This window comes from Ruegeria sp. HKCCE3926 (assembly GCF_017872515.1).
GTDB lineage: Bacteria > Pseudomonadota > Alphaproteobacteria > Rhodobacterales > Rhodobacteraceae > Ruegeria.
The window spans coordinates 840367-953547 of record NZ_JAEDOU010000001.1; the positions used below are offsets into that span (position 1 = coordinate 840367).

Consider the following 113181-nt stretch of genomic DNA (forward strand, 5'->3'; position numbering starts at 1 on the left):
GTCTGACGGCATCCCCTTTCAAGGCGGCATATGTTGCGGCCAAGCACGGCGTGGTGGGAATGACCAAGACCGTAGCGCTGGAAACTGCGCAGGAACCGATCACCTGCAATGCCATCTGCCCGGGATATGTGCTGACGCCGCTGGTCGAGTCCCAGATTCCCGACACGATGAAAGAATACAACATGAGCCGTGAGGACGTTGTGAAGAACGTTCTTTTGGAACGGCAACCGTCCAAGGAATTCGCCACGGTCGAACAACTGGGTGGAACGACTATCTTCCTGTGTTCGGACGCGGCCGCTCAGATCACCGGAACCACAATTTCCGTCGATGGTGGCTGGACCGCGCTTTGAGGTTTTGCGGGGGAGCTGCCCCCACACCCCCAGAGTATTTTGGAAAAGATGAAGGGGTTGCGGCATGAAGCGGATCAATCTGGCTTTGCAGGGGGGTGGGGCGCATGGGGCGTTCACCTGGGGTGTGCTCGACCGGCTGCTGGACGAGGACGACATCGAGGTCGCTGCCATTACCGGAACTTCCGCAGGGGCGCTGAACGGTGCGGCCTACAAATCAGGTATGGTTCATTCCGGGCGCGAAGGCGCGCGGGCACGCCTGGACGGGTTGTGGAAGCGCATGGGCGCTATTGGCGACATGCGCTTTGCCAACTGGTTTCGCGGCCTTGAACCGGCGGCCATTGCGCATGCGATGGAATATTCGGTGCCGTTTTCGATTGGGGATGCCTGGTCGCGGATGGTGTCGCCCTATGCGTACGGGCCGTTCTACAGCAACCCTTTGAAGCCGGTGGTGGACAGGTTCAATTTTGACGAGGTGTGCGCAGATGAAGGCCCGCGACTGTTTGTGTGTGCCACCTGCGTACGCAGCGGCAAGATCCGCGTCTTTACCGGCGACGAAATCAGCACCGACGCCATCCTGGCCTCGGCCTGTTTGCCGACCCTGTTCAAGGCGGTTGAGATTTTCGACCCGAAGACAAACCGGACCGAAGCCTATTGGGACGGAGGGTATACCGGCAATCCGGCGCTCTATCCGCTGTTCAACGATGATTTGCCGGATGACGTGGTGATCGTGAACATCAATCCGCTGGAGCGTGACGAAGTTCCGATCACGCCGCAGCAAATCCAGAACCGGATCAACGAGATCAGCTTCAACTCATCCCTGTTTCGCGAGTTGCGGGCGATCAGCTTCGTCCAACGGTTGTTGAAAGAAGGCAAGCTGACAGCCGGAGAGATGAGCCGCGTTCTGGTTCACATGATTGCAGATAACGACTTGATGAACAGCCTGTCTGTTGCCACCAAAACCGTGCCCAATCCGGTCATTCTGCACAAGCTGAAACAGGCCGGACGGAACGCCGCAGACGGTTTTCTTGCCAACCACAAGAAGGATTTGGGCCAGACCAGCACAATTGATCTGCCTGCGATGTTCAGCTGATCACTCGGGCGGCTGTGTCGGATCTTTTCCATTCGGATAGACAAGTCCCGCCGAAATCACCAGTTTGGCTGCGTCTTCGATGCTCATGTCCAGCAGGATCACGTCTTCTGCGGGGAAGAACAACAGAAACCCCGATGTCGGGTTGGGTGTCGTGGGTACGAATACGCTCAGCAGTTCGCCACCGGTTTCGGCGCGTTGGCTGACCTCCCCCTTGGCGCTGGTCGAGACAAAGCCGATGGCCCAGATCCCGCGACGCGGGTACTGGATCAGGCAGGCTTTTTCGAAAGAACGCTCGGTCTGGGCAAACACCGTTTCCGAAATTTGCTTGATCCCGGAATAGACAGAGCGCACGACGGGCATCCGGTCAACAACGCTTTCGGCGAAGTGGATCAGGGAACGGCCCAAAATGCCCTTAGCGATCCAGCCGACCAGAACGGTGAAGATCAGGAAGATCACCACGCCCACGCCGCGCAGGTTGATGCCCACGTATTGTTCGGGCTGGAACTGTTGGGGCACCAGCGGCAGAACCGCACTGTCTATCCAGCCGACCACGGACCAGATCAGCCAGACCGTCAACCAGACAGGCGCAATGACCACGATGCCCGTCAGAAAGGACGCGCGCAGCCGTGAAAGCATGCCCGGGCGGCGGTGAGGCTCTTCGTCGAAGGGTGTATTCATTGCGGTTCCGAATGGTTTCCGGATTTAGGTAGTCAATCCACGGCCTTGGTACAATAGGTTAACGTCACCTCTGTTTGACGAGCGCTTGCGCGATCTTGGACGCCAAACGCGCATTGTTTCGAACAAGGGCGATGTTGGCGACCAATGACCGGCCTTCGGTCTTTTCAAAGATACGTTGCAGCAGATAGGGGGTCACGGCTTTGCCGGTGATGCGATGGGCATCTGCATCTGACTGGGCTTCGGCGATGATGGGGGCCAATTCCTCGGCCGGGATTTGATCGGCGGCTGGAATCGGGTTCGCCACCAACTGCCCGCCGGGCAGACCCAGCGCGCGGCGGGTCGTGTGGGCTTTGGCGATGGCATCGGCACTGTCCATGCGCAGGGGCGCGTTAAAGGGCGACTTTGCCGACCAGAACGCAGGAAACTCGTCCTGGCCATGTGAGATCACAGGCACGCCCAGCGTTTCCAGAACCTCAAGCGTTTTGGCGAGGTCCAGGATGGCTTTCGCCCCGGCTGCGACGACGGTCACGGGCGTATGGCCAAGCTCGTGCAGATCGGCAGAGATGTCGAAGGTGGTCTCGGCCCCCTGATGCACGCCGCCGATACCGCCGGTGGCAAAAACCTCGATCCCGGCATAGTGCGCGGCGATCATCGTGGCGGCAACGGTGGTGGCCCCGGTGCCACCGGTCGAGATGCACGCCGCCATGTCCGCGCGCGAGATCTTGGCAACGCCTTGGGCCTGACCCAGCCATTGCAGCTGATCCTGCTCCAGCCCGACATGCAATTTGCCTTCGATCACGGCCATGGTTGCAGGAACCGCACCCGCATCGCGGATGTCCTGTTCGACCTGAGCCGCGACTTCGATGTTCTGCGGATAGGGCATCCCATGGGTGATGATGGTGCTTTCCAGCGCAACGATGGGCAGGCCCGCGTCCTTGGCGGCGCGAACCTCGGCAGAGTATTTGATGTCGATCACAGTGGGGTTTCTCCGGAAACGTAGGTTGCAGCGGCGTGCAGGGCGCGGGTCAGGGCCTCGTCACTGGATGCACCGCCGGATTCTGAGGCGATATGGGCCGCCATGAAAGTATCCCCGGCACCGGTCACGCGGGTGACCAGAACGGCAGGGGGTGTTTGCGTCAGGATTTCTGTCGAGCTGCCGATGGTTGCCGAATTGCCGCCATCGGTGACCAGCACCCGCAGCGCGCCGCGATCCAGAAGGCCTTTGGCCGCGGATTCGGAATCGGTGAATTCACGCTGGCACAGGATACCGGCCTCTTCGAGGTTTACATAGAGCGTGGCGCGAGCATGTTTCAGGAACGGCAGCAGACGTTCAGCCTTGCCCGGCGATGCCGGGGCCACGCGCAGATCCGCACGCGCAAAAGCAGGGCTTTGGGCAATTTCTTCCAGCAGGTCCAGTGTCAGATTGCCATCCAGTGCGATCGGGCCCTCAAATGGGGCGTTCTCATAACCCAGAGGTCCGTGCATCAAAGGGTGCAGTATCTTTGCGCCCGCGGCCTCCAGCGAATGCGCGTCGGCAATCGCCGCGATCAACCCGTTCGCACCTTCGACGGCCATATAGCGGTCGGTCGGCAAATCCTGCGACCGATAGATGTGATCCGTCACCATGCCGAGGCGCGAACAGGCATGGACAAGCTCGTCGCCTTCCGGATCGCGGCCAATGGCGGTCAGCAGGGTGGGTGTCATGCCGAAACGAACCAGTGTCATGGCAATGTTCATCGCAACGCCACCGGGCAGGCGGGTGATCCGGCCCGGCACGTCCGAGCCCTGTCGCATGGCGCTGGCCGATCGGCCGATCACGTCCCACAGGACCGAGCCGATGCACAGGATATTGGTGTTCTGAGTCATACGGGACGTCATGCCGCAGCGGTGTTGCCCGTGCAAGCCGGAACGTCATCGCAACAAGAGATTCCCGACCGGCCTGTGCCGATATGGCCTTGCGATCCGTGGCCTTCGCGGGAACAATCAAAAGCAATGATTGGTGATTTGATTTTCCTGTTGGAGCGTTTCGTATGAATGGCCCCGTCTTCCGTGCCATCCTCCGAGCCCTCAATACCTGCGCCCTGAGTTTTTTCGTTCTTCTGACCTTGCATCCGGGATCCGTAACGGCGCAAACGGCCCCGCCGACGGTCATTGATTTCTGGGTCAAGGATGACACTCTGTTTCTCGAGGTGAAACTGAACGCCGAGGCCATGCTGGTCGGTGCCGATCCGACACAACCCGACGCTTATTCCGGCAATTCACAGTACCGATCTCTGCGACGATTGGTGTCGTCGGAACTGGAACCGCAGATCAGAGACTTTGTTCAGGTCTGGAAGCAAAGCCTTGTGGTCGAAGCGCCTGATCGCCTGGACCTGTCTTATGAAGGTGTGCGTATACCGGTGGTGGGCGACACGGAAAAAGTGCGTGTTTCCAAGTTGTTGTTGACTGCACGTTTGCCGGATCACGCATCGAATCTGCGCCTGACCTGGCCGCAGTACAGCGGGTCAGTCGTTCTTCGTCAGCAAAACGTGATGGCCCCGTATACAGGGTTTCTGACTGCCGGAGAAATCAGCCCACTGATCCCGTTGCAGGGCGGGGCATCGCTGACAACAGAGCAGACACTTCAGACGTATTTCGCAAAGGGGATCAGCCGATTTGTTCAAAGCCTCCTTAAGCCATCCATCCTTGTTCTGACACTCGTGATGCTGACGCTGAGCCTGCGGCCTGTGATGTCTCAGGTGGCGTTTTTGGCAGCAGGGGTTTTTGTCGGGCTCGGGTTGGGCATGTACGGCGTGCTGGACGTACCAGAAAACATGCAGGATCAGGCCTTGGTGGCTGCGATCATCATTCTGGCGCTATGGAACCTGGTGGCCCGGCACTTGCAGGTCTGGCGCCTGTTGGCCGTGCTTGCCGCAGGCTGTGTTTACGGATTGGCACTGGCTTCGGATTTGACAAAGATCGGGGTGCCGCCCGATCATCTGGCTCCGGCTGTTTTGGGGTTTGGTGTCGGGAATCTAGTACCTGTCGTCTTTGTGGCTGTTCTGGCCTTTGCCTGCGCGCTTTTGCTTGCAGGCGGGTCACACAGAAAACGAGGCCGGATTTCGGTTCTGACCTCGATGCTGATCGCCGGGATCGGCGTGTATTGGATGGCTGAACCCTGGTTGCTGGCTTAAGATATTGCCGCCAGCAGCTTGTTCAGCGCACCCAGCGGGTCGTCATCGCCCCAGATCTCGTCCCCGATGCCGAAGAAATCGGTGCAGGGGGCCAGATCGCCGATCAATTCGGGCGTCAGGCCGCCTTCGGCCACGACCGGGACTTCGATCATCTCGGACCACCATTGGAACAGATCTTTTTCGGCGCGGGTTCCGTCGCCCAACGTGGCGGTGCCAACGGGGCCGAAGGCCACATAATCTGCGCCGTGTTCGCCTGCCGTCATGCCGTCATGGCTGGACGCGCCGCAGAAGCTTCCGACGATCGCATCCGGACCCAGCTCCTTGCGCGCGGCACGGACCGAACGTGCGCCGTCATCCATGTGCACCCCGTCCAGCCCCAGACGTTGCGCCAGCAGCACGTGGTTTGAAATTACGATGGCCACGTCGCGGGCGTGGGCCACTTCGCGGCAGGCATCAGCGGCACGGGCGATGGTGTCTTCGTCGTTGCCAGCCAGCGCCAGGCGGATGCAGGCGATCTCGGCCCCGTCCAGAACCGATGCCAGTTTGGCCGGAAACGTGCTCAGCTCGATGGTCGGAGGCGTTATCAGGTAAATCTGCGGCTGCTCGGGGGTGTCCATGGGCGCGTCCTTCGGCTTTTGGTCTTTGGCGCGGTTTAACGGATTGCGGCGGGGAAGCAAACTTTTATGGCCGAGACCACGCAATTTCCAGCCCCAGCGCCTTGCCCTGCAAGAGCCTGCCGATTACAGCAGGCCAAGTTTTTACAAGGTGAACCATGCCCAGCGACAAATCCCAGCCTTCCTTCGTGCTTGTTCGCCCGCAGATGGGTGAGAATATCGGTGCCGCGGCCCGGGCGATGTGGAACTTTGGACTGGACCGGATGCGCATCGTGGCGCCCCGCGACGGCTGGCCAAACCCCAAGGCGGTGGCCATGTCCAGCGGTGCCGGCCGGTTGCTGGACGAAGCGCAGCTGTTTGACGATCTGGCCGGATCGCTGGCCGACAGCACTTTTGTCTTCGCCACCACTGCACGGCAACGCGGCCTGACGAAACCCGTCTACAGCCCCGAGCGCGCCATGCAGATCGCCGCCGAAAAGGCCGCAGCGGGCGAAAAGGTTGCAGTTCTGTTCGGCCCCGAACGCGCGGGGTTGGAGAACGAAGACATCGCCAAGGCAAATGCAATCATCTCGGTGCCCGTGAACCCGGAATACGCGTCGCTGAACCTGGGCCAATGCGTCTTGCTGACCGCTTATGAGTGGATGCGCCAGACCGGCGACGTGGTGCATGAATCCACCGATCTGGGCAAGGGGGACTGGGCCACGGGGATTGAAGTTGAGAAACTGGTGGAACACTATGAGGACCGGCTAGAAGAGGCCGGGTTCTTCTATCCCCCTGAAAAGGCCGAGGGCATGAAAACCAACCTGCGCAACCTGTGGTCGCGGATGCGGATGACGCGGGCCGACGTGCAGATGCTGCATGGGATCATGCGGCAGATGGTCCGCTGGAAAGACAAAGGCTGAGGCTGGACCTATCTTCCACCAAGCCCTAGCTTGCGACGAAATCAGGACATGAGGACAGCATGAGCGGTAAGCGCAGCATCTTCGAAGAGGTCTCGGACACCGAAAAACAACAGGCCGTTCAACCCGGTATGATCGACCGGGGGCGTGGCGGTGCGCGTAAGGCAATCCGTGCCTGGCTGATGATCCTGTTCGCTTTGGTCGTGGTGATGATCGCTGTCGGCGGTCTGACGCGGCTGACTGACAGCGGGCTGTCGATCACTGAATGGCGTCCGATTACAGGGGCGATCCCGCCGATGTCCGAGGCCGACTGGCAGGCCGAGTTCGACAAGTACAAGCAGATTGACCAGTGGCGCATTCAGAACCAGTGGATGCAGCTGAGCGACTTCAAAACCATCTATTGGTGGGAATGGGGGCATCGCCAACTGGGCCGCGTGATCGGGCTGGTCTGGGCCACCGGTTTCCTGGGCTTCCTCGTGACCCGCAAGATACCCACGGGTTGGACCGGCAAGCTGCTGATCCCCGGCCTTCTGGGCGGTGTGCAGGGGGCTGTCGGCTGGTGGATGGTCGCCTCGGGTGTGACGCAGGGCGAGGGGATGACCGCCGTCGCCAGCTATCGCCTGGCCACCCATCTGGGACTGGCATTCGTCATTCTCGGGTTCCTCGCCTGGTATATATTCGAGCTTGGCAGGGAAGAACGTGACCTGATGCAGGCGCGTCGCATGAAGGAAGCGAAACTGTTCTCGTTGTCCACCGGCCTGATGCATTTCGCCTTTTTGCAAATACTTATTGGCGCGCTTGTCGCCGGGATCGACGCTGGTCGGTCTTATACCGACTGGCCGCTGATCGGCGGGCAGCTGCTGCCGCCAGATGCCAACGCGTTGGAGCCGATGTGGCGCAATTTCTTCGAAAGCCCGGGGCTTGTGCAGTTCATCCACCGCTGCGCAGGCTACCTGTTGTTCATCTTTGCGCTTGTCGTCTGGCGCCGCGGCGGCGCCAGCGCGCATCCTCAGACGCGCTTCGCCTTCAACGCGGCTTTCGCGGCCCTGTCGGTGCAGGTAGTCGTCGGCATTGTGACTGTCGTCTACGGAGCGCCGTGGCAGATCGCCATCTTCCACCAGTTCATGGCTGTTGTCGTCTGGACCCTGATCCTGCGCGCGCGGTTCCTGACTGCATATCCAATCGCAACATCTGTGCGCGGAGTAAATTGACATGACCGCTTTCGACGAACTGATGGCTTTTCAGCGTGAAACCTCGGCATTGGGCCAGATTGCCGGACGATTGGGGTGGGATCAGGAAACCGTCATGCCGCGCGGGGCCGCGCCTCAACGCGCCGAGGAAATGGCGGCGATCGAGGCCGTCCTGCACGCGCGCCGATCGGATCCGCGCGTGGCAGAGTGGCTGGATCAGGCCGCGCCACAGGATGAAGTCGGAAAGGCGCAGCTTCGGGAAATCCGGCGCGCCTATCATCGGGCGGTCAAGGTGCCCGCTGATCTGGCCACGGCGATTGCCCGGACCACGTCCTCCGCACAGGGAACATGGGCACAGGCGCGCGCGGACGAAGATGTCTCGGCCTTCCTTCCTGTGCTGGAAGAGGTCGTATCGCTGAAGCGTCAGGAAGGCGAGGCGCTGGCACAGGGCGGAGACGTCTATGACGCCATGGTCGAGGATTATGAACCCTATACGACCGGCGCTCAGATCGCGGCCATTTTTGATGAAATGCGCCCACGTCTTGTGGCCTTGCGTGCGGCCGTTCTGGAACGCCCGGAACCTGCCGCGCTGACCGGAAGCTTTGACGAGCTGACCCAGATGCGGCTTACGCAAAAACTGGCGGTCGCCTTCGGCTATGACCTCAACAACGGCCGAGTCGACAAGGCGGTTCACCCGTTCAGCTCGGGTTCGGGCCTGGATGTGCGCATCACCACGCGAACCAGCGAAACGGACCCGTTCAACTGCTTTTTTTCCACCATTCACGAGGTCGGCCACGCGGCTTACGAACAGGGGATCGACCGCGACTACCTGCTGACGCCGCTGGGGCGCGGCGTGTCCATGGGTGTGCATGAAAGCCAAAGCCGGATCTATGAAAACCAGCTTGGCCGTTCGCGTGCGTTTACGGGATGGTTGTTCGATCAGATGAAAGACGCATTCGGCGATTTCGGAATTGCCGATGCAGATGCTTTCTACGCTACCGTCAACCGGGTTCATAACGGTTATATCCGGACCGAAGCCGATGAAGTGCAATACAATCTGCACATCATGCTTCGCTTCGATCTTGAGCGCGCTCTGATGGCCGGGGGCTTGCAGGTCAGCGAGCTGGAAGCGGCGTGGAATGACCGGTTCAAGGCCGATTTCGGTTATGCGGTCGACAAACCGTCGAACGGCTGTTTGCAGGATGTGCATTGGTCGGTTGGACTGTTCGGTTATTTCCCGACCTATTCGCTGGGCAATGTCTATGCAGGATGTCTGTATCAGGCCCTGCGAGCAGCGGCGCCGGGGCTGGATGCCCAACTGGCAGAAGGTGACACATCAGGCGCAACCGCTTGGCTGCGCGAACACGTCCAGCAGCACGGCGGGCTTTATGCCCCGCGCGAGATTATCCGACGGGCGAGTGGAGTAGAGCCGGGACCCGAACCTTTGCTGGACTATCTGGAACAGAAGTTCAGCGCGATATATGGGCTGTGAAAGCACGGAGCGGCAACCGAACAGTAAGGCTCATTGCTCTTTGCATTGCGGCAATGGCTTTGGTACTAGCGCTCAAACCAGCGCGACATGCGGATAGTTTTTCACATCTGTACAAACCACAGAAATGTGGCGGCGTGGGTGCCCCATGTATGGTTTCAGGGCGGCAATACAGCGTATTGATTCCGAAGGGCGAAGGACCATTTCCGGCCGTGATCTTTCTTCATGGATCGCAGGGAACGGGGCGGCGGGTGATTCAGAGTGCATTTCTTGTCAAGCCGATACTGGAGCGCGGGTATGCCATCGTCGCTCCGACCGCGCTGGAAATTGAATACCAAAACGGCCCGGGCACAGGGTGGGTTTGGAATGACGCATATTATGGCCGGGATGAATTTTGAGTTCATTGCCAATATGCTTGAGGACGTGTTAGCTCGATTCCCCGTTGATCCGGCGCAGATCGTAACCACTGGCCATTCCCGAGGCGGATCGTTCGCTTGGTATCTTGCCTGTGCAGATATTGACCCACGTTTAATAGCCTTCGCCCCTATTGGTGGAACACCGGTGCGTGGCCAGCCCGGGGATTGTGCTTCAGCGGACTTCGATTTCGATATGTTCTATAGCCATGGTTATGACGACACGGTTATTCCATTCGCCGGTTCCGGATCTTCGTGGTCTGATCGGGGATATATGGGTGCAGTTGAGGCTACGTATAGGCTCGCATCTTCTGCAGGCTGCCAAAAGGATGAAGTTGTTGAGATAGATAGCCATGATCAGCGCATTCTAAGCGGTTGTAAAACCGGTTCGACCATTTCGGTGATCGGTTATGAGGCCGGGCATGGCGTTCCAAGTGGCTGGAGCGATCTGATGCTTGACTGGTTTGAGACGGTGAATGCCTTGGAATAGGGGCTTCCAACACAAAACTGGACTGGTGAAGACGGAGAGATGGTCGCGGGACATGCCGCGCAATTTGTCTTCGGCTTCACGCGGAACCCTTTATTGGGCGACGCCAACTCTCGTTTTGCGCAAACTTTTTCCCTGACAAACACGAACAGGTTATCCTAAACGACCTGAACCAGTTCGATTCGGGCCGCGACGGCTGCAAAGAACAAAACGCTGCCGACCAACACAAATACGTGCCAGATCGTATTGTGGAACGGCAGCCAGTCCAGCAGGTAGAAGGCGACCCCGGCCGTGTACACGAGCCCTCCGGCAATCATCAGCGTGACGATTGTGGGGGACAGGTCTGCCAACATGGATTGCCCGGCCCAGACCACCGCCCAACCCATCAATAGGTATAACGCAAGCCCGAACCAGCGGAACCGGTTTGGGTCTAACATCTTGAGAACTGACCCAAGCGTTGCCGAGGACCACAACCCGAGCAACAGCCCGGGGGACTGAGCACCGGACAACAGTAAAAACGGCGTATACGTCCCTGCGATCTTGACGTAGATGCCGGAATGATCGAGCCGTTGCAGAAACCCGCGCCATTCCTTGCTTTCGATCATGTTGTACAACGCAGAAAACGTCAGCATGAGTATCAACGTCACCCCGTAAATCGAGGCACCCAGTACCGCAGATTGATCATACCGGTAGTTGATGGTCATCGTGATCAGCAGGGGAACCGCAATCAACGCACTCGAGACACCGAGCACATGGACCACCCCGTCGCTGATACGTTCTGTGCGGCTGTAAGCTGGTCGGATATGTGCAAATGACCACATATTAAAAAGCTAGGCGTCAGAATGGCTTCGGGCAAGCGGATCATCCCGAGAGCTATCGATATCGTGATCTAGAATGACAAAACGCCCGCAGAGCGAGCGTTTTGTTTCATATCCGTAATTAAGCGTGAGTATTATTCTTCGGTTTCCTCATCACCCTGATCGGCGATCCGGGCGACGCTGACGACCTCTTCGCCCTTGCCGGTGTTGAACACCTTGACCCCGCCGGCGCTGCGCGAGCGGAAAGAGATGCCGTCGACCGGAACCCGGATCGACTGCCCCTTGGAGGTGGCCAGCATGATCTGATCGTCGATTTCGACCGGGAACGAGGCCACCAGCGGGCCGCCCCGCATCGCCTTGTCCATCGCCATCACGCCCATGCCACCACGGCCGCGCACCGGATAGTCATGCGACGAGCTGAGCTTGCCGGACCCCTTGGCCGTGATGGTCAGGATCAGGTTCTCGGCCGCCGACATCTCGGCATAGCGTTCCTGCGGCAGGATGCTGTCGGCATTGCCGCCATCCTCGTCGGCGTCGGTGTCGTCGGTCACGCCGGCCATCAGGCGGCGCATTTTCAGATAGGCGGCGCGCTCGTCCGGGGTGGCCTCGAAATGACGGATCACCGACATCGAGACCACGCGGTCGCCCGCGTTCAGTCGGATGCCCCGCACGCCGGTCGATTTGCGCCCCTTGAACACCCGCACGTCTGTTGTGGAGAAACGGATCGCCCGGCCGGAATTGGTGACCAGCATCACATCGTCATCGTCCGAGCAGATGCGCGCGTTGACCAGTTCCACGCCCTCGGGCAGGTCCATCGCGATCTTGCCGTTGCGCTTGACGTTAGTGAAGTCGCTCAGCGCGTTGCGACGCACGTCTCCGGCGCTGGTGGCGAAGACGATCTGAAGGTTTTCCCATTCTTCATCCGGCACATCGACCGGCATGATCGCCGCAATGGAAACGCCAGTGGGAATCGGCAGGATGTTGACGATCGCCTTACCCTTGCCGGTGCGCCCCGACTGGGGCAGGCGCCAGGTCTTGAGCTTGTAGACCATCCCGTCGGTGGTGAAGAACAGAAGCTGGGTGTGCGTATTGGCCACGAAGAGGGTGGTGACCACGTCCTCTTCCTTGGTCTGCATGCCCGACAGCCCCTTGCCACCCCGCTTTTGCGCGCGGAAATCGGCCAGCGGCGTGCGCTTGATATAGCCGCCCGAAGTCACGGTCACGACCATGTCTTCGCGCTCGATCAGGTCCTCGTCTTCCATGTCGCCCGACCAGTCGACGATCTCGGTGCGGCGCGGTACCGCGAATTGTTCGCGGACGCTGCGCAGTTCATCAGCGATGATGCCCATTATGCGTTCGCGCGAGGACAGGATATCCAGGTATTCCTTGATCTTTGCGGCCAGGTCTTCCAGCTCGTCCGTGACCTCTTTGACGCCCAGTTGCGTCAGGCGTTGCAGGCGCAGGTCAAGGATGGCGCGGGCCTGAACCTCGGTCAGGTTATAGGTCCCGTCGTCGTTCATCTTGGACAGCGGATCGTCGATCAGGCGCAGATAGTCCGCGATGTCGGCGGCCGGCCAGCGCCGGGTCATCAGCTTTTCGCGTGCCTCGGCCGCGTCGGCCGAAGACCGGATCGTGGCCACGACCTCGTCAACGTTCGATACCGCCACGGCCAGACCGCACAGGATATGGCTGCGTTCCCGCGCCTTGCGCAGGTCAAAGGCGGTGCGGCGGGCAACGACATCTTCGCGGAAATCGATGAAGCTGGTCAGGAAACGGCGCAGGGTCAGCTGCTCGGGGCGGCCGCCGTTCAGCGCCAGCATGTTGCAGCCGAACGAGGTTTGCATAGGCGTGAACCGGTACAGCTGGTTCAGCACCACCTCGGGCGTTGCGTCGCGTTTCAGCTCGACCACCACCCGTACGCCGTTGCGGTCGGATTCGTCCTGAACATGGCTGACGCCTTCGATGCGCTTTTCGCGCACGGCTTCGGCGATCTTCTCGATCATCGAAGCCTTGTTCACCTGATAGGGGATTTCATCCACGATGATGGCATAGCGATCCTTGCGCAGCTCTTCAACGCGGGTCTTGGCGCGGATGATTACGCTGCCGCGGCCTTCCAGATAGGCCTTGCGCGCGCCGGATCGGCCCAGCATCACGCCGCCGGTCGGGAAATCGGGGCCGGGAACGTATTCGATCAGTTGCTCGGACGTCAGGTCCGGGTCGTCGATCAGGGCCAGCGTCGCGTTAACCACTTCGCCCAGGTTGTGCGGCGGGATGTTGGTGGCCATGCCCACGGCGATACCGCCGGCGCCGTTGACCAGCATGTTGGGGAAACGGGCGGGAAGGACAGTCGGTTCCTTGTCCTTGCCGTCGTAGTTGTCCTGGAAATCGACCGTCTCTTTCTCGATATCCGCCAGCAGGGCTGCGGCGGGCTTGTCCATCCGCACTTCGGTGTAACGCATGGCCGCCGGATTGTCGCCGTCCATCGAGCCGAAGTTGCCTTGACCATCCAGCAGCGGCAGCGACATCGAGAAATCCTGCGCCATCCGCACCAGCGCATCATAGATCGCGCTGTCACCGTGGGGGTGATACTTACCCATCACGTCACCCACCGGACGGGCCGATTTGCGATAGGCCTTGTCATGGGTATTTCCGGTCTCGTGCATCGCATAGAGGATGCGCCGATGCACCGGTTTCAAACCGTCGCGCAGATCGGGGATCGCGCGGCTGACGATGACCGACATCGCATAGTCCAGATAGGACGTGCGCATCTCGGATTCGATCGAGACCGTCGGGCCGTCATAGACAGGGCGCTCGGGCGGGGTTTCATCCATGTTTTCGGGGATTTCTGGCGTATCGCTCACGTAAACTGCCCGTATTTTGTGCTGGGTCTATATCTTGTGGATGCACCTTATCAGACCCGGCACATAAGGTGCAAGCAAGCAGCGCTCCCCAAGGTTCGAATCCTCGGTAACACCCAAGTAACATATTGTTATCTAAGTATTAGGGGGTTTTCGTGCTAGCCTGAGAATACCGTGCAACAAACCGGAGGTCTGCATGAAGACAAGTGAAACCGAATTGATGCTCAAGGGCTATGGCCTGACAACGGCCGAATTTTTCTATCACATGCCCGATTACGTCCACGTCCTGAATACCTTCATCTGGCAGGAATATGACCTTGCGCCGGATCATCCGAAACTCTTCGAATTCATCGAGTTTTGGCAACGAGAAATAGAAGGGCCGCTGCATTCCGTGAAATTCACGCACCGCAAGATGATCGCACCGGGCGAGTGGCGCAACATGGTTGGTGAGTTTCGCGTGAACTGAGTGATCGGCCAGGTCCGCGTGTGCGTCGGAATTCCTGTTCTCATTTGAGGCAAGTCGCGTATGGTGACTGCCAATCTAATGGCGTCACAGGAAAAAACAATGATCAGAGCCGTTCTCTTTGTTGCAGCGCTTTGCATGAGCAGCCCCGTTTTTGCCGAGGGTGTTCTGGACAAGATCAAGAAAGGTGCCGAGAGCGTCGGGAAGACGATCGACAAAGGTGCCGAAGCGGTTGACGATACGATCACGTCCACTTCGGAGCTGCTGTCCAACGAGGCAACACCTGAAGAAACGCGCGCAAAGCTTGACGCGATGGCAGGTGAGATTTTGGATCAGCTTCTGGCGGAAAACCCCGATGCGCGGCCACTTTATGACGTCAGTGCCGGGTATGCGGTGTTCGACTCCCGTAAGGTTACGGTATTCCCTGTGTCGGCGGGCTATGGCCGGGGCGTGGCGGTGTCGAAAGACACCGGGCAACACACATATATGAACATGGGAACGGGCGGCGTTGGCGGCGCCATCGGCATCGGTGGTTTCGAGACCAAATTCGTAATCCTGTTCGAAACCCCCGCTGATCTGGATAAGTTTATAAACCAGGGCTATGACGCGACCGCAGAAACGGGGGCCATGTATGGCGAGGATAAAACGGGCGAAACCCTGCGTTTCACTGATGGACGCTCGTTTTTTGTTCTCAACAAAAAGGGCTGGCGCGTATCGGCCGGCGCGTCCGGCACCAAGTTCTGGAAATCGCCCGAGCTGAATTGATCAGCCAGAACAGCTGGCCCCGCCCAAAACGCAGAATTTGGCGCAATGAGGGTGGTTCAGATGCACGTCCGCCTCGGCCTGGGCCAGGGTATGGCCCATCTCGAACTCGGGCTCATAGGGCAGCAGGGTGCAGGCCAGGACAGCAGGTTTTTCGGCCCCTTTGCGCTTGACCACCATACGGGCGCTGGCGCACATGACGTCGTTGGGGGATTTGTCAAGAATTCCCCAGCATGCGGTGGTGATTTCTGGAACCTCGACAGTTTCGTCCATTTCGGGAAACAGAACGGTCTGAGCCGGGTTCTGCGGGTCAATGTCAAATCCGTGCCTGGCAAAGAACCTGGCATAGCCCGCACGGCTTTCCGCGTCTGACTCCCCCCAGACCGTACGCCCGGCGATGGCCATGTTGAAACCGTGGTCGCGCAACCATTCCATACCGGCCAGGGTTTTGTCGAAACTGCCGTCACCGCGTTCTTCGTCGTGCAGGGCCGGGCGGAAGTGATCGACCGAAACGCGCAGAGTCAACATGTGGTTGAATTCCTTTTGCAATCCCAGCAACCCGTCGCGCATTTTGCGGCGCATCATCGGCGCCATTGCGTTGGTCAGAATCAGAACCTTGTACCCTCGTTCCAGCGCGGCGCGTGTCATGTCGATCATGTCCGGGTTCATGAAAGGCTCACCGCCTGTGAACCCGATCTCGTGCACGGGCCAGTTGCGAGCTTCGATCTGATCAAGGTAGTTCCGGACCTCGTCAGCGGTGATGTAAACCAAAGCGTCATTGGTCGGGCTGCTGGCGATATAGCAGTTCACGCATTCGATATTGCACAAAGTGCCCGTATTGAACCAAAGGGTCTCGGGTCGTGTCAGGGAAACCTTTGCGCGGGTCTGGCCGTCAGCTGTCACCGATTTGTTTTGAAACTTGCCGGTATTGGCGAGCTGTGGGGCGTTGTCTTTCATTCCCGCATCCGGTTCTTAAAGGTCATCAATCCGATCTAGCCCTTTGTCGCGGATTTGGTAAGGGTGACGCAGCGGTTCTGACAGAGTTTTGAACAGAGTGATTTATTGCCGTATGGTTGCGCTAACATTGGACATGCCGGAAGGGGCGGGGTAAGGACAATTCATGGTTTCACGCGTCATACCTGTTGATCCCTTTGATCTGATCATTTTCGGCGGCACCGGCGATCTGGCGCAGCGCAAGATTCTGCCCGCGCTTTACCGTCGGTTTTGCGCCGGGCAATGGCATGAGGATGCCAGGATTATCGCAGCAGCGCGTGCGGGCCATTCCGCAGAAGATTTCCGGCAGATGGTCGCAGAATCGCTGCACCGGCATGCTGCGGTCCGCGCTTCGGAGTCCCAGAGAGTGTCCCGTTTTCTACAGCGGGTCGATTATGTCCCGTTGGATGCAGTATCAGCCGAAGGATGGGACCTGCTGGGTGAAAAACTGTCGCCTAACCGCGTGCGTGCGTTCTATTTCTCGGTCGGCCCCAGCCTGTTCGGCCCTTTGGCCGAGCGGGTCCGGGCCTATGATCTGGCGACCGAAGATACGCGCATCGTGGTGGAAAAACCGTTCGGGCATGATCTGGGCAGCGCGCGAGAGCTGAATGCCACACTGGCTGCGCATTTTGATGAAAGCCAGATCTACCGAATCGATCATTACCTGGGCAAGGAAACCGTCCAGAACCTGATGGCCGTACGGTTTGGCAATATGCTGTTCGAACCGCTGTGGAACAGCCAGTATGTCGACCATATCCAGATCACCGTTGCCGAAACCGTCGGTATCGATGGGCGCGAAGAATACTATGAACGCGCCGGCGCGATGCGGGACATGGTGCAAAATCACCTGATGCAGCTGCTGTGCCTGATTGCGATGGAACCCCCGGCAAAGTTCGATCCGGACGCGGTGCGAGATGAAAAGCTCAAGGTGATCCGGGCGCTTGATCCGGTGGAGCCGCATCACATCGTGCGCGGCCAGTTTTCGGCAGGGCCGGACGGGGCGGGATACCGCGAATGTGTCGGCAACCCACGCTCGACCACTGAAAGCTATGTGGCGCTGAAGGCGCATGTCAGCAATTGGCGATGGGCAGGCACGCCGTTTTATCTGCGTACGGGCAAACGGCTGGTGGCGCGTTCGTCGATTATCAATGTGATGTTCAAGGACGCGCCGCATTCGATTTTCGGGGAAGAGGCCGGGCGTCACGCCAATGCGCTATCGATCCGGTTGCAACCCAACGAGGGGATCACGCTGAAAGTGACGATCAAGGAACCGGGGCCAGGCGGGATGCGGCTGATCGACGTGCCATTGGACATGAGTTTCGCCGAAGCGCTGGGGCCCGAGAATCAAGACCCGCCAGATGCTTACGAGCGCCTCGTCATGGACGTGATACGGGGCAACCAAACGCTGTTCATGCGTGGGGACGAGGTCGAGGCCGCATGGGCCTGGACCGATCCGATCATCGCCGGATGGCTGGCGCGCGGGGACGTGCCCAAACCTTATGACAGTGGCAGCACAGGACCGGGCGACGCCGAGCTGCTGATGAAACGGGATGGTCGCCGCTGGCAGGGAATAAAGCCATGAACATTCAAGAATATGCCGACCGAGAAATGCTGGCCATCGATGTGGCAAACGCGTTGGCGGGTGAGCTTGAGACCGCTTTGTTGCACAATGACACGGTTGCATTGGCCGTCCCCGGCGGGACGACACCGGGGCCGGTTTTTGACAGCCTGTGTGCTGCCGATCTCGAGTGGGACCGTGTGCGGGTTCTGCCTACGGACGAACGCTGCGTGCCGGCTGATCACGAACGTTCGAACGAACGCCTGATCCGGGAAAGACTGCTGACCAACCGGGCATCCGTGGCACAGTATATCCCACTTTATGTTCCGGGCGCAGAGCCTGAATCGGCTTTGCCGGAAGTTGAATCGCTGATCGCGCCGGTGCTGCCTTTGTCGGTTCTTGTCCTCGGGATGGGTGAAGACATGCACACGGCTTCGTTGTTCCCCGGAATGGACGGGCTGGACAAGGCCCTCGACAGCCAGGCGCCGACCTTGATCGTCGCCCGGACCGATGTGCAGCCAGAGCCCCGGATTTCTTTGACGGCCCCTGTGCTGGACGGGGCTTTGTCGAAACATCTGATCATCTACGGGCAGGCAAAACGAGACGTATTGGACAAAGCCATGTCGATGCCACCGGAAGAGGCACCGATCGCCGCGGTCCTCAGCGGCATGACGGTTCATTGGGCGGAGTGAGGCAATGCGGTTGGATGCTTTGAAGGCGCTTGCAGCGGCTGACCGCCGTATCGTCGACCTGTTTGCAAAGGATGCAACCCGGGCCGGGTCGTTTTCAGCCTCGACCGGGGATTTGCTGTTCGATTATTCAAAAACGCAGATCGATGAAGACGTGCGCGCTGCGCTGCTGCAATTGTGCGAAGATGCCGGGCTTGCGACGCGGCGCGACGCCATGTTTACCGGGAAGAAGATCAACGAAACCGAAGCGCGCGCGGTACTGCACACGGCGTTGCGCAATCTGGACGGTGGCCCGGTCGAAGTGGATGGTCAGGACGTCATGCCCGGGGTTCTGGACACGCTGCAACGAATGCGGGTCTTTGCCGAAGAAGTCCGCGGTGGTGCGATTGTCGGGGCAGGGGGCAGCTTTACCGATGTGGTCAATATCGGCATCGGTGGGTCGGATCTTGGCCCGGTCATGGCCACTCATGCGCTGGCTCCGTATCATGACGGGCCGCGCCTGCATTATGTCTCGAACGTGGATGGGGCCCACATCGCGGATACGTTGCGCCCATTGGATCCTGCACGGACGCTTGTGATTGTCGCGTCCAAGACATTCACCACGATCGAAACGATGACCAATGCGCGCACGGCCCGCGCCTGGATGTCCGAGGGCGGAGGTGATCCGTCCCGCCAGTTCGCCGCCGTATCCAGCGCGCTGGACAAGACGCAGGCTTTCGGCATCCCCGAGGCGCATGTATTTGGTTTCGCTGATTGGGTGGGTGGGCGTTATTCGGTCTGGGGGCCGGTCGGATTGCCGGTCATGATTGCCGTCGGTTCAAATGCATTTGATGCGTTTCTGCGAGGCGGGCAGGCGATGGATCTGCATTTCCGCTCGGCGGATTGGGTGGAAAACATGCCTGTGATGCTGGCGCTGGTCGGCATCTGGCACCGTCAGGTTCTGGGTTGCACCAGCCGCGCTGTGCTGCCCTATGATCAGCGGCTGCTGCGCCTGCCGGCCTATCTCCAGCAGTTGGAAATGGAATCGAATGGCAAATCTGTCGCGATGGACGGATCTGCGCTGGCTGCCCCTTCCGGGCCGGTGGTCTGGGGAGAGCCGGGCACCAACGGCCAGCATGCGTTCTATCAGCTGATCCATCAGGGGACGGATGTCATTCCCTGCGAATTCATGGTCGCCGCCGAAGGGCACGAACCCGAGTTGACCCACCATCACCGCCTGCTTTTGGCCAACTGTCTGGCCCAGTCAGAGGCTTTGATGCGTGGCCGGTCTTTGGATGAAGCCCGTGAACGCATGGCGGAAAAAGGCCTTGATGGCGACGAACTTGACCGGCAGGCGCGACACCGCGTGTTCCCGGGCAACCGCCCTTCCACGACGCTGATCTATCCGAAGCTTACACCGTTCGTTCTGGGGCAGATTATCGCGCTGTACGAGCATCGTGTGTTCGTTGAAGGTGTTCTGCTGGGCATCAATTCCTTTGATCAGTGGGGTGTGGAATTGGGCAAAGAACTTGCCAACTCGCTCGGACCTGTCGTGGATGGTGTTGCCAGTGCTGACGGTAAAGACGGATCAACCGCCGCATTGGTCGCCTACGCGCTGAAACACCGAAACCAAGAGTGAAAAAATGCCGCCCACGGCCGTGTTGGGCTGCATTCTTTTATTGTCAGACAATTAAATGATTGGCAGGGTTCCTCCGTAGGAAACGACTGCATTGACGCATCGGGTCACGCCCCAAGCCGTCAATGCCAGATGGACAAGGCAGAGGCCATCCAAGGTCTCGCCAAGGACGGGAGGATGTCCATGCTAGGACAGATGATGACGCAGCCCTTGCTGGTTTCGTCGCTGATCGATCACGCAGACCGCTATCACGGCCAGACCGAGATTGTTTCGGTTGAAACGGATGGAACGGTCACTGAAACCAACTGGTCCGAGATTGCGGTGAATGCCCGACGGATGGCGTCGGCCTTGACGAATCTGGGGCTGGAACCGCAGGACAGGATCGGGACACTGGCCTGGAACAATCGGCGGCATCTTGAGATCTATTTTGCCACGTCGGGCGCGGGCTATGTCTGTCACACGGTCAATCCCCGCCTGTTCCCCGAGCAGCTGACCTTTATCATCAACCATGCTCAGGACAGGGTTCTGTTCTTTGATGCGACGTTCATTCCGCTGGTCGCCGCGCTGCATGACGCTTTGTCCGAGGTTCAGCATTTTGTTCTGATGGGGCCTCGCAATGAAGAGGCTGCGGCTCAGGTTCCTGATCTGAAGTTCTATGACGAGTTGCTGGAGACCGGGGATGCAGGTTTCCAATGGCCCGACCTGGATGAAAAGACGGCCTGCGGTCTGTGCTATACGTCGGGAACCACGGGCAATCCAAAGGGCGTGTTGTATTCTCATCGGTCAACACTGCTGCACAGCTTTGCATCGAACACACGGGATGTGATCGGGTATTCAGCGATGGATGTTGTCATGCCGGTTGTGCCGATGTTCCACGTCAACGCCTGGGGATCGCCCTACGCCTGCGCCATGTCGGGATCGCGGCTTGTGTTGCCCGGGCCGGATTTGCACGGCGAGGCACTGGTCAATCTAATCGACACCTATGGCGTGACTTTGGCGATGGGTGTGCCGACCATCTGGCAGGGCTTGCTGGCCCATGCCGCAGCATGCGGAACCGAACTCAAAAGCCTTGAACGTACGGTTATCGGCGGCGCCGCGTGCCCTCCGTCGATGATCGAAACCTTCCGCGAAACCTATGGCGTTGACACGGTCCACGCCTGGGGCATGAGCGAGATGAGCCCGCTGGGCACGACGAATTATCCATTGGCCAAACACCTGAAGCTGCCACCGGAAGACCAGCACAAGATCCGCCTGAGCCAGGGAAGACCACCCTTTGGGGTTGAGTTGAAAATCGTGGACGAAGATGGGAATGATCTGCCGCATGACGGCGAAACCCAGGGCGATTTGATGGTGCGGGGTCACTGGGTTCTGGACAGCTACTTCCAGTTGCAGGATCAGGATCTGTTGCAGGATGGCTGGTTCGCCACCGGAGATGTGGCCACTTTGGACCCGGATGGCTACATGACCATTCGCGACAGATCCAAGGACATCATCAAATCCGGTGGGGAATGGATCAGTTCGGTCGAGCTTGAGAACATCGCCGTGGCCCACCCCCAGCTTGCGACGGCCGCCGTGGTCGGTGTTCCGCATCCGAAATGGGATGAACGCCCCTTGCTGGTTGCTGTCAAAGCCGATGGTGAAAATCCCGGCGAAGAGGATTTGCTTGCCTTTTTCGAAGGCAAAATCGCCAAGTGGCAGATCCCGGACAAGGTTGTCTTTGTCGACGCATTGCCGCTGAGCGCGACCGGAAAGGTATTGAAACGCAAGCTTCGGGCCGAGTTCGGCGACGCCCTGACAGGGTAGGTCTGCTGCGTTTTGGGGAATTGGCTCCGGCGGTAGGGATCGAACCTACGACCAATTGATTAACAGTCAACTGCTCTACCGCTGAGCTACGCCGGAACGGTTCGCGCCGTATAGCAATCCGGTTTCCAGACGTCCAGAGGGTGCGTGTGTTTTTCGACGAAAAAAACCGGCATAAATCGATGTGTTTTCTGACGGTAATGCAGGTCTGAACGAAGGGGGATTTTGGCTCCGGCGGTAGGGATCGAACCTACGACCAATTGATTAACAGTCAACTGCTCTACCGCTGAGCTACGCCGGAACTGAGGCGCATATAGCAACCCCGATTCCGGACGTCCAGTGGTTAAGTACGAGAACCATCAAAAAATTTTGCTGTTTTAGCGAAGCCGCCGAAAAACAGATGAAACTGACAGTGGGCCAATGGGCGTCACTCTGTTTTTTCCAGTCAGATCAACGAGGTGAGCGAAAACGTTGCGCTCGGCTGCGGGCAGCAATGCCGCTGGCGTATCCGTATAGATGCGGCCAGCCAGATCCCGCGCTGTCCCGTCTTCTTCTTCCAATGCGCTCAGAATCTGCGCCTCGCGGGTCTGGCGATGTGCAATCAGCCAGTCCAAACGTTGGGCAGGGCTGGTGATCGGTGCGCCATGGCCTGCATGGAAAACCGACCAGTCGCGCGCGCGCAACCGATGGCAGGCAGTCATGAAGTCGGTCAGATCACCATCCGGAGGGGACACCAACGAGCTGGCCCACCCCATGACATGATCCGCCGTGAAACAGATGTTCTGCCAGGCCAGAGCAATGTGGTTGCCCAGATGGCCCGGTGTGTGAATGACCTCAAGCTGCCACCCGTCGCCATTGATGGTCTCACTATCCTCAACTTCGACATCAGGGCGAAACGTGGTGTCGATGCCTTCGCCGCCGCCGGTCAGCCCCTGCGCGGCAAGATCGGTCATGACGGCGCTGCGCCCCGCCTCGGGCCCGCCATAAGCATAAATCGTCGCCCCTGTGCGCGCCGCCAGCGGAGCCGCCAGGGGTGAATGGTCCACATGCGTATGTGTGACAATGATATGGCTGATCCTTTGACCCGGCGCCAAGGAATCCAGAATTGCGCCCAGATGTGCCTCGCTTGCGGGGCCTGGATCGATGACGGCAATGTCGCGTTCACCCAGCAGATACGTGTTAGTGCCACGATAGGTCATCGGAGAGGGATTCGGGGCCAGAATACGCCGCAAACCCGGATGCAGTTCCTCTGGCTGGCCGACGGGCGGATCGAAATCATCTGGTGCCTGCATTCTGTGCTCTTTCTCTTGTCCGGTCAGCCCGTTAGGTTTAGCGCATGTCTTCGCACTGGCTCAAACCTTATATGCCTCGCAGTCTTTACGCCCGGGCAGCGCTGATCCTGGTTTTACCTGTGATCGTGCTGTTGCTGGTCGTGGGAATCGCGTTCCTTCAAAAGCATCTCGAGGATGTCACCGGCCAGATGACACGCGCGGCATCCCGCGAGGTGATGCTGATTTCGACAATGATCGAGGACGCGGAAACGCAACAACAGGCGCTGGCGTCGATTCGTCCCGATTTGCAGGCCCTTGAGATGAAGGCCAGGTTTCTGGGCGTCAACGAACAGCCTGAGATTGGCGCGCGGCGATGGTACGATTTCATCGCCCCGCAGGTCGAATCCGAACTGTATGCCAGGTTGCCCAATCTTGCCGCCGTGGCGTTACCCAGCAGCAAAGAGGCGCGGGTTTATCTGAATACGCATCTGGGAGTGCTGCAATTGACGTTCGATCGGCGCAGGTTGTCGCCCGCGGCCCCGCATCAATTGATCGTCACTATGGTGTTCTTTGCGGTCATCATGACGACGATCTCGTTTCTTTACATGCGGAATCAATTGCGTCCCATTACGCGCCTCGCTGATGCGGCGCAGGCATTCGGGCGGGGGCGAATCGTTCCGTATTCACCCGGTGGAGCCATCGAGGTTCGTGCGGCGGGAAATGCGTTTCTGGATATGCGGTCCCGTATCGAACGCCAGATCGAGCAACGGACGTTGATGCTGTCGGGTGTCAGCCACGATCTGCGCACCCCGTTGACGCGCCTGAAGCTTGGACTGTCGATGTTGCCGGAAGACGAGGCCGCACCGTTGCAAAAGGATGTCACGGAAATGCAGTCCTTGCTGGATGCGTTTCTGGACTTTTCGCGTGGGGCTGCCGAGGGATCGGCGGAAGAGGTCCAACCGGATGAATTTCTCCGCCAGATCGTGGATGATGCAAAACGGGCCGGTCATCAGGCAGAGCTGATCGCGGTCGAGGGGCAGGGGACGGTCATGATACGCCCCATGGCTGTACGCCGGGCGGTGGAAAACCTGATTGGAAATGCCATGCGCTATGGCAGCCGGGCCGAGCTCAGCCTGTTTCTGAACGCGAAATCGATGCGCATCCGTGTTGAGGATGACGGCCCCGGTATACCTGCGGACCAACGTACAGAGGCGGTAAAGCCTTTCACGCGGCTCGACCCGGCTCGCAATCAGAATCAGGGCAGTGGCGTTGGCCTTGGTCTTGCGATTGTGGCGGATGTCGCGCGCGCGCATGGTGGAGCTTTGCGTCTGTCGAAAAGCGAACGTCTCGGAGGGCTCTGCGCGGACATAATAATCGGACGATAGACCCCCTGTTATGTCTGCGCTTGGGGTTCAATTTTGTTAATTTGTCTGGCCATGGCATCCTGTCCCCATAGTTTTTTGCTTTTTTGGGGGCGCACAGGATGGTTATCGCAGGATTCGTGAAATTGGCCGAAAAGGGGTTTGTCGGGTGCGCGACACTTGCGGCCTTGCTGCCTCTTTGGCAGTGGTATGACGAAACCGATGAAAGGCGGGTGGAACGTTTGACCGGTTTTATCGGGGCAGGCGATACATGTCTGAAATGGTTGCGGTCCGACCTGATCGAATCGTTGGCATCCGAGTTGTGGCATGCGTCGCAGCAGGACGTGGTGGATGGCGACGAGGATCTGGCACCTCTTCCGGTTCAGGTGCGTGCCAATATGGCGATATTTTGCGCTGAAATGCTGGACTATTTGCAGAATGACTTCGGCAAGTTCGACGAGCCTCTCGCCTATGATTATTACATGATGATCATGGATGCGTCGTTCTGGGTCGATCCTGATGAATTCGAGACCTATTTGGAGGCGGTGCATCAAGATCCGAGCCTGTCCGGCAGTCGCGAGGATTACAGCTTTGGGGGGCGCGACGGCTATTCCTATGAATGGCAAGTAACCCAAGAGGAGCTCGACGCCTATTTTGGGTTCGAAGATTCGGACGGATAAGCCAGCGCATCAACGTCCAGACGGCAACAACCCACCTGGATGTCTCGGCGAAATGGTAGGCCCGGAGGGACTCGAACCCCCAACCAAAGCGTTATGAGCGCTCTGCTCTAACCAATTGAGCTACAGGCCCGCCTAGGCGCTTGGGTATCACGGTGAACAGCCGCGTCAAGCCTGACCGTTGCAACAAACGCCACAATCGACTAACCCGCCCGCAAAGCTTTCTTGAGGGACCGGACATGACAGCGGGTAAAAACGGAATCACCTATGCCGATGCAGGTGTGGATATCGACGCGGGCAACGCCCTGGTCGATCGGATCAAACCCGCCGCCAAGCGGACCAACCGCCCCGGTGTGATGAGCGGCCTGGGTGGATTTGGCGCGCTGTTCGATCTGAAGGCTGCCGGGTACCAGGACCCGATTCTGGTCGGTGCGACGGATGGCGTGGGCACCAAGCTGCGGATTGCGATTGATACCGGCGTCGTGGACGGGGTCGGCGTCGATCTGGTGGCCATGTGCGTGAATGACCTGATCTGTCAGGGGGCCGAGCCGCTGTTCTTCCTCGATTATTTCGCGACCGGCAGGCTGGATACCGATACGGCGGCGCGGATCATCGAAGGGATTGCCGAAGGATGTGCGCAGTCTGGCTGTGCCCTGATCGGTGGTGAAACCGCCGAGATGCCGGGAATGTATCCCGATGGCGATTTTGATCTGGCCGGGTTTGCGGTCGGTGCGATGGAACGCGGCGCAGATCTACCTGCGGGCGTTCAAGCCGGTGACGTCCTTTTGGGTCTGGCCTCGAACGGGGTGCATTCCAACGGTTATTCGCTTGTGCGCAAGCTGGTCGAACTGTCCGGTCTGGGCTGGGATTCGCCGTCGCCCTTTGGAGAGGGCAATCTGGGTGAGGCACTTCTGACGCCCACACGCCTTTACGTAAAACCGGCTTTGGCTGCGGTTCGCGCAGGTGGTGTGCATGCGCTGGCGCATATCACCGGCGGCGGGTTGACCGAAAATCTTCCGCGCGTGCTGCCCCAAGGGCTTGGGGCCCGGATCGATCTGGGTAGCTGGCAGTTGCCCCCTGTCTTCGGCTGGATGGCGAAGACCGGCAGTATCGTTGAGGCGGAAATGCTCAAGACCTTCAATTGCGGTATCGGCCTTATTGTCGTGTGCGCCGCGGACAAGGCGGATGAGCTGTCGGCCCTGCTGGCGGATGCCGGTGAAACCGTCGCTCGGATCGGTGCCGTCACGGAAACGCCCGGCGTTGCCTATTCGGGCAAACTGCTGTGAGCCATAAGCGCGTCGCGATCCTGATCTCCGGGGGCGGGTCGAACATGGTGTCGCTTGTTGACAGCATGACCAAAGATCATCCGGCGCGGCCCTGTTTGGTGCTGTCCAATGACGCGCAGGCAGGCGGGCTGAAAAAAGCTGCGGACCGTGGCATTCCGACCGCAGTGGTTGATCATCGCCCTTTCAAGGGGGACCGCAGCGCCTTTGAAGCCGAGCTTTTGAAGCCCCTGCAAGAGGCGCACCCCGACATTGTCTGTCTGGCCGGCTTTATGCGAGTTCTGACAGCGGATTTCGTGTCTCGGTTTCAAGGCCGGATGCTGAATATCCACCCTTCATTATTGCCAAAATACAAAGGGTTACACACCCATGCCCGCGCGATTCAAGCCAGAGATTCCGAACACGGCTGCTCGGTGCATGAGGTGACGGCGGCGCTGGATGATGGCCCGATTCTGGGTCAGGCACGGGTCCCGATCAAAGCCGATGATACACCGGAATCGCTGGCTGCGCGGGTGCTGGTGTGGGAGCATAAACTCTACCCCGAAGTGCTGCGGCGCTTTGCAGAAGGCAACAGGTCGCCCGTCCTGTTGCCGTGAAGGCTCTGTGGGTGATTTACACCCGTGTAATAATCGGCCTATGGTCGTCGACGACGCTCGGGACGAGGACAAAAACGGGCAAGCACAAAAACAAGAGCGATACTAGTACGGCGCATGAAAACCCTGACGACGACGCAAGAGCTGGCCGATTTCTGCAAGGCCGCCGAAGGCTATCCCTATATCACGGTCGACACCGAATTTCTGCGTGAGCGGACGTATTACTCCAAGCTGTGTCTGGTGCAATTGGCTGTCCCGTCCGAGGATGAAGACAGCGCGGTTCTGGTCGATCCGCTTGCCGATGGCTTGTCGCTTGACCCGCTTTACGATCTTTTCCGGAATGAAAGCGTGGTCAAGGTGTTCCATGCCGCCCGCCAGGATCTTGAGATCTTCTGGGTCGAAGCCGGTGTGTTCCCCAAACCGCTGTTCGACACACAGGTCGCAGCGATGGTGTGTGGCTTTGGCGAACAGGTTGGCTATGAAACTCTGGTTCGGAAAATCTGCAAGCAGGGCGTCGACAAGACCTCTCGGTTCACCGACTGGTCCCGGCGCCCGCTGACCGATGCTCAGAAAAACTATGCTCTTGCGGATGTGACCTATTTGCGCGGGATCTACGAGCGTCTGGCCGCAGAACTTGAAAAGACGCAGCGCAGCCACTGGGTTGCCGAAGAATTGCGGACGCTGACACAGCCTGCCACATATGACATCCGCCCCGAAGACGCATGGAAGCGGGTGAAAACGCGCACGAACTCGGCCAAGTTTCTGGCTGTGGTTCGTGAATTGGCGCAGTTTCGCGAATCCTATGCGCAGGAAAACAACGTGCCCCGGAACCGCGTATTCAAAGACGACGCGTTGATCGAGCTGGCATCGACCAAACCCAAAACACATTCGGATTTGGGCGGATCCCGCCTGTTGCTGCGCGAAGCCCGCAAAGGGGCGGTCGCCGAAGGTATTCTGGCAGCGGTCAAGCGCGGCGTGAATTGCCCGCCCGACAAATTGCCCAAGGTCGACACTTCGCGCGACAAGCTCAAGGTCAATCCGGCGCTGGCTGACCTGCTAAGGGTTCTGCTGAAGTCCAAAACCGAAAGTTCAGGTGTGGCGGCGAAATTGATCGCCACAAGCTCGGACCTGGATCAGATTGCAGCCGGCGAGCGGGATGTTCCAGCCTTGTCGGGATGGCGGTTCGAAGTCTTTGGCGAGGATGCTCTCAAGCTGTGCGAGGGAAAGATTGCCCTGGCGGCCAAAGAGCAGTCGGTCAAGGTCGTGTCCATGTAACGGCGCTTACCGGCGCCGTGATTCCAGTGCGTTCTGTTGTCCGACCACGCGGACCAGCCGAATACCTTCCAGTTCCTGTTTCGAGATATTGATGGCGTCCGACACCATCCGAGTACGTTCCGACCCTTGCGGCGTCTCATAGCTGGGGTAGTTCACACGGAACACAAATTCCAAAGTTCCGTTCTTCTGGTTTTCTTCCTTTTCAACAGGAACCAGACGCGCGTTGAATGCCCCCTGCCGGACAGCCGTGCCAGACGCATAGATGATCGCGCCAGAGGGGGTCGGGTCAATGCGCAATTCGTCGATCTGACCAATTGGAATGCTGGTGTCTTCAGCATCGGGGCGGGAAAACAGGCCGGTTCCTCCGCCTTGCTTCGGAACCAATGCGTCGGCGGCATTTGGGTCGGGCGGTGTTTCGGCTTCGACAGATCTGCTGGATCCGAACCAGTTTGACGGGTTCACCCGAGAGTCACGCCAGCTGCTGCATGCAGTCAGGGTCAGCGTGGCGATGATGAGAACGGACAGAGATTTTTGCATGGACCCACAGACTTTCACACGAGTTCAGGCAATGGGTTAGCGCAATTTCTTCGCGTTGAAAAGCCACCGCGGGGGCTGGACAGTGGCGGGTCACCGGCTTAGGTCACAATTGTGAATGCAAACAAAGGACCACCGCATCATGGCCACGCCCGCCTTTGAAGAGATTGTCGAGGATTTCGAGTTTCTCGAGGATTGGGAAGACCGGTATCGCCATGTCATCGAGCAGGGCAAGGCGATGGAGCCGTTGGACGACGCATTCAAGGTTCCGGCGACAAAAGTCCATGGATGCGCCAGCCAGGTCTGGCTGCATCCGATGATTGAATCCGGCGTCTTCAAGTTCGATGGTGACAGCGATGCACTGATCGTGCGCGGCCTGATCGCTGTTCTTCGGTCCTTGTACAACGGTTTGCCCGTGGCCGAAGTTCCCAAAGTCGATGCGGGGGCTGAACTGGCACGCCTTGGGCTGAACGACCACCTGTCCGCTCAGCGCTCGAACGGCCTGCGGTCGATGATCGAACGCATCCGGCAGGTCGCACAGGAAAACGCCTGATCTCATTTTGGGCGGTTTGCCCAGTCCGACAGCGTGTTTTCCAGATCGCCGTAACCGGTGAACCGGCGTTCGAATTCAAGCCCCATCCGGTCTGCGCATTCGCGCGCGCGTTCCGTCAGCTCTGGGCTGTCGATCTGGGCCTGATAGACAAGTTTGGTGTAATTGCCGAAATACATGTCACGTAGTTCCGGGTGGCGGTCCAGGCCCAGTGGTTTCCAGACAAAGGCGTCGAATTGCCGGGCCAGGAAATCTGTCAGATAGAACGCGGTTGTTTCGTCTTCTCCGCGGTCCTGAAAAGCCTGATTTCCTTCGAAGAAGGAATAGCAATGGGGCCCCTTCACCATTTCGACCCCAAGCTTTTCGCAGGCGGCCTGAAGCAGGCCCCCGGTGCCGCAATCGGCGTAAACGATGTAGATCTTGTCATAATTGCGCTGATGCTTGGCCACGGCGTCTTCCACAGTCTGGGTGATCCGTTCCGGGTGAACGTGCAGGATCGCAGGCAGGCAGGTCAAAGCCATGTGATCCCAGCCATTCCGTGTTTTGATGTCCAGTATTTCGCGCGCAAGAGCGCCGCAGGCAATCAACAGGATGCTTCCCTTGCCCGTATCCTCATAGCCCTTCGTGGTCAGGGCTGCATCATCTGGCAGGGATTCGTTTGACATCGCTTGGCATCCTCCGGGGCTGCTGCCATAGGAGGATGATTGAGGCCGTTGGGCAAGCCCCGATCCGACATCTCATGTCAGGCCGCCGACGCATGCGCTTCGAACGCGGTCAGCAGGGGCCGGGCCAGCGGGCCGTACGTGGCAACACCGTTCAGCAACAGTTCCGGAAACAGCGACAGGATTTCTTGCCGTGCGGCAGACCCGAGACTGTCCCAGATATGCGCGCCGGGATGAAAGCTCTCGCTCAGGCAATCTTCGGCCCAGAGCAGCTCATGCCGGTCGAACAGCAAGTGGATGTAGGTCACCAGCCCTCCAGGCCGCAGTATGATGTCGGACCCGTTCACGAGATGTTTGGCAGGCGCCAGGGCTTCGCAATGTCCGGTGTACAGCTCGAGACGCCAATCCCCAATCAGCATGCGGTGCTGTTGTGACACCAGAAGGTCGCGCGTGTTTCCGATGGCGCCTGCTTTGAAAAGAACAGGCGCATGCGGACCCGTTGCCTTGACGGTTCGCCGCCCCATCCAACGCAGGGGTTGCAGCCCATGATCATTGGTTTCAATCCGGTCGCCGACGGACAGGGTTTCAATCGGTCGCACGCCTTGCTCGGTGCGGATCATCGTTCCGGGGGTAAAGCAGGGCACCAGATCCCAATCTTCACGGCGGGATGTCAGGCCTGAATACCGGTTTCCGGCAAGGCTGTTGAGCGTGATCGAGCGGACAGGGCCAGCCTCCAAGGCGGATTGGTCCGAATTGTCAGAGAATTCCGGCATCAGATAGGTGTTGCCATCCACATCCTGCGCCAAAACTGCGGAAATCCTGGCAGTTGATCCGTCAAAATAGGTGATCGTGGCGTTGTAGACCGAAGTGCCATCGAATGTCTGAGGCGGTCCGCCATTGATCGAAAGCCGATCATTGGCCGACATGTTGTTCATGTTATAGTACGAACCCGGATTGCCGACCGGGCTCCAGGTGACGCTGTTATGAGCCAGCGGATCGTCGGACCCGCCAAAGGTTTTTCCCACAAGCACCGAAGCGTTTTCAGCTGTGTTGTTGCCTTCGAAACTGTCGATATCGGCAAGTTTGCCGAGCGAGATGGCTGTGAACGTAGTCGGCACGAGACCCCCTGGGAATGTGGATGCCTCGTTCTATTAGACCTGCTTTGGTTTAGAATTGGATAATCCGGATTTTCCGGTGACAAAGCGCTTCGGAATCGAAAAGGCCGCCCGGATCGGACGGCCTTTCAATCAGTATTATTCGGGTCTTAGCCAGCCAGTTGATTGTGCTTGCGGCCCACGAATTCCTTGGCGGTTTCCACTGCAACAGCTGCGTCACGGCAATAGGCATCCGCGCCGATGGCTTTGCCGAACTCTTCATTCAGGGGCGCGCCGCCGACCAAAACGATGTAATCGTCGCGGACGCCCTGTTCGACCATCGTGTCGATGACCACTTTCATGTAAGGCATCGTAGTGGTCAGCAGGGCCGACATACCCAGAATGTCGGGTTGTTCGTTTTCCAACGCTTCCAGGTAGTTTTCGACCGGGTTGTTGATGCCCAGATCGACAACTTCGAAGCCAGCGCCTTCCATCATCATCGAAACAAGGTTCTTGCCGATGTCGTGGATGTCGCCCTTCACGGTGCCGATGACCATCTTGCCGACGCGCGGTGCACCGGTTTCGGCCAACAGCGGCTTGAGAATGGACATGCCGCCCTTCATGGCGTTTGCGGCCAGCAGAACCTCGGGGACAAACAGGATGCCGTCGCGGAAGTCATGGCCCACGATGGTCATACCACCAACCAGAGCCTTGGTCAGGATGTCATAAGGTGTCCATCCGCGTTCCAGCAGGATATTGGTGGCTTCTTCGATCTCTTCCTTCAGGCCGTCATAGAGATCGTCGAACATCTGCTCGACCAGTTCGTCGTCATTCAATTCGGACAGGACGATGTCTTCTTCGTCGGACATGGGGTATTCCCTGTGCTGGGCGGGCCATCGGCCCGTGGTGGCATTTTTTCCGTTTTGGCCAAAACGTCGCATCGTGACTGTGACGATTGCGACGTCGGTCGTTTCGGGACCGACCTATAGGGCAAAAAATGGGGGGGCTCGATAGAAAAGTCTGCAAGATCATCCTGCGGAGATTTCATCTCGCTTCAATCCATCTGTGATTTGGCGGGGCTTGCGCCAAATTGGCGACAAGCCTATGTTTGCGTTAGAACAAAAAGAGAACAAAATGACATGAGTATCGCGCGGACGATCAAGGCAAGAGGAACAACGACGAACGAAGCTGGTCGGTTTGAATGCTTTGCCACCACGGCCACCGAAGACGGGTGGGACATTGAGGAAGAATTGCCGCCGCTGCGAACCGAGACACGTGAAGAGGTTGCGCGCAGCGCTATTACTTACAACCGATCCCCCGACTTGCCCTTCGATCGGTCGATCAACCCGTTCCGGGGATGTGAACATGGTTGCGTTTACTGTTTTGCGCGGCCCAGCCACGCGTATCTTGGGCTATCGGCAGGATTGGATTTCGAAACCCGCCTGATCGCTCGACCCAACATGGGGCGTGTTCTGCGCAAGGAATTGTCCGCCAGATCCTACAAAGTCGCGCCGATTGCAATTGGTACGAATACGGACCCGTATCAGCCGATTGAGAAAAAGCACATGATTACAAGGTCATGCCTTGAGGTTTTGAGTGAGTTCAACCACCCGGTCGCGATCGTCACCAAGGGTACCCTGATAGAGCGGGATCTGGAGTTGCTTGCCGACATGGCAGGCCGGGGACTTGTGCGGGTTGGTATTTCGCTGACCACGTTGGATGCGGAATTGTCCCGCCGAATGGAACCACGGGCGCCGTCGCCCCTTCGGCGGTTGCGCGTGATCCGAACGCTGACGGAAGCGGGCGTTCCGGTGCGTGTCATGACGTCACCCATCGTGCCGGGGCTGACGGATCATGAACTGGAAAGCCTTCTGGAGGCCGGGAAAGAGGCTGGAGCGGATGCCGCAAGCTGGATCATGTTGCGCCTGCCGCGCGAAGTATCGCAGCTTTGGCAGGGCTGGCTAGCCGATCATGAGCCATCGCGGTCGGAAAAGGTCATGTCCAAACTGCGGGAAATGCATGGGGGTCGGGACTACGATCCGCGTTGGGGACACAGAATGCGGGGCGAGGGTGAGTATGCCGGGATTATCGCTCAAAGGTTCTTGAAGACCTGCAAACGTCTGGGGCTGTCCATAAAAACGGCCCCGTTGCGTTGCGATTTGTTTGCGGTGCCGCCGCAGCCCGGCGATCAGCTGAGCCTGTTCTGAGGTCATGCGCCCCGGCTTGTTCGGTGCTGTCTTGTGCTGGAAAACACCGGGTCTTCGCGCTCTCATTGCTTCAGCCCAAACAAAAAAGACCCCGGCAGTGCCGGGGCCTTCGAAACAGATTGCCGTCAGGCGCGTATCAGCGATTTTCGATATCCACGTAATCGCGCAGCGTTTCGCCCAGGTACAGTTGACGCGGGCGGCCGATCTTGTTTTGCGGATCGGCGATCATCTCTTTCCACTGGCTTACCCAACCAACAGTGCGTGACAGGGCGAAGATCGGCGTGAACATCGAGGTCGGGAAACCCATCGCTTCGAGGATGATGCCCGAATAGAAGTCGACATTCGGGAACAGCTTCTTTTCGGCGAAATACGGGTCTTCCAGCGCTTCGCGTTCCAGTTCCTTGGCGACCTGCAGTTTTGGGTTGTTTTCAATGCCCAGCAGATCCAGAACCTCGTCTGCCGATTGCTTCATCACTTTGGCGCGCGGGTCGAAGTTCTTGTAGACGCGGTGGCCAAAGCCCATCAGGCGGAACGGATCGTCTTTGTCCTTGGCCCGGGCGATGTATTCGGGAATGCGATCGACAGTGCCGATCTCTTCCAGCATTTCCAGGCAGGCTTGGTTTGCGCCACCGTGGGCAGGGCCCCAGAGGCAAGCAACACCGGCTGCGATACAGGCAAACGGGTTCGCACCTGAAGATGAGGCCAGACGCACGGTAGATGTCGAGGCGTTTTGCTCATGATCCGCGTGCAGGGTCAAAATCCGGTCCATCGCTCGGCTAAGGATCGGGTTGACCTCATATTCCTCGGCAGGAACGCTGAAACACATGCGCAGGAAGTTCGACGCATAGTCCAGATCGTTGCGCGGATACACGAAAGGCTGACCGGTGTGGTACTTATAGGCCCATGCAGCAATAGTCGGCATCTTGGCGATCAGACGATGCGATGCGATTTCACGCTGCTGCGGGTCCGAGATATCCGTTGAATCGTGATAGAAGGCCGACATCGCGCCGACAACGCCGACCATAATAGCCATTGGGTGCGCGTCGCGGCGGAAACCGCGATAGAAATACTGCATCTGCTCGTGCAGCATGGTGTGGCGTGTGATCGTGGTCTCGAATTTCTCAAGATCCTTTGCCGCCGGCAGTTCTCCGTACAGCAGAAGATAGCAGACTTCGAGGAAATGCGATTTCTCGGCCAGTTGGTCGATCGGATAGCCGCGGTGCAGCAGTTCGCCTTTTTCGCCGTCGATATAGGTGATGGTGCTGTCGCAGCTTGCGGTCGAAGTGAACCCAGGATCGTAGGTGAAGACGCCGGCCTGACCATAAAGCTTGCGGATATCAATGACATCCGGACCAGCAGTCGGAGAATGAACAGGCAACTCATACTCTTTGCCGTGAACGGTCAGAGTGGCTGTTTTGTTGCTATCAGTCATGGTTGTCCCTTCTTCATTCATGCGCACGCCAGAGATACCTCCGGTGATACGGGCAATGACTGCGCGTGGACGCGCAGTCCGGGTGTTAGCGGAGCAGCGTTACCCGTTTATGAAGCTTGGGTTATTTCGCTGCTTCAGAAAGCCGCGCCAGGGTTTCTTCCCGTCCCAGCACAAGCATCATGTCAAAAACCGAAGGCGTAACGGCCCGACCCGCCAGGGCGGCCCTCAGCGGACCGGCCAGCTTGCCGAACTTGAGCTCCTTTGACTCGGCAAAGGAATTCAGTGCCTCCTCCAGTTCGTTCCGCGACCAGCTAGCATTTTGCAGATGCGGCGTCAATTCCGTCAGTATACCATCGGATACAGTTGCCAATGCCTTTGCTGCCTTTTCATCCGGAACGATAGGGCGGCTTGTCAATGCAAAATGAGCCTTTTCAAGCAGTTCCGGGAAGGTGCGCGCCCGGTCCTTGAGGCAATACATCGCACGTTCCAGATCACTGGATTGTGTTTCAGTAAGGGGCGTAAGGTCTGCTGCGGCCAGATACGCTTCGATCTCTTGCCGCAGCGCAGCATCGTCCGAGATTGCGACATGCTGTCCACACAGGTTTTCAAGCTTCTTCAGATCAAACCGCGCAGGGCTTTTGCCGATCCCGTCCAGATCGAACCATTCCTTTGCCTGCGCGTCCGTGAAAAACTCATCGTCGCCATGACTCCAGCCTAGCCGGGCCAGGTAATTGCGCATCCCGGCTGCGGGATAGCCCATGGCCTGATATTCCTGCGCTCCAAGAGCACCATGGCGCTTGGACAGCTTCTTGCCGTCCGGCCCGTGAATCAGCGGGATATGCGCCCAGACCGGAACGTCCCAGCCCATGGCTTCGTAGATCATCATTTGCCGCGCGGCGTTGTTGAGGTGATCGTCGCCGCGGATGACATGGGTGACACCCATGTCGTGATCGTCGACAACGACTGCCAGCATGTAGACGGGTGTTCCGTCCGAGCGCAGAAGAATCATGTCGTCCAACTGGTCATTGCGGATGCTCACATCGCCCTGAACCTGATCGTGGATCACGGTCACCCCGTCCTGAGGCGCCTTGATGCGTATGGCAAAAGGTGCATCCGGATGCGTCGCAGGATCGGCGTCACGCCATGGGCTGCGGAACAGAGTTGATTTCCCTTCGCTGCGCGCCTGGTCCCGGAAAGCCGCGATTTCTTCCTGGGTCGAGAAACACTTGTAGGCTTTGCCCTCGGCCAGCAACTGATGCGCGACCTCGGCGTGACGAGCGGCCCCTTCGAACTGGCTGATCACATCGCCGTCGTGATCAAGGCCAAGCCAGGCCATGCCCTGAAGGATCGCGGCGGTCGCCTCGGGTGTCGAACGTTCGCGATCGGTGTCTTCGATCCGCAGCAGGAATTTGCCGCCCCGACCACGCGCATACAGCCAATTGAACAATGCAGTGCGCGCGCCGCCTATATGCAGGAAACCGGTGGGCGAGGGGGCAAAACGAGTGACGACCTGTTCAGTCATGGTGAGGATTAACCTTTTGGTAACCGTATCTGGCATAGTTTGAAGCCTGTCTAACGAGCCCGAAGGACGGGGGCAACCATGCGTGTTCTTGCACGGGTCGAGGCCGCGCTGCTGCACCAGACAGGCTACCTTTTCCCTTGGACGCCGGTTTTGCTGGCGACGGGGATTGGTCTTTATTTCGGCGTCCGCGTCGAGCCGGATTGGTCAGTTTATGCCGGTCTTGTCTGTCTTGGAATCGCTCTTGTCGCCTTGCGCCGCCGGCTGCCACCGGGGGTGGGAACGTTGGCAATCGGGGGGGCGCTGATCGCTGCCGGTTTCATTCTGGCAGGCGTTCGCGCCCATATGGTGGCAGAACCGGTACTGTCGTGGCGATATTATGGCCCTGTCGAGGGGAGGGTCGTCGCCATGGATCGGTCTGCCTCGGATGCGTTGCGGTTGACGCTTGATCAGGTACGCATAGGGGATGTACCTCAGGAGCGCAGACCGCAGCGCATCCGTCTTTCCGTTCATGTTCCAACGGGCGCAATCGCACCGGGGCAGCGTATTATGACCACAGGTCATCTTTCGCCGCCGCAGGGCCCGGTCGAGCCCGGAGGTTTCGACTTTCGCCGTCATGCCTGGTTTCAACGATTGGGCGCGGTCGGGTATACCCGCGTCCCGATCATGACCATCGCACCAGCGACCGAAGGGATCGACGGCATTCGGATCACTGCGATCCGCATGGCCATTTCGCAGCGGGTCAGGCAGATCCTGCCCGGTGAAATCGGTGGATTTGCCGCCGCCGTCACCACCGGAGATCGCAGCGGGATGGGGCAGGAGACGCTATCATCCTTGCGGGCGTCCAATCTGGCGCACCTGCTGGCCATTTCCGGGCTTCATATGGGGCTTCTGACAGGCTTCGTATTCGTGGCGTGTCGGTTGGGGCTGTCGTTGTGCCCCCCCGTGGCGTTGCGACTTCCGGTTCGGAAGGTGGCTGCTGTTCTCGCGCTTTGTGCCGCAACCCTTTATCTGTTGTTGTCCGGCGGCAACGTAGCAACCGAACGGGCCTTTGTCATGGTCAGCGTCATGCTGGGGGCCGTGTTGATCGACCGACGCGCGATTTCGCTGCGTGCGGTTGCTGTTGCCGCCGTCATCGTGCTGGTTCTTCGGCCCGAGTCGCTGCTGAGCCCCGGATTTCAAATGTCTTTCGCCGCAACCACAGCGTTGGTCGCCGTCTTCGGAGCGTTGCGAGAGATGCGCCCGATGCCCGGCCCAAACTGGTTGAAGCCCGTCGTCGGCGTGGTGATGTCATCGGCAATTGCAGGCCTTGCAACAGCCCCCATAGGTGCCGCGCATTTCAATACGATGTCCCATTACGGTCTGCTTGCCAACCTGCTTTCCGTTCCTGTCATGGGTCTTTCTGTCGTGCCCTCCGCCGTCGTTGCGGCGCTTCTGGCCCCATTTGGACTGGAGGCAATTGCCCTGACCGTCATGGGGTGGGCGTTGCATTGGATCCTTACGGTTTCGGACTGGGTGTCGCACCTTGATGGCGCGCAGGGTTTTGTGGTCAGCCCGCCTTGGTACATCCTGCCCCTGGTCGCACTCGGCGCCTTGTGGATGGCCTTGTGGCAGGGACAAGCACGGTGGGCCGGAGCAGTGCCTGTTGTCCTGGCATTTCTGCTTTGGAACTCGGGGCACAGACCGGATGTCCTGATCGCTGAAAACGGCGGATTGGTGGGGGTCATGACCGACAAGGGGCGGGCCCTCAGCAAAAGCAAAGGCAGCGGGTTTGTCGCCGGTGTTTGGCTTGAAAATGACGGAGACGGCGTTGATCAGATCGAGGCGGCGCTCAGATGGCCGGACAGCGACATCGTGCAACGATACCCGCTGAAGAATTTTGAGATCATCCATATCACCGGAAAACGGGCGGCGCGGGTGTTTGATGAATGTCAAGAAAACCAGATCATCATCTCGGCCGTTGCGCTTGCCCTGCAAGGTTCGTGCGGGGTGTTCGATCCGGAACGGTTGTACGAAACCGGCAGCCTGTCGGTTTCGAACGGAAAGTTGACCTCGAGCGCGGACATGACAGGTCATCGGCTTTGGTCCCCGAAACCTGCCGGGGACCGTCATTCCAATCAGGCTCAATAGGTGCGGATCAGTCCGACCAACCGGCCCTGAACCTTGACCTTTTCTTCGGGCAGGACGCGCGTTTCATAAGCCGGGTTTGCAGCCTCAAGCGCGATTGCGTTGCCGCGGCGGAAGTACCGCTTGAGGGTCGCTTCCTGATCCTCGACCAAGGCAACCACGATGTCGCCGTTATCCGCGGTCGAGGTTTCCCGGATGACGACCACATCACCGTCATTGATGCCAGCGTCGATCATCGAGTCGCCGCGAACTTCCAATGCATAGTGCTGACCCTGTCCCGAAACCATGGGGCCGGGGACGGCCACGTGATGCGATACATGGCTGATTGCTTCGATGGGAACACCGGCTGCGATCCGGCCCATGACCGGCAGTTCGAGCGCGTCCACCGATACAGGCTCCACATTCGCAGGGCGGGGGCCCTTGGGCCGGTCGCCTTCGATCACACGTGGCGTAAAGCCAGCCGTCGGTTCGCCGCCAAGGCTTTCGGGCAATTTCACGATCTCAATGGCCCGAGCGCGATGGGCAAGGCGGCGGATAAACCCGCGTTCCTCCAGTGCGGTGATCAACCGGTGAATGCCGGATTTCGACCGCAGGTCGAGAGCAGCCTTCATTTCATCAAAACTGGGCGGAACACCGTCCGCCTGCACGCGTTTGTGGATGAATTCCAGCAAATCCAATTGCTTCTTGGTCAGCATCGCTCACACCTCGTCGCTCATGCGTTTTCTTTTGTTCTACGCATGTTCACGTTTTGTGTCAACGAATTTGAGGTTACATCAGATTGGCAGATATTCGACCATTTCCCCGATGTCGCGCGCCGGATCGTGTGGGGCGCGGACCAAAAGCGCGTTGGACTGAGCCAATACGCTGAGAAGGGAACTGTCCTGATCTGCGCAAGCTTCGATACCGGCATCCGTCACCACGGCGCGCATATAATGCTCGCGCGGGCCATTCTCGGGCAAAGGACCACTCAGCCGGGCCGTGCGGAAGGGCGGCAGCACCTGTTCAAGCCCCAGCATCCGGCGCACCATCGGGGCCAGAAACAGATAGCCGCAGACCATGGCACTGACCGGATTGCCCGGCAACCCGACCATCGCCGCGTTGCCGATACGACCGGCCATCAGAGGTTTTCCGGGGCGCATTCGGATCTTGTAGAAGGATTGCTTCATCCCCAACCCCTGCGAGACGTCCGACACGAGGTCATAATCGCCAACCGACGCTCCACCGATCGTCACGACCAGATCCGCCCCCTGCGCAAGGCCAAAGGCCGTTTCAAGCGACGAAACAGTATCCCGCGCGATCGGAAGCACGCGCACCACAGCCCCCAATCCTTCGAGCATTGCCTTCAGGCCAAATGTGTTCGATGCAATGATCTGATCCGGGCCGGGTTCTTCCCCGGGCATGACCAACTCATCACCAGTCGAGATGAGGGCGATCACGGGTCTGCGCGAAACCGGAACGCGAGGGATGTTCATCGCGGCCATCAAGGCCACATCTTCAGCGCGGATCAAACGCGGGGCCGATATGGACGTGCCGGCCTTGAAATCCACGCCAGCGGGTCGGATGTTCGTTTTGGCGCCGGGTGTGTCTGTGATCGTCAGAAGATCACCGCGGCGGTCCGTATCCTCTTGAATCACAACGAAATCCGCGCCCTCGGGCACAGGGGCGCCGGTATAGATGCGAACGGCCTGTCCGGGGCCTACAGCGCCCTCAAAACGACGCCCGGCCGCTGACTCGCCCACAACTTTGAACATGGCGTGCAGTTCGACCTCGTCAGATTTGACTGCAAAGCCATCCATGGAAGAGGCGGCAAAAGGCGGCTGATCCCGCGTGGCCGTGACATCCCGCGACAGAACGCGCCCTGCGGACTGGGCCAGTGGTACCTCTTCGGCCGGCAAAGACCCCACGAGATCGAACAACAGGGCGCGCGCCTCTTCGACAGTAATCATTTCGCCTCGTAACGCCCTGATTTACCGCCATCTTTAAGCAGAACGCGAATGCCGCCTATCTCCATCGCCTTATCGACGGCCTTGGTCATGTCGTATACGGTCAAGGCGGCTGTCGATACGGCGGTCAGCGCTTCCATCTCTACCCCGGTCTGGCCCGAGGTCTTGACGGTGGCCTGGATCCGAACACCCGGCAGGTCCGGGTCAAGAGTCAGCTCGACGGCCACTTTGGTCACCGGCAAAGGATGACATAGCGGAATAAGGTCCGGCGTTTTCTTTGCGCCCATGATGCCAGCCAAGCGGGCAATGCCCAGAACATCGCCTTTCTTGGCGCGACCTTCGGAAATGATTTCAAAAGTTTCCGGCGCCATCCTGATGTGACCTTCGGCAATGGCGACGCGATCTGTCACCTCCTTGTCCGAGACATCGACCATATGTGCCTGACCTTGGGCATCGAAATGGGTCAGTGGCATCACATCACTCCGGGGATCAGCGGGTTTGACAGGATATGGCGCGTTGCCGCTTCCACATCGTCCTGGCGCATCAGGCTTTCTCCGATCAAGAAGCAGCGGGCCCCATAGCGTGCAATGTCCTTCAGATCGTCTGGTGTACCCAAACCGCTTTCGCACACGATGGTGCGATCGGCGGGCACCAGCTTGGACAGGCGGCGCGTCGTGTCGAGCGTTGTCTCGAAGGTCTTCAGATTGCGGTTGTTGATACCGATCAGCGGACTTTTCAGCTGTGCCGCGCGTTCAAGCTCTGCCTCGTCGTGTACTTCGATCAGAACATCCATATCCCAATCGAATGCAGTGTCTTCCAGTTCAGCCGCCTGATCATCGCTGACCGAGGCCATGATGATCAGAATGCAATCCGCCCCTAGGGCGCGTGCCTCGACCACCTGATACGGGTCGTACATGAAATCCTTGCGCAAGGCGGGCAGGGATGTCGCCTCGCGCGCCTGCGTCAGATACTCTTTTTGACCCTGAAAACTGGGGGTGTCGGTCAGGACGGACAAACATGTCGCGCCACCATCTTCATAAGCCTTTGCAAGAACCGGCGGGTCGAAATCCGGCCGGATCAGTCCTTTGGACGGGCTGGCTTTCTTGACCTCTGCGATCAGGCCATAGCCTTGCCGCGAGGCGTGTTGCAGCGCATTGGCAAAGCCACGAGGTTCCGAGGCGGACCGGGCTTCACTTTCCAGTGTTTCCAGGGATTTATGCGCTTTGTCCGCCGCGACTTCTTCCAGTTTGTAGGCTTTGATTCTATCCAGAACGGTGTCGGTCATGCGGCTTCCTGTGTCTTGGCGGCCAAGGCCGTAATTTTAATTTTGGCATTGCCACTGTCAATGCTTTCAGCAGCCATGGCCACGCCTTCGCGCAGATCTATTGCCGCTTCGGCGACGACCAGAGCGGCGGCCGAATTCAGCAGCACCGCGTCACGATACGCAGACGGGGCACCTTCCAGCAAAGCCCGGAACGCAACGGCGTTTTCCTCGGGCGAGCCACCGATGATGTCCTCGAACGGATGCACCGGAAGACCTGCGTCTTCGGGGTGCAGTTCGACCTCTTTCACAATCCCGTCTTCCAGAGCGGCGACCCAGCTGATGCCGGTGATCGTAAGCTCGTCGGTCCCGTCCGAACCATGCACCAGCCAGGCCCGGTCCGAGCCCAGCAGGCCAAGCGTTTCGGCCATCGGGTGGATCAGGTCGCGGCTGAAGGCGCCGGTCAATTGCCGTTTGACGCCAGCAGGGTTGGTCAGGGGGCCAAGAATATTGAAGATCGTGCGCGTTCCCAATTCTTGCCGGGACGGCATCACATGGGCGATGGCAGGGTGGTGCATTGGCGCCATCATGAAGCCGATTCCAACGTCTTTCAGCGCATTTTCAACAACTTGCGGGCCGACCATTACGTTGATACCCATCTGGCCCAATGCGTCCGCCGCGCCGGATTTGGAGCTTAGGTTGCGATTGCCGTGTTTCGCGACCGTGACTCCGGCACCGGCCACGACAAAAGCGGTCGCGGTCGAGATGTTCAGGGTGCCTTTGCCGTCGCCGCCGGTGCCAACGATATCCATCGCCCCCTCGGGTGCGTTCACGGCATTGCATTTCGAACGCATCACGGCGGCTGCCGCGGCGTATTCATCGACCGTCTCACCGCGTGTCCGCATGGCCATCAGCAATCCGCCGATCTGGCTGGGCGTGGCTTCGCCATCGAACAGTATGGCAAAGGCTTTTTCAGCCTCGGCACGTGTCAAAGGACGATCGGCAGCGGCTCCGATCAGCGGTTTCAGCGCGTCGCTCATGCCGGGACTTTCAGTTCTTGCAGGAAGTTTTTGAGAAGGGCGTGACCGTGCTCGGATGCGATGGATTCCGGGTGGAACTGCACACCGTGGATCGGCAATTCCTTGTGCTGCAATCCCATGATCGTGCCGTCGTCCAGCTCGGCCGTGATCTCCAGGCAATCGGGCAGAGTCTCGCGCTCGACCACCAGCGAATGGTAGCGCGTTGCCTCAAAGGGTGAGGGCAGACCGGCAAACAACCCCTTGCCGGTGTGCTTCACCGTGCCCATCTTGCCATGAACGATCTCGTGGCACCGAACCACCTTGCCGCCAAACACCTGGCCTATGGTCTGATGGCCCAGGCAAACCCCCATTAGCGGCGTTTTGGTTTCTGCGGCGGCTTCCGTCAGTGCCAGGCAAATCCCCGCCTGATCCGGGTCGCAGGGGCCGGGGCTCAGCAGTATGCCGGCGGGGTTCATGGCCATCGCTTCCTGCACGTCCAGCGCATCATTTCGGCGAATGACCATTTCGGCACCAAGTTCGCCTAAATAATGTACCAAATTGTAGGTAAACGAGTCGTAGTTGTCGATCAGCAGCAGCATTTGGGCACTTATCTTAGCTTGGGCATTTCGGGCTGGCGATGCAGCCCCGGGCCACGGTATAATGTCCGCACATACATGCTCAGGCTTGAGCGGCAGCGTCAAGAGGACATCCCGTTTCTGGCGCGTTCAATTGGCCGAGCGCCACACCAGATGGCGCAGAGCTGGACGAGGCAGAGGAAAGAGGCGAAAGGCAGGAAAATGGGCGGATTTTTCGGAGGAATGGTCGCGGGCGCGATCGTTGTTTTGATCTTGGGTGCGGTTGTGTCACTCAAGACGCCGATGGTGAATACCCCGGTTGTTGCAACCGAAGCACCGGCGCCGACGATTTCTGAGACTCCCGAGGCTCCGGCTGAAGTGGCAGACGCCGGTTCTGACGCCGATCTGGTGGAACTTGCCCCGCGTGCGCCAGAAGCCGCCGATGACGCCGGCGGGGATCTGGCCGATCTCTCGGGGCTGGAAACGTCAATCGATTCCCAGCCGGTTGTCGGCGCGGCAACGGGCGCGCTGAACCAACCGGAAGCGGCAGGTGCAAATGAAGTGTCATTCGTGATCGAAGCGCCCGCTGCCCTGCCAGAGCCAAGTCAGGTTCCCGCAATTCAGCCAGACGATGCGCTGCCTGCCGTCATTGATGAAACACCGGCCCCGCCAACAGAGCCCGAGAACACCGAGGTGGCCGCGCTTGCGCCCGAGCCAGACCCTCTGCCACGGGCGGTGCCAGAACCGGAGCCAGAGTCGACAGAAGCCGAAGAACAGAACCCCTTTGAAAACAGCCCGATTGCCGTGGAGGGGGATGAAGACACCATGCCTCGGGAACTGCCGCGCATCGCTGCGCTGCCCCAGATCGGGGGTGAGCTGAAAGCAAGTGCCAGCTCGATCATCGGAAAACGCGTCGTTCCGCTGACAGAACGGGATGATGAGCCCGTCGTGGAACAGGCCTCGGCTGAACCGGCGAAATCGGCCAAGCCGATCGAGCGTTTTGCGGCAAAGTTCGAAAACCCCGAATCCAAGCCGCTGATGTCCATCATTCTGATCGATGACGAGGGTGCATTCGGGTCCGAGGCTTTGCAGGACTTTCCCTATCCGATCAGCTTTGCCGTGAACCCATCGGATCCTGACGCGGCAGAAAAGATGGCCCGTCACCGCAACGCCGGGTTCGAGGTGCTGGCCCTGGCGGATCTGCCCGAGGCGGCAAGCGCGCAGGACGCCGAGGTGTCGCTGTCGGTGTGGCTGGATACCCTGCCGGAAACGGTTGGTATTCTGGAAGGCGTGAACAGCGGGATTCAGGGCAATCGCAAACTGGCTGATCAGGTCGCCGCGATTGCTGCGGGAACCGGCCGGGGGCTGATTACGCAGGACAATGGGCTCAACACCGTGCAGAAACTGGCGGCGCGAAACGGAATTCCGTCCAGTGTCGTTTTCCGCGATATCGACGGCGCACGGCAGGATCCCAAAATCATGCGCAGATTCCTGGATCAGGCCGCGTTCCGTGCGGGGCAGGAAGGGACAGTGGTCATGCTGGGGCGCGTGCGTCCCGAGACGATTTCAGCCCTGTTGCTGTGGGGGCTGGAAGATCGGGGCAACCGCGTGGCAATGGCTCCGATCTCGGCTGTCATGATGAAACAGGTGCAGTGACCCGCACAGACAGCAACGAAAAGAGGCGGTGATCATCTGATCGGCCGCCCCTTTTTTAGCCGTTTCCGTTGCCGGTGAACCGGGCGGCGTCAGCTGCCGCGCGCCGTATGGCGTTGGATTTATGAACAGTTTCCATGAACTCGGCTTCGGGGTCGCTGTCGTAAACAACACCACCCCCAGCTTGGATATAGAGTTTCTGATCTTTCACGATGGCGGTGCGCAGGGCAATACACATGTCCATGTCTCCGCCCGCGCTGAAATAGCCGACGCCGCCGCCGTAAACGCCGCGTTTTTCAGGCTCCAGCTCGTCGATGATCTCCATCGCGCGCACTTTGGGCGCGCCCGAAACCGTACCTGCCGGCATACCGGCAAAGAAGGCGTCTAACGCGTCTTTGTCTTCGGCCAATTCGCCTACAACGTTTGATACGATGTGCATCACGTGGCTGTAGCGTTCGATGATGAACTCTTCTGTCGGACGCACGGTTCCGATCTTTGACACACGACCGGTATCGTTGCGACCCAGATCCAGCAGCATCAGATGCTCGGCCAGTTCTTTCTTGTCGGCCAGCAGATCCAGCTCGTTCGCCTTGTCTTCTTCAGGCGTCGCGCCACGTGGGCGCGTGCCTGCGATGGGGCGAATGGTGACTTCATTGCCAAACACACGCACCAGGATTTCGGGGCTTGCGCCCACCACCTGAAAACCGCCGAAGTTGAAGTAGAACATGAAGGGTGACGGATTGGTGCGCCGCAAGGATCGGTAGAGAGCAAAAGGCGGCAGCGGAAAATCCTGCGTCCAGCGCTGTGCCGGGACAACCTGAAAGATGTCACCCGCGCGGATGTATTCCTTGGCCTTTTCGACCGCGTCCATATAGCCGGACTTGGTGAAGTTCGACACCGGCGGGGCGACCTCGCGCGCGTCGCCCAGATCGCGGGTTTCCGCGGGCATGGCACGTTCCAGGTCGCGGACCGCATCCATCACACGCTCAGCCGCCTGGGCATAGGCCGCCTTGGCCGATTGACCGTCGATGGCCCAGACAGGTGACACCACCGTCACTTCACCCTTGACCCCATCCAGCACCGCAATGACAGACGGGCGCAGCATGATCGCATCGGGCAGACCCAGTGGATCAGGGTTCACATCCGGAAGGTGTTCCACCAGCCGAACCATGTCATAACCCAGATACCCGAACAGCCCGGCCGCGGCCTGTGGCAGGTCATCGGGCAATTCCATGCGGCTTTCGGCAAGAAGCGCCCGCAGGTTGTCCATCGGGTTGCCATCTTGGGGCAAGAACGCCTCGGCATCGAAACGGGCCGAACGGTTCAGTTCCGAGGTTTCCCCGTGACAGCGCCAGACCAGATCAGGCTTCATGCCGATGATCGAATAGCGGCCACGAACCTCACCGCCTGTCACCGATTCCAGCATGAACGCATCTTTCTGCGCGCCCGTCAGCTTGAGCATCAGTGAAACAGGTGTGTCCAGATCGGCAGCCAGACGCGTATATACAACCTGGTTTTCGCCCGCCTCATAGGCGCGCGCGAAGGTTTCGAAATCGGGTGTCAGGGCCATATCGGTCTCGTTTAAAAGCTCGCCTGCACGGCGTTCAGCGCCTGTTGATCCACCACGGGGCGCGCCCGGGTCTGGGCGTCACGTACGTAGGCGTTAAAGATATTCTGTGCCAAAGCCTGATCCATCTGCGAGCTCAGGGCATCACGCAACTGACGCAGTTCATCCGTATCCGCCGGCGGCAGTGTTTCATCCAGACGCACTATCCAAGCCGCACCATTGCCCTCAACAACGCGCATCTCGCCCGGTTCCATCGCGAAAACTTCGTTCATGAAACTGGCCGGAACATCATCCAGAAACGCTGTGCGGGTCAGGGCGTTTTCGACGCGGAAAGGCAGGCCGGTCGCTGCGAAATCACCGTCAGGTGTCAGTTGGTTCAGAATGGCATCCGCCTTTTCGCGCAGGGCTTTGTTGATCTCGGCCTGTTGCCAGGCCTCGGCGACACGGTCGCGCGCGCTCTCCAGCGGTTCCGGGCGACGCGGCAGAACCTCGTCCAGGCGCAGGGCAAAAATTGACCCATCTTCCAGGAATGCGATTTCAGGGAAATCTCCTTCCTGCACGGCTTCTGCGGCCGCTCGGAACCCGTCATAGGCCGCAACGCCTTCGTCGCTGTCACGAGTCCAGTCGATCTGACCCAGTTCCATTTCGGTTTCTTCCGCCAGTTCTTCCAGCGTGGCACCGCCTGCCAGCATGTCGTTGATATCTTCGGATTGCGCTTCGATCAGACGGCGGGCGCGTTCAGTCGCCAACTCTTCGCGAAGTGCCGGCTCGGCCTCTTCAAATGGAACAGTGTTCGCAGCCAGTGATCCGTTGACGCGGAACAGGGCCGGACCAAACACCGAAGGCAACGGGCCCACGACAGTGTCAAGCTCGGCCGCAAAAACGGCGTCCGCAGCTTCGCCCAGATCCTCACGCGTCACGTCGCCCAGATCGATGTCATTCAGTTCCAGATCGCGATCCCGAACCAACTGTTCGAACGTTGTGCCGCCAACCTCAAGCTGCGCCAAAGCGTCCTTGGCGGCCTGTTCGCTTGGGAAGTTCAGACGTTCGACCAAACGGCGTTCAGGCTGGTTGTATTCGTCGGATCGTTCTTCATAGAGTTTGCGCAGCGCGTCTTCGTCGATTTCGACCGTGTCCACCAACATTGCTGGCGACAGAATCGCGTAAGTCAGCTGCTTGGTGCGGGGCAACATGAACTGGTCCCCATTGTCATCATAGAATGCCTGGATCTGTGCGTCCGTTGGATCGGCCACAGGTGTATCCAGCGCTTCCGTTCCAACAGTTGCAACAGCAAAGCTGCGCCGCGCGCCGATATAATCGATCATCGTGTCCGTCAGCGTTGCCGGCATTTTCACGCCGCCCATGATTGCGCCCTGTACGATGGTTCGGGCGGATTCCTTGCGCAGATCGGATTCGAATTCGGAATCGGTCATGCCGACCTGTTCAAGCTGAAAGCGATAGGATTCACGGTCAAAAGTTCCGTTGACACCCTGAAATGCCGGGATCGAGATGATCTCTTGCTGAAGGTTCTCATCGCCGATGGAAATTCCAAGCTGACCGACCTCGTTGTCCAGCGCCGCCAAAGCGGTCAAGCGGGCAAGGGCGTTTCGGTCCAGACCCAGATCGCGGGCTTGCGACATCTGCAAAGGTTGCCCGGATTGTGCCTCCACCGCTCGAATCTCGCGCTGCAATTCGCGCACGTAGTCATCGACCGAGATGCTTTCGTCGCCGACTGTCGCAACTGTGCGGATCGTCCCGCTGAGGTTGACCGCGCCAAATCCTGCAAGGCCCAGCATCAGCAGGCCCATCAGAATCCAGACAAAGGTTTTCGAAAGACTTTTAGCGCCTGCGGCCATGATGCCCTCTTGTTTTTTCGGCAGAGTTCTGCCCTGTCGGTTGCGGCCCTGAATACGACGCACACCGCCGAGGGGCAAGCTTAGAAGGACAGAGCCTGCAACCGGTCGAACAATTGGCCCAGCCCGGCCCGATCCAGATTGGCAAAAGCAATGCGCACCTGCCGTTTTCCAGCCGGGTCATGATCCGGCATGAACATGGTTCCGGGCAACAGCAGCACGCCAGCTTCGCTGACCAGACGGCGCGCAAGCTCGTTTGACGGCATATCAAACGGATGTTCGAGATAGGCAAAATAGGCGCCAAGTCCCAAAAGCCGCCACCCCCGTGCTTCAAGCGCTGGCATCCCTTCTGCAATGGCTGCGCGGCGGTCAAGAATTTCGTCACGCTCGCCAGCCAGCCATTGCGACAGGTTTTGCATACCCCACAACGCTGCGAACTGGCCGATCTGGCCCGGGCAAATGGCGACCGTATCCAGAAATTTCTCGACCTCGGCCAACAACGCCGGGTTTGTTGCGATGGCACCCACCCTGTGGCCCGTCAGACGATAAGCCTTGGAGAAAGAGTAAAGGTGGACAAGCGTTTCGTCCCACCCGGGTTGCTGAAACAGATCATGCGGGGGGCCGCTTCGGCTGTCGAAATCGCGATAGGTTTCATCGACGATCAGGCGGATCCCGGTTTTACGGGCCAGGTTGAAAAACGCCCTGACCAGTTCGGCAGGGTATTCGACGCCGCCCGGATTGTTGGGCGTGACCAGCGCAATGGCGCGTGTCTTGTCGGTAATCAATCCGCGCGCACGCTCTGGATCGGGCAAAAGATCCTCCCCGGTCGGCAGGTCCACGGCCTGTACTCCGGCCATGTCCAGCCACATTTTGTGGTTGAAATACCAGGGGGTTGGCAGAATGACCTCATCCGCTTCGCCGGTAATCGCCGATATCACGGCCGAAAACGCCTGATTGCAGCCCGAGGTGATGGCGATCCGAGGTGCGTCTACCTGCGCCGCATAGTGAGAACTGATCTGCGCCGCCAGTTCGGCGCGCAGATCGTCATTGCCCAATACCGGGCCGTAAAGATGTGCGCTGTCTTCGCGAACGGCGAAGTCGGCCATAGCCTGCCGCAAGGCAAGCGGCGGCGGATCGACCGGCGCCGCCTGGCTTACGTTGATCAACGGGCGGTCGGATGGGAAGGCAACACCCTCGACCCATCGGCGCGCCTCCATCACCGGAGGGGCGAATGTTGCTGCGGTGCGGCTGAGCGTCATGTTCGGTCTACTGTTCAGAAATCAATCGGTGCCGCGATACGGCTCGACATATTGAAGGGCCATATCCCATGGGAAGAAGATCCATGTGTCCTGGCTGACCTCGGTGATGAAGGTATCCACCATCGGGCGGCCCTTGGGTTTGGCGTAAACCGTCGCGAAATGCGCATTCGGGTACATGTCCCGAACCAGTTCCAACGTCTTTCCGCTGTCGACCAGGTCGTCGATGATCAGAATACCGGTTCCGTCACCCATCAGGTCGGCGTCCGGAGATTTCAACACCTCTGCTTCACCCTGTTCCTGGTGGTGGTATGAACGCACGCTGATCGTATCGACCGTACGGATGTCTAGTTCTCGGCTGACGATCATCGCAGGCGCCATGCCGCCGCGCGTGATCGCGACAACACCCCGCCAGTTGCCATCATCGGGACCTTGCCCGTCAAGACGCCAGGCCAGGGCACGCGAATCGCGATGAATCTGGTCCCAGCTGATGTGAAAGCCTTTTTCGTGGGGCAGGCGGTCCTTGGCGCTCATGTTCTTAACCTTTTTCAACGTCCGGGGCGTCAACGGCCTTCATGCCGACAATGTGATACCCCGAATCCACATGCAGATTCTCACCGGTTACGCCGCTGGACAAATCCGACAGAAGATACAGCGCCGAGTTTCCGACATCGTCAATGGTCACGTTCCGGCGCAGGGGCGAGTTATATTCGTTCCACTTCATGATATAGCGGAAATCGCCGATGCCGCTAGCGGCCAGCGTCTTGATCGGGCCGGCCGAGATCGAGTTTACGCGGATGCCATCCTTGCCCAGATCCTCGGCCAGGTATTTGACCGACGCCTCCAGCGCGGCCTTGGCAACGCCCATGACGTTATAGTGCGGCATGACCTGCTCGGCGCCGTAATAGGTCAGGGTCACAGCGCTGCCGCCTTCTGACATCATCTTTTCGGCACGCTGCATCACGGCTGTGAAAGAATATACCGAAACATCCATCGTCAGTTTGAAATTTGCGCGGCTGGTGTCGACATAGCGACCGCGCAGCTCGTTCTTGTCGGAAAAGCCGATGGCGTGGACGACGAAGTCCAGCTTGCCCCATTTCTCTTCCAGCGCTGCAAACAGCGCGTCGATGGACGCTTCGTCACTGACGTCGCAGGGCAGAACGATTTCGCTGCCCAATTGCGCCGCCAGCGGGTCGACGCGCTTTTTCAAAGCCTCGCCCTGATAGGAAAAGGCCAGCTCGGCCCCGGCATTCGACAAGGCGCGGGCGATTCCCCATGCGATTGATTTGTCATTGGCCAGTCCCATGATGAGGCCGCGCTTGCCGGCCATCAACTGATTTGACATGTTCGGTTCTCCGCCTGTCTTCGCGTTATGTTGAGTTGGTTTATGCCATTGGTTGCGTTGCATCAAGGCCGTGCGCTCTTGCCCGCAGCGGGTTCTCGCCTTAGGTTCGTCGTTAATACTTTCCAGGGGATGGAAATGACCGAGCGTGATGGCATCTTTGCTGGCTCCGATCCGTTTGAAATAGCGGCCCGGTGGCTTGCCGAGGCTGAAGAAAGCGAATTGAACGACCCGAATGCGATTGCGCTTGCAACCGTTGATCCAGATGGCATGCCAAATGCTCGCATGGTGTTGCTCAAGGAAATCGAAGCGGACTCGTTTGTTTTTTATACGAACTATGAAAGCGCCAAGGCCAAGGAACTGGATACAGCCGGAAAAGCTGCATTTGTGATGCATTGGAAATCTTTGCGGCGTCAGCTTCGTGTTCGTGGTATAATACGTCGTGAAAATGGGCCCCAGGCTGATGAATATTATGCATCAAGGTCATTGAAAAGCCGCCTGGGCGCGTGGGCTTCAAAGCAGTCGCAACCGCTTTCAAGCCGGGCAGCTTTGATGGCAGAGGTCGCGAAAGTGACGGCGAAACTTGGGCCAAATCCACCGCGTCCGCCGTTTTGGGGCGGGTACAGATTGACGCCCACCGAGATTGAGTTCTGGGCCGATGGTGCATTCCGCTTGCATGACCGGTTCAGATGGCAACGAATTGAGCCGGGATCGGCATGGCATGTTGAAAGGTTGAATCCATGACGTTCACGTGTCGTGAAATGCAACAGGCAGAAAACAAACAATCTTTTCAGCTTGAATTTGTCTGCCATTCCCCTAAACAACAAACCCTTAACGAACTGCTGAAATTCGCGATGGGAAAACCGTGCCAGAAGACCTGAACAACATGTACCGCGTCCGTGGACACGTAAAATGGTTCGACCCCGCCAAGGGGTTTGGCTTTGTTGTGTCCGAAGAGGGCGGCCCGGATATTCTGTTGCATGTGAATGTTCTGCGCAACTACGGCCAGAGCTCGGTTGCGGATGGCGCCAGCATTGAAATCATGACTCACCGCACGGACCGAGGGGTTCAGGCGGTCGAGGTCGTTGCGATTGATCCGCCGGCGCGGACCGACTCGATGATGCTAGCCGATTTTGCCGAGTTGGATCCGGAGGTCATCGCAAAAGCGCCGCTGGAAGCCGCGCGGGTGAAATGGTTCGACAAGGGCAAAGGTTTCGGATTCGCCAATGTGTTTGGGCGCAACGAAGACGTATTCCTTCATATCGAGGTGCTGCGCCGCTCGGGGCTTGCCGATCTGCAACCTGGTGAAGCGCTGGCCATGAGGGTGATCGACGGCAAGCGGGGTCGGATGGCCGCGCAGGTTCTGGCCTGGGAAGCGGCTTTGGATAGCTGAACCGAATGAAACGGCTTCGGATACTCTTGACCATATTCGTAACGTTGTGGACAGGAGTTGCCGCTGCCGCATGCAGATCGGACCGTGTCACGCTCAGAAATGACAGTGCGACAGTGCAATTTAACGTGGAAGTCGCCGTTACTCCGCAAGAGCGATCCCGCGGTTTGATGTTTCGCGAATCGTTGCCGGCTCGATCCGGTATGCTGTTCGTCTTTGATCCGCCGCAGCCCGTTGCGTTCTGGATGAAGAACACCCTGATCCCGCTCGATATGGTATTTCTGGATCGCACCGGTTTGGTGACGCGTGTGCATGAAGAGGCGATTCCGGGTGATCTTACGCCGATTGAAGGGGGCGATTCCGTATTTGCGGTGCTGGAAATCAATGCAGGATTGTCCGCGAGCTACTCTATCGGGCCCGGGACACAGATGAAGCACGAAATTTTTTCGCAAGGACCTGCAATTTGGCCCTGTTAGGGCTTTTCAAATCAGATCGGCGTCGTTAGGAAGGCGCACGGTCCGGGGCGTGGCGCAGTCTGGTAGCGCACCTGTTTTGGGTACAGGGGGTCGTAGGTTCGAATCCTGCCGCCCCGACCACTTCCATCAAGCTAATTCGGCGAGCCACCCATTGTCTGGTAGAGCTCGCTGATGGCTTGGTTCAGAACCTTGCTTTCAACCGGAACTTCAACTGCCGCACCGGATTTTTGCGGGACGCGGAAGAAAACACGCGCGTCCACGCGATACCCTGCGTTTGTTTTTGTTGACGTAAGGCGCATGACGCTTTGCGGCAGCTCCTGCGGATGGCCGTCATAGTTCAGAATCAGATAAGCTGTCGCCTTGGGGGGCAGGAACTCGCTGCATTCAAAGATTTGATTCCCGGTTTTCCTGAAAGACTCGCCAGGGCCCGAGCAGCTGGTTTCAAACGTGTCGAACAGTCGTTGAGGGAAGGAGTCGAACTGTGCGCTGCGTGACGGGATGGGCACATCCTGTGGTGCGCAGGCCACGATGCAGGCTGTGGCCGGGATAAAATGAAACAACTTCATTCGCTTGAGCTCCCTCGCTCGTGGGTAGACCGTTCGGCACATGGCGCGGGACAGTCCGCCCGGACAGCATTGATTCCGTTTCAAGGTAACCAGCATGTCGTTAGTTGATCAAATGCAGATAACTATGCTCGTAAAAACGGGAATTCATTTTGAGAGTTCAAAATATCGGCGGAAATACGCCGTGGATGAAGTTGTGGAGGAATCGCGACCTGCACGCAGAAGGCTTCACGCAACCATCAGGTCAACAAAAAAGATTTGGAAAATGACCGAAAAAGGGCGTTGACCTTCTATGGGAACATACGTCAAATTGTATGGGCCAACGAGATTGCCACAATATCTGGTGTATAATCCGGAAAAGGCAGCGGGCGAGGGTCGGAAAAGCACAATCGTTTTACGTGCGGTCGCATTTGCGGCTTTGCGCTGTCTCAGACAGCGAACAGTACCTTTTTGCGCGCGTCTCAGGGCGTTGTGGGCGACACCCTGCAACACAAGATTTGGTGTCGGGAATCGGAAATTGAGCTGTATTAACCAGGGCTGCGGACATGAAGATTGAAAGAAAATTCACCAAACCGGATCAGGACGCCTATGCGGAACTGAATTTTGTGTCTGCAACATCTGAAATCCGAAATCCGGACGGTACAATCGTTTTTCGTCTGGATGACATCGAAGTCCCCTCGAGCTGGTCGCAGGTCGCAAGTGATGTGATTGCGCAGAAATACTTCCGCAAGGCGGGGGTGCCCACCAAGCTCAAGAAAGTGAAAGAAAAAGGCGTTCCTGAATTCCTGTGGCGATCGGTTCCCGCGGACGGCGCAGAGTTCGAAGGAGAAACATCATCCAAGCAAGTGTTCGACCGTCTGGCCGGTGCCTGGGCCTATTGGGGCTGGAAGGGCGGCTATTTCTCGACCGAGGAAGACGCGCGCGCCTATTTCGACGAGATGCGCTATATGCTGGCAACCCAGCGCGCGGCGCCGAATTCGCCGCAGTGGTTCAACACGGGCCTGCACTGGGCGTATGGAATCGATGGCCCGGCGCAGGGGCACCACTATGTCGATTACAAGACCGGCAAGCTGACCAAGTCGAAATCGGCCTATGAGCATCCTCAGCCGCACGCGTGCTTCATCCAGTCAGTCGATGATGATCTGGTGAATGAAGGCGGCATCATGGATCTGTGGGTGCGCGAGGCGCGCCTGTTCAAATACGGGAGCGGAACAGGCACTAACTTCAGCCATCTGCGGGCCGAAGGCGAGGCACTGTCGGGTGGCGGCAAGTCCTCGGGCCTTATGGGCTTTCTCAAGATCGGCGACCGCGCCGCTGGCGCGATCAAATCAGGCGGGACAACCCGTCGGGCAGCAAAGATGGTGATCGTCGATGCAGATCACCCGGACATCGAGCAATTCATCGAATGGAAGGTGATTGAAGAACAGAAGGTGGCCTCGATCGTTGCCGGATCGAAGATGCACGAGAAGATGCTGAACGGCATTTTCGAGGCCATCCGGTCTTGGGATGGATCTGCCGATGACGCCTATGATCCGAACAAGAACGACGCGCTGAAAAAGGCGGTTCGTGAAGCGAAAAAGGTCGCAATCCCGGAAACTTACATCAAGCGTGTCTTGGATTATGCCAAGCAGGGCCACGACAGCATCGAGTTCCCAACCTACGACACAGACTGGGATTCGGAAGCTTACAGCTCGGTTTCGGGTCAGAACTCGAACAACTCCATCCGTGTGACCAACGCGTTCTTGACCGCCGTTGAAAAAGACGCCGATTGGGAGTTGATCAACCGCACCGATGGTAAGGTTGCCCGCACCGTCAAGGCGCGTGATCTTTGGGAAAAGGTCGGCCACGCCGCGTGGGCTTGCGCCGATCCGGGCATCCAGTTCCACGATACCGTCAATGAATGGCACACATGCCCCGAAGATGGTGAGATCCGCGGCTCGAACCCGTGCTCGGAATACATGTTCCTGGATGACACGGCCTGTAACCTGGCCTCGATGAACCTGCTGACCTTCCTGAAGGATGGTGAGTTCCAGGCGGCGGACTACATGCATGCCTCACGCCTGTGGACACTGACGCTGGAAATCTCGGTGACAATGGCGCAGTTCCCGTCGAAGGAAATCGCGCAACTGTCCTATGACTTTCGCACGCTGGGTCTGGGTTATGCCAATATCGGCGGTCTGCTGATGAACATGGGCTATAGCTACGACTCGGACGAAGGCCGGGCGATCTGCGGTGCGCTGACCGCGATCATGACCGGCGTGGCCTATGCGACATCGGCTGAAATTGCCGGAGAGCTTGGCCCGTTCAAAGGCTATGAGCGCAACGCCGAGCATATGCTGCGTGTCATCCGCAACCACCGCCGCGCGGCGCAGGGTGTGACGGAAGGCTACGAGAAACTGGCCGTCAAACCGGTGCCGCTGGATCACGGCAACTGCCCGGACAAGCGCCTGGTCGATCTGGCCATGTCCGCCTGGGACGAGGCGCTGAGCCTTGGTGAGAAGAACGGTTATCGCAACGCGCAAGCCACCGTGATCGCGCCCACCGGCACCATCGGTCTGGTGATGGATTGCGACACCACCGGAATCGAGCCTGACTTTGCGCTGGTGAAGTTCAAGAAGCTGGCCGGTGGCGGGTATTTCAAGATCATCAACCGCTCGGTGCCTTCGGCGCTGGAAAAGCTGGGCTATTCCTCGTCGCAGATCGAAGAGATCGTATCCTACGCAGTTGGTCACGGCACCATCGGCAATGCGCCGGGGATCAACCACACCTCGCTGACCGGTCATGGCTTTGGCCCGAATGAACTGGCCAAGGTGGACGCCGCGCTGGAAAGCGCGTTCGACATCCGGTTTGTCTTCAACCAGTGGACACTGGGCGAGGATTTCTGCACCGGTGTTCTGGGCATCCCGGCGACCAAGCTGAATGATCCGACCTTCGATCTGCTGCGCCATCTGGGCTTTACCAGGGCGGATATCGACGCGGCCAACGACCATGTCTGCGGAACCATGACGCTGGAAGGTGCGCCGCATCTGAAGGAAGAGCATTATTCGATCTTCGACTGCGCCAACCCGTGCGGGAAAAAAGGCAAGCGTTTCCTTGGAGTTGAAAGCCATATCACCATGATGGCGGCGGCACAGAGCTTCATCTCGGGTGCGATCTCGAAGACGATTAACATGCCGAATGACGCGACCATCGAGGATTGCCAGAAAGCCTATGAACTCAGCTGGTCGCTGGGTGTGAAGGCCAACGCGCTCTATCGTGACGGTTCGAAACTGTCTCAACCGCTGGCGGCAGCACTGGTCGAGGATGACGATGAGGCGGCAGAGGTGCTGGAGAGCGGCTCGGCGCAGGAAAAGGCTGTCGTTCTGGCCGAAAAGGTGATCGAGAAGGTTGTGGTCAAAGAGATCATCCGCAGCCATCGTGAGAAACTGCCGCATCGCCGCAAGGGCTATACCCAGAAGGCAATCGTTGGTGGCCACAAGGTCTATCTGCGCACCGGTGAGTTCGAAGACGGCCAGCTGGGCGAGATTTTCATCGACATGCACAAGGAAGGCGCTGGCTTCCGTGCGATGATGAACAACTTTGCCATCGCCGTGTCGGTCGGTCTGCAATACGGCGTGCCGCTGGAAGAATTCGTGGACGCCTTCACCTTCACCAAGTTCGAACCCGCGGGGATGGTGCAGGGCAACGACTCGATCAAGAACGCAACGTCGATCCTGGATTACATCTTCCGCGAACTGGCCGTGTCCTATCTGGACCGCACCGATCTGGCCCACGTGAAACCCGAAGGCGCAACCTTTGACGATTTGGGTCGGGGCGAGGACGAGGGTGTCTCGAATGTATCGGAAATCAGCGATACAGCCGCGTCCAAGTCGTTGGAAGTGCTGAAACAAATCAGCTCCACCGGCTATCTGCGCAAGCGCTTGCCGCAAGATCTGGCTGTGTTCAACGCGGGTCAGGTCGAGGTGAACGGTATGGCTGAACCAGCGGCTTCCTTCGAAGCACCGGCAGCCGAAACGGCGGTGGCCACCGGAATGGACGCCCGCACAAAGGCCAAGATGCAGGGGTACGAGGGCGATCCCTGCGGCGAATGCGGAAACTACACGCTGGTGCGCAACGGCACCTGCATGAAATGCAACACCTGTGGCGCGACAAGCGGGTGTAGCTGAGTTTAGCGCCCCGGCAACCCGGGGTGCAGGGGTCGGATAGCTGCCACAGGTACCGACCCCGACGAATACGGAGCAAGGCACTGAGACTTACCGTTGATGCCTTGGTCCACTCGGCCGACATGCCCGTGTTGGCCGGAAACAGGGTGGGGCGGAATATTTGCTCCCTCCCACTCTTTCACGGAACGGGTGCGCTCGTTCCATGCGACGTCCAGGCCGCAGGCAAAAAAAACACCGGGCGGTCAACGAAATGAGCCTGGATGGCGAAACTGACAGGGGGCTTCGGCCCCCTTTCTTTTTTGCGACTGGTTGCCCGGATAAGCACGGTCCTGCCGGATCGGGCCATGCCTGTCGGGCAAGTTCTGCCGAAACGGGTCTGGCAAGGTTTTGCCCGGCGGTGTGTCGCAACACCGACTCGGGCAAACACGCAAAGATTGGCGCGATTTCCCGGAAATCACGTAAAACGGGTGACGCCTGCGGCTGTTCCGGTGTTTCTGGGGCCTGTCCGGACGAAGACATAATCAACTTATCCAGGAGGCACGAAAATGAAACCGCAGTACTTGATTGGGATTTCCATTGCTGCACTGACCTTGCCGGGAGTGCTCTCGGCGCAGTCCTCAACCGACGCCAATGGCGATGGCGTTCTGACCATCGAAGAAATTCAAGCCGTGTTGCCCGACGTTGACGCCGATACATTTTCGGCGATGGACGCAAATGGCGACGGGGCGCTGGATGCTGATGAAGTGGCCGTTGCACAAGAGGCAGGTTTGCTTCCACCCAGCAACGGGTAGACAAGAAAGGGCGGCCCGACACTCATCGGGCCGCTTTTTCAGATGCTATAACGGCAAGTGAATGTTGAATTTTTCCCGAATCTCAGCATCCAGAAGCGGGTCGAACCGGGCCGCCGACGGGGTGGACAGGATCTCATTCTTTCGGGCCACTGCCTTTTCAACCAGATCCGGTTTGCCAAGCTCCACCCATTCCTTGGGGGAAGAGCGGTCACCAAAGGTCGGATAGACATAGTCGGCCTGCATCCGGCTGAGGGTCGCATCGGTGCCCAGATAATGACCGGGGCCGCCCATGCACACGGATGCGATCTGATCCAGTGCCAGGGTTTCATCGGTCACTTCGATCCCGCGCACGCAGCGCTGCGCCTGACCGATCAGGTCGTCGCTGAGGATGAGACTTTCAAAGCAGAATCCCAGCAGCGAGGCGTGCATGCCAGCGGCTTCATATACCATGTTCAGACCGGACAGCCCGGCCATCACGTTCGAGCACATCTGTTCCCACCCGGCCTGCATGTCGGGCAGCTTCGAATCTGATGCGCCGGCTGCCGCGCCCCCCGGCAAGTCGTAGAAACGGTGCATCTGGGCGCAGCCTGCCGTCAGCAGGGCTTGTTCGCCGGAACCGATGGACATTGCGCCGGTCCGTAGATCAAGACCAAAGGGCCAGGTGCCGAAAACTGCGGGTGCGCCGGGACTTACGGCGTTTACATAAACCAATCCCGCAAGGCATTCCGCCGTGGCCTGGGCGATTGCTCCGGCGATGGTTGATGGCGCGGTGGCGCCGGCCATTCCGGCTGACAGCAACAGAACCGGCATTCCGGCCTTGATGCATTCCTCCATCACTTCGCAGCTTTCAGTGGCGAATTTCATCGGTGGGACGACGAAGCAGTTCGAGTTCGACACAAATGGTCGCTCGCGATATTTATCTTCGCCGCCCGCGATCATATAGATCATCTCCATCGCGGGGGCGACGTGGCTGGGTTCCGTGAAGGATGTGCCGACGTGTTTGAATGTTCCTGAACAGCTGGCGTAGATCGTGTTCAGGTCCATTTCCAGGTTGTCCGTGATGTCGCGACAGACCATGGGGCGCTGAACAAAGTGAATATTGTCAAGCTGTTGGCAGATACGTGCGGCATCGTGCAAATCCTGAACGGTTGAATCGCGATACTCGCGACCATGCACGTCGACCATTGAAACGGCTGCACCAGCCGTGCCGTAATGTACTTTTGTACCTGTCAGGTCCAGATCGGTTTTCCCGTCACGGCTGTACAAAGTGACATTGCGGTTCGCCTTTGCGATCGTGTCTTCGACAAGCGCACGGGGAAAGCGGACGCGGCCATCGTCGCCCAATGCGCAGCCTGCACCAACCAGATAGTCGATCCCGCTTTGCGGCGCGTCCGCCAGACCAATTGTTTCCAATGCGGTCAGGGCGGCCTCGTGGATACGTTCGATCTGTGCTTGGGTCAGGACATTCAGGACACCGCCTTCCATACCGGGGCGCACGGGGCGCAGATGTTCAGGCAATGCGGTTGCACGGGCAGCGCGACGCGCAGCGCGACCGCCGCTGCGCGATGTGTTGCGGGATTGGTCGTTCATTTCTATTTCCGATCTGTGAGAGATGTTTGGGGAACTGGCAAATGGCCGCTTACGGCCGTCCTCTCGCTGCACGTCCCCGGTCCGCACCAATGGTGCGGCTGATCAGGCTGATTTTCCAGTCGTGGTCAGTCATTCCGCCTCTCAACGTTTGGCGCAACAATTCCAAAACACGGCGACGCAATCTGTTCTGTTTGCGACCTCAACGGAATTTACTTCAGCAAATATCTGCCCAACAAACCTCTGACGGAATTCTGAGGCAGATTTTCTCCCTCGAGGACAGAAATCTGTTATACTGCATTCACTTACTCTTGAGCTTTGCGTGCAAGGAATTGAACTCTGACAAAAGCGATCCCAGTTGAATTGCAAGTTAACACATGATCTGAAGCCCGAGTGAAATCGCGTTGAAACAGACTTTTGAACTTTTTTCTGTCCTGATTGTCGTGGCTCTGACGGCCAACGCCAGCCCGGTTTTGGCAGAGGATTGGACAGGGGGGTACGTTGGGCTCAGCTTTGGGTATGGCGATGCGGATGGACCGGGTGGATCAAGCGGGGACGACACCGCCTTTGGTGCGCATGTAGGCTATGATCGGGATTTCGGGGCTTTCGTTCTGGGCGGTGAACTTGAATACAACCGCCTTTCCCTGAACCTCAGCCAGTCTCAGGGCAGTCTGGACAGCATGACCCGATTGAAACTGCGTGGCGGGTACGATTTCGGCAGCGCGCTGGGGTATGTCGTCGTTGGCGCGGCACGGGCCGAAACATCTGTCGACAGCGATACCGCCGCTGTTTACGGGATAGGCATCGCTTATCCGATTGGCGACAATTTTGTCATAAGTGGCGAGGCGTTGCGGCAAGATTTCGATGATGTTACCCGATCCACCGGTGGTTTGGATTCCAACGTCTTCAACCTGCGCACAACGTTCCGTTTCTGACAACAGGCTTATTCAGCTGCGTGCTTCCTCGCAAGTTGCGACGCGAATTCGCACAGCGTTTTCAGCGCATCCGCAAAACGTTCATCCGCCACGGTCATGGCCACCCGTATGTGCCCGGCAGCGGCCTTGCCGAAGCTTTCGCCGGGCATGACGGCAATCTTGTGTGCGTCCAGCAGCGCGTTGGCAAACGCGTCCCCCGACATCCCGGTCGCGCGGATATCCAGCATCAGATACATGGCGCCCTGCGCGGGGACGAGGCCGACGATGTTTTGCGAGGCTAGAATATCCATGGCCAAGGATCGGCGGCGGCGGAACGGAGCGGCGATTTTTTCTTCAAGTTCAACACCCGCGGTCAGCGCAAAACTCGACGCGTCCTGCACGAACCCGGGAACGCCGTAGGTGGTGTGGGTCGCCAGATTGATCAGATGGGCGATGACCTCCTCGGGGCCGACGACCCATCCACACCGAGACCCCGTCATGGCGTGGGACTTGGACATGGATCCAACCACAAGCGTTCGCTCTGCCATGTCGGACAGCGCACGCGGAGAAAGATGTTCACCGTCCCAGACCTGCGTGTCGTATACCTCATCCGAGATCAGCCAAAGATCGCGTCGCTTGCACACGTCAGTGACCGCCTCGAGCGATTGACGGGAATAGACCACGCCGGTCGGATTGTTCGGCGTGTTGATCAACAGCGAAACCGCGCCTTCAGCAGCGGCATCGATCCGCTCGGCCTGGGGCTGGAAAGCGTCGTCAGCGGCGGTTTGAACCGCGCGGGCGACGGCGCCAACACCCCGAATCGTGCCGGGGTAGGTGGCGTAGTACGGGTCGAGATACAATCCGACATCACCGGGATCGCAAACGGCCATATGTGCCGCGAACAGGGCGGCTTGTCCGCCGGGGGTGATCAGAACATTGTTCCGAGAGGTCGGAACGCCAGTGCGGGTCTGAACCCGCGCGGCGACCGTGTCGCGCAGCAGGTCCGTGCCGGGTACCATCGCGTAACCTGTATGGCCGTTGCGGGTCGACAGCTCCATCGCCCGAAGAATCGAAGGGTCGGTTCGGGTGTCATGTTCACCGATCGTCAATTCGGTTACGGCTTGTCCTTCGCTCAACATCCGGCGGGCGCGATAGAACACGTCCCAGCCATCGCTGCGGCCGCCGGTGATCTGCGTGATGCGTTCAGACAATCTCATGAAATCGCCTCTGGTTGCTTTGCGCTGAATGGGGCAGAGCAGTGGCCGTTTGTCAATCAGCTTCGCGGCGCCAGCGTTGCCTGAAGCTTTTTTGTCAGCGATGCGCGCACGAGGTCATAGGAGGCCGTCAAACGATGGCGCAGCTCCTCGGTCTCGGCATCAAACGGCAGGCGGACCCAGCTGCGGTGAAAATAGGGGGCTTTCACCGCGACACCGGCATCAATCAGCATCTGAGCCGTTTCCACGTCGGGCGTTTTGACGGAAACACCGTCATTTGCAATTCCGATACAGGCAAACATCTTGCCGCCAACTTTCCACGCGTCATGACCGCCGCCCCATGGGTCTGACAGTTCTGCACCGGGAAATTCCTTGCAGATGGAATTGATGAAGTCTCGATCCATGACAGCCACTCTGCCGGACCGGGTGATCAAACTCAACGCTTGGCTTGGCGGGAATCCCGTGCTAACCGAGGGGCATGAACCCGGTGACCTGCATCATTATCTGCTGCATTACCTGCTGATTTATCAAGCGGGCCGGTTTCTTTCGTTTTCATCCCTGAGACAAGTTGCTAAGCCCGCGCCAACGCGCAAGCCTTTGCTGTTTTCTAGGAGCCCGACCGATGACGACGATCAAGCTGCACAACACGCGGACGCGGACGAAGGAAGATTTCGTACCGATCGACCCTGACAACGTGCGGATGTATGTCTGTGGTCCGACGGTCTATGACCGCGCCCATCTGGGCAATGCCCGCCCGGTGGTCGTGTTCGACGTTCTTTATCGTCTGTTGCGCCACGTCTATGGCGCAGAGCGCGTGACCTATGTGCGCAATTTCACCGACGTGGACGACAAGATCAACGCCACCGCGCTGGCCCGCAAACAGGCGGGCGCGGAAGGCACGCTGGAGCAACTGGTGCAGCAACGGTCGGATGAAACCATCGGCTGGTACCTGCATGATATGGGCGCTTTGGGCACGTTGGAGCCGAACGAGATGCCGCGTGCGACCCAGTTCATCGCACAGATGATTGCGATGATCGAAGACCTGATCGCCAAGGGCCATGCCTATGCCGCCGAAGGTCATGTTCTGTTTGCGGTGGATAGCTGGAAAGAAAGCTATGGCAAGCTATCGGGGCGCTCGGTGGATGACATGATCGCCGGCGCGCGGGTCGAGGTGGCGCCCTACAAGAAGAACCCGATGGATTTCGTTCTGTGGAAACCCTCGACCGATGAACTGCCGGGCTGGGACAGCCCATGGGGGCGGGGACGTCCGGGCTGGCACATCGAATGCTCGGCCATGAGCTATGAGTTGCTGGGTAAGAGTTTTGATATCCATGGTGGCGGCAACGACCTGATGTTCCCGCACCACGAGAATGAGATTGCCCAGAGCTGCTGCGCGCACCCGGAAGGTGAGTTCGCTCGATACTGGTTGCACAATGAGATGCTGCAGGTCGAAGGTAAGAAAATGTCCAAATCTCTGGGCAATTTCTTCACAGTGCACGATCTGTTGGAGCAAGGCGTGCCGGGTGAAGTGATCCGGTTTGTCTTTTTGCAGACGCATTACCGCAAGCCGATGGATTGGACTGAAAAAAAGGCCCGTGAAGCGGAGCGAACCTTGCGCAAATTCTACGCGCAGGCCGCGCAAGGGGTTGGTTATGGCGAGCCGCATCCTCAAATCGTTAACTTTTTGGCGGACGACCTGAACACAGCCGGTGCCATCGCCGAACTCCACCAGTTATCCATCGCTGACGATGTCGTGGGGTTGCGGCATTCGCTGCAATTTTTGGGATTGTTGGGCAACGATGTCCCGTCGTGGGCTCAGACGCCGCAGGTCGATCTGTCGGCCCATGCAGATCGCTTGGCAAAGGCGCGCGTATCTGCAATGGAAAACAAGGATTTCTCGGAGGTCGATCGCCTCAAGGCGGCGTATGTTGCGGCGGGGCTTGAGGTGCGAATGAGCAAGGAAGGTGTTGAACTGGTGCCGGGCGCCGGTTTTGATGCTGCCAAGCTGGAGGAGGTCTGATGACCAAAGAACGCCTCTATCTTTACGACACGACCCTGCGTGACGGGCAGCAGACCCAGGGCGTTCAGTTCTCGACCGCCGAAAAGGTGCAGATCGCACAGGCGCTGGACGCATTGGGGGTGGATTACATCGAAGGCGGTTGGCCCGGTGCCAACCCCACCGACAGCGCGTTTTTCGAGGCGGCGCCAAAGACCGCGGCCCGGTTGACGGCCTTTGGCATGACCAAACGGGCAGGGCGCTCGGCCGAGAATGACGATGTGCTGGCTGCGGTGATGAATGCGGGTACGCAGGCCGTTTGTCTGGTTGGCAAGTCACATGATTATCACGTGACCCATGCGCTTGGCATTTCGCTTGAAGAGAACACGGAAAACGTTCGTGCTTCGGTCGCGCATATCGTGGCGCAAGGGCGCGAGGCGTTGTTCGATGCCGAACATTTCTTTGACGGGTACAAGGACAACCCCGAATACGCGACACAAGTTTGCCGGGCCGCGCTGGAGGCGGGCGCGCGATGGGTTGTGCTGTGTGACACCAACGGTGGCGCGTTGCCGTCCGAGGTCGGGCGGATCGTGTCCGAAGTAATCGCGGCCGGTCTGCCGGGTGAACGGTTGGGTATTCACACCCATAACGATACCGAGAACGCAGTGGCCTGTTCTCTGGCAGCGGTCGAAGCAGGTGCCCGGCAAATTCAGGGAACGCTGAATGGTCTGGGGGAACGCTGCGGCAACGCAAACCTGACGGCGCTGATCCCGACATTGCTGCTGAAAGAACCCTACGCCTCGCAGTTCGAAACCGGCGTCAGCCTTGATGCGCTGGCCAGGCTGACCCGCATCAGCCGCATGTTGGACGATGTCCTGAACCGCGTTCCCAGCAAGCAGGCGGCGTATGTGGGCGCGTCGGCTTTTGCGCATAAGGCGGGGTTGCACGCCAGCGCGATCCTTAAGGACCCGTTGACTTACGAACATGTGGACCCTGCGAGCATAGGCAATGAACGTATCATTCCGATGTCGAACCAGGCGGGTCAGTCGAACCTGCGCAAACGCCTGACCGAGGCGGGGCTGAGCGTCAAAGCCGGTGATCCCGCATTGGGCCGCATCCTTGAGCGGATCAAGGATCGTGAAGCGGTTGGGTATTCCTACGACACCGCGCAGGCCAGTTTCGAACTGTTGGCGCGGGATGAACTGGGGCAACTGCCTGAGTTCTTCGAGGTCAAACGCTACAAGGTCACTGTTGAGCGTCGGAAGAACAAATACAACAAGATGGTCAGCCTGTCCGAGGCTGTCGTCGTGGTCAAAGTGGACGGTGAAAAGAAACTGTCGGTCAGCGAGTCCATGGACGACTCCGGAAACGACAGGGGGCCTGTGAACGCGCTGGCCAAGGCGCTGGCGAAGGATTTGGGACAATACTCGCAGGTTTTGTCAGACATGCGCCTTGTCGATTTCAAGGTCCGTATCACCCAGGGCGGGACCGAAGCGGTGACCCGCGTCATCATCGACAGCGAAGACGGTCAGGGGCGGCGCTGGTCGACGGTGGGTGTTAGTGCGAACATAGTTGATGCGTCCTTTGAGGCGCTGCTGGATGCGATCCAGTGGAAACTGGTCCGTGATTGCGATCCGCAAAAGGCAGCGGCCGAGTGAGTGGGACCTTCGACGATGATGTCAAAGCCTGCGCCGCGCTGGTACAGCGTGCGGATCCTTATCGGTTCCGCGCGACGATGGCTGCTCCGGTCGCGGCCCGCGTGGTTTTGTTTCCGATCTATGCGTTGAATGTCGAAGTCGCCCGCGCGCCATGGGTGACGCAAGAGGCCATGATTGCCGAAATGCGGCTGCAATGGTGGCGCGACGCGTTGCAGGAGATTGCAGAAGGGGCCGCGGTGCGGCGGCACGAGGTGGTGACGCCTTTGTCGCGGGTCCTGTCGCCGCATCTGGCAGGCGTTCTGGATGAATTTGTTGCCGTAAGGCGTTGGGATATATACCGGGATCCGTTCGAGGATCAGGAACATTTTGACGCCTATATCAACCACAGTTCCGGATCTCTTTTCGTCGCCTCGGCGCAGGCGCTGGGTGCGGCGGATGAAAGCGTGTTGCGCGATTTCGGGTACGGAGTCGGTGTGGCAAATTGGTTCCGCGCCATTCCCGAACTGGAAAAGCGGGGTCGCGTACCTTTGCTTAATGGGTCGACGGGTGGCGTTCAGCAACTGGCCCAATCCGCTTTGGACCGATTGCGCAAGGCGCGATCAAACCGGGCCGACATCGCACCTGAGGCGCGTCCCGCGCTGTATGCAGGTTGGTTGGCGGAACGGGTGCTTAAGCAGGCCATCGCCCAACCCAAGCGGGTGGCGGCTGGAGCGCTGGAACCAGGCGAAATGCGTCAGCGACTGTCCCTGATGTGGACCGTCGGCAGCGGGCGCTGGTGATCAGACCCTTTCGGGATCGGCCGGGCGCAAAACCAGCCACAGCAATGCGCCACCTGCCAGTGTCAGCAAGGGGATCATGGCAAGGTTGACGGCGTTCCACCCCTCGATCGCGGATCCGCCCGAGCAGTTCATCAACCCGCCCGAGGCCAGCGATGCCAATGTCACACCGCCAAACACCAGCAGGTCGTTGAGGCCCTGCATCCGCCCGCGTTCATGCGGTTCATGCGACGCGGCCAGCATCGTGGTCGCGCCGATGAATCCGAAATTCCAACCAATGCCCAGAAGAACAAGGGCGATAAAAAAGTTACCCAATTCAACGCCTTGCAGCGCAACTACCCCTGATGCGGCAAGTATGGCCAAACCCAGAGCGACGATCTTCTCAACGCCAAACCGGGCAATCAGGTGCCCGGTGAAGAAGCTGGGGACATACATTGCCAGCACGTGACTGGTCACGATATCCGCTGCGTCATTGGCGGAAAATCCACATCCGACAACGGCAAGCGGCGTCGAGGTCATCACCAGATTCATCAACGCATAAGACACCATGGCACAGATGATCGCGACGGCGATGCGGGGTGTTTTCAACAACTCGATCCGTGACCGCCCCTTGGGTTCATCGGCCGCAGGTTTCGCAGGCGTCGGAATGTCGAGAAAGAAGAACAGCGCCGAGCCCAGAACGTTGATCCCGATTACGGCCATATATGTTCCCAAAAAAGGGATGACGTAAGCTTCAGACGTAAGTTTCACAATCTGAGGCCCGATGATGGCGGCCGCCAGCCCACCGGCCATCACGTATGAAATCGCTTTTGGGCGGTAGTCGTTTGACGCGGTGTCTGCTGCCGCAAAGCGATAGAACCCGTGTGCGCTCATGTAGATTCCGGTCAGCAGGCTGCCGACAAGAAAAATGGGGAACGAGCCCAGAAACAGGCCATAGGCCCCGATCAGCCCGCCCAGTGCACCGGCGGTTGCCCCGACAAGGAACCCCACGCGACGGCCCCATTTTTGCATGATGGCCGAGATCGGCATGGCTGCCAGCATCGATCCCAGAACGATCAGGGATATCGGCAGCGTCGCCAAGCAGGGGTTCGAGGCCAGCGATTGACCTGCAAGCCCGCCGACGATGAACATCATCGGCATCTGCGCACCCAGGATGGCTTGGGCAGCCACCAGCACGGCCACATTGCGTTTGGCCTGCCGGTCGTCCGGAAGGGTTGAAATCATGGTCATGGGCGAATGGTTATCGGCTAAGTGTTTGCGGCACAAGCGGGTTGCATCTGCGTCACATGCGCCTAACCTGCCCGAAATAACAGAGCAGGGAGGCCGCATGCCCGCAGGCCGCATCATCGAAACATCGGACTGTGTGGCGGAAGGGGCCGAATGGCTGGCCCAAACCTGTCCGCGCATGGCGTATGCGATGGATCAGACCGGCCCCTTGCCGCTGCGCCGCCGCCCCGATGGGTTTGCGCAATTATTGAGTGCAATCGTCAGTCAGCAAGTCAGCGTGGCTTCGGCCAATGCGATCTGGAAACGGCTTCAGGATGCCCGCTTGACCGGTCCGCGCAAGATCCTGTGGGCAACGGATGACGATCTGCGGGCAGTTGGGTTGAGCCGACAGAAGATCCGTTATGCACGCGCTCTGGCCGAGGCACGTATCGACTATAAGGCACTGCGCGATGCAACTGACGCAGATGTCGTCGCTACTTTGACGCAAGTTCCGGGTATCGGTGTCTGGACAGCCGAAATCTATGCGATGTTCTCACTGGGTCGCGCTGATGTCATCGCACCCGGTGATCTCGCCCTGCAAGAGGCGGCGCGCATCCTCTATGACTTGCCTGAACGTCCAACGGACAAGAAATTGCGCAATATGGCCGAGGCCTGGTCGCCCTGGCGTTCGGTTGCGGCACGGGTGCTGTGGGCCTATTACCGGGTTGCAAAACAAAGAGAAGGGATCAGATGACACGGGTTTTGAATGCGCTCCGGAAAGAGCCTGTTTCGGGCGACACGCGCTCGGTCGTGGTGTTCGTGCATGGCTATGGCGCAAACGGTGCCGATCTGCTGGGATTGGCCGATCCGCTGGGTGAACACCTGCCTGACACGTTGTTCGTGGCCCCCGACGCGCCCGAGCAGATCCCCGGAATGCCCAACGGGTATCAGTGGTTTCCGATTCCCTGGATCGATGGATCTTCCGAAGAAGAAGCCCGCCGGGGCATGGAAATGGCTGTCGAGGACTTCAACGCCTTTCTGGACGCGCTGATGGTGGACGAAGATGTTCTGCCCGAACAGGTTGTGTTGTTTGGCTTCAGCCAGGGCACCATGATGAGCTTGCACGTTGCGCCGCGGCGGGAAGATCCCGTGGCCGGGATCGTAGCCTTTTCAGGCCGTTTGCTGGAACCCGATTTGCTGGTGGATGAAACCGTCAGCCGGATGCCTGTCTTGCTGGTGCATGGCGACGCTGACGACGTTGTTCCGCCTCAATCCCTGCCGGAAGCGGCCGAAGCCTTGCAAGCTGCGGGTTTCAAAGAGGTCTATGCCCATGTCATGAAAGGCACCGGGCACGGTATCGCCCCGGATGGGCTGAGCGTTGCGCTGGCTTTCATGCGCGACAAGCTGAGCCTTTAGTGTTTGGAATCTGATCTGCGGAGCGCCCATGCGTTCCGCACCGGATCAAGTCCAAAGGTGCGCTTCGGCGAACTCGACCGAGTTTCCGGCCGGGTCGCGCACATACAGGGATCGCACGCCGCCGGGCCAGTCAAACTCGGCATCTACTGGAATATTCCAATCCAGAAGGTGTTTGCGCATCACTGCGATTTCCTCTCGTGACAGCACAAGACACACATGTCCGGGGCCGCGCGCGCCGTGGGGCGGAACCGGCATGCCGGGGTCGAGCGGCGGTTGTTCGGTCTGGTCGGGATTGAAAATCAGCAGGACCGATCCGCCGATGCGATAGAAAACATGGCGGTCAGCGACGCGTTGGATGCGTTCGAGCCCAAGAACTTCGCCGTAAAACTGTTCTGCCGCGTCCAGATCATCAACATAGAGCGCGGCTTCCAGAATGGCCGAAGGGGCCGGGATGTCAGGCGTTTTCTTCATGACCCCAGTTTAGCAGATCGGGGCAGGGTCTGTCACCGGCGCGGGCGACGGTCGCGCTTGCGTTGGGGGGCCGCGCTCAGTGTCGGCATTGGCAGACTGTCCCAGTGCCCGGGCTCAAGATCATCCAGGGTCCAGTCTCCGATGCGGTACCGGATCAGGCGCAGCGTCGGCAGGCCAACTGCCGCTGTCATCCGACGCACCTGTCGGTTTTTGCCCTCACGTATGGTCAGTTCAAGCCAGCTGTCCGGCACAGTCTTGCGTTCGCGGATCGGCGGGGTGCGCGGCCAAAGCATTTCGGGCTCGTCGATCTGGCGGGCCTTGGCTGGGCGGGTCAGACCATCCTTCAATTCGACCCCGTTGCGGAGCGTTTTCAGGGCCGCCTCGTCGGGGGTGCCTTCAACTTGAACCCAATAGGTTTTGGCCATCTTGTGCTTTGGGTCAGAGATCTGGGATTGCAACTTTCCATGATCTGTCAGCAGCATCAAACCTTCACTGTCACGGTCCAGCCTGCCCGCCGGATAGACGCCGGGAAGATCGATGAAATCGGACAGCGTGCTGCGTGGGCCGTCCGTATTGGCGCGGTCCGTGAACTGCGGCAGAACATCATAAGGTTTGTTGAAGCGAATGAACCAGGACATGACCTGCGCATAGCCCGAAGGTCACCCCCGGTGCAAGCTGTGGATAACTGTCACGTGCCTGTTACGGATTCGCGTTACCCCGTCTGCGACATATTGTGGAAAATCAGGGCTTGTCAGAGTTTTAACACGATATATAGTTATAAAAAGACCGGGGCGGGTGCTCCCCGCTCTGGTGTCACAAACGGGCAGCTGAGAGCGAGGAGCGATTCTGTGATGGACGGAGACTTCAGAACCGAATTTGTAAGGGAGCCGGGTGCGCTCAAACAACACCCGGCCCTGGTTTTGAACGCCGATTATCGCCCCTTGTCCTATTACCCGCTGTCACTGTGGCCCTGGCAAGAAGCGATCAAGGCGGCCTGGCTGGATCGGGTCGATATCGTGGCTGAATATGACGAGGTCGTCCGCAGCCCGAGCACCGAGATCCGAATACCCTCGGTCGTTGTTTTGAAAGACTATGTAAAACCCAGAAAGCGCGTGGCCTTCACGCGCTTTAATTTATTTTTGCGGGATGAATTCCGCTGCCAGTACTGTGGCAGCCGGGACAACCTGACCTTCGATCATGTGGTGCCGCGGGCCGCCGGTGGTGTGACCAGTTGGCAGAACGTGGTGGCCGCGTGCAGCCCGTGCAATCTGCGCAAGGGGTCAAAGTCGCTGCGCCAGGCTCGGATGACCTTGCGCAAGCCGCCACGTCAGCCCGATGCCGAAGCGTTGCGCAATATCGGACGGAAATTCCCACCGAACCACCTGCATGAAAGCTGGATCGATTTCCTGTACTGGGATGCAGAGCTGGACGAGTTCTAAGCCGCGCGGGATTTCCATGCGGCCAGCCAGATCAGCACCAGCATGGCAGAAGCAATGGCGTTCCAGCCAGCCATCGAGATACCGAACATCTCCCAGGGGATATCATCGCATCGCACCAAAGGCGCGGACATGATTTGATCGAACAGATCGTCAGCGGACAGACCGCTGATGCTGCCGGATGTGCAGCTGCTTGGGCCTTCCCACCAGCCTTGTTCAACGCCGGCGTGAAATACGCCCACCGCCGAAGTCGTCGCGGCCGCCGCGGCGCCCAGCAAGGGAAGAAAGGTCAGCCTGGGCAATGCCAGCGCCACGGCGCCAATCGCGATTGCCACTGCATGAGGATAGCGCTGCCAGATGCACATCTTGCACGGCGCAAGCCCGCCGAGATGCTGAAAGCCAAAAGCGGCCAGAAGAAGCGCCAGTGATCCAAGACTTGCCACTGCGACAAGTTGCGAACGTCTCGTCATAAGTATTTCACCACCAGGAATCCGCCAAACAGGAGGATGATGAACAAAGTGAACATTAGCCCCAGGCGCTTTTCGATGAAGTCGCGGATCGGCTCACCGAATCCCCAGAGCAGGCCTGCCACCAGAAAAAACCTCAACGCGCGGGCCAGAATCGAGGTCGCGATAAAGGTTCCAAGCGGCATGCCGGTCCAGCCGGACATAATGGTGATGACCTTGTAGGGGAAGGGGGTCACACCAGCGGCCAGAACGGCCCAGAACCCGAAGTCGTTGAACCGGGTATTGAATTCTTCCATGGCATGGGCTTTCCCCATGGATTCCAGAATGGGCTGCCCGATGCTTTCATAGAAAAACGCACCAATCGCATAGCCCAGCATGCCCCCCAGAACCGATGCCACCAGTGCCACGGTTGCGATCAGCCATGCCCGGGACGGGCGGGCCAGAATCATCGGAATCATCAGCACATCTGGGGGAATCGGGAAGAACGAACTTTCGATGAAAGCCACGATGGCCAGCGCCCACAGCGCGTGAGGGTGTTCGGCCAGACGAATGGTCCAGTCATAAAGCGATCGTAACATAAAGCACTCAAATCCCGTTTTCGGTCTGAAACCCAGCCAAACCATGCGCCCGATGGACCGTCAACAGCCGAGGGCGAAACAAATGGAATATTGGATGGTTTTTGCCTCTGGACCTTCGCTTGGATGGGCGCTAATCCAGTGTTCGTGGCCCAAGTGGCGGAATGGTAGACGCAGGGGATTCAAAATCCCCCGCCTTCACGGGCGTGAGAGTTCGAGTCTCTCCTTGGGCACCACAGTTCCGACAAACTCAGAACAACGTCCGTCCCAAGGGCGGGGCGCCGTTATCAAGCTGCTGACCCGCAAACTTGATCTGCATCTCTTGTTTGTGGTCCTCCGTAACGAGCCACCAGTGCCACAACGTTCTTGGCCTGCATTAGCAGACAGGTGATCAGGTCCCCGCAAGGATGGATCGTGAACCGAGTTGGTATTGAAGTGCCTTTGTCAGATTCGTCGAAACGTACAACCGTGACTTGCCCTGCCTCCTTATCCGAAACGCGGTTCGCTCTGTTTCGCGGTGATTAGCGCCGGGAATGAGGTCTCGTTTTGGATTTGGAGTGACCGCATGAACCCGGACGGCTCGCTGTGAACTGATGGGGAAAGTTCGGGATTTATGCTCATATATGCGAATTGGCGCAGGTCTGACCGGCGCCGGCCTTGACATTGCGAGTATCTGAATGAAACCTCGAAAGGGTTGGGAGAAATTGGGAAATTCAAAGATTTGTAGCCGTTGCGATGCGGGCCGGTTTGTATTATCGGCACGCTTCCCTGAGCAGGTGATCAAACTTGATTTCCAACTGCCAGACAAAAAAAGTGGGAGTTAACAGATGAAAAACAGCAGCAAACTGAGCGTCGGCGCCTTCGTCACCGCAGCCCTTCTGGCTCCGGCGGCCTATGCCGAAGAGTTCATTACGATCGGTACCGGTGGTGTCACCGGCGTTTACTATCCGACCGGCGGCGCGATCTGTCGTCTGGTCAACAAAGGCCGGAAAGAGCACGGCGTGCGCTGCTCGGTCGAATCGACCGGTGGTTCAGTTTACAACATCAACACCATCCGCGAAGGCGAGCTGGAGTTTGGTGTGGCCCAGTCCGACTGGCAGTACCACGCCTATAACGGCACCTCAAAATTCGAAGAAGCCGGCCCGTTCGAAGGTCTGCGCGCCGTGTTCTCGGTGCACCCCGAACCCTTCACCGTTGTGGCTCGCGCCGATTCCGGCATCACCAACTTTGAAGACCTGAAGGGCAAGCGCGTCAACATCGGCAACCCCGGTTCCGGTCAGCGCGGCACCATGGAAGTCCTGCTGGGCGAAATGGGCTGGACCACAGACGATTTCGAACTGGCTACCGAGCTGAAAGCGGCTGAACAGTCGGCGGCCCTGTGCGACAACCAGATCGACGCAATGGTTTACACTGTTGGCCACCCCTCGGGTTCGATTCAGGAAGCCACCACCGCATGTGACTCGGTTCTGGTGAACGTCAGCGGTGAGGCCGTGGACAAGCTGGTCAACGAAAACTCGTTCTACCGCAAGGCAACCATTCCCGGTGGCATGTACCGTGGGTCTGACGGAGACACCTCGACCTTTGGTGTGGGCGCGACCTTCGTGACCTCGGCCGATGTATCGGAAGATGCGGTTTACGCGGTCGTCAGCTCGGTCTTTGAAAACTTCGATGACTTCAAAAAGCTGCACCCGGCGTTTGCGAACCTGAAGCCCGAAGAGATGATTGCGGATGGCCTGTCGGCTCCGCTGCATCCGGGTGCCGAGAAGTACTACAAAGAAAAAGGCTGGATTCAGTAAACCAGACCTGACGCAGGGTGCCCAAGGGCGCCCTGCACAAAACCCGTGTGAAACGGGATTTCAGAAGGCCGAACAATGGCCGCGACGGGGAGACATTTGATGAATTCCGACACTCAATCCAATCGTCCGCTTTCCGAAGAAGAGCTTCAGGATCTGGTTGCATCTTCTGACGCAGGAGGGCGAAATCCGGTCGGGAACGTGGGCGTTTTCCTGGCGGTCGTGGCCGCGATCTGGTCGATATTTCAAGTTGTTCTGGCTTCGCCCTTGGCGAATTATGTCTTGCCCGGAAGCGTCGTGAACAATGCACGGCAATTCCATCTGGCTTTTGCTTTGTTTCTGGCCTTTGCGGCCTATCCGGCGCTCAAATCCAGCCCCCGGAACTATATTCCGGTTCAGGATTGGATCATGGGATTGGTGGGCGCGTTCGTCGCGCTGTACGGCTATTTCTTCTATGACAAGATCGTCAATGCGGGCGGTTTGGCCGACGACACTGACAAATGGGTTGCGTTGCTTGGCCTGGTGCTGTTGTTCGAGGCCGCGCGCCGTGCGCTTGGCCCTGCCATGGCAATTATCGCGACCATATTTTTGGCCTATGTCTTCTTCGGTGCCTCGGAATGGGTGCCCGAAGTTATCCGCTGGAAGGGCGCGAGCCTGAAAAAGGCGATGAGCCACATGTGGATCACGTCCGAGGGCGTGTTTGGTATTGCATTGGGTGTTTCCACGAAATTCGTCTTCCTGTTCGTGCTGTTTGGCGCATTGCTGGATAAAGCCGGGGCAGGGAACTACTTTATCAAGATGGCCTTTGGGGCCCTGGGCCACCTGCGTGGTGGTCCGGCCAAGGCGGCGGTTGTGGGCTCGGCTGCGACCGGCCTGATCTCGGGCTCGTCGATTGCCAATGTTGTTACCACCGGTACCTTCACCATCCCGCTGATGAAGCGCGTCGGGTTCAGCAGTGAACAAGCGGGCTCGGTCGAGGTTGCCAGCTCGGTCAACGGGCAGATCATGCCGCCGGTGATGGGGGCCGCTGCATTCCTGATGGTGGAATATGTGGGCATCTCTTATGTCGAGGTGATCACCCATGCCTTCCTGCCGGCTGCGATTTCCTACATCGCACTGGTTTACATCGTGCACCTTGAGGCCGTGAAACGGAACATGCCCACGCTGGGCGACCGCGATGTACATCTGGCGCGGACCGTAGTGGGGATGCTGGGCTTTTTCCTGGTGTTTGCAGGTCTTTGCTATGGCTCACAATTCCCGGTGGATGCCGTGACAAGCTGGGTGCCGTCGGCCGCTGGGATCGTGCTCAGCTTGATTATCTGCGCGGTCTATGTCGCACTGCTTTATCTGGCGGCACAGGTTCCGGATCTGGAACCGGACGACCCCAATGCCAAAGAAGTGCAACTGCCGGTCATCGCCGATATCTACAAAGCTGGCCTGCATTACCTGCTGCCGATCATCGTGCTGGTCTATTTCCTGATGATCGAACAGAAATCACCGGGCCTGTCCGCCTTCTGGGCCACATCGTTGCTGTTTGTCATCCTGCTGACGCAGAAGCCGCTGAAAGCGATGTTCCGCGGGCAGAGCAACCTGTACAACACTTTCATCGATGGTGTTGCCGACCTGTGGCAAGGTCTGATCGACGGGGCACGCAACATGATCGGCATCGCGCTTGCCACGGCAACCGCGGGCGTGATCGTGGGAACCGTCACGTTGACGGGGGTTGGTCAGGTTATGGCCGATCTGGTCGAGTTCCTGTCGGGTGGCAATCTGATCCTGATGCTGGTCATGGTCGGGCTGCTCAGCCTGATCCTGGGCATGGGTCTGCCGACAACCGCGAACTATATCGTTGTCAGCTCTTTGATGGCCGGGGTGGTTGTTGAGTTGGGCGCCCAAAGCGGGCTGATCGTTCCATTGATCGCTGTCCACCTTTTCGTGTTCTATTTCGGGATCATGGCCGACGTGACACCTCCGGTCGGGCTGGCCAGTTTTGCCGCCGCGGCCGTGTCGGGCGGTGATGCGATCAAAACCGGTTTCACGGCCTTCTTCTACAGCCTGCGCACCGTGGCGCTGCCCTTCGTGTTCATTTTCAACACCGATCTTCTGCTGATCGATGTGACATGGGTCGAAGGGATCATAGTGGCGATTTTCGCGACGATAGCGATACTTGTCTTCACGGCAGGCACCATGGGGTACTTCCTGACCCACAGCCGCATCTACGAAAGTATCGCGCTGATCGCCGTGGCCTTCGCCCTGTTCAGGCCGGATTTCTTCATGGATCGCATCGCGCCTCCATACACTTCGGTCGAGCCTGCGGCGTTTGTCGAAACCATCGGCCAGACTCCACCGGGAACCGAGGTTCGCATGGTGATCAGCGGGCCGGATTTTGATACCGGCAAGATGGTGGACACCACGGTTGTCGTGCCAGTCGGATCCGAAGAAGGCGGTGAAGCGCGCGTCGATGCCATGGGGCTGCTGTTGCTCGAAGAGGATGGCCTTGTCAAACTTGACGAGCCGATGTTTGGATCACCGGTTGCCGAAGATCTGGCCAACTTTGACTATTATGGTGACGAGGCCGTGCGTCTGAGCTCGGCCAGCCTGCCGTCCAGCCAGCCTCCGAAGCAACTGGTCTATATCCCGGCGCTGATCCTGCTGGGTCTGATCGCTTTCCTGCAACGCGGCCGTGCCGCCAGACAAGAGGTGCTCGTATGACACGTTCCGTTCTGTGTGCCGTTGATATCAGCAATGGCGAGATTGATGCACCGGTTCTGAAAAAAGCAGCCGCGCTGGCGGATATGGAAGGGGCGCAACTTGACGTGGTGACAGTGCTGCCCGATTTCGGGGAAAGCTGGGTGTCGGGGTTTTTCGAATCCGGTTTTCACGACAAGGCGTTGGAGGAAGCGCAGGCCAAACTGACGGCGCTGTGCGTATCGGCCCTGGGGGCCGAGCGCAACGAAACCATCCGCCATGTGGTTGCGACAGGAACAGCTTATCAGGAGATTTTGAAGACGGCCGAAAGTGCCGGCTCTGATTTGATCGTAATCGGAGCCCACAAGCCGGATTTCAAGGATTACCTGCTGGGCCCGAATGCGGCACGCGTGGTGCGACATTCCAACGTCTCGGTTTACGTGGTGCGCTGACGCGAAAAGCAGATGCCGTGCACAGAGGTGCCGGAGCCCCGACGGTCGCCTGCCGCCGTTCGGGCTCCCGCAGCCAGGTCAGTAGCCCGTCATCTCGAGATACCCAACGCCCTCGTGGCTGCCGGTGACCGTGACCGGACCTTCCCAATATTCAAAACGTGTCCCCATCCAGGCGTCCGGTGTCAGGGCGGATACCTTGACGTCGATGCCTCGGTCCGCAAGCACGACGCGCCATTGCGTCGGGACGTCGCGCCCTGCCACCTGATCGGTCGCAAGCGGCTCAAGCCTGACGGATCCGTCGGGGATGGCATCGGTGCTGCCGTCTGAATTGATCCATGTGGCCGAAGTGAAATCGCCGCGACCACCGCGCAGGCGAAAGGCCATCAGCTTGTCCCCGTCCTCGAAGCTGAGCGAAAACCAATCCCAGCCGGTTTGATCCTCGGCCAGGGGTTGCGAAGACCATTCCCGGTCCAGCCAGCCCTGACCGGTGACGCGCATATCGCCATCCGGCAGGTGCAGTACGCCTTCGACTGAATAAAAGGGTTGCGAATAGTAATAGCTGGCTTGCCCGTCGGCGGATTTGACAGAATAGCCCGCTTGGCCATGAAACACCAACGGGCCTTGTGCGCTCAGCGCAAGATCGTACCCGAAATCAGCCCCGTTCGCGGTCAAGGTCAGGGTATCCATATCCGGTCCGGCCATGCGCCATTCGTCGATCCAGGCCTCGAACGGTTGCACCGCAACACCTGCCTGCCCAATCCCCCCACGCGACAGGCGTTCGGCAAAATAGTGGGTGTCAGGCGTGGTGACAGCCGCATGGCCCATCCAGATCTGCGGGCTGTGCCATCCATCTGTTTCAAACGGTTTCAGGGCCGACCGGAAAAGGGTCCATTGGATGCCATAGTCACGCCCGTCCTCGCCTTTGAGGTTGGCCGTCAGATACCACCATTCGATCCGATAGGCGGGATGAGGCCCGTGGTCTTTGGGAAAGTCGAATTCAAAGCCCGCCTGCGGAACCTCGAACCCTTCCGCCGACCCTCCAAGACCTGCAAAGCCCTGCGCCCAAAGAGGCGATGGGCACAAAAACACGAGAACGGCCAAAAGGGTTTTAACGTTCATTGGCGAACACCTTCAGCAAATCGGCAGGGGGCAGACGCAACATGCGCAGCGCGGGCAGGGCCGCTGCAACCAGGGCGGCCAGCAGGGTCAACAGGAACAGCCACAACCAATCCCAGGGAAACACGAACATCGGCAACCGCCAGCCAAAGGCTTGCACATTGATCACCGCCAACAGAACCCAGGCGAGAATCAGACCAAGCGGCAACGCCAGGCTCGCGGTAAGAGCCGCGAGCAGCACGCTGCGCAAAAGCTCCAGCCGCGCCAGTTGCGCCCGATTCAGTCCTAGCGCCCATACCGGAGCAATCTGAGGCAAGCGCTGGGTCCACAGGGTAAGCAGGCTGGTGAGTATGGCAAATCCCGCCACGCCGAGGGTCAGAACATTGAGCGCCGATGTCACGACAAAGGTCTTTTCGAAGATTGCCAATGATTGCGCCTTCATGGCGGCCTGCTGGACCACGGCCTGACGCGGCAGGGCAAACCGCTCGCGCAATGTCTGCGCCATTTCAGTCGCCTGTTCGGGGTTCAAACGGATGCCAAACCGTCGAGTTTCGGCACCTGGTGCGATCCGGTCAAGTTGGCTCATCGACACAATGGCTTGCCCGGTTGGGTTTCCATAATCCGAATAAACCCCAGCGATGGTCAGCGTGTGAGCCGGGGACAGTGTCAGCGTATCTCCGGGCCATAGGTTCGCGCGCCGTGCCAGTTGTTCGTTGATCAGAACCGCGTCTCCGGCCATCACGTCGTCCCAGACGGTCGAGTTTGCCGATATCAAGGGCCAGTGTTGCCGATAGACCGGATCGTCAATGACCCCGTACAGAAACAGGGGGCCCGTCTCGTGCGACAGTTCCATGTTGCGAATTGGAAGGATGACGTCGACCTGCGGACGCAGCCAATCCGTGATCTCGCGCCCCTGTTCTTCGTCACGGACGGTCAGATACAGCTCTGAGGTCAGGCGCTGGTCGAGCCAGCCGACAAAGGTCAGCCGGAAACTTGAAACCATTGTACCCACACCGATATTTGCCGCAAGCGCAAGCAACAGGGCCATCAGGGCAAGCGACAGCCCGGGCAATTGTGCGCGCATGTCGGCCCAGACCCACTGCGCGACGGCACCACGGGACCTGTTGCCAAAGACCGAAAGCGCAAAGGTCAGAAGCGCCGGCAACAAAAGCGCGGCACCCGTCAGCAATCCGGCCAACAGCACGAAACCGGCAACCAGCCCACCGATGCCGAGATAGGCGATGACACCGCCGAGGATCAGGGACAAGCCGAGCAAACCTGTCACACGACGTGTGCCGGCATTGCCCTGCCAGGCTTGCACACCGGGCCCCGCCAGCAGGGGCATACGAGACAATCGCCACAGCGCATGGCCACTGGCAAACAAGGTGCCGCAGACAGCCATCGCCATCCCGGCAAACACCCAATGGGGGTGCAATGTCAGCTGTCCGGTCACGGGCGCACCATACAGGCCACGAAGGGTTGCTGCGACATCGGGCAACAACGCTCCGGCCAGAAAGAACCCAAGAAGCAGCCCCAAGGTTCCACCGATCAGGGCCAGCCCCGTCAGTTCGGTCAGGATCAGGAAGACCAGCCGCCGCATCGAAACGCCCAGCGCACGCAGGGTGCGGATCATGCCTCGGCGTTGGGCAAAAGCCAGCCCGACGGTGCCGTTCACGATGAACAGGCCAACGGCAAAGGACAGCAGGCCAAAAGCCGACAGGTTCAGGTGAAAACTGTCAGTCAACCGAGCAGTATCGACTTGCGAGGATGGGCTGGCGCGCTCCAGTTCGGGCGCGATTTCGGCCAAAGGTGGCCGATCACGCGGCTGATCCGGCAACACAATGAGTCGCGAGATGAAATCGGTTTGGTTCAGCAGGGCTTCGGCTGTGCCGATATCCGTCAGAATAACGTCCGGTGGCAGCGCCGTGGTGAACGAAACCGGCGGAAGGTTGTTCTGGTCGCGCAACAGCGGCGCCAGCTCTGCCGCGACCAGAAGCCGCCCCGGAGCGGTCAGCATGTCTGCCGGCTCAGTCGGCGCGGTGCTTTGGTCGGCTTCGGTGACGGCGGGCAGGGCCGGGTAGGCGACCATGTCCACACCCATCAGGCGCAATGTGCGGCCCCGGATTCGATAGGGGCCCTCCAGAACGGCCGCCACCTGCCAGCCAGCACGACGCAGATCTACGTAACGAGAAACCGGAATCAGACCGGAAGGATCGCGCAGCTCGTCGAACTGCCCAAGGGCAAGCTGCGCGTTGGCCCGGGCATAGCTGGCGCGCGCTTCGGCATTGATGGCCTGAACCGCGGACCAGAGACCGGTGGCCAACGCGATGCCTGTCAAAAGCGTCGCCAGTTGCAACCAGTGCACCCGCCAGTGTGACATCAAAGCCTGAATGACGGCGCGTGTCATTGGATACAACCACCGCAGAGCTGGACGGTTCGATCCAGTCGGGCTGCAATCTGTTGGGAATGCGTGACCAACAGAAGCGCTGCGCCGGTATCAGCCACCAAGGCCAACATCAGATCCAGAACCCTTGCGCTGGCGGTTTCATCCAGATTGCCCGTGGGCTCATCCGCCAGCAGCAGTTTCGGACGCGCTGCCATGGCACGACCAATCGCCACCCGCTGCTGTTGCCCGCCGGACAGGTTTTCGGGATATCGGTCCAAAAGATCGGACAGGCCCAAGCGTTCGGTCAGATGCGCGGTCCACCCGGCATCCTCGGCGCCGGCAAGGCGGGCGTGAAAAGAAAGGTTCTGCGCAACGGTCAGCGAAGGGATCAGATTGAACTGCTGAAACACCAACGAAAGCTGACTGCGCCGCAATTCGGCCCGCCCGGCATCGTCCAGATGGGACAGAGGGGTTCGGTTCAAGATGATTTCACCGCTGTCGAAACAGTCAAGCGCTGCGGCAAGGTTCAGCAGAGTGCTTTTGCCACTGCCGCTTTCACCGGTCAGGGCCAGTGTCTGCCCTTCATCCAATGTCAGCGACACGTCGCGCAGAACCGGGCGCCCGCCGGGATAGGTTTTCTGAACACGGTCGATGGTCAACAGCATGGTCTGGCCTTTTTTCTTCCAAGGATGTGCGACGGAATTCCAAACTGTCCAGTGCGGACCCGCACTCGGTTCCATTCGCCGCAGGCGTTCTTCACGATCGCCGGGGTTGTGCCCTGCACCTCAACGGGTCATTCTGCCCGGACGGTACACTGTCGTAAATCGGGATGAAAAACATGACGTTGCTGCATCAGATCGTTTGGGGCAGTTCATTTCTGGCGCTCTGCTTCTTGGTCGAGATTCTTTTGTTGACCTGGTGTACCGTCACGATCATCAAGTGGGATGAAAGATGGTCGGCCAAGGGGGTGTTCTTTGGTACGGCAGCACCGATCGCGGTATCTTTGGCCTTTATTGTCGCGACGCACACGATTCAGGTCTGGATTTGGGCCATCGTCTGGGTGTTGCTTGAGGTTCTGCCGGATTGGAACTCGGCCATCTATTTCTCACTGGTGACATTCACGACCCTGGGATATGGCGATATCGTTTTGGGCGAAGGGTTGCGCATTTTTGGGTCTTTTGCCGCGGTTGCTGGTCTTCTGGCCTTTGGTCTGTCGACCGCTTATCTGGTGGCGATGATGACGCGCGTTTTTCAAGAAAAGTTCTTTTCCTAGAGGATTGGTGCAAACAACCGCGCCAACGGGGCGCCAAACCGGATATGGGCAGGTTGCTGGGCCAGACTGCGCGTCAACTCATAGCTTGCCTCGAAATCCGCGCGCAGCATGTGATCAACTGCCAAGGCTGCTCGGGCATCAAAAAACAGGGCCATCGCTTCGAAGTTCAGCCGGAAGGACCGGTTGTCCAGATTGGTCGTGCCGACCGCAGCCAGCGTGTCGTCAACCACGAAAACCTTCTGGTGCATGAAACCGTCCGTATATCGGAACACGCGTACGCCGCAGTCGCGGATTTCGTCGAAATAGGCAAAAGCAGCCAGCCATGGCAGCCGATGGTCTATGATATCGGGCACAAGGATGCGCACGTCCACACCGCGCATCGCTGCATGTTGCAATGCGGTCATGACGTCGATGTCGGGCACAAAATAGGGCGAGGCAATCCACAATCTTTCTTTCGCCTCGGCGATGGCCGAAAAGAACATCATGGCGCCGGTTTCGGTTTCATCTCCGGGTCCGGTGGCCACCAATAGGGCATTCATGTCCTGCTCGGCCTCGCTGCCTGCCCAGTCGAGGTCGTCAATCAGGTCTTCATCGCGGGCCCAGTGCCAGTCTTCAGTGAAGATGAGCTGCAATTGCCGGACGATGTGGCCGGTCATCTTGATATGCGTGTCGCGCCAATGGCCGAAATGCGGGTCTTCTCCCAGATATTCAACGCCCACGTTGTGACCGCCGATAAAACCTGTTTCACCGTCAATGACGACGGTTTTGCGATGGTTCCGGTAATTCAGCTGAAACCTGAAATTTGGCCCGCGTTGCTCGCGCGGGTCGGCGACGTCGATACCCGCATCGCGCATCGTGTCCAGATAGGTGTTTTCCAATCCATAGCTGCCGACGGCATCGGTCATGAAACGGACATGCACCCCACGTTTCGCAGCCTCGATCAGCTTGGTCTGAAGTTTTTGGCCCAAGGCATCGTCTCTGACGATATAGAACTGGATCAGGATATAGTTCCTGGCCTCGTCTATCGACTGGAAAATGGCGTCAAACGTTGCCTGACCATCGATCAGAAGCTGAGCGCCATTGCCACTGGATACCGGAAGATGAGCCAGAAATTCGAATGGTCGTGGATTGATCGGCATCGTTGTCGGATCAGGCCTGGAATAGTCGGCAAAGGTCTTGATCCCTTCGACGACCCGTTCGCTTTGTTGGCGCGAGATGCGGTAGCCGCGAAACCTGTGGTGCCCCAGAAACAAGTACATCGGCACCGCAAAGATCGGCGCCGATACCAAAAAGACCACCCAGCCAACGGCTCCTTGCGGTGTGCGCGCGGTTTGTGCTGCGCGCACCGAAAACACAACTGCGGTTGCGTACAACGCAAAAACAAAGATGGATACAAGCAATGTCCACATGGGCGGTAAGTCTTTCGGGTCGTTCAGTTTCCTCCAGTGTAGACCCGTGACCAGTCTTTCGCCATATCGACGATGATCCAGCCTTTGTCCGGCCCCTGATCCAGACCGTCAACCAACCGTCCAATCGGACTTTCCCGATCATAGGCCCACTCACGTTCGGCATCCGTATGGTGGATCAGAACACCCAGCCGTGGTCTGCTACCCGAGGTTGTCCAATTCAGCATGGCGAAATCGCCGTCTGAGTTTCCTCCGGCCAGAATGGGGCGTTTGCCGATCGTGCGTTCGATGTTGATGGGTTTGCCTTCCTTGTCGTCGATGAAGGCAATCCCGGGGGCCTTGATGACAGTCGGAACGCCATCGACGTCTTCGAATGTCGAGTTTCCATAGGTGCCCAGAACCTGTTCCGGCGGAATGCCATAGGCCTGTTCCGCGAAGACCCGCATGAAATGAATACCGCCGCCCGAGACGATATAGGTCTTGAACCCTTCGTCCCGAAGATAGCGCAACAGCTCGACCATGGGCTGATAGGTCATCTGGTCATAGGGCAATCCGGTGTCCGGGTGTCGGGCCTTGGCCAGCCATTGCGCAACTTCGGCCTGAAACGTCTCGACGCTGGTTCCGGAATGCGAGGCGTTAACAACTTCGATCAACGCATCGTGGCCGCCTTGAAGAACCGTTGCTAAATCACCTTCGGCAGCAGCTTTCAAAGCGGGTGTGGACAAGATCGAAAGATCTTGTTCAGCCAGTTCAGAAAGTCGATCCATGGCAAAGATAAACTGGAAATAAACCGGCTGTTCGGCCCAGAGTGTGCCGTCATTGTCAAATACCGCGATCCGATCTGAAGGTGTCACATAGTCAGGTCCTTCTGCGTCGGTAACACTGGACACGAATTCAAGGATCGCCTCTTTTGCCGCAGTGGCGTTCCAACTGGGCAGCGGATCAGCGAGCAGGGATATGGGAACACAGGTCAGAAAAGCACCTAAAAGAACGTGTTTCATGAAGCTCTCGATAACTGTTGTGTTGAAAAAAGGCCGCCCTGCGCAGGGCGGCCTACAGCGTGGGGCCGCCGGGCCTAGTTGTTGGTCGGCGTTGTCAGCTTCTCCATGACCTGATCCAGGTTGAAGCTGGCTGCTTTCTGACGTGGCGGGAACTCCTCGAACGTGCTGAGGAAATTGCCAACGTATTGCTGGGCGGGCACAAGGAAGTAGGCCCGGTCCAACAGCCAATCGTAATAGGTGTTGGACGTGCGGTACGCGCGTTCATATGGATCGCGGCGCAGGTTGATGATCAGCGGGATGCGCAGTTCGGTCCATGGCTCGATCCAGGCACGCAACGTGGCCCAGGCTTTCTGCTCCAGGAAGATGAGCTTCCAGTCTTCGAAGCGCAGCGCCGTGAGGTCACCATCATCCGAGAAATAGAAGATTTCTTTCCGGGGGCTTGCCGCAGTCTCACCAGTCAGCAGCGGCAGAATGTTGTAACCATCAAGGTGCACCTTGTAGTCGCGACCCATGCCCGATGAGCTGTAGCCGGCCTTCAGCTTTTCCTTGATGTCCGGATCGCCGGCCACGGCGAGGTAAGTGGGCAGCCAGTCCATGTGATGAACGATCTCGTTGGTGACTGATCCGGCCTCGATCTTGCCCGGCCAGCGCACCATCGACGGAACGCGCCAGCCACCCTCCCAGTTGGTATTCTTCTCGCCCCAGAACGGCGTGGCAGCCGCATCCGGCCAGGTGTTCATGTGGGGACCGTTGTCAGTGGAATAGTGGACGATCGTGTTGTCAGCGATGCCAAGCTCGTCCAGCAGATCCAGCAGCTGCCCAACATGCATGTCGTGTTCGATCATACCGGCGGTGTATTCATCAGCGACCCGCCCCGACAACTCATTGGCCTTGGCGCGCATCTCGTCTTTTACGTGGGTGCGGAAGTGCATGCGGGTACCGTTCCACCAGACATAGAAGGGCTGACCTTGCTCATGCGCCCGCTTGATGAAGTCGATGGCCGCGGCCACAGTTTCGTCATCCACGGTTTCCATACGCTTGCGGGTCAACGGTCCGGTGTCTTCGATCGTGCCATCGGATTTGGATTTGATGACGCCGCGCGGGCCATAGGCCTCGCGGAAGGTGCGCCCATCCGCCAGAACGCGATCACCCGGATAGTCTTCGTTTTCTGGTTCTTCCTCGGCATTCAGGTGGTAAAGATTGCCAAAAAACTCATCAAATCCGTGATTTGTCGGAAGATGCTCATCCTTGTCACCAAGGTGGTTTTTGCCGAATTGACCGGTCACATAGCCGTGGTCTTTGAGAAGTCCCGGGATAGTTGGGTCTTCAACCTGCATTCCAAGATCTGCCCCGGGCAGGCCGACTTTGGACAGACCGGTGCGGAACACGGATTGCCCCATGATGTATGACGAACGGCCGGCGGTACAGGATTGTTCACCGTAGTAATCGGTAAAGATCATGCCTTCTTTGGCAACCCTGTCGATATTGGGTGTCTGATATCCCATTAGACCCATGGTATAGGCCGAGATGTTGGATTGACCGATATCGTCGCCCCATATCACAAGAATATTGGGCTTTTGATCCTGCGCCCAGGCGGGCACGGCAAGGGCGACAGTTACGGTCGCCACTGCGAACCGGCGCAGTGTTCTACGCCAATTATCTGCAATCATTCGTGGAGAAGACATGAAGTGCTCCTGATCAGTCGAGCCTTAATGACTCGGAAAATTGAAATTTAGTTGAAGCCGCTAGCTTATAACTTGAAGCTGCAAGCAAGTTTTTGATTGCCCGAATAAAAACAATTTCTTGTTCGGGCAGTGAACACAGCTATTTTACGCGATGAAACGCATCGAAAACTTATCATATGATCACTTTGAAAGATACAAATGTTTGATTCTGATGACGATATGCGGATTCTGGCCAAGACCGACTGGTTTGGCACGCGCGATTCAAAGTTTCAGAGCGATCTTATGACATGCGCAATTCAAAGAACCTTCGATTCCGGAGAAACCCTTTACCACCACGGCGACCGCGCCAACGGTATTCATGCGGTGCTCGCAGGCGCGCTTCAGATCACGGCACCTGCCGATGATGGACAGGAATTCGTATTGCATCAGGATGGATCAGGATTCTGGATCGGGGATCTTGCGCTGTTTGCCGAAGCCAAACGACTGGTCAGCGTCGTGGCAACGCAAAAGACCCGCACCTTGTTTTTTCCCGGCTCGCGGGTAGAACGCATGATTCAGACAAACCCGGAATACATCCGTGATTTCTATGCATTGACGCATGAAAACATGAAGACTGCACTGCGCATCATGGCCAATCTTGCGGTTACGGGGTCTGAAAAGCGCCTTGTGCTGCGTCTGTTGCACCTTGACGAAGGCGCTTTGAGTTCGGACGGATGGATTATTGTGTCTCAGGAAGAACTTGCTGAAATGGTTGCGGTATCTCAGCCGACGTTGCACCGACATCTGCATCATCTGGCAGATCTGGGCCTTGTGGAATTGGGGTATAGCCGGCTACGGTTGATCGACCGGCGCAAGCTGATCAGCAACTGTCAAAGTTGAAGTCTAAGGGTTGAGCGGGGGTAAAGACTCGCTCTTTCTTTCTGTTGCGCTTTTCAGTGCGCCGAGGTGTTGCATGGCCGCTTGCCAGTCTTCCGGGCTGTTGCCAGCCGTCGCTGAATACCGCGCCGCACCGATATTCATTAGACTGCTTTCAAGATCCAAAGAACGCTCGGGGTACGCGCTGCGTGATTTCCAAAGATCCAATGCCTGATAAACCGCGGGCAAATCCCGTGATTTTAAAGCGGATCGCAAGGCATCGACGGCATATTTCTCCGATGCCAGATACCTGCGGCGCCGTTCCGTTTTCCAGGTTGCATAGCGCGGGCGCAGAAACCTTCCCAAAGTCCACAATGCGAATACAACAATGACAAGGTAAAGAACTGATTTGATGATGGTTTGCGCGTCAGGCGGCTGCCGCCTTGGGGGGGCCAGTGTAAGCTTGGTCGAGGGAAGTGATGCCGTTTCGATCTGACCGGTGTCCAGATTGAACCAGTCGATGGAAACGGCCGTCAATTGTGTTTCGCCCCCGTCTTGGGCGATGTACACGGTTTCTTCGACCCGTTGCCCGGACAGGATGCCCCGGTCTTCTGTTTCCGAAAAGCGGGGTTCCTTGGGATAGGCGCGCAGCTGTTGGCTTTGATCCTGCGGCGTCAGCGCCGGGATCGTCAGGGCCGTGGTGCCAGAGATCTGCGCGCTTATCTCGCGCGTGATGGAATCACCGGCCTGCATATCAGTCGGACCGTCCAGCTTCTGATCAAGAGAGAAACCACTTGCGATGATCAGCGGGTCAAGACCTTGAGCGCCCTCGGGGATCTCTGCGTTCAGCTGTATGGAAGGAAGCTGAACCGAAACCTGAACCGGGTCATTGGACTGCAGGTCGGCAAATGTCACGACAACCTCTTGCGCATCATACGCGACCGGCCCTGATGTCAGCGGATACAGTCGATAACTGCGCTGTACACCGGACCACGTTTCTCCGTGTACCGTTTCGCTTACCGGACCAGAAGCTCGCTCTGGCAGGCGAACCAGGATATTTTGTTGCTCCAATGATGGAAATACAGGCGGCTGCGGCATGAAGGTCGGAACCAGAACCTTGATGCGGACGATGGCGGGCTGGCCGACGATGACGGCCTCGTTCGGGACGTCCACTGATACCCGAGGTTGATAGGCTGAGTTTTCCTGTGCGGACACTGACAACGGCATCAACAGGATGACGACAGCTAGGTATCTCATTCTGTTTGCTCCTGTATTTCCAAAAGGAAACGGTTTCTCAGAAAATCCTGCATGTCGGTGTCGATCATACTGATCCACTGGTCGGCGGACAGTGACTGTGGCCCGTCATTGGGGGCTTGAACCGTGGTGTCGCTGCCGCGTGCTGCATCGTTGTCAAACACGGTATCATCGGCACCGATGCCAGCCTCTTCCCCTGTGTCAGACTGTTCACGCGTCGTTTCGACATAATCCAGGATGGCCTTGGACAGGTCGAGATTTTGCTGGGCTTCGGGCCAGTCGGGGCGACGTTCCAAGGCGGTCTCGAACGCTGATATGGCTGGGCGATACTCGCGGTTTTTTATGCGGGCCATACCTTCGGCAAACGCAGCTTCCGGCGTGTCCAGCGTGGAAAACACGGACGACGCCTTTTCGTATTGACCATCCCTGAGATAGGCATACCCCTTGTGATATGGGTCTTCGAACATCTCGGCCGCGTCGCCAAATCGTTTTTGGTTCATCGCGATCTGGCCTTGTTGGTCGGGGGTGAAAAACCAGTCTCGCCATCCTTCTGCCCGCGCGCCGGATGAAGGCAACGCAATCAAAACCAGAACCGCCCAACGAATTACCCAGCCCTTGCGGAACCACAGCAGAGACAACACCGCAGCAGGCCAGGCCAGGATCCAGCCCTTGTCCTGCCAGTCCAGGCGATCATCCTCATCCAGGGCGGCAGTATAGGCCGATTGAATGCGGCGCATCAGTTGATTGATGTCCCGATCGTCGTCCGAAAACGCGACCACTGAGGCGTTGGGGATGTTGTCCAGCTGCGCGATACGACCACCATCCGGCAGCATGGTGAGAACGAAAATATCAGAAGAAGAGGAGCTTAGCCCCGTTACCTGAGATGGATCAAGGTCGTCCAATACAAACAGCACCGCCCCAGGGCTGTCGCTGTCTTCCAGAATGGACTGAGCCAACGCAAGCGCATCGGCTGCCGCATCGCCATCCTTCGGCATCACCGCAGGCGTCAACCCCTCAAGCAACGGACGAAGTATGTTCGCATCTTCGGTCAAGGGCGCAACTCGGTGCGGCGTTCCTGCATAGGCGATCAAAGCGGTACGTGCGCCGGCACGTTCGGTGATCAGGTCGGAAATCTTGAACCGTGCCCGATCCAGCCGCGATGGCGCAAGATCCGAGCTTTCCATGCTGTCGGTGACTTTGAGAGCGATCACCAACGGGGCCGTGTCTGCGATCAACGGGTTGGGCGCGCGCGACCATGTCGGGCCCGAGGCCGCCAAAGTGACAAGCGCCGCAATGATCAGCGCAACGTCAATGGGCTGGATGCGCCTGTTTTCTTCCTTGCCAAGCAGCAAGGCCTCTGCAAGGTGTGGGGCGATCCCTGATGGCAGTTTGGTATCTGCCATCGGTCTGGGTCTGATCCGCCACCACAAGGCAAGGATGGGGATGAGAAGCAGCAGGTAATAGCTTCGGATAAAATGAAAATCAGTCAGATCCATCGTCAGACGGCCCCCTGGTGTCGCTGTGAGAAATGGAACCAGGTCATGCTGACCATAACGACGATCAGCGCGATGAGTAACGGAATATGGGCAAGGCTTTGCTTGGGGCGATAGCTTTGCGTTTCCACCATTCTGGGGTTCTGAGAGTCAATGCGTGCGTAAGTTTGTTCAAGGGCCGTTGCATCGTCGGCAAAGAAATATTCTCCGCCCGTGCGATCGGCTATGTCCTTCAGTGCCTGAAGGTCGACACGGTCTTCGCCCGTGGCATTCGGGTCTCCGACGCCAATCGTATAAACAACCACGTTCTTTTCCGCAGCAATGGCCGAAGCATTGACGGGTGTCATGCGACTGGACGTATCGGCGCCATCGCTGAGAACAATCATCAGGCGCTGGTCAACCTCGCTGGATTCAAAGGTTCGAATGCCAAGCCCGATCGCATCGCCCAAAGCCGTGTTCGGACCTGCCATGCCAACTTGAGTTTGATCCAGGAACCCATTCAAACTGTTCAGATCTTCCGTGAAGGGGGCTTGAATGAAGGCGCGTGTTCCAAAGATGATCAGCGCCATCCTGTCACCATCTCTTTCAGAGATGAACTGCCTGAGAACCTCTTTGACCGCCTCCAACCGTTGCATCGGGGCACCGGATCCGGTCTGGAAGTCGCGCTGATCCATCGAGCCAGAGATATCCAGCGCCAAAACCACATCGCGGGCAGATTTTTCCATCACGAGGGGATCGCCCAGACGTTCCGGACGCGCCAGCGCCAGAACCAGAAGTATCCAGATCAAGGCGGCGCTGGCCGTTTGCAGCCAGGCCCGGCTTCGGATCATTGACCCGGATTGCGGCTCGACGCCAGCCGCCTGGGCCACGCGGCGAAAAAACGGAATGCGAATGGACACGGCTGTTTCCCGCCGGGGCGGAGCAATGGCGTACACCAGCAGCGGCAGCGGCAAAAGCAGAAACACCCAGGGCGCAGAGAAGGAAAACATTAGGTTCCCCGATACCGTTTATGGGACTTGACCCAATGCCTAGCAAGCTGGGTCAAGGCGCGGTTTGGCGGCAGGTCCTTGTACGGCGCGTCGATCAGCGTTTGCCCAATGTCTGATAAAAAGGACTTGTCATCAGAGGTTTGCGAAAGAAAATTCAACCAGTCATCCCCGTGAATACCTGCAACCTGCCTGCGCGAATATGCGACCAAAGCGGTGCGGCGAAGGATTTCGGCAACTTTTGCCGACGAGATATCCGGGTCTGCCAGCTCGGCCAGCGCATGGCGGCGATACGCGTTCGCCCGCCTTCGCCGGATGAAAAAAACACTGACCAGTACGGCAAGGCCAAGCAGTATGACGGCCAGCGCCAACCACCCCCATGTCTGCGGAAACATCGAAACAAGCGTGGGTTCCGGTGCCGGCTCGAGCATATTCAGCAGATCAACCAGAGATTTCCCTGTCGTGTCGATGCTCATTTCTGCCCCCTGCGATGTCCGAACAGATACAGCAACTGATCCAGGGCAGGTTCCGCGGTCGTCAATGGAACAACCGGAAAGCCGTATCGACGGGACCATGCGTGCAGGTGGTCCACCCTGTCTTCCATGGATTTGCGAATTTTGCCGGACAATTCGGGGTCGGCGCTGTCGATTTCGATCTGGTCGCGCCCGTCCGAGACCGTGAGTTTCAGATCGGGCGCCAGCTCCTTGGCTGTCTTGTCAGCGATATTGAACACGATCAGATCGTTTGAGACCGCAATGCGGCGCAGCAGGGACTCCGATTTCTCGTCAAGCCCGTCGCAGTCGGAAAACAGGCAAACCAGCCCGTTGGTTTGGGTCATACGCGCGGCTTCCGACAACATGTCATTCAAAGTTACGATGGGTTGCGGGTTCAAGGCAGCATGCAAGGCCGAATTGGCAGCCCCGATGGAAGACAGAAACCGCATGAGCGCCGCCGCGCGGCGCTGCGGCCTGTGTTCAGCAACGCTTGTGTCGTTGAATACCAGACCACCGACACGATCGCCCTGACCAAGAACGCGATGCGCGGTGATTGCGGCAGCTTCGGCGGCGATGACCGATTTCATGTAGACTTCGGTTCCGAAAAACATCGAAACGCGCTGATCGACCAGCAACAGGGCAGGGCGGTCTCGTTCCTCGGTATAGACCCTAACATGGGGCTCACCGGTTCGCGCCGTGACTTTCCAGTCAATTGTGCGGATATCGTCGCCCGGTTGGTAGTTGCGCAATTCCTCGAAATTTAGGCCGCGTCCGCGCAGGCGCGATGCGTGTCTGCCATTCAGGATCGACCCGGCAGGCTGACGTGGCAAAAAGCTCAGGGCACGGGAATGCAGTTCCAGACGCAACAGGTGATCCGCACTGACGTGAATGCGGGGATCATCGGGATATGCTGTGGATCGCTGCACCCGGCCAACCCTAAAAGTCAGGGCAGCGCGACGAGACGCAGGATGTCCGCGATCACGTCATCTGCCGTTTTGGCGTTTCCCTGCGCCTCGAAGCTCAGCGTGATGCGATGACGGAAAACGTCATGTGCAATGGCTCGAATATCCGCAGGGTCCACATAGTCACGCTGGTTCATCCACGCATGCGCCCGACCGCATTTGTCCAGTGCCAATGAGGCACGCGGGCTGGCACCGATTTCGATCCAGCTGGCCAGTTCTTCGCTGAGCGCCGCAGGCGTCCGGGTCGCCTGAACCAGATCGGCCATATAACGATCCATTGCATCCGAAACATGGATCTGCCCGATTTCCGAACGCGCTGCAAAAACGGCATCTTGCGGGATTGTCGGTGGTGGCTCGCTTGACGCGCCCTTCCCGGCGGCGATCTCTTCGCCCCGCACCAGCCGGATCACTTCAACCTCGTCCTCGACCGGTGGATAGGTGATCTGAACATGCATCAGGAACCGGTCCATCTGCGCTTCGGGCAGGGGATAGGTGCCTTCTTGTTCAATAGGGTTCTGGGTTGCCATCACGATGAACAGCGGTTCCATTTTGTGGGTGGTCCCGGAAACCGTGACCTGCCGTTCTTCCATCGCCTCCAACAATGCGGCCTGAACCTTGGCCGGTGCCCTGTTGATTTCGTCAGCGAGGACGATATTGGCAAAGATCGGCCCGGGTTCGAACCGAAAGGTGCCGCCTTCGTCAGTTTGTTGAAACACTTCGGTTCCCGTCACGTCTGAAGGCAGCAGATCGGGCGTGAACTGGATCCTGCTGAAGTCTGCATCCAGATTGCGCGCCATCGCCTTGACTGCACGTGTTTTGGCCAATCCGGGCAGACCTTCGATCAGAAGGTTTCCGTTGGCCAGCATGCCGATCAGCAGTCGGTCGATGACCTCGGTTTGCCCGATGATGGACTGGCCCATGCGGGCCTTGAGATCAAGTATCTGATTAAGTGCATTCATGGGTGGTGGTCCAATCGGTGCCAAGCTGGAAGAAACGAATTGATAGCGGAACAGGGGGTAAGCCGGTCAGGAACATCCCGAAATATCGGAATGCTAACAGGCTTTTGCGGACCGATCTACCGTGAATGCCTGGCGGTGAGGTGGCGCAAATCGTTCCTCAGTTCCTGTCGTATGGGCCCGGTGTTGGGCGCGTCGCGCAAACTGTCCAGCCAGTGGGGGTGAGGCGCCTGTCCCGCGGCCCTGCTCCAGGTCAGATCCCGCAGGATTTTCTGGGCACCGACGTCAAGTGTGTCAGGAATTTTGAAATCATTCAGGGTGGCCCAAACGCCGCTCCACAAGCGCCCTACAGACCAGGGATTGTATCCGCCGCCACCCAGAACCAGAAAACGAGGCGAAAGAGGCTTCAGCGCCGCCACCGTTCGCCAATGCGCGTTGTTGGACAGGGTCAAACGCGAAAGCGGGTCTTCGGCCACGGCATCTGCCCCGCATTGCAAGACAATCGCTTGCGGTTTGAACGCTTCGGTCGTCGGCAGGATCAAGTGATCCAGAATGGCGGCGAATTCGTCGTCGTTCAGATGTCGTGGAACCGGCAGGTTGAAGGCCGCGCCACCGGCGTCTTCCTCAAGTTGACCCGTGAACGGCCATCGACGCGTTTCATGGACCGAGATCATACGCACTCTGTCCGACCCGTGAAACGCAAGTTCAACCCCGTCGCAATGATGGGCGTCGATGTCGACATAGACCACGCGATCCAGGCCAGCGCTCAATAGGGTCTGTATCGCCAGAACCGGATCGTTCAGATAACAAAACCCGTTCGCCCGGTCCGCAAGGCCATGGTGGGTGCCGCCCGCAGGGTTGAAAACGATCCCTCCATCCCGGATCAGTTCGGCGGCCAGCATGGATCCACCGGCGGCGGTTGCCGGCCGGCGGTACATCTCGGCGAAGACCGGGTTCGACAGAGTCCCCAAACCGTATTTATCCCGTATTTCATCCGTGACGTGCTGGTCCGCTTCGGCCTTTTGCAGGGCGGCGATATAGTCCGGCGTATGAAACCTTTCCAATACACTTGGCTTTGCGCAGGGGCTCACGCGGTAGTTCTCGGGGGTCAACCATCCCAGTTCGCGACACAGATCGATGACGGTTGACACCCGCGGGATGGCCAGCGGATGTTTTGAACCGTAGGTCGAGTTGCGGTAGATATCCGATCCGATGAACAGGGGGCGTTTCATGACCTAGCTTGCTGCGGCCTGACTGTTGTCCTCGCCCAACCTGCCATCCAGTGACATCAGTATGGCGACGGGCCGAAGGGCCGGGATGTGGCTGAACACGATCAGGATGCATACGGTCAGAGGTACGCTCAGAAACGCACCGATCAGTCCCCAGACCGTTGTCCAGAAGGTCAGGGCCAGAATGACAAGAAAGGTCGACATGTTCAGGGATCGGCCAAGCATGGCCGGATCAAGGAAATTGCCGATCAGGAATTGGATCGTACCACATCCCAGCACGATCACCAGGAAGGGGATGATCGTTTCGAATTGAACAAGCGCGATCATGGCCGGAAAAAGCACCGCTATGATCGAACCGATCGAGGGGATGAAGTTCAGGGCAAAGGTCAATACGGCCCAGGTTTCCGCGTATTCCAGACCAAGCGAGAGGAAAACCGTATAGCTGATCGTTGCCGTTATCAGACTGATCAGGGTTTTGACGCCGACATAGCGCTGCAAGCTGACCGAAATCGCATCGAGCATGGCGGAAAATTCTGCTGCGGCGACGGGGTTTCCGGCGGCCAGTTGGATCTTTTTCCGAAAGGCCAGCCGTTCGGCCATCAGAAAGGCGACATAAAGGCTGATCAGGAAGAACTGGTTCAACAATGAGGTGGCACTGCCCAGCAACACGCGTGCGACATAGGACATGTCGATACTGACCAGATTGTCACGAATGAAGGTGGTCACGTCGTTGCCGACCAGCCCCGTTACACGCTCGACCGCACCGTCAAACTGGTTTTCATAGGTGCTGATGGATCGTGCAAACTGTGTCGCCTGACTGCCCAGCACGTACATGATCATGAACAAACCGGCCAGAACGACAGTCACACCGGCAATATTGGCCAGCCAGACCGGAGCGCGGGTCAGGGCGACGACGCGATCGCTCAGCGCGATGATCAATACATTGACCAACAGCGCCATGGCCAGCGGGATCAGGAAGTTCGCACCGGCATAGAGTCCCAGCACGATCAGGGTCGAGATGATGCATGTATCCCGGACAACGGACAATCGAAGCTTGGGTCTAACCGTGATGTCTTTTTGATCCGGGGTCATTCGGTATCCTGTATCTGGCCCATTTCCCGTCCTGCGCCGCCCAATCCTGCACGCGAGGTCTTGTTTATGCAATGCGTTCAGGCGTTTGTTGGCCCTCATTAGCCAAATAGATTATCACGACGGGTTCTGTGTTCTATTTCGGCAGGTTAGGGTTGCAGCATGACAACTGCCGCGAATCCCTTGTTTGGCCGACCTGTTCAGGCGCTTTGGCTGTCGATCCGCCGGTTCAGCAGAAAGAACGGTTTTGTCATGAGCAGCCATGTGGCCATGTCGCTGATGATGGCGCTGTTTCCCTTTGTGCTGTTCACCGTGGCGCTGGCAGGGGCGTTGTCTCAAGGCTATGTCACAGATGAGTTGATCGACCTGATTTTCGGAGCGTGGCCCAAGGACGTCGCAGATCCGATCGTGGCCGAACTGCGGGCCGTTCTGGCCGGATCCGGCTCGGGTGTCATCACCTTGGGGGGGCTGCTGGCGATTTACTTTGCCTCCAACGGCGTGGCTGCCGTACGTGCAGCCATGAATCAGGCCTACCACGACGAAGACAGTTGGCCGTTCTGGAAAACCCGGCTGCTCTGTCTGGTGCTGGTCATTCTGGGCGGGTCGGCCATTCTGATCATTGCCGCGGTCGAGGTGGTTTTGCCGGTCTATACGAAACTGGTGGCTGAACACACGGAGGTTGCCGTGGCCAACTGGTTTTCCGTGGATCGCCTGCGCTGGACGTTCACCGTGGCGGTTCCTGCGGGTACCGTTCTTCTGGCGCATCTCGTGCTGCCGACCCGCAGGCACAGCTTGACGCAAATCCTGCCCGGCGTCTTGTTGACTTTGGTTTTGTGGGCTGCCGGTGGGTGGGCGTTTTCAATTTATATCAGCCAGTTCGCCACCTACAGCGCCACCTATGCTGGATTGGCGGGGGCCATGGCGGCATTGATTTTCCTGTATCTCTATTCGGCGATCCTGATCTTGGGGGCCGAATACAACGGTGCATTGATTGACCTGCAAAAAGCCGCCGAAGGAGATACGGCATGAGATTTGCCCTGATACTGGCCTGCCTTGCAATTGCTGGTGAAGTTCAGGCGCAGACGCCAGAGTATGTGGGCTCAGACCAGTGTACCGACTGTCATCAGCAAGAAGCCGAAGCCTGGGCCGCGTCGCACCATGCGCTGGCCTGGACAAGACCCACTGGCGGCGCTGTTGTGGCGGATTTCGACGGTACCCGGTTCGATCATGACGGGATGTCCGTCCAGTTCAAAAATGAGGCTGGCAGCTTCACCGCTAGTGTAACGGAGAAAGACGGTGCAACGACGGAATATGACGTGCATTCCGTCGTTGGAATCGAACCCTTGCAGCAATACCTTTTCGAAACCGAACCGGGCCGGTTGCAAAGTTTCGACGTGGTTTGGGACATAGAGCAAAAGCGCTGGTATCACCTGTACCCTGATCAGGACCTGCCGCCTGATGACGGGTTACATTGGACCGGCCCTTACAAGAACTGGAACGCGCGCTGCGCCGAATGTCATGCCACGGATTTTGAGAAGAACTACGACCCTCAAACCAGAAGCTACACGTCACAACAGGTCGAAATCGGGGTCGGGTGCGAGGCCTGCCATGGGCCGGGGTCCGCACATCTCGATTGGGTCCGGGAACGGGGTTCTTCAGATGGCCTGGCCAATGCCGGCTTTTTGTTGAGTTGGGGCAAGGGGCGGACCGAAGAAGAAATACAGCAATGCGCCGGATGTCATTCCCGGCGCGAGGCGCATGGCAACGGAAACCCGGTTCCGGGAACCCCGTATCATGATGCCTATAATCTGGCCGTGCTGCGCCCCGGTTCCTATCATCCCGACGGGCAAATTCTGGATGAGGTTTACGTCTACGGCTCGTTCCTGCAATCCCGAATGTATGAACAGGGCGTCGGATGCATGAACTGCCACGAACCGCACAGCGCAGAATTGAAAGCCGAAGGAAACGGGGTTTGCACACAGTGCCATTCGCCTGCCGGAAATCCGGAATTCGCAACCCTTTCCGCAAAGGACTATGACACGTCTGCGCATCACAATCACCCGGAAGACAGCGAAGGCGCCCAGTGCAAAAGCTGCCACATGATCGAGCGAATCTACATGGGTGTCGACGGTCGACGCGATCACAGTTTTCGCATACCGCGACCGGATCTTGGGCTGGGCGTTGATGCCTGCACGGACTGCCATCAAGACCAGGATCAGGCCTGGGCCGCAAGCCAGATAGAGGGCTGGTTTCCGGGATCGCCAAATCGACGCCCGCATTATGGGACAGTTTTCAAAGCCGCGGCCGAAGGGCAGCTCGACACGCCCGAAGGTTTGCTTGCCGTCGCAATGGATGCGTCGCAGCCCGGGATCGTCAGAGCGACCGCCGCGTATCTGTTGCAACCGTTTGGGTCGCCACAGATCGCCGCTGACACAGCGCCGCTTTTGCAGGACGTTGACCCGCTGATACGAGCAAATGCAGCGGCGCTGCAACGTCAGGCCAGCCCGGCAGATCAGGTGCGCAGGCTCGAGCCGTTGCTGTCTGATCCTCTGCGAAACGTGCGCATCGCTGCCGCCAAAGAGTTCCTGAGCATACCGCAGCAGGGCTTGACGGCCGAGCAGCGGACCAGGCTTGGGCAGGGCATGTCGGAATGGCAGCAGGTCATTTCGAACAGGCTGGACGCCCCGGAAACCCATCTCGTTCTGGGGGGCATGGCATTGACGCTTCGCAACGCGCAAGCGGCGGAACAGGCGTTTAGAGAGGTCGTGACGCTGGACCCGCAGAGGGCAGAGGCGTGGCCGATGTTAGTGCAACTGGCGCAGATCAATCGTGGCCCGGAAGCTGCGCGCACAGTGCTGCAAGAGGCGCTGGACAGGTTGCCGGATGATCCGAACCTGCTGCAATTGTCGCAACAGTTTGGGCGCTGACCCGGCACATCCGTGCCCGAATTCTTTCATTTTGACGGCAGAATTCCTTGTTACAGCCAAGAACAAAGTGCTGATCCGAGGTGAGCCATGTCCAACGAAGCAACAATGCGGAAGATGCCGGGTTCAAGTTCGGTGTCACTAGCCCAGCGCATCGAAGACCTGCGCAACCGGGAACCATCATACGTGACGCACGGAGATACGCTGATGTTGCAGGGAATGGCTGTTACGTCCTTGCGTGAACAGCGTCTGAGCGGAAATCTTATCCGGCTAGATGATTAAGAGCCGCCTCGAAACCCGGTTGCCACAACGAATTTTTCCGAACTGTCCGAGCGAGACGCCGGCGGTTTGACATGGGCGACTTTCTGGAATTTCTGCTTGAGCAACTTTTGCAGATCGCCCTCAGCCCCCCCAGCCAGAACCTTGGCAACAAAAGTGCCGCCTTCTTCCAGAACGTCAAAGGCGAAATAGGCGGCAGTTTCGCACAGCGCCATGATGCGCAGGTGATCGGTCTGCTTGTGCCCCGAAGATGCCGCCGCCATATCCGACATCACGACGTCTGCCTTGCCGCCCAGCCAGTCTTTGACCTTCTGGTCGGCGTCATCCTCCATGAAATCCAGAACGTGGATTTCGGCCCCGGCGATTGGTTCGACCTCTTGCAGGTCGATGCCCAGCACGGTTCCGATCCGTTTGCCTGACTTTTCGCCCAGCGCGTTCACGCGTTTGACCGCAACCTGACACCAACCGCCGGGCGCACAGCCCAGATCCACAACCCGCGCCCCAGGCACGAGAAAGCGGAATTTGTCGTCCAGTTCCAAAATCTTGTAAGCTGCGCGCCCCCGATAGCCTTCGGACTGCGCACGCTTGACATAGGGATCGTTCAGTTGCCGCTCGAGCCAGCGCGTCGAGCTGAGCTTGCGCCCGCGCGCCGTCTTGACCTTGACCTTCAGGTCGCGCTGCCCGCGGCCCGAGTTGTTTTTTCCACTTGGTGTCTTCGCCATTAGAACGGTCCGTCTTCCAATACACCGTCCGCGCTCATCTGTGCGTAAAGCAGACCTTCGCGCAGCCCCCGGTCCGCCACCGAAAGGCGGTCAGTGGGCCAGCAACGGAGCAATGCCTGCAATATGGCCGAGCCGGACATGATCAGGGCTTGCCGGTCTTCACCAATGCGAGGGTCCCGGCGCCGCCCATGAGGGCCGAGTTCTAAATACCCGCGTATGACTTTGTCAATCTGATCGCTGGTCATGCGCAGCCCGTCCACTTTGGTTCGGTCATAGCGCTTGAGGCCCAGGTGCGATGCCGCCACAGTAGTGACCGTGCCGCTGGTGCCGACGATCTGAAACCCTTCGCGCGCCTGTTCGTCCTTGTAGGGGGCAAAGTCGGCAAGGTTTTCCTCGAAAAACCAACTCATCAACGCAAAACGGGCCGCGTCATCCTCAACATCATTGAACTGGTCCCGCAGCGTAGCTACGCCCAGCGGTACGCTGATCCAGTCAACGACCTTGGCGGCTGGAAAAGGGCTGTCGACAGTGTGAAACCCGTGATGCAGCCGCATGATGGCCGCGGGTCGGTCGCGGCGTGGAACGGACGAGATGTCGATCCAGACCAATTCGGTCGAGCCGCCTCCGATATCGACGACCAGCAACTGCTCGGTCTTGGTCGAAACCAGTGGGGCACAGGAAATCACCGCCAGACGGGCTTCTTCCTCGGGCTGTATGATCTCGAGCGTCAGGCCGGTTTCGCGCTTCACCTGTCGGATGAATTCGCGCGAGTTCTTGGCGCGGCGGCACGCCTCGGTCGCGATCAGACGCATCCGTTTGACCTTGTTGCGTTTCAGCTTTTGCTGACAGATTCGCAATGCCTGAACGGTACGCGACATCGACGCACGCGACAGTCGTCCGGTGCGTTCCAGACCCGCGCCCAACTGCACGGATTTGGAGAAACTGTCGACCACATGGAACCCACTTCCCTTGGGCTGGGCTATCAACATGCGGCAACTATTTGTCCCCAGATCCAGTGCCGCATAAAGAGCATCCGGATCGGGTCTTGCCGGCGCGGGGCTTTCGACCGCTTTCGGGAACGCGCCCGCACCTTTGGGACGCTTGGGCGCCATCTTTACGCCCTCCGATTTTCGAGTTACCCCGACCCTAGGCGGGGGATTGCTGACGTGCAAGTGATTTCAATTTTGAAATTAACGCGCGTGTCACATGCCGTTCACAAAATGATGCGATCTCCATGGGCGAACCCACGTTCGGGTTTATCTATTAGCTCTCAGCCAGATACGGAGACCGCAATGAAAGATGAGCGCATCCTTTCCTTCGACGAATTCGATGAAGTCGTAAATCCGCGCCCAGAAGAATGTGAATTTGATCGCGTTGTCGAACGCGCATTGTCCCGTCGCGGTTTTCTTGGCGGCGTTTTGGCGATGGGTAGTTTCACAGCTGTTGCTGGTTCGCTGATTCCTTCAGGGGCTCACGCGGTTTCGAACCGTTTCGCGTTTGAGGCGATTCCAGTGTCGACCGCGGACGAGGTCATTGTTCCCGCTGGTTACAAGGCCGAGGTCATGGTGCGCTGGGGCGATCCGCTTTGGTCGGACGCGCCAGAGTTCGATCACGCGACCCGGGGCACAGCTGCCAGCCAGGAACGCGCCTTTGGTGACAATACCGATGGTCAGGACATTTTCTTGCATGACGGTCACGTTCTGCTGGTTGTAAACAACGAATATACCAATCGTGACATCCTGTGGGGCAACAATCCGGACGCCAAGCCAGCATCCGATGACGACATCGCAAAGGGCATGATGGCGCATGGTGTCACGATCGTGGAAATCGCGAACACCGATGGCAAGTGGGGCATCGTTAAGGACAGCCCCTATAACCGCCGCGTTACACCGCAGACCGAAATGTCCATTACGGGTCCGGCCGCCGGTCATGACTTGATGAAAACGGCCGCCGATCCGTCCGGCACGACGTGCAAGGGAACATGGAACAATTGCGGAAATGGCGTGACACCGTGGGGCACGTATCTGGCTTGTGAAGAAAACTTCAACGGCTACTTCTCGGCCGAAGACGAAAATCACGAGGTCAATACTGATCTGAAACGTTATGGCGTATCGTCAAAAGACTGGGGTTACGGTTGGGCCAAGATTGATGACCGGTTCGACGTCTCGAAAAACCCAAACGAACCGAACCGTGCTGGTTTTGTGGTTGAGATCGATCCGACTGATCCAACCTCGACTCCGCGAAAACTGACCGCTCTGGGACGCTTCAAGCACGAAAACGCCGAAGTCATAGTGAACAATGACGGTCGCGTGGTCGTTTACATGGGTGATGATGAACGCGGCGAGTTTCTTTACCGCTTTGTCTCGGAAGGTGTTTATGCCGCTGGTGTGGACACAAACGCGCTGTTGGAACAAGGCACACTTTCGGTTGCCAAGTTCAACGACGATGGAACCGGTGAGTGGCTTGATCTGACGCCGGAAAGCACTGGCATGGACTCGCAGGCCGAGATCAGCATCCACACCCGTCAGGCTGGTTCGGCGGTTGGAGCAACCACCATGGATCGTCCCGAGTGGGTTGCGGCTAATCCAAACGCGCCCGAGGTTTACTGTTGCTTGACCAACAACAAGAACCGTGGCGTGAAGCCGAATGCAGGGGGCGACGATACCTCGGCTAACGGCCCGAACCCGCGTGACAAGAACCACTACGGTCAGATCGTTCGCTGGCGCCCGGATGGCGGCGATCATGCTGCGGCTGGCTTTGGCTGGGATCTGTACGTGCTTGCAGGCAATCCCACCGTCCACCAAGACGCCTATGCCGGATCCGAGAACGTGAACGCCGACAATATGTTCAACTCACCCGACGGATTGAAGTTCGACAGCAACGGCTTGCTGTGGATTCAGACCGATGGCAATTATGGCAACGAAGGTGACTTCGCCGGGCAGGGCAACAACCAGATGCTGGCAGGCGACCCTGTCACCGGCGAAATCCGTCGTTTTCTGGTTGGCCCCAACGAATGCGAGGTCACCGGTCTCAGCTGGTCACCGGACCGTCGTACGATGTTTGTCGGTATTCAGCACCCGGGCGAAGACGGCAACAGCCACTGGCCTGAAGGCGGGGACTCGGTGCCGCGCTCGGCCATTATCGCCATTACGCGCGAAGATGGCGGTTTGGTCGGCTAAGGCCATTTGCTCCATCAATTCTTGCCTCGGACGGTTTTTACCGTCCGGGGTTTTTCTTTTTCATGCAGCGCTTTCATAGAGACGATGAGAATTTTGATATGCGCGTTTTGCCAGAAACTGGGTAAAAGCCACGTACACCGCAGTGGGCACAAAACGTCGCTTGGAAAGCGTCGTGTGTCGAAAATCGACCGACCCAGGCCTACATTGAAGTTTAGAACCGGCCCATCGGGTTAGGAGGAATCACAGCAATGCCTGACGTCACCATCGTGTATTGGCGCGACATTCCCGCTCAGGTCATCGTCGGCAAAGGCCGTCGGGGCGCAAAGCGGCAGTTGGAAGAACGGTTTGAACAAGCCATCGACCGTGCGGCCATGAAGGTGAACGCCAAGGACAGTGATGCCTATCTGGCCGAATGGCGCAAAGCCGAACCTTTCGCGATTGAAGGCGATCCTGCCGAGATTGCCGAAGCCGAGGCTGTGCGTCTGGAAACGGAATACGATCAGGACCGCGTCAAAGCGCTGATCGCAAATGACGGTTGGGCATGAGCCCCAGACTTTATGGGAGGCCGAAATGGCTTTGCTGAACTTCAAGAAACGTGATGCGGTCGAAAGCGGCCCAGTAAATCCGACCGTCGAAGCCTTTTTGCAAGGCTATTCGATCGAGGTCATGCCGCGTACCGCCGAAAAGGTCGACGATTTCCGCGCGCTGCTGCCCGAGGGTACACGCGTTTATATCGCCCATATCGAGGGCACGCCCATCGAAGACATGGTCAAGACGGCCAAGCGAATTGCGGCGGAAGGTTACCCTGTCATGCCGCATTTTCCGGCACGCATCATCAAGGATGCGGCGACGTTGGAGAACTGGATCGCCATGTATCAGGGCGAAGCAGGCGTTGAACAGGCGCTGTTGCTGGCGGGCGGTGTCGCCAACCCGCACGGCGAGTTCGACAGCTCGATGCAGCTGCTGGAAACCGGTCTGTTTGACAAGGCGGGCTTCAAGCGCCTGCACGTGGCGGGTCACCCCGAAGGCAACAAGGACATCGACCCGGACGGTTCGAACAAGAACGTCGATGACGCGTTGCGCTGGAAGCAGAAATTCAACGAGACAACGGATGCCGAAATGGCGCTGGCAACACAGTTCGCCTTTGACGCCAAGCCGATCATCGCCTGGGCCGACAGCCTGAAAGAAGCGGGCATCGATCTGCCGATCCATATCGGAATCGCGGGTCCGGCCAAGCTGCAAACCCTGATCAAATTCGCCATCGCGTGTGGCGTTGGGCCGTCTCTGAAGGTTCTGCAAAAGCGCGCCATGGATGTCTCCAAGCTGTTGCTGCCCTATGAGCCGACCGATGTCGTGACCGAACTGGCCAACCACAAGGCGGCCAACCCGGATTTCAACATCACGAACGTGCACTTCTTCCCGCTGGGCGGGATCAAGACCAACGCCAACTGGGCGATCAATAACGGCGGCGCTTCGGCAAAGCCTGTAAACTCCTAAGGAACGGACATGACCCGAACAGTCGTAGAATCAAAAACAAAAACAGCCGTCCTGGGCTTTGATGAACCGTTCTGCGTGATCGGTGAGCGGATCAACCCGACCGGCCGCAAGAAACTGGCCGCCGAGCTGGAAGCGGGCGACTTTTCGACCGTTGAGAAAGACGCCATTGCTCAGGTAGCGGCTGGCGCGACCGTTCTGGATATCAATGCGGGCGTTGTCTACAACTCGAACCCCAACCCGAACGAGACCGAACCACCGCTGATGCGCAAGATCGTCGAGCTGGTGCAGGGTCTGGTTGACGTGCCGCTGTGTATCGACTCGTCGGTTCCGGGCGCGCTGGAAGCCGGTCTTGAGGCGGCTGAAGGTCGTCCGCTGCTGAATTCGGTCACCGGCGAAGAAGAACGTCTGGAACTGGTTCTGCCGCTGGTCAAAAAATACAACGTACCGGTCGTGGCGATCTCGAACGATGACACTGGTATTTCGGAAGACCCCGATGTGCGCTTTGACGTCGCCAAGAAGATCGTCGAACGCGCTGCCGATTTCGGCATCCCTGCACATGACATCGTGGTTGACCCGCTGGTCATGCCCATCGGTGCGATGGCGACCGCCGGTCAGCAAGTATTCGCGCTGGTCCGTCGTCTGCGCGAAGAACTGGGCGTGAACACCACCTGCGGAGCGTCCAACATCTCGTTCGGTCTGCCGAACCGTCACGGCATCAACAACGCGTTCCTGCCGATGGCGATGGGCGCGGGCATGACATCGGCCATCATGAACCCGGTGGCTCTGCCGGTGACGCAGGCAAAAATCGCCGAGAAAAAAGAGGCCGTTGCCGCGGCGGGCATCATCCTGCCCGAAGGCATGGATGACGAGGCGTTCGTGCAGATGTTCGGCCTGGGCTCCACCAAGCCGCGCGCCGGCAAAGAGATGGAGGCCATCCGCGCCGCCAACCTGCTGACCAACAACGACCCGCATGGCGGCGAGTGGATCCGGTTCAACAAAGCACCGGACGAAGCGGGTGCCGCAGGACCCGTAGGTGGACGTCGCGGTGGTGGCCGTCGGCGCCGCGCCTGATCTGAACGACACAGACTGCAAAGGCCGGGCTCAGCGCCCGGCCTTTTGCATTTGACCCTGATCAATGTCGAATTTGCAGAAGGTTTCAAAATACCCTGATCCAGGATGCATTGATCAGGTGGCAGCATGAGCAAACATCACCCCCCAAAACTCTCAGATGCGGATCTGACCAGGAAACTGAACAAAAAGGTCTACTTCGATCAGCTGATCAAGTTGCAGACACGATTGGCGAGAATTCAGCAAGCTTATCTGTTTCACGGGCTCAAGGGCGTGTTGGTTTTCGAAGGGTGGGACGCTGCCGGAAAAGGGGGGACCATTCGCCGGATTAGTCAGGCCCTGGACCCGCGCAGCTTCAAGGTTTGGCCGATCGGTGCGCCCCGGAACTACTATCTCAACCGGCATTATCTGTTGCGTTTCTGGGAACGCCTGCCGCCTTCGGGTGCGATTTCCGCTTTCGACCGCAGCTGGTATGGCCGAGTTTTGGTTGAGCGGATCGAAAAGCTGACCCCGGAAACACGCTGGCGGGCCGCGTATCAGGAAATCAATGATTTCGAACGAATGCTGGTCGATGACGGGACTCGAATCGTGAAACTGTTCTTCCACATTTCACAGGAAGAGCAGATGCGCCGATTTACCGAACGGCTGACCAACCCGATGAAACGCTGGAAGCTGACTTATGAAGATTTCAGAAACCGCGAAAAATGGGATGTCGCAGAGGTGGCCGTGGATGAAATGCTGGCACGGACATCTACGGAAGTTGCGCCTTGGCACGTGATCCCGTCCAACAACAAGAAATATGCCAGGATTACGGCCATGAAGGCCATTGTCGAGGCGTTTTCGGAAGGCGTTGATCTGAACCCCCAGCATCTGGATCGCCGTACTTTGGAAGCAGCGGGCAAGACCTTGGCTGTCGACCAGTCCCTGATTGACAGCCTGCGGGCCCGAACCGAGTAAGAACCCGAAAAAGGTTGGTTACGATCCGGGTTGAACGTCCGGATGTTCTGGTGTTATTTCATCTGACACGGCGGGTATGATGTAATGGTAGCCTGTCAGCTTCCCAAGCTGAACGCGCGGGTTCGATTCCCGCTACCCGCTCCAAAACCGGACTGTAAGGCGTTGTTGTTTCATCAAAAAAGGTGACGCTGCGTGGCTTTGATGCCACCTTCATGGGCCTTACTGGCACGTGTTTCCACGGATCTGCTCAACGGGCTTGCAAAGCCGGTTCTAGCTGTTGAGGCCAAGCAAGGACTCTCTGCCAACGATGTGCGTCGGCAGTTCAACAGATTTGCCCGGTGCGTTGGATTCGATCATCTGAATCAGCGCCTGAGCAGCCTTGCGTCCCATGTCACGATGAGGAACATGGACAGTTGTCAGCGCAGGGGCGACAATGCGCGCTAGCTCGATATCATCAAATCCGGTGATCGATACATCTTCGGGCACCCGAAGTCCCATCTGCTGAGCTTGCCGTACCGCACCGACGGCCAGAACGTCGTTGCCGCACAACACCGCGGTCGGCGGGTTGTCATTCGACATGAGGCGCTTGAACGCATCGGCGCCGTTTTCAATCTCGTACGAGGTTTCGATCACGGCCAGTTCATCCTGCGACAGTCCATGTCGGGACATCGCGTCTTTTATCCCCTGGATCCTAAGACGCGCACGGTCGTTGCCCTTGCTGATGCCTGAAATCGTTGCCAGGCGTGTGTGGCCCAATTCGATGATCTTGCTTGTCAAAGCCTCCATCGCTCGCCTGTTGTCAAACCCGACGGACGGTATTGGTTCGTCTGGCAGGAAAGACCACGCTACAAGGGCCGGCACTTTTCGCTTTTCGAGATAGTCGTAGATTTGTACGTCCCGGTCATGCCCGATCAGCAACATTCCGTCCACGCCCCGTGCAACCAGCGTTCGGATCTGATCTTCTTCTGCGGCCGGCTGGTAGGCCGAGCTGGAGACCAGCAAGGTGTAGCCCTGTTTGTGGATCTCCTCTTGAAACGCCTGCAACCCCCTTGCAAAGATTGCATTTTCCATCGTTGGAATTATCGCACCTATCGTGAAAGAACGCCGTGCAGCCATCACTCGGGCCGCAAAGTTCGGCGTGTAGCCAAGGGTGTCTACGGCAGACAGAACACGTTTCCGCGTTGCCTCGACCACCTGTTGCGGGGTGTTCAGGCACCGTGACACGGTGGCAGTTGAAACGCCTGCTGCCTTGGCAACGTCATCCAGCGTCGGTGCGGACCGATGTTTTGACATTCTCGAACTCTCAATTCCGGTTCGCCTAAGTTAGTCGCATTTTTCCAGGGATGAAAGCGTTTATGTAAGCGCTTGCATTTGTGATGTAAGCGCTTACAAAGGTATCTGAGCCGATTCTGAAGGGAGTCCCGGAAATGTATCTCGCTGCATCAGTCATCGTTTTTGCGATCTATTTCGCAAATGTCGCTTTGGGTGCTTTTGCGAGCAGCGCGTTTCTTGGCGACGTTGGAGAGATGTTGGTTCTGTTCGCGGCTTCGATCCTGTTCGTTGTCGCAATTCTGAAAAAGGAAGCTGACCGGGACGCACAAGACGGCAGCTGAACTTTTGCTTGGGAGGGCAATTGATGAAAACCGACAAGACCGAACTGGCATCGGCCGAGCGCCGCAATTTTCTGAAACTGAGCGCCAGTGGCGCATTCACAGCCGCATTGGTCGCTGGGGCAGGGGGCGTTTTGTGGTCTTCCGAGGCCGCCGCGCAGACCGCGAAGGAAGAGAGCGAGCGTGAAAAGGCCGCAGATCACGTGATGACGGTGGCCACGGCTTATGTGCTTGGCGCGTCGCGCAGCTATCCGATCATGCAGCTGGACCTAAAGGAAAACATTCAGAACGCCACCAACGGCAAGGTCTATGTCAAACTGGCCCCCGGCGGTCAGCTTGGTGCAGGCGGCGCGCTGGTGCAGAAAGTGCAGGGCGGTACCATCCAGGCCGCGCAGCATTCGCTGTCGAATTTCGCGCCGTTCGCGTCGACAGTCGACCTGATCAACATGCCGTACCTGTGTGGCTCGAACCAGCGTTTCACCAACCTCGTCCATTCGGACACATGGAAAAGTGAGGTTCACCCCAAGGTCGAAGCGGCAGGGTTCAAGGCTCTGTTCTATGTGAACATCGACCCGCGGGTGGTTGCGGTTCGTCAGGGCGGCAATGCCGTGCTCACACCCGGTGATATGAGCGGGATCAAGTTCCGCGTGCCGGGATCGAAGATGCTGCAACAATACTACCGGATGGTCGGCGCCAACCCGACACCCGTTGCCTGGGGCGAGACCCCCTCGGCCATCAAGCAGGGCGTTGCGGATGCGCTCGATCCTTCGGTTGGCGCGCTCTATGTCTTTGGGTTCAAGGACATACTCAGCCATGTGACCTTCACGCAGGCGGTGCCGGACAGCCAGGTTTATTCCTGCAACCTGGAATGGTTCAACTCGATGCCGGCTGATGTGCAGGAAGGCATCATGTGGGGGTCGGAAATGACCAGCCATCAGAACCTGTCCAAGGTTCCGTCGGCCCGCGCCTATGCCATGGCAGAGCTGAACAAGGCTGGGGTGCAGTTCCACTCGCTCAGTGACGACCAACTGGCGGAATGGCAGGATGCCGGCGGGTATCAGAACGCCGATTGGGATCCGTTCAAGACAGAACTGGCCGGATCGATGGAAAACTTCGAAAAGCTGGTCGAAGCCGCCGGTACGCAGGGCAAATACTACGTCCACGACGCCTAAGGCCCAAGCCGTGGGCGCCAGACAGGCGTCCACGAACTTTACTTTCAGTCAGCCCGGCAACAACCCGCCACGTCAGGCGCGGGTCAGGCTGTCCCTGCGCCGGAGGATCAGATGACCATTCTTCAAAACATTGACCGAAACGCAGAGCGCTGGTTGCTGCTGGTGTTCTACGTGATGCTGGTGATTACCATGGCCATCGAAGTGCTGCGGCGCGAGATTTTTGCTTATTCGTCGATCTGGGGCGAGGAAATCGTTCGGTATTCCTTCATCTATCTGGCCTGGATCGGTGCCGCGGCTGCGGTGAAAGAGCGGGCGCATATCCGGATCGATGTGATCATGCATTACATCGGACCACGCCCCAAGGCGGTGCTGTATATTTTCGGCGATCTCGTGATGTTCGGCGTGGCGATCATCGCGCTCTACTGGTCGTATGAGGCGGTTCACGTCTCGGCCAAGTTCGGCTCGGTCACGGATGGGCTTCGGGTCTCGAAAGTCTGGTTCCTTATGGCGGTGCCCGCCGGATTCGCCTTGATGATATGGCGGCTGATCCAATCTTTCCTGCGTGACGTGAAATCGCTTCGGGACGGCACCCCCGTCTTCGAAGGCGACAAGCTGTTTGACTGAGGAGAACACGAATGCTTTGGAATTCCCTCAATCAAACCGTTGAACTGGGCTGGGATTTTTACCTGCCGGTGATCCTGTTCGTAGGCCTGATCGCCTTGGCCGTGCCCGTTTGGGCCGCCATTGGCACAGCGGCGATCGTGATGCTGATCATGTCCGGTGATCTGCCCCTCAGCCTGGTCGGAGAAAGCCTGTTCACAGGTATCGACGCATTTGCCCTGACCGCTGTTCCGTTGTTCATTCTGACCGGAGACGTTCTGGTGCGGACCGGTCTGTCGCGCAAATTCCTGGACGTGGCCGAGGCGCTGACATGCTTTGCCAAGGGCGGGTTCGGGTCGGCCACGGTTCTGGTCTGCGGCATGTTTGCTGCGATTTCAGGGTCGGATGCTGCCGGGGCGGCTGCGGTGGGTCGCATGACCATCAACCGGCTGGTGGAAAGCGGATATCCGCGCCCCTATGCCTGTGCTCTGGTTGCGGCTGGTGCCTGTACCGGCATCCTGATCCCGCCTTCGATCGCCTATATCATCATCGGCCTCGTGCTGGGTATTTCCGCCTCGACCCTGTTCCTTGCAGCCTTGATCCCGGGTCTGGCCATCCTGGTGTCGATCCTGATCACCAACATCATCATGAACCGCCTTTATGCCTATGAGGGCGGCGGCATGATGACCATGGGGGAATGGCTGGCCAATCTGGGCAAGGCGCTGAAATCGGGCTGGTACGCGTTCATTGTGCCGGGGATCATCTTCTACGGCATCTTCTCAGGTCGCCTGACCCCGACTGAAGCCGGCGCAACGGCCGTTGTCGTCACTATAATCATGGGTTTTATCCTGCGCACCCTGACGCTGGCAGATTTTCCATCGATGCTGGTCAGTTCGGCCAAGGTGAACGGAGTCATCCTGCCGATCATCGCCTTCTCGGCACCTTTGGCCGAAGCACTTGCGATCATGGGTGTCCCGCAGGGGTTCGTGGCCTCGGTCACGTCGCTGACCGATGATCCCTATCTGTTGATCTTGCTGATGATCGGCATCCTTATCGCAGCAGGCTGCGTGATGGAGACAACGCCGAACATCGTGATCCTGGCACCAATCCTAAAACCGCTGGCCGACAATATCGGCATGAACGAGATTCAGTTCTGCATCATGATGATCACCGCGTTGGGTGTGGGCTTTATCACGCCGCCGCTGGGACTGAACCTGTTCGTCGTATCTGGCATTACCGGTGAGTCCATTCTGAAGATTGCCGCCCGGGCCGTTCCTTTCGTACTGACCATGCTTATCGTGGTGATCCTGATCGCCTACGTGCCTGCTGTGTCGACCACCCTGCTTCCTGAAATCTACCAATAGGACCTGCTGAACATGCCTCGTGAATATTTGAAAAAGGCGACTCTAACCGCTCAATCGCATGCCTCTGAGGTGCATGATACGGTCAAGACCATCCTTGCCGACATCGAGGCGGGTGGCGACGACAAAGCACTGGAATATGCCCTCAAGTTCGACAAATACGAAGGAAATGTCCTGATGACGCAGGACGAGATTGATGCGGCCATCGTGCAGGTGCCGGAAAAACTGAAGGCCGATATACGCTTTGCTCACGACAACGTCCGTCGCTTTGCCGAGACGCAGAAGGCCACCGTGTCGGACGTACAGATGGAGATCGTTCCCGGTTTTGTTGCGGGGCAAAAGGCGATCCCGGTGGATGCAGCAGGATGCTATGTTCCCGGTGGGCGCTACAGCCATATCGCCAGCGCGATCATGACAGTGACAACGGCCAAGGTCGCCGGGTGCCGCCATATCACGGCCTGTTCTCCGCCCCGTCCGGGCGAGGGCGTGGCGCCAGCGATTGTCTATGCCGCGCATATTTGCGGAGCCGACAGCATTCTGGCCATGGGCGGTGTGCAGGGCGTGGCCGCCATGACCTATGGTTTGTTCGGTTTGCCGCGCGCCAATATCCTTGTGGGGCCGGGAAACCAGTTCGTGGCCGAGGCCAAACGCATCCTGTACGGCAAGGTTGGTATCGACATGATTGCGGGTCCGACCGACAGCCTGATCCTTGCCGATAGTTCCGCGGACGCCCACGTGGTGGCAACCGATCTGGTCAGTCAGGCCGAGCACGGGTACAATTCGCCCGTCTGGCTGGTGACGGATGATCGCGACCTTGCGCAGAAAGTCATGGAGCTGGTTCCGGTTTTGATCGATGATCTGCCAGAGCTGAACCGGGAAAACGCCTCGGCCGCGTGGCGCGACTATGCCGAAGTCATTGTCTGTTCCGACCGCGAAGAGATGGCCGCCTGTTCCGATGAATATGCGCCCGAGCACCTGACGGTTCAGGCCGAGGATCTGGATTGGTGGCTGGATCGCTTGACCTGCTATGGTTCGCTGTTCCTGGGTGAGGAAACCACCGTGTCCTACGGGGACAAGGCAACCGGAACGAACCATGTTCTGCCGACTTCGGGTGCGGCCAGTTACACCGGTGGTTTGAGTGTTCACAAATACATGAAGATCGTCACATGGCAGCGGGCTACACGTGAAGGATCGAAGTCGATCGCAGAAGCTACCGCACGGATTTCCCGACTGGAAGGTATGGAAGGTCACGCTCGCGCAGCGGATGTGCGTCTGGCCAAGTATTTCCCGGATGAACAGTTCGATCTGACCGCTGATGGATGACCCGCGCACATTGTTTGACCTGACGGGCCGGGTGGCTTGTATCACCGGCGCCAGTTCGGGGCTGGGGCGGCAGGTGGCGCGGACACTTGCCGCGGCCGGCGCGCGTGTTGTCGGCGTGGCGCGGCGCGGCGACGCTTTGGCGCAGATGCAGGCTGAAATCGGCGAACACGCAGAAGCCGTTGTTGCTGATGTCGCGGATCGAGCCGGAATCGGCGGGCTGGTGCAGGTGATCAATTCCAAGTTCGGCGCACCGGATATTCTGGTGCACGCGGCCGGGGTCAACACGCGTGAGCCCGCTGACGAGGTGACACCTGATGGCTGGGATGCCACGCTTGCCCTAAACCTCAGCGCGCCGTTTTTCCTCAGCCAGGCGATGGTGCCTGAAATGAAGAAAAAGGGGTGGGGGCGCATCGTCAATTTCGCCTCGCTGCAAACGACGCGGGCCTTTCCGGGCGGCATTGCCTATGGGGCCACCAAGGCCGGGATCGCGCAATTGACCCGTGCCATGGCCGAAGCCTGGTCGCCATTTGGCATTACCGCCAACGCAATCGGTCCGGGGTTCTTTCCGACCGAGCTGACCCAGGCCGTGTTTGACGACCCCCAGCGCGCGGAACGCAACGCCGCTCAAACCTGCATAGGGCGCAATGGGCGGATGCAGGATATCGACGGGCCGATCCTGTTTTTGTGCTCGAACGCGTCCGGCTATGTCACGGGGCAGGTTCTTATGGTTGATGGAGGGTTCACAGCCAAATGAAGGCACTGGTTTACCAAGGAGTGGAACAGATGGTGTTCGGTGATGTGCCGGATGCCGAGGCCGGTCCGTCGGAGCATTTGATCCGGATCGAAGCGGTCGGCATCTGCGGCTCGGACATGCACGCCTATCTGGGCCATGATGCCCGCCGTCCGGCTCCGCTGATCCTGGGGCACGAGGCGGCCGGTGTGATTGTTGACGGGATACGTGCCGGTGATCGTGTCACGATCAATCCGCTGGTAAGCTGCGGGCAATGCGCAGCCTGCCTTGCCGGCCGGGAAAACCTGTGCCCGGATCGCCAGATCATCTCGATGCCTCCGCGCGAAGGGGCGTTTGCTCAATACGTTACAATGCCTGCCAGCAACCTTGTTGAAGTACCTGAGGATGTTTCGTTTGCCAAAGCCGCGCTGGCGGAACCGCTTGCCGTCAGCTGGCATACGGTCCGGTTGGGGATCGAGGCTCTGCATCCTGCAATGGACCGTCGCGCACTGGTGATCGGCGGCGGGGCCATCGGCCTTGCGGCGGCAT

105 protein-coding genes and 6 tRNA genes (2 of these 111 cut by a window edge) are annotated in these 113181 nt (G+C 58.5%); 57 read left to right on the forward strand and 54 right to left on the reverse strand.

Annotated elements, in window-relative coordinates:
- Window positions 1-350, forward strand: partial view of a 3-hydroxybutyrate dehydrogenase gene (locus tag I9184_RS04280; RefSeq protein ID WP_171204850.1) — the end only. 424 nt of this gene lie to the left of the window's left edge; 350 of the gene's 774 nt are visible here — the last part of the coding sequence; its start codon lies off the left edge, out of view; it ends in the stop codon at window positions 348-350.
- A 64-nt stretch (window positions 351-414) separates the two neighbouring features.
- On the forward strand, window positions 415-1440 hold the full coding sequence (locus tag I9184_RS04285; protein ID WP_209832964.1) for a patatin-like phospholipase family protein: 1026 nt from the start codon (window positions 415-417) through the stop codon (window positions 1438-1440).
- Here I9184_RS04285 and I9184_RS04290 read toward each other — a convergent pair whose 3' ends face one another.
- The 3 genes from I9184_RS04290 to I9184_RS04300 form a co-directional block, all read right to left on the reverse strand.
- Complete coding sequence (locus I9184_RS04290) at window positions 1441-2118, reverse strand: DUF502 domain-containing protein (RefSeq protein WP_152458130.1); 678 nt, start codon at window positions 2116-2118, stop codon at window positions 1441-1443. It lies immediately after the preceding gene.
- A 64-nt stretch (window positions 2119-2182) separates the two neighbouring features.
- Window positions 2183-3094, reverse strand: a complete 912-nt coding sequence (locus I9184_RS04295; RefSeq protein ID WP_209832966.1) for a pseudouridine-5'-phosphate glycosidase — start codon at window positions 3092-3094, stop codon at window positions 2183-2185.
- Window positions 3091-3984 carry a PfkB family carbohydrate kinase gene (locus I9184_RS04300; protein WP_152458128.1) on the reverse strand — a complete coding sequence of 298 codons (894 nt, stop codon included), beginning with the start codon at window positions 3982-3984 and terminating at the stop codon, window positions 3091-3093. Before I9184_RS04300 ends, I9184_RS04295 begins: the two co-directional genes overlap by 4 nt.
- Window positions 3985-4148: 164 nt before the next feature.
- Between I9184_RS04300 and I9184_RS04305 the strand changes: the two genes are divergently transcribed.
- Complete coding sequence (locus I9184_RS04305; RefSeq protein WP_171723183.1) at window positions 4149-5291, forward strand: HupE/UreJ family protein; 1143 nt, start codon at window positions 4149-4151, stop codon at window positions 5289-5291.
- On the opposite strand, the gene I9184_RS04310 is transcribed toward I9184_RS04305, so the two are convergent.
- Window positions 5288-5908, reverse strand: a complete 621-nt coding sequence (locus I9184_RS04310) for a thiamine phosphate synthase (RefSeq protein ID WP_171632147.1) — start codon at window positions 5906-5908, stop codon at window positions 5288-5290. The genes I9184_RS04305 and I9184_RS04310 overlap by 4 nt on opposite strands.
- A gap of 155 nt (window positions 5909-6063) precedes the next feature.
- Here I9184_RS04310 and I9184_RS04315 point away from each other — a divergent pair, with 155 nt between their 5' ends.
- From I9184_RS04315 to I9184_RS04330, 4 genes are all read left to right on the forward strand, one after another.
- Window positions 6064-6807 (forward strand): RNA methyltransferase, encoded by a 744-nt coding sequence (locus I9184_RS04315; RefSeq protein ID WP_171723184.1) that lies wholly within the window; start codon window positions 6064-6066, stop codon window positions 6805-6807.
- Between the two features lie 59 nt (window positions 6808-6866).
- The gene (gene ctaA / locus I9184_RS04320) at window positions 6867-8015 is read left to right on the forward strand and encodes a heme A synthase (RefSeq protein ID WP_209832968.1); all 1149 of its coding nucleotides are present in this window, start codon (window positions 6867-6869) and stop codon (window positions 8013-8015) included.
- Window position 8016: 1 nt separating this feature from the next.
- Window positions 8017-9486 (forward strand): carboxypeptidase M32, encoded by a 1470-nt coding sequence (locus tag I9184_RS04325; RefSeq protein ID WP_209832970.1) that lies wholly within the window; start codon window positions 8017-8019, stop codon window positions 9484-9486.
- A 363-nt stretch (window positions 9487-9849) separates the two neighbouring features.
- On the forward strand, window positions 9850-10386 hold the full coding sequence (locus I9184_RS04330; protein WP_209832972.1) for a hypothetical protein: 537 nt from the start codon (window positions 9850-9852) through the stop codon (window positions 10384-10386).
- Between the two features lie 155 nt (window positions 10387-10541).
- On the opposite strand, the gene I9184_RS04335 is transcribed toward I9184_RS04330, so the two are convergent.
- Window positions 10542-11204 (reverse strand): hemolysin III family protein, encoded by a 663-nt coding sequence (locus tag I9184_RS04335; protein ID WP_171632157.1) that lies wholly within the window; start codon window positions 11202-11204, stop codon window positions 10542-10544.
- A gap of 131 nt (window positions 11205-11335) precedes the next feature.
- The gene (gyrA, locus tag I9184_RS04340) at window positions 11336-14062 is read right to left on the reverse strand and encodes a DNA gyrase subunit A (RefSeq protein WP_171632161.1); all 2727 of its coding nucleotides are present in this window, start codon (window positions 14060-14062) and stop codon (window positions 11336-11338) included.
- 193 nt (window positions 14063-14255) lie between these two features.
- Between gyrA and I9184_RS04345 the strand changes: the two genes are divergently transcribed.
- Complete coding sequence (locus tag I9184_RS04345) at window positions 14256-14525, forward strand: usg protein (RefSeq protein ID WP_152458119.1); 270 nt, start codon at window positions 14256-14258, stop codon at window positions 14523-14525.
- A gap of 99 nt (window positions 14526-14624) precedes the next feature.
- Window positions 14625-15287 (forward strand): hypothetical protein, encoded by a 663-nt coding sequence (locus tag I9184_RS04350; protein WP_171723187.1) that lies wholly within the window; start codon window positions 14625-14627, stop codon window positions 15285-15287.
- Here I9184_RS04350 and I9184_RS04355 read toward each other — a convergent pair whose 3' ends face one another.
- A complete protein-coding gene (locus tag I9184_RS04355) occupies window positions 15288-16241 on the reverse strand; it encodes a radical SAM protein (protein ID WP_209832974.1) in 954 nt (317 codons plus the stop codon).
- A 163-nt stretch (window positions 16242-16404) separates the two neighbouring features.
- Here I9184_RS04355 and zwf point away from each other — a divergent pair, with 163 nt between their 5' ends.
- The 4 genes from zwf (at window position 16405) to I9184_RS04375 (ending at window position 21942) form a co-directional block, all read left to right on the forward strand.
- Entirely contained in the window at window positions 16405-17859 is a 1455-nt protein-coding gene (gene zwf / locus I9184_RS04360) for a glucose-6-phosphate dehydrogenase (protein WP_171632169.1), read from the forward strand.
- Window positions 17856-18527 (forward strand): 6-phosphogluconolactonase, encoded by a 672-nt coding sequence (gene pgl / locus I9184_RS04365; protein WP_209832976.1) that lies wholly within the window; start codon window positions 17856-17858, stop codon window positions 18525-18527. Before zwf ends, pgl begins: the two co-directional genes overlap by 4 nt.
- Before the next feature lie 4 nt (window positions 18528-18531).
- Entirely contained in the window at window positions 18532-20142 is a 1611-nt protein-coding gene (gene pgi / locus I9184_RS04370) for a glucose-6-phosphate isomerase (RefSeq protein ID WP_209832978.1), read from the forward strand.
- A gap of 180 nt (window positions 20143-20322) precedes the next feature.
- Complete coding sequence (locus I9184_RS04375) at window positions 20323-21942, forward strand: long-chain-fatty-acid--CoA ligase (protein WP_171723641.1); 1620 nt, start codon at window positions 20323-20325, stop codon at window positions 21940-21942.
- Between the two features lie 21 nt (window positions 21943-21963).
- Here the strand turns inward: I9184_RS04375 and I9184_RS04380 are convergent.
- The 3 genes from I9184_RS04380 to I9184_RS04390 all read right to left on the reverse strand — a co-directional run bounded on the left by I9184_RS04380 (window position 21964) and on the right by I9184_RS04390 (window position 23231).
- A tRNA-Asn gene (locus tag I9184_RS04380) sits at window positions 21964-22038 on the reverse strand.
- A gap of 127 nt (window positions 22039-22165) precedes the next feature.
- Window positions 22166-22240: transfer RNA gene (locus tag I9184_RS04385), tRNA-Asn, on the reverse strand.
- A 76-nt stretch (window positions 22241-22316) separates the two neighbouring features.
- Window positions 22317-23231: an MBL fold metallo-hydrolase gene (locus tag I9184_RS04390; protein WP_209832980.1), complete on the reverse strand. Its 915-nt coding sequence runs from the start codon at window positions 23229-23231 to the stop codon at window positions 22317-22319.
- Window positions 23232-23275: 44 nt separating this feature from the next.
- Here I9184_RS04390 and I9184_RS04395 point away from each other — a divergent pair, with 44 nt between their 5' ends.
- Both I9184_RS04395 and I9184_RS04400 read left to right on the forward strand, forming a co-directional pair.
- Window positions 23276-24595, forward strand: a complete 1320-nt coding sequence (locus tag I9184_RS04395) for an ATP-binding protein (RefSeq protein WP_209832982.1) — start codon at window positions 23276-23278, stop codon at window positions 24593-24595.
- 98 nt (window positions 24596-24693) lie between these two features.
- Window positions 24694-25251: a hypothetical protein gene (locus tag I9184_RS04400; RefSeq protein ID WP_209832985.1), complete on the forward strand. Its 558-nt coding sequence runs from the start codon at window positions 24694-24696 to the stop codon at window positions 25249-25251.
- A 53-nt stretch (window positions 25252-25304) separates the two neighbouring features.
- Here the strand turns inward: I9184_RS04400 and I9184_RS04405 are convergent.
- Window positions 25305-25381 (reverse strand) — tRNA-Ile (locus I9184_RS04405).
- A gap of 106 nt (window positions 25382-25487) precedes the next feature.
- Here I9184_RS04405 and purM point away from each other — a divergent pair.
- The 3 genes from purM to rnd all read left to right on the forward strand — a co-directional run bounded on the left by purM (window position 25488) and on the right by rnd (window position 28399).
- Window positions 25488-26534, forward strand: a complete 1047-nt coding sequence (gene purM / locus I9184_RS04410; protein ID WP_209832986.1) for a phosphoribosylformylglycinamidine cyclo-ligase — start codon at window positions 25488-25490, stop codon at window positions 26532-26534.
- Window positions 26531-27127 (forward strand): phosphoribosylglycinamide formyltransferase, encoded by a 597-nt coding sequence (gene purN / locus I9184_RS04415; protein WP_209832988.1) that lies wholly within the window; start codon window positions 26531-26533, stop codon window positions 27125-27127. Before purM ends, purN begins: the two co-directional genes overlap by 4 nt.
- Window positions 27128-27241: 114 nt before the next feature.
- Window positions 27242-28399 carry a ribonuclease D gene (gene rnd, locus I9184_RS04420; protein WP_209832990.1) on the forward strand — a complete coding sequence of 386 codons (1158 nt, stop codon included), beginning with the start codon at window positions 27242-27244 and terminating at the stop codon, window positions 28397-28399.
- A 6-nt stretch (window positions 28400-28405) separates the two neighbouring features.
- On the opposite strand, the gene I9184_RS04425 is transcribed toward rnd, so the two are convergent.
- On the reverse strand, window positions 28406-28936 hold the full coding sequence (locus I9184_RS04425; protein ID WP_209832992.1) for a hypothetical protein: 531 nt from the start codon (window positions 28934-28936) through the stop codon (window positions 28406-28408).
- Window positions 28937-29075: 139 nt separating this feature from the next.
- On the opposite strand from I9184_RS04425, the gene I9184_RS04430 reads away from it, so the two are divergent.
- Entirely contained in the window at window positions 29076-29486 is a 411-nt protein-coding gene (locus tag I9184_RS04430; RefSeq protein ID WP_117868838.1) for a SufE family protein, read from the forward strand.
- Window positions 29487-29488: 2 nt separating this feature from the next.
- On the opposite strand, the gene I9184_RS04435 is transcribed toward I9184_RS04430, so the two are convergent.
- The 3 genes from I9184_RS04435 to I9184_RS04445 form a co-directional block, all read right to left on the reverse strand.
- Window positions 29489-30148 carry a DUF1638 domain-containing protein gene (locus I9184_RS04435; protein WP_209832994.1) on the reverse strand — a complete coding sequence of 220 codons (660 nt, stop codon included), beginning with the start codon at window positions 30146-30148 and terminating at the stop codon, window positions 29489-29491.
- Window positions 30149-30225: 77 nt separating this feature from the next.
- Entirely contained in the window at window positions 30226-31263 is a 1038-nt protein-coding gene (locus I9184_RS20860; RefSeq protein WP_209832996.1) for a Hint domain-containing protein, read from the reverse strand.
- A gap of 146 nt (window positions 31264-31409) precedes the next feature.
- A complete protein-coding gene (locus I9184_RS04445; protein WP_171632198.1) occupies window positions 31410-32108 on the reverse strand; it encodes a B12-binding domain-containing protein in 699 nt (232 codons plus the stop codon).
- A 270-nt stretch (window positions 32109-32378) separates the two neighbouring features.
- Between I9184_RS04445 and I9184_RS04450 the strand changes: the two genes are divergently transcribed.
- Window positions 32379-33446, forward strand: coding sequence for a PA0069 family radical SAM protein (locus tag I9184_RS04450; protein ID WP_209832998.1), 1068 nt, complete (start codon window positions 32379-32381; stop codon window positions 33444-33446).
- 136 nt (window positions 33447-33582) lie between these two features.
- Here the strand turns inward: I9184_RS04450 and gltA are convergent, their stop codons facing one another.
- Window positions 33583-34878, reverse strand: coding sequence for a citrate synthase (gene gltA, locus I9184_RS04455; protein ID WP_171632203.1), 1296 nt, complete (start codon window positions 34876-34878; stop codon window positions 33583-33585).
- Window positions 34879-34999: 121 nt separating this feature from the next.
- On the reverse strand, window positions 35000-36400 hold the full coding sequence (gene gltX / locus I9184_RS04460; protein WP_209833000.1) for a glutamate--tRNA ligase: 1401 nt from the start codon (window positions 36398-36400) through the stop codon (window positions 35000-35002).
- 78 nt (window positions 36401-36478) lie between these two features.
- Between gltX and I9184_RS04465 the strand changes: the two genes are divergently transcribed.
- Complete coding sequence (locus I9184_RS04465; RefSeq protein ID WP_209833002.1) at window positions 36479-38527, forward strand: ComEC/Rec2 family competence protein; 2049 nt, start codon at window positions 36479-36481, stop codon at window positions 38525-38527.
- Here the strand turns inward: I9184_RS04465 and lexA are convergent.
- The 6 genes from lexA to I9184_RS04495 form a co-directional block, all read right to left on the reverse strand.
- Complete coding sequence (gene lexA, locus I9184_RS04470) at window positions 38521-39219, reverse strand: transcriptional repressor LexA (RefSeq protein WP_152458099.1); 699 nt, start codon at window positions 39217-39219, stop codon at window positions 38521-38523. The two genes, I9184_RS04465 and lexA, sit on opposite strands and share 7 nt — an antisense overlap.
- Window positions 39220-39297: 78 nt before the next feature.
- Window positions 39298-40470, reverse strand: a complete 1173-nt coding sequence (glp, locus tag I9184_RS04475; RefSeq protein ID WP_209833004.1) for a gephyrin-like molybdotransferase Glp — start codon at window positions 40468-40470, stop codon at window positions 39298-39300.
- Window positions 40467-40940, reverse strand: a complete 474-nt coding sequence (moaC, locus tag I9184_RS04480; protein WP_171328258.1) for a cyclic pyranopterin monophosphate synthase MoaC — start codon at window positions 40938-40940, stop codon at window positions 40467-40469. The genes glp and moaC overlap by 4 nt, the downstream gene beginning before the upstream one ends.
- Complete coding sequence (gene trpC / locus I9184_RS04485; RefSeq protein ID WP_209833006.1) at window positions 40940-41752, reverse strand: indole-3-glycerol phosphate synthase TrpC; 813 nt, start codon at window positions 41750-41752, stop codon at window positions 40940-40942. The genes moaC and trpC overlap by 1 nt, the downstream gene beginning before the upstream one ends.
- Entirely contained in the window at window positions 41749-42768 is a 1020-nt protein-coding gene (trpD, locus tag I9184_RS04490) for an anthranilate phosphoribosyltransferase (protein WP_209833008.1), read from the reverse strand. The genes trpC and trpD overlap by 4 nt, the downstream gene beginning before the upstream one ends.
- On the reverse strand, window positions 42765-43346 hold the full coding sequence (locus I9184_RS04495) for an aminodeoxychorismate/anthranilate synthase component II (RefSeq protein WP_209833011.1): 582 nt from the start codon (window positions 43344-43346) through the stop codon (window positions 42765-42767). Before I9184_RS04495 ends, trpD begins: the two co-directional genes overlap by 4 nt.
- A 198-nt stretch (window positions 43347-43544) precedes the next feature.
- On the opposite strand from I9184_RS04495, the gene I9184_RS04500 reads away from it, so the two are divergent.
- Complete coding sequence (locus tag I9184_RS04500; RefSeq protein ID WP_209833013.1) at window positions 43545-44978, forward strand: polysaccharide deacteylase family 2 protein; 1434 nt, start codon at window positions 43545-43547, stop codon at window positions 44976-44978.
- A gap of 55 nt (window positions 44979-45033) precedes the next feature.
- Here I9184_RS04500 and trpE read toward each other — a convergent pair whose 3' ends face one another.
- The 5 genes from trpE to fabI all read right to left on the reverse strand — a co-directional run bounded on the left by trpE (window position 45034) and on the right by fabI (window position 50996).
- Window positions 45034-46545, reverse strand: a complete 1512-nt coding sequence (gene trpE / locus I9184_RS04505) for an anthranilate synthase component I (RefSeq protein ID WP_209833014.1) — start codon at window positions 46543-46545, stop codon at window positions 45034-45036.
- Between the two features lie 11 nt (window positions 46546-46556).
- The gene (locus I9184_RS04510; protein WP_171723206.1) at window positions 46557-48398 is read right to left on the reverse strand and encodes a peptidylprolyl isomerase; all 1842 of its coding nucleotides are present in this window, start codon (window positions 48396-48398) and stop codon (window positions 46557-46559) included.
- An 80-nt stretch (window positions 48399-48478) separates the two neighbouring features.
- Window positions 48479-49654, reverse strand: coding sequence for an aminotransferase (locus I9184_RS04515; protein ID WP_209833016.1), 1176 nt, complete (start codon window positions 49652-49654; stop codon window positions 48479-48481).
- A 21-nt stretch (window positions 49655-49675) separates the two neighbouring features.
- A complete protein-coding gene (gpt, locus tag I9184_RS04520; RefSeq protein WP_152458089.1) occupies window positions 49676-50185 on the reverse strand; it encodes a xanthine phosphoribosyltransferase in 510 nt (169 codons plus the stop codon).
- Between the two features lie 4 nt (window positions 50186-50189).
- On the reverse strand, window positions 50190-50996 hold the full coding sequence (gene fabI / locus I9184_RS04525) for an enoyl-ACP reductase FabI (RefSeq protein WP_171228263.1): 807 nt from the start codon (window positions 50994-50996) through the stop codon (window positions 50190-50192).
- Window positions 50997-51131: 135 nt separating this feature from the next.
- Between fabI and pdxH the strand changes: the two genes are divergently transcribed.
- The 4 genes from pdxH to I9184_RS04545 all read left to right on the forward strand — a co-directional run bounded on the left by pdxH (window position 51132) and on the right by I9184_RS04545 (window position 52979).
- Entirely contained in the window at window positions 51132-51737 is a 606-nt protein-coding gene (pdxH, locus tag I9184_RS04530) for a pyridoxamine 5'-phosphate oxidase (protein WP_209833018.1), read from the forward strand.
- A 121-nt stretch (window positions 51738-51858) separates the two neighbouring features.
- The gene (locus I9184_RS04535) at window positions 51859-52386 is read left to right on the forward strand and encodes a cold shock domain-containing protein (RefSeq protein ID WP_171632237.1); all 528 of its coding nucleotides are present in this window, start codon (window positions 51859-51861) and stop codon (window positions 52384-52386) included.
- A 5-nt stretch (window positions 52387-52391) separates the two neighbouring features.
- The gene (locus tag I9184_RS04540; RefSeq protein WP_209833020.1) at window positions 52392-52859 is read left to right on the forward strand and encodes a DUF192 domain-containing protein; all 468 of its coding nucleotides are present in this window, start codon (window positions 52392-52394) and stop codon (window positions 52857-52859) included.
- 43 nt (window positions 52860-52902) lie between these two features.
- Window positions 52903-52979 (forward strand) — tRNA-Pro (locus I9184_RS04545).
- An 11-nt stretch (window positions 52980-52990) separates the two neighbouring features.
- Here the strand turns inward: I9184_RS04545 and I9184_RS04550 are convergent.
- Window positions 52991-53425: a hypothetical protein gene (locus I9184_RS04550; RefSeq protein WP_209833022.1), complete on the reverse strand. Its 435-nt coding sequence runs from the start codon at window positions 53423-53425 to the stop codon at window positions 52991-52993.
- 542 nt (window positions 53426-53967) lie between these two features.
- Between I9184_RS04550 and I9184_RS04555 the strand changes: the two genes are divergently transcribed.
- Window positions 53968-57588, forward strand: coding sequence for a vitamin B12-dependent ribonucleotide reductase (locus I9184_RS04555; protein WP_209833024.1), 3621 nt, complete (start codon window positions 53968-53970; stop codon window positions 57586-57588).
- Between the two features lie 542 nt (window positions 57589-58130).
- Complete coding sequence (locus I9184_RS04560; RefSeq protein WP_117868858.1) at window positions 58131-58376, forward strand: hypothetical protein; 246 nt, start codon at window positions 58131-58133, stop codon at window positions 58374-58376.
- A 45-nt stretch (window positions 58377-58421) separates the two neighbouring features.
- On the opposite strand, the gene I9184_RS04565 is transcribed toward I9184_RS04560, so the two are convergent.
- Window positions 58422-59966: a trimethylamine methyltransferase family protein gene (locus I9184_RS04565; protein WP_209833026.1), complete on the reverse strand. Its 1545-nt coding sequence runs from the start codon at window positions 59964-59966 to the stop codon at window positions 58422-58424.
- A gap of 401 nt (window positions 59967-60367) precedes the next feature.
- On the opposite strand from I9184_RS04565, the gene I9184_RS04570 reads away from it, so the two are divergent.
- The gene (locus I9184_RS04570; RefSeq protein WP_245217972.1) at window positions 60368-60898 is read left to right on the forward strand and encodes an outer membrane beta-barrel protein; all 531 of its coding nucleotides are present in this window, start codon (window positions 60368-60370) and stop codon (window positions 60896-60898) included.
- An 8-nt stretch (window positions 60899-60906) separates the two neighbouring features.
- Here I9184_RS04570 and I9184_RS04575 read toward each other — a convergent pair whose 3' ends face one another.
- Together I9184_RS04575 and I9184_RS04580 are read right to left on the reverse strand one after the other, a co-directional pair.
- Complete coding sequence (locus I9184_RS04575; RefSeq protein WP_171632250.1) at window positions 60907-62094, reverse strand: pyridoxal phosphate-dependent aminotransferase; 1188 nt, start codon at window positions 62092-62094, stop codon at window positions 60907-60909.
- Between the two features lie 56 nt (window positions 62095-62150).
- Window positions 62151-62495, reverse strand: coding sequence for an MmcQ/YjbR family DNA-binding protein (locus I9184_RS04580; protein ID WP_171632253.1), 345 nt, complete (start codon window positions 62493-62495; stop codon window positions 62151-62153).
- A gap of 218 nt (window positions 62496-62713) precedes the next feature.
- Between I9184_RS04580 and cysS the strand changes: the two genes are divergently transcribed.
- The 3 genes from cysS to I9184_RS04595 are packed head-to-tail and all read left to right on the forward strand — an operon-like array spanning window position 62714 to window position 66524.
- Window positions 62714-64111: a cysteine--tRNA ligase gene (gene cysS / locus I9184_RS04585; protein WP_171723214.1), complete on the forward strand. Its 1398-nt coding sequence runs from the start codon at window positions 62714-62716 to the stop codon at window positions 64109-64111.
- Window positions 64111-65745, forward strand: coding sequence for a citramalate synthase (cimA, locus tag I9184_RS04590; protein WP_209833028.1), 1635 nt, complete (start codon window positions 64111-64113; stop codon window positions 65743-65745). The genes cysS and cimA overlap by 1 nt, the downstream gene beginning before the upstream one ends.
- Window positions 65742-66524: a squalene/phytoene synthase family protein gene (locus tag I9184_RS04595; protein ID WP_209833030.1), complete on the forward strand. Its 783-nt coding sequence runs from the start codon at window positions 65742-65744 to the stop codon at window positions 66522-66524. The genes cimA and I9184_RS04595 overlap by 4 nt, the downstream gene beginning before the upstream one ends.
- Here the strand turns inward: I9184_RS04595 and I9184_RS04600 are convergent, their stop codons facing one another.
- Window positions 66525-67751, reverse strand: coding sequence for an MFS transporter (locus I9184_RS04600; protein ID WP_209833032.1), 1227 nt, complete (start codon window positions 67749-67751; stop codon window positions 66525-66527).
- 97 nt (window positions 67752-67848) lie between these two features.
- Here I9184_RS04600 and I9184_RS04605 point away from each other — a divergent pair, with 97 nt between their 5' ends.
- Both I9184_RS04605 and I9184_RS04610 read left to right on the forward strand, forming a co-directional pair.
- Entirely contained in the window at window positions 67849-68481 is a 633-nt protein-coding gene (locus I9184_RS04605; RefSeq protein ID WP_171632267.1) for a DNA-3-methyladenine glycosylase 2 family protein, read from the forward strand.
- Window positions 68478-69143 carry an alpha/beta fold hydrolase gene (locus I9184_RS04610; protein WP_152458076.1) on the forward strand — a complete coding sequence of 222 codons (666 nt, stop codon included), beginning with the start codon at window positions 68478-68480 and terminating at the stop codon, window positions 69141-69143. The genes I9184_RS04605 and I9184_RS04610 overlap by 4 nt, the downstream gene beginning before the upstream one ends.
- 45 nt (window positions 69144-69188) lie before the next feature.
- Here I9184_RS04610 and I9184_RS04615 read toward each other — a convergent pair whose 3' ends face one another.
- Entirely contained in the window at window positions 69189-69614 is a 426-nt protein-coding gene (locus I9184_RS04615; protein WP_171632270.1) for a VOC family protein, read from the reverse strand.
- A 32-nt stretch (window positions 69615-69646) separates the two neighbouring features.
- The gene (locus tag I9184_RS04620) at window positions 69647-70252 is read right to left on the reverse strand and encodes an rRNA large subunit pseudouridine synthase E (protein WP_171632272.1); all 606 of its coding nucleotides are present in this window, start codon (window positions 70250-70252) and stop codon (window positions 69647-69649) included.
- Between the two features lie 213 nt (window positions 70253-70465).
- Here I9184_RS04620 and I9184_RS04625 point away from each other — a divergent pair, with 213 nt between their 5' ends.
- Window positions 70466-71053, forward strand: a complete 588-nt coding sequence (locus I9184_RS04625) for an HNH endonuclease (protein WP_152458073.1) — start codon at window positions 70466-70468, stop codon at window positions 71051-71053.
- On the opposite strand, the gene I9184_RS04630 is transcribed toward I9184_RS04625, so the two are convergent.
- Both I9184_RS04630 and I9184_RS04635 read right to left on the reverse strand, forming a co-directional pair.
- Window positions 71050-71520, reverse strand: coding sequence for a disulfide bond formation protein B (locus I9184_RS04630; RefSeq protein ID WP_171723218.1), 471 nt, complete (start codon window positions 71518-71520; stop codon window positions 71050-71052). The genes I9184_RS04625 and I9184_RS04630 overlap by 4 nt on opposite strands.
- Complete coding sequence (locus I9184_RS04635) at window positions 71517-72095, reverse strand: YqaA family protein (RefSeq protein WP_152458071.1); 579 nt, start codon at window positions 72093-72095, stop codon at window positions 71517-71519. Before I9184_RS04635 ends, I9184_RS04630 begins: the two co-directional genes overlap by 4 nt.
- Window positions 72096-72242: 147 nt before the next feature.
- Between I9184_RS04635 and I9184_RS04640 the strand changes: the two genes are divergently transcribed.
- From I9184_RS04640 to I9184_RS04655, 4 genes are all read left to right on the forward strand, one after another.
- Window positions 72243-72328, forward strand: a tRNA-Leu gene (locus I9184_RS04640).
- Between the two features lie 591 nt (window positions 72329-72919).
- Window positions 72920-73888, forward strand: coding sequence for a TAXI family TRAP transporter solute-binding subunit (locus I9184_RS04645; RefSeq protein WP_209833033.1), 969 nt, complete (start codon window positions 72920-72922; stop codon window positions 73886-73888).
- Between the two features lie 99 nt (window positions 73889-73987).
- Window positions 73988-76597, forward strand: a complete 2610-nt coding sequence (locus tag I9184_RS04650; RefSeq protein ID WP_171723219.1) for a TRAP transporter permease — start codon at window positions 73988-73990, stop codon at window positions 76595-76597.
- The gene (locus tag I9184_RS04655; protein WP_171632280.1) at window positions 76594-77025 is read left to right on the forward strand and encodes a universal stress protein; all 432 of its coding nucleotides are present in this window, start codon (window positions 76594-76596) and stop codon (window positions 77023-77025) included. Before I9184_RS04650 ends, I9184_RS04655 begins: the two co-directional genes overlap by 4 nt.
- A 78-nt stretch (window positions 77026-77103) precedes the next feature.
- Here I9184_RS04655 and I9184_RS04660 read toward each other — a convergent pair whose 3' ends face one another.
- Genes I9184_RS04660 through I9184_RS04670 form a run of 3 tightly spaced genes read right to left on the reverse strand, consistent with a single transcriptional unit; the run spans window position 77104 to window position 81192 of the window.
- The gene (locus I9184_RS04660) at window positions 77104-78144 is read right to left on the reverse strand and encodes a lipocalin-like domain-containing protein (RefSeq protein ID WP_171723220.1); all 1041 of its coding nucleotides are present in this window, start codon (window positions 78142-78144) and stop codon (window positions 77104-77106) included.
- Complete coding sequence (locus I9184_RS04665) at window positions 78134-80548, reverse strand: FtsX-like permease family protein (protein ID WP_209833035.1); 2415 nt, start codon at window positions 80546-80548, stop codon at window positions 78134-78136. The genes I9184_RS04660 and I9184_RS04665 overlap by 11 nt, the downstream gene beginning before the upstream one ends.
- Entirely contained in the window at window positions 80545-81192 is a 648-nt protein-coding gene (locus I9184_RS04670) for an ABC transporter ATP-binding protein (protein WP_209833037.1), read from the reverse strand. Before I9184_RS04670 ends, I9184_RS04665 begins: the two co-directional genes overlap by 4 nt.
- 173 nt (window positions 81193-81365) lie before the next feature.
- On the opposite strand from I9184_RS04670, the gene I9184_RS04675 reads away from it, so the two are divergent.
- Window positions 81366-81800 (forward strand): potassium channel family protein, encoded by a 435-nt coding sequence (locus tag I9184_RS04675; RefSeq protein ID WP_171632290.1) that lies wholly within the window; start codon window positions 81366-81368, stop codon window positions 81798-81800.
- Here the strand turns inward: I9184_RS04675 and cls are convergent.
- From cls to I9184_RS04690, 3 genes are all read right to left on the reverse strand, one after another.
- Window positions 81797-83209, reverse strand: a complete 1413-nt coding sequence (cls, locus tag I9184_RS04680; protein WP_209833039.1) for a cardiolipin synthase — start codon at window positions 83207-83209, stop codon at window positions 81797-81799. The genes I9184_RS04675 and cls overlap by 4 nt on opposite strands.
- Window positions 83210-83232: 23 nt before the next feature.
- The gene (locus tag I9184_RS04685) at window positions 83233-84207 is read right to left on the reverse strand and encodes an HAD family hydrolase (protein ID WP_209833041.1); all 975 of its coding nucleotides are present in this window, start codon (window positions 84205-84207) and stop codon (window positions 83233-83235) included.
- A 74-nt stretch (window positions 84208-84281) separates the two neighbouring features.
- The gene (locus I9184_RS04690; protein WP_245217974.1) at window positions 84282-85892 is read right to left on the reverse strand and encodes an arylsulfatase; all 1611 of its coding nucleotides are present in this window, start codon (window positions 85890-85892) and stop codon (window positions 84282-84284) included.
- A gap of 198 nt (window positions 85893-86090) precedes the next feature.
- On the opposite strand from I9184_RS04690, the gene I9184_RS04695 reads away from it, so the two are divergent.
- A complete protein-coding gene (locus I9184_RS04695) occupies window positions 86091-86771 on the forward strand; it encodes a Crp/Fnr family transcriptional regulator (protein ID WP_209833043.1) in 681 nt (226 codons plus the stop codon).
- A gap of 3 nt (window positions 86772-86774) precedes the next feature.
- Here I9184_RS04695 and I9184_RS04700 read toward each other — a convergent pair whose 3' ends face one another.
- The 8 genes from I9184_RS04700 to I9184_RS04735 form a co-directional block, all read right to left on the reverse strand.
- Window positions 86775-88004, reverse strand: coding sequence for a BatD family protein (locus I9184_RS04700; RefSeq protein ID WP_209833045.1), 1230 nt, complete (start codon window positions 88002-88004; stop codon window positions 86775-86777).
- The gene (locus I9184_RS04705) at window positions 88001-89497 is read right to left on the reverse strand and encodes a VWA domain-containing protein (protein ID WP_209833047.1); all 1497 of its coding nucleotides are present in this window, start codon (window positions 89495-89497) and stop codon (window positions 88001-88003) included. The genes I9184_RS04700 and I9184_RS04705 overlap by 4 nt, the downstream gene beginning before the upstream one ends.
- A gap of 2 nt (window positions 89498-89499) precedes the next feature.
- Window positions 89500-90483, reverse strand: a complete 984-nt coding sequence (locus I9184_RS04710) for a VWA domain-containing protein (protein WP_209833049.1) — start codon at window positions 90481-90483, stop codon at window positions 89500-89502.
- Window positions 90483-90956 (reverse strand): DUF4381 domain-containing protein, encoded by a 474-nt coding sequence (locus I9184_RS04715; protein ID WP_209833051.1) that lies wholly within the window; start codon window positions 90954-90956, stop codon window positions 90483-90485. Before I9184_RS04715 ends, I9184_RS04710 begins: the two co-directional genes overlap by 1 nt.
- A complete protein-coding gene (locus tag I9184_RS04720) occupies window positions 90953-91900 on the reverse strand; it encodes a DUF58 domain-containing protein (protein WP_209833053.1) in 948 nt (315 codons plus the stop codon). Before I9184_RS04720 ends, I9184_RS04715 begins: the two co-directional genes overlap by 4 nt.
- A 17-nt stretch (window positions 91901-91917) precedes the next feature.
- Complete coding sequence (locus I9184_RS04725; protein WP_209833058.1) at window positions 91918-92895, reverse strand: MoxR family ATPase; 978 nt, start codon at window positions 92893-92895, stop codon at window positions 91918-91920.
- A gap of 116 nt (window positions 92896-93011) precedes the next feature.
- On the reverse strand, window positions 93012-94124 hold the full coding sequence (locus I9184_RS04730; protein WP_209833059.1) for an acetoin utilization protein AcuC: 1113 nt from the start codon (window positions 94122-94124) through the stop codon (window positions 93012-93014).
- Between the two features lie 3 nt (window positions 94125-94127).
- Window positions 94128-95213 (reverse strand): AI-2E family transporter, encoded by a 1086-nt coding sequence (locus tag I9184_RS04735; RefSeq protein ID WP_209833060.1) that lies wholly within the window; start codon window positions 95211-95213, stop codon window positions 94128-94130.
- Window positions 95214-95372: 159 nt separating this feature from the next.
- Between I9184_RS04735 and I9184_RS04740 the strand changes: the two genes are divergently transcribed.
- From I9184_RS04740 to I9184_RS04750, 3 genes are all read left to right on the forward strand, one after another.
- Window positions 95373-96239 carry a YihY/virulence factor BrkB family protein gene (locus I9184_RS04740; protein WP_171723234.1) on the forward strand — a complete coding sequence of 289 codons (867 nt, stop codon included), beginning with the start codon at window positions 95373-95375 and terminating at the stop codon, window positions 96237-96239.
- The gene (locus I9184_RS04745) at window positions 96236-98137 is read left to right on the forward strand and encodes a cytochrome c3 family protein (RefSeq protein WP_209833061.1); all 1902 of its coding nucleotides are present in this window, start codon (window positions 96236-96238) and stop codon (window positions 98135-98137) included. The genes I9184_RS04740 and I9184_RS04745 overlap by 4 nt, the downstream gene beginning before the upstream one ends.
- 87 nt (window positions 98138-98224) lie before the next feature.
- Window positions 98225-98416: a hypothetical protein gene (locus I9184_RS04750; RefSeq protein ID WP_209833063.1), complete on the forward strand. Its 192-nt coding sequence runs from the start codon at window positions 98225-98227 to the stop codon at window positions 98414-98416.
- Here I9184_RS04750 and I9184_RS04755 read toward each other — a convergent pair.
- Entirely contained in the window at window positions 98413-99135 is a 723-nt protein-coding gene (locus I9184_RS04755; RefSeq protein ID WP_171632325.1) for an RlmE family RNA methyltransferase, read from the reverse strand. The genes I9184_RS04750 and I9184_RS04755 overlap by 4 nt on opposite strands.
- Window positions 99135-100247: a Ppx/GppA phosphatase family protein gene (locus I9184_RS04760; RefSeq protein ID WP_171115826.1), complete on the reverse strand. Its 1113-nt coding sequence runs from the start codon at window positions 100245-100247 to the stop codon at window positions 99135-99137. The genes I9184_RS04755 and I9184_RS04760 overlap by 1 nt, the downstream gene beginning before the upstream one ends.
- Window positions 100248-100427: 180 nt before the next feature.
- Between I9184_RS04760 and I9184_RS04765 the strand changes: the two genes are divergently transcribed.
- The 6 genes from I9184_RS04765 to I9184_RS04790 all read left to right on the forward strand — a co-directional run bounded on the left by I9184_RS04765 (window position 100428) and on the right by I9184_RS04790 (window position 105980).
- Window positions 100428-102314, forward strand: coding sequence for a PhoX family phosphatase (locus I9184_RS04765; RefSeq protein ID WP_209833065.1), 1887 nt, complete (start codon window positions 100428-100430; stop codon window positions 102312-102314).
- Between the two features lie 248 nt (window positions 102315-102562).
- A complete protein-coding gene (locus I9184_RS04770; RefSeq protein WP_171632330.1) occupies window positions 102563-102859 on the forward strand; it encodes a virulence factor in 297 nt (98 codons plus the stop codon).
- A gap of 25 nt (window positions 102860-102884) precedes the next feature.
- The gene (locus tag I9184_RS04775) at window positions 102885-103811 is read left to right on the forward strand and encodes a methylenetetrahydrofolate reductase (protein WP_209833068.1); all 927 of its coding nucleotides are present in this window, start codon (window positions 102885-102887) and stop codon (window positions 103809-103811) included.
- A 9-nt stretch (window positions 103812-103820) separates the two neighbouring features.
- Window positions 103821-104882 carry a methyltetrahydrofolate cobalamin methyltransferase gene (locus tag I9184_RS04780; protein WP_171632332.1) on the forward strand — a complete coding sequence of 354 codons (1062 nt, stop codon included), beginning with the start codon at window positions 103821-103823 and terminating at the stop codon, window positions 104880-104882.
- 126 nt (window positions 104883-105008) lie between these two features.
- Window positions 105009-105836, forward strand: coding sequence for a polyphosphate kinase (locus I9184_RS04785; RefSeq protein WP_171632335.1), 828 nt, complete (start codon window positions 105009-105011; stop codon window positions 105834-105836).
- A 70-nt stretch (window positions 105837-105906) separates the two neighbouring features.
- Window positions 105907-105980 (forward strand) — tRNA-Gly (locus tag I9184_RS04790).
- A 126-nt stretch (window positions 105981-106106) separates the two neighbouring features.
- Here the strand turns inward: I9184_RS04790 and I9184_RS04795 are convergent.
- Complete coding sequence (locus I9184_RS04795; RefSeq protein ID WP_209833070.1) at window positions 106107-107129, reverse strand: LacI family DNA-binding transcriptional regulator; 1023 nt, start codon at window positions 107127-107129, stop codon at window positions 106107-106109.
- 134 nt (window positions 107130-107263) lie between these two features.
- Between I9184_RS04795 and I9184_RS04800 the strand changes: the two genes are divergently transcribed.
- The 7 genes from I9184_RS04800 to I9184_RS04830 form a co-directional block, all read left to right on the forward strand.
- Window positions 107264-107449, forward strand: a complete 186-nt coding sequence (locus tag I9184_RS04800) for a hypothetical protein (RefSeq protein WP_171115836.1) — start codon at window positions 107264-107266, stop codon at window positions 107447-107449.
- A gap of 23 nt (window positions 107450-107472) precedes the next feature.
- Entirely contained in the window at window positions 107473-108618 is a 1146-nt protein-coding gene (locus I9184_RS04805; protein WP_171632341.1) for a TRAP transporter substrate-binding protein, read from the forward strand.
- A gap of 111 nt (window positions 108619-108729) precedes the next feature.
- Window positions 108730-109242, forward strand: coding sequence for a TRAP transporter small permease (locus I9184_RS04810; RefSeq protein WP_171115839.1), 513 nt, complete (start codon window positions 108730-108732; stop codon window positions 109240-109242).
- A gap of 11 nt (window positions 109243-109253) precedes the next feature.
- Complete coding sequence (locus I9184_RS04815) at window positions 109254-110582, forward strand: TRAP transporter large permease (RefSeq protein WP_152458037.1); 1329 nt, start codon at window positions 109254-109256, stop codon at window positions 110580-110582.
- A gap of 12 nt (window positions 110583-110594) precedes the next feature.
- Entirely contained in the window at window positions 110595-111902 is a 1308-nt protein-coding gene (hisD, locus tag I9184_RS04820) for a histidinol dehydrogenase (protein WP_171632344.1), read from the forward strand.
- Window positions 111895-112656, forward strand: a complete 762-nt coding sequence (locus I9184_RS04825; RefSeq protein WP_171723241.1) for an SDR family oxidoreductase — start codon at window positions 111895-111897, stop codon at window positions 112654-112656. Before hisD ends, I9184_RS04825 begins: the two co-directional genes overlap by 8 nt.
- Window positions 112653-113181, forward strand: partial view of an alcohol dehydrogenase catalytic domain-containing protein gene (locus I9184_RS04830; protein WP_209833072.1) — the 5' portion only. Its footprint extends 452 nt past the window's final position; 529 of the gene's 981 nt are visible here — the first part of the coding sequence; its start codon is at window positions 112653-112655; its stop codon lies off the right edge, out of view. Before I9184_RS04825 ends, I9184_RS04830 begins: the two co-directional genes overlap by 4 nt.

What these genes read in the sequence shown, in the direction of transcription:
- pgl (WP_209832976.1), top strand. Translation starts at nt 17,856, where the DNA reads ATGAACATTCAAGAATATGCCGACCGAGAAATGCTGGCCATCGATGTG.
- cimA (WP_209833028.1), top strand. Translation starts at nt 64,111, where the DNA reads ATGACCAAAGAACGCCTCTATCTTTACGACACGACCCTGCGTGACGGG.
- I9184_RS04725 (WP_209833058.1), bottom strand. Translation starts at nt 92,895, where the DNA reads ATGAATGCACTTAATCAGATACTTGATCTCAAGGCCCGCATGGGCCAG.
- I9184_RS04755 (WP_171632325.1), bottom strand. Translation starts at nt 99,135, where the DNA reads ATGGCGAAGACACCAAGTGGAAAAAACAACTCGGGCCGCGGGCAGCGC.
- I9184_RS04715 (WP_209833051.1), bottom strand. Translation starts at nt 90,956, where the DNA reads ATGAGCATCGACACGACAGGGAAATCTCTGGTTGATCTGCTGAATATG.
- I9184_RS04515 (WP_209833016.1), bottom strand. Translation starts at nt 49,654, where the DNA reads ATGACGCTCAGCCGCACCGCAGCAACATTCGCCCCTCCGGTGATGGAG.
- purM (WP_209832986.1), top strand. Translation starts at nt 25,488, where the DNA reads ATGACAGCGGGTAAAAACGGAATCACCTATGCCGATGCAGGTGTGGAT.
- I9184_RS04575 (WP_171632250.1), bottom strand. Translation starts at nt 62,094, where the DNA reads ATGAGATTGTCTGAACGCATCACGCAGATCACCGGCGGCCGCAGCGAT.
- hisD (WP_171632344.1), top strand. Translation starts at nt 110,595, where the DNA reads ATGCCTCGTGAATATTTGAAAAAGGCGACTCTAACCGCTCAATCGCAT.
- I9184_RS04500 (WP_209833013.1), top strand. Translation starts at nt 43,545, where the DNA reads ATGGGCGGATTTTTCGGAGGAATGGTCGCGGGCGCGATCGTTGTTTTG.
- gltX (WP_209833000.1), bottom strand. Translation starts at nt 36,400, where the DNA reads ATGACTGAACAGGTCGTCACTCGTTTTGCCCCCTCGCCCACCGGTTTC.
- gltA (WP_171632203.1), bottom strand. Translation starts at nt 34,878, where the DNA reads ATGACTGATAGCAACAAAACAGCCACTCTGACCGTTCACGGCAAAGAG.
- I9184_RS04670 (WP_209833037.1), bottom strand. Translation starts at nt 81,192, where the DNA reads ATGCTGTTGACCATCGACCGTGTTCAGAAAACCTATCCCGGCGGGCGC.
- I9184_RS04560 (WP_117868858.1), top strand. Translation starts at nt 58,131, where the DNA reads ATGAAACCGCAGTACTTGATTGGGATTTCCATTGCTGCACTGACCTTG.
- I9184_RS04765 (WP_209833065.1), top strand. Translation starts at nt 100,428, where the DNA reads ATGAAAGATGAGCGCATCCTTTCCTTCGACGAATTCGATGAAGTCGTA.
- I9184_RS04740 (WP_171723234.1), top strand. Translation starts at nt 95,373, where the DNA reads ATGACAACTGCCGCGAATCCCTTGTTTGGCCGACCTGTTCAGGCGCTT.
- I9184_RS04660 (WP_171723220.1), bottom strand. Translation starts at nt 78,144, where the DNA reads ATGAACGTTAAAACCCTTTTGGCCGTTCTCGTGTTTTTGTGCCCATCG.
- I9184_RS04300 (WP_152458128.1), bottom strand. Translation starts at nt 3,984, where the DNA reads ATGACTCAGAACACCAATATCCTGTGCATCGGCTCGGTCCTGTGGGAC.
- I9184_RS04465 (WP_209833002.1), top strand. Translation starts at nt 36,479, where the DNA reads ATGCGTGTTCTTGCACGGGTCGAGGCCGCGCTGCTGCACCAGACAGGC.
- I9184_RS04815 (WP_152458037.1), top strand. Translation starts at nt 109,254, where the DNA reads ATGCTTTGGAATTCCCTCAATCAAACCGTTGAACTGGGCTGGGATTTT.
- I9184_RS04655 (WP_171632280.1), top strand. Translation starts at nt 76,594, where the DNA reads ATGACACGTTCCGTTCTGTGTGCCGTTGATATCAGCAATGGCGAGATT.
- I9184_RS04305 (WP_171723183.1), top strand. Translation starts at nt 4,149, where the DNA reads ATGAATGGCCCCGTCTTCCGTGCCATCCTCCGAGCCCTCAATACCTGC.
- I9184_RS04315 (WP_171723184.1), top strand. Translation starts at nt 6,064, where the DNA reads ATGCCCAGCGACAAATCCCAGCCTTCCTTCGTGCTTGTTCGCCCGCAG.
- I9184_RS04825 (WP_171723241.1), top strand. Translation starts at nt 111,895, where the DNA reads ATGGATGACCCGCGCACATTGTTTGACCTGACGGGCCGGGTGGCTTGT.
- I9184_RS04710 (WP_209833049.1), bottom strand. Translation starts at nt 90,483, where the DNA reads ATGTTTTCCTTCTCTGCGCCCTGGGTGTTTCTGCTTTTGCCGCTGCCG.
- I9184_RS04635 (WP_152458071.1), bottom strand. Translation starts at nt 72,095, where the DNA reads ATGTTACGATCGCTTTATGACTGGACCATTCGTCTGGCCGAACACCCT.
- I9184_RS04355 (WP_209832974.1), bottom strand. Translation starts at nt 16,241, where the DNA reads ATGAAAGACAACGCCCCACAGCTCGCCAATACCGGCAAGTTTCAAAAC.
- pgi (WP_209832978.1), top strand. Translation starts at nt 18,532, where the DNA reads ATGCGGTTGGATGCTTTGAAGGCGCTTGCAGCGGCTGACCGCCGTATC.
- I9184_RS04690 (WP_245217974.1), bottom strand. Translation starts at nt 85,892, where the DNA reads ATGTCTTCTCCACGAATGATTGCAGATAATTGGCGTAGAACACTGCGC.
- I9184_RS04695 (WP_209833043.1), top strand. Translation starts at nt 86,091, where the DNA reads ATGTTTGATTCTGATGACGATATGCGGATTCTGGCCAAGACCGACTGG.
- I9184_RS04700 (WP_209833045.1), bottom strand. Translation starts at nt 88,004, where the DNA reads ATGAGATACCTAGCTGTCGTCATCCTGTTGATGCCGTTGTCAGTGTCC.
- I9184_RS04665 (WP_209833035.1), bottom strand. Translation starts at nt 80,548, where the DNA reads ATGACACGCGCCGTCATTCAGGCTTTGATGTCACACTGGCGGGTGCAC.
- I9184_RS04565 (WP_209833026.1), bottom strand. Translation starts at nt 59,966, where the DNA reads ATGAACGACCAATCCCGCAACACATCGCGCAGCGGCGGTCGCGCTGCG.
- I9184_RS04705 (WP_209833047.1), bottom strand. Translation starts at nt 89,497, where the DNA reads ATGGATCTGACTGATTTTCATTTTATCCGAAGCTATTACCTGCTGCTT.
- I9184_RS04620 (WP_171632272.1), bottom strand. Translation starts at nt 70,252, where the DNA reads ATGTCCTGGTTCATTCGCTTCAACAAACCTTATGATGTTCTGCCGCAG.
- rnd (WP_209832990.1), top strand. Translation starts at nt 27,242, where the DNA reads ATGAAAACCCTGACGACGACGCAAGAGCTGGCCGATTTCTGCAAGGCC.
- fabI (WP_171228263.1), bottom strand. Translation starts at nt 50,996, where the DNA reads ATGTCAAATCAGTTGATGGCCGGCAAGCGCGGCCTCATCATGGGACTG.
- I9184_RS04510 (WP_171723206.1), bottom strand. Translation starts at nt 48,398, where the DNA reads ATGGCCGCAGGCGCTAAAAGTCTTTCGAAAACCTTTGTCTGGATTCTG.
- ctaA (WP_209832968.1), top strand. Translation starts at nt 6,867, where the DNA reads ATGAGCGGTAAGCGCAGCATCTTCGAAGAGGTCTCGGACACCGAAAAA.
- I9184_RS04805 (WP_171632341.1), top strand. Translation starts at nt 107,473, where the DNA reads ATGAAAACCGACAAGACCGAACTGGCATCGGCCGAGCGCCGCAATTTT.
- gpt (WP_152458089.1), bottom strand. Translation starts at nt 50,185, where the DNA reads ATGAGCGCCAAGGACCGCCTGCCCCACGAAAAAGGCTTTCACATCAGC.
- I9184_RS04430 (WP_117868838.1), top strand. Translation starts at nt 29,076, where the DNA reads ATGGCCACGCCCGCCTTTGAAGAGATTGTCGAGGATTTCGAGTTTCTC.
- I9184_RS04760 (WP_171115826.1), bottom strand. Translation starts at nt 100,247, where the DNA reads ATGGCGCCCAAGCGTCCCAAAGGTGCGGGCGCGTTCCCGAAAGCGGTC.
- I9184_RS04645 (WP_209833033.1), top strand. Translation starts at nt 72,920, where the DNA reads ATGAAAAACAGCAGCAAACTGAGCGTCGGCGCCTTCGTCACCGCAGCC.
- I9184_RS04795 (WP_209833070.1), bottom strand. Translation starts at nt 107,129, where the DNA reads ATGTCAAAACATCGGTCCGCACCGACGCTGGATGACGTTGCCAAGGCA.
- I9184_RS04325 (WP_209832970.1), top strand. Translation starts at nt 8,017, where the DNA reads ATGACCGCTTTCGACGAACTGATGGCTTTTCAGCGTGAAACCTCGGCA.
- moaC (WP_171328258.1), bottom strand. Translation starts at nt 40,940, where the DNA reads ATGCCACTGACCCATTTCGATGCCCAAGGTCAGGCACATATGGTCGAT.
- I9184_RS04770 (WP_171632330.1), top strand. Translation starts at nt 102,563, where the DNA reads ATGCCTGACGTCACCATCGTGTATTGGCGCGACATTCCCGCTCAGGTC.
- I9184_RS04785 (WP_171632335.1), top strand. Translation starts at nt 105,009, where the DNA reads ATGAGCAAACATCACCCCCCAAAACTCTCAGATGCGGATCTGACCAGG.
- I9184_RS04425 (WP_209832992.1), bottom strand. Translation starts at nt 28,936, where the DNA reads ATGCAAAAATCTCTGTCCGTTCTCATCATCGCCACGCTGACCCTGACT.
- I9184_RS04685 (WP_209833041.1), bottom strand. Translation starts at nt 84,207, where the DNA reads ATGAAACACGTTCTTTTAGGTGCTTTTCTGACCTGTGTTCCCATATCC.
- I9184_RS04445 (WP_171632198.1), bottom strand. Translation starts at nt 32,108, where the DNA reads ATGTCCGACGAAGAAGACATCGTCCTGTCCGAATTGAATGACGACGAA.
- I9184_RS04285 (WP_209832964.1), top strand. Translation starts at nt 415, where the DNA reads ATGAAGCGGATCAATCTGGCTTTGCAGGGGGGTGGGGCGCATGGGGCG.
- I9184_RS04555 (WP_209833024.1), top strand. Translation starts at nt 53,968, where the DNA reads ATGAAGATTGAAAGAAAATTCACCAAACCGGATCAGGACGCCTATGCG.
- I9184_RS04345 (WP_152458119.1), top strand. Translation starts at nt 14,256, where the DNA reads ATGAAGACAAGTGAAACCGAATTGATGCTCAAGGGCTATGGCCTGACA.
- I9184_RS04400 (WP_209832985.1), top strand. Translation starts at nt 24,694, where the DNA reads ATGGTTATCGCAGGATTCGTGAAATTGGCCGAAAAGGGGTTTGTCGGG.
- I9184_RS04550 (WP_209833022.1), bottom strand. Translation starts at nt 53,425, where the DNA reads ATGAAGTTGTTTCATTTTATCCCGGCCACAGCCTGCATCGTGGCCTGC.
- I9184_RS04310 (WP_171632147.1), bottom strand. Translation starts at nt 5,908, where the DNA reads ATGGACACCCCCGAGCAGCCGCAGATTTACCTGATAACGCCTCCGACC.
- I9184_RS04800 (WP_171115836.1), top strand. Translation starts at nt 107,264, where the DNA reads ATGTATCTCGCTGCATCAGTCATCGTTTTTGCGATCTATTTCGCAAAT.
- I9184_RS04735 (WP_209833060.1), bottom strand. Translation starts at nt 95,213, where the DNA reads ATGACCCCGGATCAAAAAGACATCACGGTTAGACCCAAGCTTCGATTG.
- I9184_RS04375 (WP_171723641.1), top strand. Translation starts at nt 20,323, where the DNA reads ATGCTAGGACAGATGATGACGCAGCCCTTGCTGGTTTCGTCGCTGATC.
- I9184_RS04630 (WP_171723218.1), bottom strand. Translation starts at nt 71,520, where the DNA reads ATGACGAGACGTTCGCAACTTGTCGCAGTGGCAAGTCTTGGATCACTG.
- trpE (WP_209833014.1), bottom strand. Translation starts at nt 46,545, where the DNA reads ATGGCCCTGACACCCGATTTCGAAACCTTCGCGCGCGCCTATGAGGCG.
- I9184_RS04615 (WP_171632270.1), bottom strand. Translation starts at nt 69,614, where the DNA reads ATGAAGAAAACGCCTGACATCCCGGCCCCTTCGGCCATTCTGGAAGCC.
- I9184_RS04625 (WP_152458073.1), top strand. Translation starts at nt 70,466, where the DNA reads ATGGACGGAGACTTCAGAACCGAATTTGTAAGGGAGCCGGGTGCGCTC.
- I9184_RS04650 (WP_171723219.1), top strand. Translation starts at nt 73,988, where the DNA reads ATGAATTCCGACACTCAATCCAATCGTCCGCTTTCCGAAGAAGAGCTT.
- cysS (WP_171723214.1), top strand. Translation starts at nt 62,714, where the DNA reads ATGACGACGATCAAGCTGCACAACACGCGGACGCGGACGAAGGAAGAT.
- I9184_RS04750 (WP_209833063.1), top strand. Translation starts at nt 98,225, where the DNA reads ATGTCCAACGAAGCAACAATGCGGAAGATGCCGGGTTCAAGTTCGGTG.
- I9184_RS04495 (WP_209833011.1), bottom strand. Translation starts at nt 43,346, where the DNA reads ATGCTGCTGCTGATCGACAACTACGACTCGTTTACCTACAATTTGGTA.
- I9184_RS04290 (WP_152458130.1), bottom strand. Translation starts at nt 2,118, where the DNA reads ATGAATACACCCTTCGACGAAGAGCCTCACCGCCGCCCGGGCATGCTT.
- I9184_RS04605 (WP_171632267.1), top strand. Translation starts at nt 67,849, where the DNA reads ATGCCCGCAGGCCGCATCATCGAAACATCGGACTGTGTGGCGGAAGGG.
- I9184_RS04540 (WP_209833020.1), top strand. Translation starts at nt 52,392, where the DNA reads ATGAAACGGCTTCGGATACTCTTGACCATATTCGTAACGTTGTGGACA.
- I9184_RS04745 (WP_209833061.1), top strand. Translation starts at nt 96,236, where the DNA reads ATGAGATTTGCCCTGATACTGGCCTGCCTTGCAATTGCTGGTGAAGTT.
- glp (WP_209833004.1), bottom strand. Translation starts at nt 40,470, where the DNA reads ATGATTACTGTCGAAGAGGCGCGCGCCCTGTTGTTCGATCTCGTGGGG.
- I9184_RS04335 (WP_171632157.1), bottom strand. Translation starts at nt 11,204, where the DNA reads ATGTGGTCATTTGCACATATCCGACCAGCTTACAGCCGCACAGAACGT.
- I9184_RS04330 (WP_209832972.1), top strand. Translation starts at nt 9,850, where the DNA reads ATGACGCATATTATGGCCGGGATGAATTTTGAGTTCATTGCCAATATG.
- trpD (WP_209833008.1), bottom strand. Translation starts at nt 42,768, where the DNA reads ATGAGCGACGCGCTGAAACCGCTGATCGGAGCCGCTGCCGATCGTCCT.
- I9184_RS04775 (WP_209833068.1), top strand. Translation starts at nt 102,885, where the DNA reads ATGGCTTTGCTGAACTTCAAGAAACGTGATGCGGTCGAAAGCGGCCCA.
- I9184_RS04610 (WP_152458076.1), top strand. Translation starts at nt 68,478, where the DNA reads ATGACACGGGTTTTGAATGCGCTCCGGAAAGAGCCTGTTTCGGGCGAC.
- I9184_RS04600 (WP_209833032.1), bottom strand. Translation starts at nt 67,751, where the DNA reads ATGACCATGATTTCAACCCTTCCGGACGACCGGCAGGCCAAACGCAAT.
- zwf (WP_171632169.1), top strand. Translation starts at nt 16,405, where the DNA reads ATGGTTTCACGCGTCATACCTGTTGATCCCTTTGATCTGATCATTTTC.
- I9184_RS04450 (WP_209832998.1), top strand. Translation starts at nt 32,379, where the DNA reads ATGAGTATCGCGCGGACGATCAAGGCAAGAGGAACAACGACGAACGAA.
- I9184_RS04580 (WP_171632253.1), bottom strand. Translation starts at nt 62,495, where the DNA reads ATGGATCGAGACTTCATCAATTCCATCTGCAAGGAATTTCCCGGTGCA.
- I9184_RS04390 (WP_209832980.1), bottom strand. Translation starts at nt 23,231, where the DNA reads ATGCAGGCACCAGATGATTTCGATCCGCCCGTCGGCCAGCCAGAGGAA.
- lexA (WP_152458099.1), bottom strand. Translation starts at nt 39,219, where the DNA reads ATGCTGACCAAGAAGCAATTGGATTTGCTGGAATTCATCCACAAACGC.
- I9184_RS04780 (WP_171632332.1), top strand. Translation starts at nt 103,821, where the DNA reads ATGACCCGAACAGTCGTAGAATCAAAAACAAAAACAGCCGTCCTGGGC.
- pdxH (WP_209833018.1), top strand. Translation starts at nt 51,132, where the DNA reads ATGACCGAGCGTGATGGCATCTTTGCTGGCTCCGATCCGTTTGAAATA.
- I9184_RS04350 (WP_171723187.1), top strand. Translation starts at nt 14,625, where the DNA reads ATGATCAGAGCCGTTCTCTTTGTTGCAGCGCTTTGCATGAGCAGCCCC.
- cls (WP_209833039.1), bottom strand. Translation starts at nt 83,209, where the DNA reads ATGTGGACATTGCTTGTATCCATCTTTGTTTTTGCGTTGTACGCAACC.
- I9184_RS04435 (WP_209832994.1), bottom strand. Translation starts at nt 30,148, where the DNA reads ATGTCAAACGAATCCCTGCCAGATGATGCAGCCCTGACCACGAAGGGC.
- I9184_RS04395 (WP_209832982.1), top strand. Translation starts at nt 23,276, where the DNA reads ATGTCTTCGCACTGGCTCAAACCTTATATGCCTCGCAGTCTTTACGCC.
- trpC (WP_209833006.1), bottom strand. Translation starts at nt 41,752, where the DNA reads ATGACCGACACCGTTCTGGATAGAATCAAAGCCTACAAACTGGAAGAA.
- I9184_RS04730 (WP_209833059.1), bottom strand. Translation starts at nt 94,124, where the DNA reads ATGAAACGCCCCCTGTTCATCGGATCGGATATCTACCGCAACTCGACC.
- I9184_RS04810 (WP_171115839.1), top strand. Translation starts at nt 108,730, where the DNA reads ATGACCATTCTTCAAAACATTGACCGAAACGCAGAGCGCTGGTTGCTG.
- I9184_RS04675 (WP_171632290.1), top strand. Translation starts at nt 81,366, where the DNA reads ATGACGTTGCTGCATCAGATCGTTTGGGGCAGTTCATTTCTGGCGCTC.